Origin of the sequence: Micromonospora sp. AP08 (genome assembly GCF_008085935.1) — a bacterium.
In the GTDB taxonomy this organism is placed as follows: domain Bacteria; phylum Actinomycetota; class Actinomycetes; order Mycobacteriales; family Micromonosporaceae; genus Micromonospora; species Micromonospora chersina.
Window position 1 is genome coordinate 113,354 of the sequence record NZ_VSEZ01000005.1, and the last position, 115,343, is coordinate 228,696.

Below are 115,343 nucleotides of genomic sequence, written 5' to 3' on the forward strand. Positions count from 1 at the left end.
CCACCCGGCGGGCCCGCCGGCCGGTGGGCGTGGTGCCGGGTGCGGACGGCTCGGGCGAGGTGGGCGGGTCGGGCGGCGCGGGCGGGGCGCCGGCCAGCCAGGCGAGGCGGACGCAGGCCAGCGCGCAGCCACCGGCGACGGCGAGCGCCACGGCGGCCGGGCCGGGAACGAGGCCGGCGGCGCCGGCCAGGACGAACAGCGCGCCGGCGAGCGACACGGCGAGGTCGGGCAGCGGTGGCCGGCTGCGGGGGCCGGCGGGGTGGGTGACGGGCACGGCGGTCGCCTTCGTGAGGGGGCACGGGGCGGTGCGGTTGCGGTACGACGTGCGGGGTCAGCGGGCAGGGCAGGTCGGGGCTCGGGCACGACCGGCGCCGGACGGGGACCGGCGCGGCCACGCCCATAAACGATCCCGGACGCCCAGGGTTACGCGACACAGCACGTGACGCCCGTCACACCCAGATGCCGGCCCACGCCTCGCCGCCCGCCCGGATCGCGGCCGGTCCCGGATGGGATCATCGTGGGGTGAGCCGCGCCGACACCGTCCGTTTCCGCTACAACCAGGCGATCCTGGTGGCCGCGATCGTCGCGTTCATCGGCGCGCTGCCGCTGGCCACCGCGCGCTGGTGGCTGCTCTGGGTGCTGCTGATCCCGCTCGCGCTCGGCGTCTGGGCGTGGCGGGCCGGCACCGACGCCGACGCCCGCGAGCTGCGGCTGCGGGCCCTCGTGGGGCAGCGACGGGTGCCCTGGACGCGGGTCGCCGAACTCACCGCCGACGCGCGCGGCCGGGCGGTCGCCCGGCTCGACGACGGCGAGACGCTGGTGCTCCCCGCGGTACGCGCCGCCGACCTGCCCCGGCTGGTCTCCGCCACCGGGCAGGAGCTGCCGGAGTCCGCCGGCTGAGCCGTCAGTAGCCGTCCACCACCCGGTTCACCAGCGGCTCCCCGGCCGCGAACCGGCGCACCTGCTCCCCCACCAGCCGGTACGCCCGCGGCAGCAGGCCGCGGACCGAACCGGCGACGTGCGGGGTGAGCAGGACGTTCGGCAGGTCCCAGAGGGGATGGTCGGCGGGCAGCGGCTCCGGATCGGTCACGTCCAGCGCGGCCCGCAGCCGCCCCGATTCCAGCTCGGCGACCAGCGCCGAGGTCCGGGCCACCGGGCCCCGGGCGGCGTTGACCAGCAGCGCGCCGTCCCGCATCGCGGCGAGGAACTTCTCGTCGACCAGCCCCCGGGTCTGCTCGGTCAACGGCACCAGCAGCACCACCACGTCGGCGTCGGGCAGCAGGGCGGGCAGCTCGTCCACCCCGTGCACGTCCTCGGCCGGGCGCGGCGTCCGGGCGACCAGGGTGAAGCTCACCTCGAACGGGGCCAGCCGGGCCCGGACGGCCGCGCCGATCGAGCCGGCGCCGACGATCAGCACCCGCTTGCCGGCCAGCTCGTCGGTCGGGGCCACCTCGTCGTACGCCCACTCGCGGCGGGCCTGGGCGCGCGCCAGCGGGCCGAAGCCGCGCAGCGCGGACAGGATCGCGGCGACCACCCACTCGGCGGTGGCCGAGTCGTGCACGCCCCGGGCGTCGCAGAGCGTCACCCCGTCGGGAACCCGCCCCACCCAGGCGTCCGCCCCGGCGGAGAGGAGCTGCACCACCGCGAGGTCCGGCAGCTCGGCGAGGAGCGTGCCGGCGTCCGCGCCGGCCAGAAAGGGCGGCACCCAGAACCGCACGCCGGAGGGGGACGACGGCAACCGGGCCGGGTCCGTCAGCAGTTCCACGGTGACGCCCGCGGGCAGCTCGCCGAGGAGGCTCCGGCCGGCCGGGTGGGGGATCCATACCTTCACGACCGCCGACGATAGTCGTACCCGGCGGCGCGGGCGGCCGGGCCGTGACGACCGCCGCTCGCCAGGGTTGGCGGTCGGCCGCGCGAGGTATAACCGAGGGCGGAACGCCGACGGGCGCTCCGCATGTCGAAGACGGGTGGTCATGAGCGAGGACGGCGTCGGGCGTGCGGTCGTGCCGATCCCGGCGCTGGCCGACCCCGAGCGGCTGCGTTCCCTCGCCGAGACCCGGCTCGGCTCGGCGCCCGACGAGGCGTTCGACCGGTTCGCGCGGCTGGTCGGCGACCTGCTCGACGTGCCGGTCGCGCTGGTCTCGCTGGTCACCGCCGACCGCCAGTTCTTCCCCGGGGCCACCGGGCTGCCCGAGCCGTGGGCCGGGCGGCGGGAGACCCCGCTGAGCCACTCGTTCTGCCAGCACGTGGTCGACGTCGAGGTGCCGATGGTGCTGCCCGACGCCCGCCTCTACCCCCGCGTACGCCGCAACCTGGCCATCGAGGACCTCGGGGTGGTCGCGTACGCGGGGATGCCGCTGACCGACCTCGACGGCCGGGTGCTCGGCTCGCTCTGCGCCATCGACAGCAAGCCCCGGGCCTGGACGGCCGAGCAGCTGCGCACCCTCGCCGACCTGGCCGCCGCCTGCTCCTCGGAGCTGCGGCTGCGGATCGCCGTGGAGGGGGCCGAGCAGGCCCGCCGCCGCGCCGAGGAGGCGCACGACCGGCTCGCCATGCTGGCCGGGATGAGCGAGCTGCTGGGCGGCACGCTCGACATGGCCACGGCGGTGGACCGGCTCGGGCAGGCCATGGTCCCGCTGCTCGCCGACTGGTGCCTGATCACCCTGGTCGACCCGGCGGGCCGGCCGCGGACCGTCTCGGGGCTGCACCGGGACCCGGACCGGGCGGCCGACCTGGACCGCTTCACCCGGCTGCTGACCACCGGCCTCGGCCCGGGCTCGATCATCCGGTCGGTGCTGCGGACCGGGCGGCCGGTCATGCGCGAAGCGGCCGCGCCGGCCGACGTCGAGCAGGGCACCACCCACCCGGAGCTGGCGCCGCTCGCCGAGCGGCTGGGCTTCGGCTCGCACCTCACCGTGCCGATCACCGCCGCCGGCGTGCGCGTCGTCGGCGCCGTCACGCTGGTCAACGGCGCGTCCCGGCGCGGGTTCGACGAGAGCGACCTGCGGACCGCGCTGGACATCGGCCGCCGCGCCGGCCAGGCCGTGGGCAACAGCCGGCTCTACGGCGAGCAGCGGCACGTCGCCGAGGTGCTGCAGCACAGCATGCTGCCCACCCTGCCCGTGGTGCCCGGCGTCGAGCTGGCCGCCCGCTACCTGCCGGCGGCCGACCGGGTCGAGGTGGGCGGCGACTGGTACGACGCCTTCGTCCAGCCCGACGGCGAGCTGGTCGCCGCGATCGGTGACGTGGCCGGGCACGACATCGAGGCGGCGGCGACCATGGGCCAGCTGCGCAACCTGGTGCGCGGCGACGCGTACGGGCGGGACGACCCGGTCGACGAGCTCATGACCCACCTCGACCGGGCCATCCAGGGGCTGCCCGTGCCGACCGTGGCCTCCGCCGTGCTGGCCCGGGTCCGCCCCGCCGCGCCCGGGCTCCTGGTCTCGTGGTGCAACGCCGGCCACCCCCCGCCGCTGCTGGTTCCCCCCGAAGGGCCGGTACGCGCGCTGGACGAGGTTCGGGGGCCACTGCTCGGCCTGGCCCGGCCGCCCCGGCGCATCCGCCGGGAGCTGGCCCTCGCCCCGGGCGACACCCTGCTGCTGCACACCGACGGGCTGATCGAGCGCCGGGACCGGCCGATCGACGAGGGGCAGGCCGCGCTGGTCGAGCAGCTCGCCGACGGCGCGTCGCTCCCCCTACCGGCCCTCTGCGACCGGCTGCTCGCCGCCGCCCACCGGCGGGAGGACGACGTCGCCCTGCTCGCCCTGCGCGCCCGCTGACCCCGGAGGCGGTTCGTCGGGCCCGGTTCGCCACCCGGCCCGGCTAGGCTGGCCAGGTGAGGTCGCGTCCCCCGTACCCCCGCACCGGCCGCCTGCGGGCGGCGCTGGCGGCGTCCTGCGCGACGCTGCTGCTGGGCACCGCCGGCTGCGCCTTCGGCGACCCGGATCCCGACCCGGCCGGCGAGCCGCCCAACTTCCCGTCGCCGTCCACCTCAGCCAGCCCCGGGGGCGCGGGCCAGCAGGTGGTCGCCACGGTGCTGGCGAGAGGACTCGCGGTGCCCTGGGGCATCGCCTTCCTCCCCGACGGCGGCGCGCTGGTCACCGAGCGGGACAGCGGGCGGATCCTCCAGGTCGGCCCGAAGTCCGGGCCGGAGGGGATGACCGTCCGGGTCGTGCAGACCGTGCCGGACGTGGCGGCCGCCGGCGAGGGGGGCCTGCTCGGCATCGCCGTCTCCCCCGCGTACGCCCGGGACCGCACGGTCTTCGTCTACTACACGAGCGCCGCGGACAACCGGATCGCGAAGCTGGAGCTGGGCCGGCCGCCGACGCCGATCCTCACGGGCATCCCGAAGGCCGGCAACCACGACGGCGGCGGGCTGGGCTTCGGCCCTGACGGCTTCCTCTACGCCAGCACCGGCGACGCCGGGCGCACCGCGAACGCGCAGGACCCGAAGAGCCTCGGCGGCAAGATCCTGCGGATCACCCGGGACGGCAAGCCCGCACCCGGCAACCCGACCGCCGGCTCGCCGGTCTGGTCGACCGGGCACCGCAACGTGCAGGGCTTCGCCTGGACACCGGACAAGAAGATGTTCGCCGTGGAGTTCGGCCAGAACACCTGGGACGAGATCAACCAGATCAACAAGGGCGGCAACTACGGCTGGCCGCAGGTCGAGGGGCGCGGCGACGACAAGCGCTACGTCAACCCGATCGTGCAGTGGCGCACCGGCGACGCCTCCTGCTCCGGCCTGGCGGCCGTGGAGCGACTGCTGGTCACCGCCTGCCTGCGCGGGCAACGGCTCTGGTTGGTCGGGCTGGCCGGCAACGGCACCGTCCTCGGCCAGCCGCGCGAACTGTTCACCGGCCGGTACGGCCGGCTGCGGGCCGCCGCCGTGGCCCCGGACGGGTCGGTCTGGGTGAGCACCTCCAACCGGGACGGGCGGGGCAAACCGGCCGGCGACGACGACCGGATCCTGCGGCTGGTCTTCGCCGACGGCGGCGCCGGCCGCAGCTGATCCGCTTCCGGCAGGTTTGCCAAGATCCTTCTACGGGCAGGTCAGAATCTCAGCATGGACGGCCAGGAGAACGAGCAGCACGGCGCCGGGGACGAGGCGGCCCCGGAGGACGGCCGCGCCCGCCGACGGTGGCGGCCGGGCAACGGGCTGCGCCGGCTCGGCGTGGTGCTGGCCCTGCTCGTGGTCACCCTGGCCGGCGTGGTGGCCGGCACCTACGCCGGCGGGCACGTGGGCACCGACATCGGGCCGTTCCGCGCGGAGCTCAATCTCAGCCCGTCGCTGAGCGGCGGCACCACCGTCGACATCCCGCCGCTGGGCGCGCTGCTGCTGGACAGCCACGACGGGCCGGCCTACCTGACCGTCGAGCTGGGCGCGCTGGACCAGCGGCGTACCGAGGCGCTGATCGACGACCCGGCGAGCATCAGCCGGGCCAGCCAGTCGGCGGTCGAGGACGTCCGGGCCGGCGTCATGCGGCTCGGCCTGAAGACGGTCGCCTCGGCGGTGCTGGCCACCCTGCTGCTGGCCGGGCTGGTCTTCCGCGACACACGCCGCACCGCGTGGGCCGGCGGGCTGGCGCTGGTGGTCACCGCCGGCAGTCTCGGCCTGGCCGCCGCCACCATCCGGCCGCAGGCCATCGAGGAGCCGCGCTACGAGGGGCTGCTGGTCAACGCGCCGGCGATCGTGGGTGACGCGCGCCGGATCGCCAACGACTACACCAAGTACGCCGAGCAGCTGCAACGGCTGGTCGGCAACGTCAGCAAGCTCTACACCACGGTCTCCGCGCTGCCGGTGGTCCAGCCGTCGCCCGGCACCACCCGGGTGCTGCACGTCTCCGACATGCACCTCAACCCGACCGGCTGGCAGCTCATCCGCACGGTGGTGGAGCAGTTCAACATCGACGTGGTGATCGACACCGGCGACATCACCGACTGGGGCAGCGAGCCGGAGGCGTCCTTCGTCGGCTCGATCGGCCTGCTCAAGAAGCCGTACGTCTACATCCGCGGCAACCACGACTCGCCGAAGACGGCCGCCGCGGTGGCCGCGCAGCCGAACGCCGTCGTGCTGGACAACTCCGCGACGACGGTCGCCGGGCTGACCATCGCCGGCATCGGCGACCCCCGGTTCACCCCGGACAAGGAGACCTCGCCAGCCGGCAGCGGGCTCACCAAGGTCGTCGCCGACCAGGTGATCGGCGCCGGCGAGCAGCTCGCCGCCACGGTCAAGGCCTCGCCGAAGCCGGTGAACATCGCGCTGGTGCACGACCCGGCCTCGGCCGGCCCGCTCTCCGGCACCTGCCCGCTGGTGCTGGCCGGGCACACCCACGCCCGGCAGGTGTCGAAGCTGCCGCAGGTGCCGGACAAGCAGCCGACCCAGCTCATGGTGGAGGGCTCCACCGGCGGCGCCGGGCTGCGCGGCCTGGAGGGCGAGAAGCCCACCCCGCTGTCGATGTCGGTGCTCTACTTCGACCAGCAGAAGCTGTTGCAGGCGTACGACGACATCACCGTGGGCGGGACCGGGCAGTCGCAGGTCAACCTGGAACGGCACGTGATCCAGGACCCGAAGAAGGGTGACCGGGTGCCGGTCACCCCGACACCGACCCGGGGCGGGCCCGTGTCGCCCGCCCCGACCGGCAGCCCGACGGCGACGCCGAGCCCCACCGGCTGACGCGTCAACGCAGCGAGAGGGCGGCCAGCGCGGCGTTGACGATGCTGCCGGGCAGCAGGTCGTGCAGCTCGTACAGCTCGCCGACGCTGCCGGACTGGCCGAACTCGTCGACGCCGAGCGGCACGGCCGGGGCGCCGAGCGCCGAACCGAGCCAGGCCATCGCGTGCGAGGCCGCGTCGTGCACGGTGACCACCGGCACCCGGTCGGCGAAGGCCGACCGCAGCGCCCCGGGCACGCTCGGCACGGTCGCCGTCCGCACGCCCTGGCGCAGGGTCCGCTGCCAGGCCCGGTAGAGCCGGTCCAGGCTCGTCACGTCGACCACGTGCGCCGCGACCCCCTCCTCCGCCAGCTCCGCGGCGGCGGCCAGGACCTCCGGCAGCACCGCGCCGGAGGCGGCGAGCTGCACGACCGGGGCGTCCGCCAGGTGGGGGTACGCCTCGTGCGCGTCGACGAGCCGGTAGGCGCCCGCCACCACCTGCCGGCGCAGCACCGCGTCGCCGAGCCGGGCCCGGGCCGCCTCGAACGGCGCCTGGTCGATCGGTCGGGTGCTGAGGCGGAAGTAGTACGCCCCGTCCTCGGCCGGCGCGGCCGTGGCGGCCGGCGCCGCTCCCCCGGCGATCTGGCCGAGCGCGTCGCAGAGCAGCCAGTCGAGGCTGCCGGCGTACGCGGGTTCGCAGAAGGTGACCCCGGGCAGCTCCAGGCCGACGGAGGCGGTGATGGTCGACTGGTGGGCGCCGCCCTCGGGGGCGAGGGTGATGCCCGACGGGGTGCCCGCGACCACGAACCGGGAGCCGGAGTAGGTGCCGTAGAGGAAGGCGTCCAGGCCGCGCAGCACGAACGGGTCGTAGACCGTGCCGACCGGCAGCAGCGGCTGCCCGGACAGGTCCCACGACAGGCCGAGCTGGCCGAGCAGCAGGAACAGGTTCATCTCGGAGATGCCCAGCTCGATGTGCTGCCCCGCGGGGGTCTCCGTCCAGCGCAGCATCCGGTCCTCGGTCCAGGAGCGCTGCTCGGTCGGGGCGAACACCCCGGTCTTGTTGATGAACCCGGCCAGGTTGGTGGAGGTGGCCACGTCCGGCGCGGTGGTGACCAGGTAGGGCGCCACCTTCGGGTCCCGGGCCAGGTCGACCAGCACCCGGCCGAAGACCTCCTGGGTGGAGACGGGCTTGTTCACCCGTACCTTCGTGGTCTCCGGGACGGTGACCCCCAGCGCCCGCTCGCGCGGCGCGCGGGACAGCGCCTCCCGGCGTTCGCCGGCCCGGATGCCGGCCGGGGACGCCGGGTCGAGGCGGTCCCACTCGGTGTCGCGGGTCAGGCCGTGCGCGGCGCGCAGCGCGTCGACCTGCTCGGTGGTGAGCAGCGCCGAGTGGTTGCGTGGGTTGCCCGCGATCGGCAGCCCCCACCCCTTGACCGTGTAGGCGAAGACCACGCTGGGCCGGTCGGTGACCGCGTCGCACTGGGCGTACGCGTCGAGCATCGCCTGGAGGTCGTGCCCGCCCAGGTCGGTGACGAGGGGGCCCAGCTCGTCGTCGGGGATGTCCGCCACGAAGGCGGCCACCTCGGCCGGGGCGCCGTCCAGGAACTGCTTGCGCAGGGCCGGCCCGGCCAGCCCGAACAGCGACTGGTACTGCTCGTTGGGCATCAGGTCGATCCAGTCGCGCAGCGCCGCCCCGCCCGGCCGCTCGTACGCCTCGGCGAGCCGGCGGCCGTACTTGACCTCGACCACGTGCCAGCCGGCGGCCTCGAACTGGCCGCGCCACTGGTTGATCCGCACCCCGGGGACGACCCGGTCCAGCGACTGGCGGTTGAAGTCGACCAGCCACATCACGTTGCCCAGCCCGGTGGTGGCCGGGTCGGCGACGGCCTCCCAGATGTTGCCCTCGTCCAGCTCCGCGTCGCCGATGAGGGCGATGAACCGGGAGTGCGGCCGCTCGCCGAAGTGCGCGTCGACGTAGCGGCGGGTGACCGCGGCGAACAGCGGCGCGGCGGCGCCGAGGCCGACCGAGCCGGTGGAGAAGTCCACCCCGTCCGGGTCCTTGGTCCGGGACGGGTACGACTGCAACCCGCCGCGCGCCCGCAGCTTCGGCAGGTAGGACCGGTCCAGGTTGCCGAGCAGGTACTGGACGGCGTGGAACACCGGCGAGGCGTGCGGCTTGACCGCGACCCGGTCCTCGGCGTCGAGGTGGGCGAACCAGAGCGCGGTCATCGCGGTCACCAGTGAGGCGCTGGACGCCTGGTGGCCGCCGACCTTCACCCCGTCGCCGGTGTCCCGGTCGTGGTTGGCCGCGTCCACGATGCGGGTGGCGAGCCAGAGCACCCGCCGCTGGATCTCGTCGAGGACGTCGAGGTCGTGCTGGTTCACGGTGACTCCATCCGGGCGTCGCCGTTGACGCCCACGCGCGGGGGGTGCGGGGTGGCCGCGTACTCGGAACAGACCGGGGGCCGCCGCCGGGTCACGACGGCGGCCCTCGGGACGGAACTCAGCCCTGGACGCCGAGGCGCGCCAGGATCAGCTCGCGGACGGTCTTGGCGTCCGCCTGGCCGCGGGTGGTCTTCATGACCGCGCCGACCAGCGCGCCGGCCGCCGCGACCTTGCCGCTGCGGATCTTGTCGGCGACGTCGGGGTTGGCCGCGATCGCCTCGTCCACGGCGGCGGTGAGTGCGCCCGTGTCGGAGACCACCTCGAGGTTGCGGTTGGTCATGATCTCGGTCGGTGAGCCCTCGCCGCCCACCACGCCCTCCAGGACGATGCGGGCCAGCTTGTCGTTGAGCCGGCCGGCGTCCACCAGGCCCTGCAACTCGGCGACCTGCTCCGGGGTGACCCCGACGTCGGAGAGCTCCACGCCGGTCTCGTTGGCCCGCCGGGACAGCTCGCCCAGCCACCACTTGCGGGCGGCGGCCGGGGTGGCGCCGGCGGCCACGGTCCGCTCGATCAGCTCGACCGCGCCGGCGTTGACCACCGACTGCATGTCCAGGTCGGACAGGCCCCAGTCCTGCTGGATGCGCTTGCGGCGCAGCCGCGGCAGCTCCGGCAGGGCGGCCTTCAGCTCGGCCACCCAGGCGGGGTCCGGCGCCAGCGGGACCAGGTCCGGCTCCGGGAAGTACCGGTAGTCGGTGGCGGTCTCCTTGGACCGGCCGGAGGTGGTGTCCCCGGTGTCCTCGTGGAAGTGCCGGGTCTCCTGGGTGATGGTGCCACCGGCGTCGAGCACCGACGCCTGGCGCAGCATCTCCGAGCGGACCGCCCGCTCGACCGAGCGCAGCGAGTTGACGTTCTTGGTCTCGGTGCGGGTGCCCCACTCCTCGCCCGGCAGGTTCAGCGAGGTGTTGACGTCGCAGCGCAGCGAGCCCTCCTCCATCCGGACGTCGGAGACGCCCAGCGAGCGGATCACGTCGCGCAGTTCGGTGACGTACGCCCGGGCCACCTCGGGGGCGAGCGCGCCGGTGCCGGGGATCGGCTTGGTGACGATCTCGACGAGCGGGATGCCGGCCCGGTTGTAGTCGACAAGCGATTCGGTGGCGCCGTGGATCCGGCCGGTGGCGCCCCCGACGTGCAGCGTCTTGCCGGTGTCCTCCTCCAGGTGCACCCGCTCGATGCCGATCCGCACGGTCTCGCCGTTGACCTCGACGTCCAGGTAGCCGTCGACGCACAGCGGCTCGTCGTACTGGCTGATCTGGAAGTTCTTCGGCATGTCCGGGTAGAAGTAGTTCTTCCGGGCGAACCGGCACCACTCGGCGATGGAGCAGTTCAGCGCGAGACCGATCCGGATGGTCGCCTCGATGGCCGCCTTGTTGGCGACCGGCAGCGAGCCGGGCAGGCCGAGGCAGACCGGGCAGACCCGGGTGTTCGGCTCGCCGCCGAAGTCGGTCGGGCAGCCGCACCACATCTTGGTGTTCGTGCCCAGCTCGACGTGGGTCTCCAGGCCGATCACCGGTTCGTAGCGCGCCACGACCTCGTCGTACGCGGGCAGTGTCGTCGTCATCGGTGCTCCTGCCTCACAGTGCCGGTGGGGTGAACGTGCCGACCGTGGACTCCAGCGCGGCGGCGACCCGGTACATCCGGTCGTCGGCCATGGTCGGGGCCATGATCTGGAAACCGACCGGTAGCCCGTCGGACAGGCCGCACGGGACCGAGATTGCCGGCCCGCCGTACAGGTTCGTCGGAATGGTGAACAGGTCGGCCAGGTACATCTGGTAGGGGTCGGCGGTGCGCGACCCGATCGGGAAGGCCACGAACGGGGTGGTCGGCGAGATGAGCGCGTCCACCCGCTCGAAGGCGGCCGTGAAGTCCCGGGTGATCAGGGTGCGGACCTTCTGCGCCTGACCGTAGTAGGCGTCGTAGTAGCCCGAGGAGAGCGCGTAGGTGCCGACCATGATGCGCCGCTTGACCTCGGGGCCGAAACCGGCCTCCCGGGTCAGCGACATGACCTCCTCCAGGGACCGGTTGCCGTCGTCGCCGACCCGCAGGCCGAACCGGACGCCGTCGAACCGGGCCAGGTTGGAGGAGCACTCGCTCGGCGCGATCAGGTAGTAGGCCGGGAGCGCGTACTGGAAGTGCGGGCAGGAGACCTCGACGATCTCGGCGCCCAGCTTCGCCAGTGCCTCCACCGACTCGCGGAACGCGGCCATCACACCCGGCTCGGCGCCCTCACCGGTGAACTCGGTGACCACACCGAGCTTCACCCCGGTCAGGTCGCCGGACGCGCCCAGCTTCGCCGCGCTCACCACGTCCGGCACCGGGGCCGGGATGGAGGTGGAGTCGCGCGGGTCGTGGCCGCCGATCGCCTGGTGCAGCAGCGCGGCGTCCAGCACGTTGCGGGCGCACGGGCCGGGCGTGTCCAGCGAGGAGGAGAACGCCACCAGGCCGTACCGCGACGTGCCGCCGTAGGTGGGCTTCGCGCCGACCGTGCCGGTGACCGCGCCCGGCTGGCGGATCGAGCCGCCGGTGTCCGAGCCGATCGACAGCGGCGCCTCGTACGCGGCCAGCGCCGCGGCGCTGCCGCCGCCCGAGCCGCCCGGGATGCGGTCCAGGTCCCACGGGTTGCGGGTCGGGCCGTACGCCGAGTATTCCGTGGAGGAGCCCATGGCGAACTCGTCCATGTTGGTCTTGCCGAGCATCACGGTGCCGGCCTCGCGCAGCCGCTCGACGATCGTCGAGTCGTACGGCGGGCGCCAGCCCTCCAGGATCTTCGAGCCGACGGTGGTCGGCACACCCTTCGTGGTGAGCACGTCCTTCACGGCGACCGGCACGCCCGCGAGGGGGCCCAGGTCCTCGCCGGCGGCCCGGCGCTCGTCCACGCTGCGGGCGGCGGCCAGCGCGCCCTCGGTGTCGACGTGCAGGAAGGCGTGCACCCGCTCGTCGACGGCGGCGATCCGGTCCAGGTGGGCCTGCGTGACCTCGACGGCGGAGGTCTCGCCGGCCGCCACCAGGCCGGCGATCTCGGCGGCGGTGAGCCGGGTCAGGTCAGTCATGAAGCCACATCCTCGTCCAGGATCCGCGGGACGCGGAACCGCTGCTCCTCGGCGTCGGGCGCACCCGACAGCGCCTCCTGCGGGGTCAGGCACGGCGTCACCACGTCCTCGCGGAGGACGTTGGTCAGCGGCACCGAGTGGGACGTCGGCGGGATGTCCGCCGCGGCGACCTCGCCCACCTTGGCGACCGACTGGAGGATCACGTCCAGCTGGCCGGCGAAGACGTCCAACTCCTCCTCGGTGACGGCGAGCCGCGACAGTCGCGCGAGGTGCGCGACCTCCTCGCGGGAGATGGCGGCCATCGGGTGCCCCCTTCGTGGCTGTCCTGCTGCGTCTGCGGTGTGCCGGCCGCGCGCTCGCCGGTGACGATGACGCGCGGTGACCGGAGCGAGTCTATTGCCCTCCGGTCGGGTCGACGCCTCCGACTCCCGGTGCCGGCCCGCGGGCGCCGGTCAGCGGGGCGGGCGGCGCGGCCCCTCGCCGTCCGCCGGCACGGCCGGGTGGACCGGGCGGTAGCGGGACAGCCAGGTGACCAGTTCCTCGGCCGGCATGGGCCGGGCGTGGAACCAGCCCTGCGCCACGTCGCAGCCGGCCGCGTGCAGCAGCCGCCAGGTGCGCTCGTCCTCCACGCCCTCGGCCACCACCCGCAGCCCGAGCGCCCCGGCCAGCTCGATCATCGAGCGGACGATGGCCGCGTCGTCGGGGTCGTCGGCCATCCCGAGCACGAACGACCGGTCCACCTTCACCTCGGACAGCGGCAGCCGGCGCAGGTGCTGCAACGACGAGTAGCCGGTGCCGAAGTCGTCCAGCGCGATGCCGACCCCGATCCGGTGCAGCTGGGTGATGCTGGCCAGCACCCGGCGCGGGTCGGCCATCAGCGCGCCCTCGGTGATCTCCACCTGGAGCCGGTCCGGCGGGACGCCGTACCGGGCCAGCCGGTCGGCGATCTGGTCGGCGATCTCGCCGGTGTGCAGGTCCCGGACGCTGACGTTGAGCGCCGCACGCAGCGTGAGCCCGGCCGCCGACCACTTGGCCACCTGCTCCACCACGTCCTCCACCACCCGGCGGGTGAGCAGCCGCATCACCGCGCTCTGCTCGGCGACCTGGATCAGCTCCCCCGGGTCGACCATGCCCCGGCGCGGGTGCCGCCAGCGCAGCAGCGCCTCGACCCCCACCACCTCGCCGGTCGCGATGGCGATCTGCGGCTGGTAGTACATGGTGATCTCGCCGGGATCCCCGGCCGGGTCGTCGAGCCCGCTTCCGCCGCTGCGACGCGCCCCGCCCGGGCCGCGCCGATCCGCCGTCCGGGCCGGGGCCGGCGCGGCGTCGCCCGTGGCGCCCGCCCGTCGACCGGCGTGCGGCGAATCCGGACCGCCGCGCTCCGGACGGTCGGCGGACACGGCCGGGCCGCCGGGCAGCGCGGCCGGCCGGCCGTGCGGCGCCTCGGCCTGCTCCACGCCTGCCGCCCCGGCGTCGAAGGCCGGGGCGAGCCGGTCGCCGTCACCGGGCGCGGTCGCCTGGGTGAGCCGGTCCCGGTCGCCGGGCGCGGTCGCCGGGCTGAGCCGGTCACCGTCCTGGGGCGCGATGGCCGGCGTGTGCCGGTCGCGGTCGGCTGACGCGGTCGCCGGGGCGAGCCGGTCGCCGTCGCCGGGCGCGGTGGCCGGGCTGTCGGCGCCGGCGGCCGGGCGCGCGGCCCGGCGGCGGATCGGGTCCGCGCCCGTGACGATCCGGTTGATCAGCTCGTCGTCGTCCCGCACCTCGACGCGCTCGCGCCGCCGCAGCCCCCACCGACCCGACCGCTCCAGCGTGCGGCGCGGCCGCGCCGCACCGGAACCGTCCGCGGACCCGTCCCCACGCCGGGCCCCGCCGGCCCGGCCGCCGTTGCGCGGCAGCGCGTCGCCGCGGGCCGGCCGCGCCGACGGGTCCGGCAGGCCGGGCGCCGGGGCGAGGGCCGCGCCGTCGCCGCCGCGTACGCCGGTCGGCTCCTCGGCCGGGGCCCGCGGGCCGGCCTCCAGCACGCGGCGCAGGTCGGCGAGGAGGCTCAGCCGCTCGGCGGAGTTGTGGTCGGACTCGGGCGCGTAGACGGCGACCGTGTCGTTGCGGTGCTTCGCGTCGTACATGGCCACGTCGGCGTGGCGCATCAGGGTGGCGAAATCCTCGCCGTGCTCGGGGAAGAGCGCGATGCCGATGGAGCCGCCCACGTCCAGCGGCAGGCCGTCCAGTGGCACCGGCTCGGCGAGCGCGGCCACCACCCGGTCGGCCCGCTCGCGCGCCTGGTCGGTACCGGTGAGCCGGGGTACGACGATGGCGAACTCGTCGCCACCGAGCCGCGCCACCAGGTCCTCCTCGCCGACCACCTCGATGAGCCGGGCGCTCACCTCGACCAGCAGCCGGTCCCCGACGGCGTGCCCGAGCGCGTCGTTGACGTGCTTGAACCGGTCGAGGTCGAGCAGCAGCAGGGCCAGGTGGGCGTCCGGCTCGCCGCGGGCCGCGCGCTCGGCGTGCAGGTGCACCTGCTCGGCCACCTCGGTGAGCAGGGCCTTGCGGTTGGGCAGCCCGGTCAGCGGGTCGAGGTCGGCGAGCTGTTCCCGCTCGGCGGAGAGCCGCGCCATCCGGTAGACCGCGAACAGCGGCACCAGCACCAGCGGGATCAGGGCGGCGCTGGCCCGGGCGGCGGCCACCAGCACCGGGGCCAGCAGCAGCAGCGAGCCGGTGGAGAGCAGCTCGTAGGCCAGGCCGAGCCGGACGGCGGGCCACCAGCGGTCGCCGAACCGCAGCCGGATCGCGGAGCTGACCAGGCCGTAGTTGACCACGAACCAGGCCGCCATGGCGCCACCCACCGCCGCCACGTCGGTCCAGTGCAGCCGGCCGCCGTCGAAGAGCTCGCCCGACCCGAGCCGGGTGACTCCGTACGCGGCGGCCAGCGCGCACGCGTACTGGGCCCCGTTGAAGGCGGTGCGCCAGCCGGCGTAGCCGAGCCGCCAACCGGAGACGGCCACCGCCACGGCCTGCACCGCGACGGCCGGGCCGAGCCCCCAGCCGAGCAGGATGGCGAAGGTGAAACAGGTCGACGGGAACACCGCCGAGGTCTGCCGTCGACCGGGCGGCACGAACGGGCGGGCGTCGCAGGCGACGGCGAGCGCCGCCATCGTCCAGAAGGCGGCCGGCAGGTGGGGCAGCTCGTCGGGGAGCGCGGCCAGCGGCCCGGCCGAGACGAGCAGGGCCAGGACGCCGACCACGCTGACGAAGCCGAAGAACGGCCCGGTCCGCCCGGGCGGGACGGAGTTTCGCGGGTCGCCGGTCTCCATCACACCTCCCGGGGATCGGCCCTGGCGCGCGCCGTCACACGCCGTACGCCAATGAAACGCCCTCGGTGCCGATTTCCCCGACACGACAGTCACGAATCGGTCGTAGTCGTAATTAAGTTGGAATACGCGCCAGGCGCCGGGGTCAGCCCTCGATGCGGGCGACCTCCCGGGCCGCGTCCGGGCCGGACTCCAGCAGCACCCGGAAGCCCTCCTCGTCGAGGATCGGCAGCTTCAGGTCGGCCGCCTTGTCGGCCTTGGACCCGGGGTTGTCGCCGACCACCACGAAGCCGGTCTTCTTGGAGACCGAGCCGGTGACCTTGCCGCCCCGGCTCTGGATCGCCTCGGACGCCTGGTCGCGGCTGAACCCGGCCAGCGTGCCGGTGACCACCACCGTCACCCCGTCGAGCGGGCGCGGCCCCTCCTCGCCGGCCTCCTCGGCCATCCGTACGCCGGCCTCGGCCCACTTGCGCACCACCTCGCGGTGCCAGTCGACGGCGAACCACTCCTTGATGCTGGCCGCGATGGTCGGGCCGACCCCGTCCACCGAGGACAGCTCCTCCTCGCTCGCCGCGTCGATGGCCTCGACCGAGCGGAAGTGCCGGGCGAGCGCCTGCGCCGCGGTCGGGCCGACGTGGCGGATGGAGAGCGCGACCAGCACCCGCCACAGCTCGCGTTCCTTGGCCACGGCCAGGTTGTCGAGCAGCTTGGTGGCGTTGCTGCCCAGGCTGCCGTCCTTGTTGACGAAGAACGGCGAGCGGGAGAGCTGCTCGGCGTCGAGGTGGAACAGGTCGCCCTCGTCCTGGATGATCCCGGCGTCGAGCAGCGCGGCGGCCCCCTTGTAGCCGAGCACCTCGATGTCGAAGGCGCCCCGGCCGGCCAGGTGGAAGACCCGCTCCCGCAACTGCGCGGGGCAACTGCGCGAGTTGGGGCAGCGGATATCGACGTCGCCCTCCTTGGCCGGCGCGAGCGGGGTGCCGCAGGCCGGGCAGGTGGTGGGCATGACGAACGGGCGCGCGTCGGCGGGACGCAGGTCGACCACCGGGCCGAGCACCTCGGGGATGACGTCGCCCGCCTTGCGCAGCACCACCGTGTCGCCGATGAGGACGCCCTTGCGCTCGACCTCGCGGGCGTTGTGCAGGGTGGCCAGGGCGACCGTGGAACCGGCCACCCGGACCGGTTCGAGGACGGCGAACGGGGTGACCCGGCCGGTGCGCCCCACGTTGACGTCGATGTCGAGCAGCTTGGTGGTCACCTCCTCCGGCGGGTACTTGAAGGCGATGGCCCAGCGCGGCGCGCGGCTGGTCGAGCCGAGCCGCCCCTGGATGGAGACCGGGTCGACCTTGACCACCACGCCGTCGATCTCGTGCTCGACGTCGTGCCGGTGCTCGGCGTAGTAGGCGATGTATTCGGCCACCCCGGCCAGGTCGGGCACCACCCGCCAGCGGTCGCTGGTGGGCAGCCCCCACGCCTTGAGCGCCGCGTACGACTCGGACTGGGCCGCCGGCTGGAAGCCCCGCCGGGCGCCGATGCCGTGCACCACGAGACGCAGCGGCCGGGAGGCGGTGATCCGCGGGTCCTTCTGCCGGAGGCTGCCGGCGGCCGCGTTGCGCGGGTTGGCGAACGGGGCCTTGCCCTGCTCGACCAGGCTGGCGTTGAGGTCGGCGAAGCCGGCCACCGGGAAGTAGATCTCGCCGCGCACCTCGAGGAACTCCGGCACGTCGGGGAAGTCGTCGGAGGGGGTCAGCCGGGCCGGCACGTCCCGGATGCTGCGCACGTTGGCGGTGACGTCCTCGCCGGTGCGCCCGTCGCCCCGGGTGGCGGCCCGAACCAGCCGCCCCTTCTCGTAGGTCAGGTTGATGGCCAGGCCGTCGACCTTCAGCTCACAGAGGTAGGGCACCGGGCCGCCGGCGTCCCGCTCGACCCGCTCGGCCCAGGCGGCCAGCTCCTCGTCGGCGAAGGCGTTGTCGAGCGAGAGCATCCGCTCGGCGTGGGCCACCGGGGTGAAGTCGGTGGAGAAGGTGCCGCCGACGCGCTGGGTCGGCGAGTCGGGGGTGCGCAGGCCCGGGTATTCCTCCTCCAGGGCCTCCAGCTCGCGCAACTGCTTGTCGAACTCGGCGTCGGAGATGGTCGGCGCGTCCAGCACGTAGTAGCGGTACTGGTGCTCGGTGAGCTCCTGGCTCAGCGTCGCGTGCCGCTCCCGCGCCTCCGGGGTCGGTTCGGCGCCCGCCGCCGCCTCCTGCGCGGCGCTGACCGTCTGGGGAATCGCTTCTTCGGACACCCTGCCGCCTTCGGACACCGCTGTCGACCTCCCGTGATCGTGCTACCCCCGCACCGTAGCGGGCGGGCCCGACAACCGCCCCCGCCCCGTCATTCCGTTCCCCGTCGATCATGAGGTTGGCGGCGCCGAAGCGGACATTCCACCCCGCCAACCTCATGATCGACCAGCGGTCTCCAGGCCGCGGTCGGGGGTCGTGGTGCCGGGTGGTGGGGTGGTTGGCGTGCGAGGATCGCCGGGCGGTGGTTCGCCGGCACGGGTGAGAGGCAGGGGTACGGATGCGCGACGCGCTGATCTGGGCGGCGGTGATCGTGGGCTGCGTCGCGGCCGGCTGGCTGTGGGGCGAGTGGCGGCGCCGGGCCGCGAACCGGTCCTCGGAGGCGGGTCGGCGTGCGGAGGGCCGGGGCGGGGTGGACGACAGGTCCCGTCGTGGTTCCCGCGCCGGAACGGACTCGCGCAACGGCAGCGGCGCACGGCCCGGCCGAGGCGGCACCGGCCCCGGCGGTAGGCCGGGCGGCGGGCGCCCCGGTGGTGGATCGGGCGGCGGGCGCCCGGGTGGTGAACCGGCGCACGGGCGTACCGGCGCGACGCCGCGGCCGCGGGACGCCGGGCGAGGGCCGGCGACCGCACCCCGGCCCGGCGAGATCTGGTGGGCCGACGTGCCCTACGCCGACGGCACCGGCTCGAAGGTGCGCCCCTGCCTGGTGCTGCGGGTCGACGGCCGGGACGCCGACGTCCTGAAGATCACCAGCCAGGACAAGTCGGACCGGGACGACCACGTGCCGATCCCCACCCGCAACTGGGACCCGAACGCCGACCACGACAGCTTCCTGGACATCAGCGAGCCCATCCCGCTGCCCCTCGCCGCGTTCGAGGACTGCGCCGGCCCCTGCGACCCCGACCTCTGGCAGGCCATCCGCCGCCTCCCCCACCTGACGGCCTGACCAACTCCCGCCCCGCCGCGGTCCCGCGCCGCCCCGCCCCGCCCCGCCCCGGCCCGGCCCGGCCCGGCCCGCTGATCATGAGGTTGCCGGCCCGCTCCACGGCGTGTCGGCACGGCAACCTCATGCTCAATCAGGGCGACGGGCCGGGCGCGGTGGGCGCGGTTGGTCCAGCGGGGTGGACAGGGTTAGTAGTTGGTCGGCGTATTCGATGCGGGTGGACCAGGCGTCCGGCCAGGCCGACATGCCGTGGGCGGCGCCGACGAAGGCGCCGGCCAGGGCGGCGATGGAGTCCGAGTCGCCGGCCGTGGTGGCGCCGCGGGCCAGCGCGCCGACCGGGTCGTCGGCGTGCCGCGACGCGCAGAGCAGCGCGGTGGCCAGCGCCTCCTCGGCGATCCACCCCTCGCCGGTGAGCCGGCACGGGTCGCCGCCGTCGTCGGGGCGGGCCAGCGCCGCGTCGAGCCGGCCGAGCACGCGCAGGCACTCGTCCCAGCCCCGGGCGATGAACTCCTCCGGCGTGCGGTCGCCCGGGCGCTGCCACAGGTCGCCGAGCCAGTCGGCCCGGTAGACCGTGCGCTGGTCATGGGCCCGGTCGGTGAGCAGCCCGGGCAGGTCGGGCAGCTTGGCGCCGTCGCGCAGCAGCCGGACCGCGTACGCGGTCAGCTCGCTGGCCGCCAGGCCGGTCGGGTGGCCGTGGGTCAGGCCGGCCTGGAGCTGGGCCAGCCCGGCCAGGGTGTCGAGGTCGACGTCGAGCAGCCCGACGGGGGTGACCCGCATGTTGGCGCCGCAGCCCTTGGAACCCGTGACCGTCGCGTCCTGCCAGCGGGTGCCCCGCTCCAGCTCGGCGCAGGCGCGCAGGCAGGTCATGCCGGGCGCGCGGTTGTTGTCCGGGCTGACCGCCCAGTCGAGGAACCGCCGCCGCAGCAACGGCTCCACCGCCTCCGCCGTGAAGGCCGGCGCGTCGTGCAGCGCCCAGGCCACGGCGAGCGCCATCTGGGTGTCGTCGGTGACGAGCGCCGGGTCGCCGGTCAGCTCGCGGGGGCCGGCCGGACCGTAGCGGCGGACGATCTCGGCGACGGTGAGGAACTCGGTGGGCTTGCCCAGGGCGTCGCCGTAGGCGAGGCCGAAGAGCGAGCCGGCGGCGCGGCGCGGGGCGGAGTCGATCACGGTGGCGATCATGCCCTGCCCGCGCAAGACCCGCCAGGTCAGTCCCAGCAGAGGCAGAACGGGTGGCCGGCCGGATCGGCGTAGACCCGGAAGCCCTCCCCCTCGCCGGGCAGCCGGCGGGCGCCGAGGGCCAGCGCGGCCTTCTCGGCGGCCTCGATGTCGTCGACCGTGACGTCGAGGTGGAACTGCTGCGGCCGCTCCGGGTCGGGCCACTCGGGGGCACGCAGGTTGAGCGCCTTCTGGAAGGCGAGACGGGGCTGGTGGCCGGGCCGGCCGCCGAGCACCACCCAGTCGTCACCGTCGGAGTTGTCCTCGATCAGCGGGAGGCCGAGCAGCTCCGCGTAGAAGCCGGCCAGCGCGCGCGGATCGGGGCAGTCGATCACCACGGAACGCAGCTGTCCAATCATGCCGGTCATCCTGCCCCCGGCGTACGACAGGAAACCTAGTCCTCCTCGGCGAGCCGGCGGCCGGCGTCCCGGCAGGCGGCGAGGACCGTCCGCACGTACGCCGGGGTGGCCCCGGCCAGGCCGCAGGCGGGGGTGACCACCACCTGCTCGGCGAGCCGGCGCCGGGGGAAGCCGAGCTGGTCCCAGACCCGGCGTACCCGGTCGGCGACCTGGGCCGAGGTCGGCGCGCGACCGGCCGGCGGCGGCAGCGCGGGCGCGGCGCCGGCCAGCAGCCCGAGCCCGGCGTCGATGGCCTCGCCGAGCGGGTCCAGGTCGGTGACCAGGTCGAGGTCGAGGGCGACGCCGACGGCCCCGGCGGTGCGGATCAGGTCCAGCGGCACGTCCGGCGCGCAGCAGTGCACCACGGTGGGTACGCCGGCCGCCTCGATGACGTCGTGCAGCAGCGTGCGGGCCACCTCGGACCCGACCGCCCGGTGGGTGCCGAGGCCGCTCTCGGTGGGCACCCGGCCGGCCAGCACCGCGGGCAGCGACGGCTCGTCGAGCTGGAGCAGCACCGTGGCGCGGGGCAGTCGCCGGGCCACCGCCGCCACGTGCCCGCGCAGTCCCTCGCCGAGGGAGCCGGCGAGGTCCCGGACCGCGCCGGGGTCGCGCAGCAGCCGGCCGCCGATCGGCAGCTCCAGCGAGGCGGCCAGGGTGAACGGGCCGGTGGCCTGGACCTTGACCGGGCCGGCGTACTCCTCGGCCTGCTCGGCGAGCTGGTCGAGGTCGCGTTCCATGAGGTCGCGGGCGCGGCGCACGTCCCTGCCGGGCCGCGGGGCGATCCGCCAGCGGGCCGCGTACAGCTCGACGGGCAGCTCGACGAGGAGGCCGCCGGTGCGGCCGATCAGGTCGGCGCCGGGGCCCCGGGCGGGCAGTTCGGGCAGGTGCGGCAGGTCGGGCAGCTCACCGAGGACGATGCGCTGCGCCTCGGCGACGTCGGTGCCGGGCAACGACCCGATCCCCGTCGCCGTGCCCACTCCCCACGGCCAGGTCGTCTCACTCACCGCCGCAGCCTATCCAGCGCGCCGAGGTTCAGCCGGTGATGGTGGCCGAACCGAGCACGACGTCGCCGGCCGGATCCGGGCGGTACGCCACGATCGCCTGCCCGGCGGCCACCCCGCGGACGGGGCGGCGCAGGTCGGCATGCAGCCCGTCGGCGTCCAGCGACACGGTCGCCGGCACCACGTCGCCGTGCGCCCGCAGCTGCACCTCGCACTCGATCGGCCCGTCGGGGCGCGGGCCGCCGGTCCAGACCGGGCGGGCGGCCCGCACCTCGGCGACCTCCAGGGCCTCGGCCGGGCCGACCGTGACGGTGTTGGTCTTGGGGGTGATGGAGAGCACGTAGCGGGGGCGGCCGTCCGGCGCCGGCCGGTCCAGGTGCAGGCCGCGCCGCTGACCGACGGTGTACTGGTAGGCGCCGGTGTGGCTGCCCACCACCGCGCCGGTGAGCGCGTCCACCACCTCGCCGGGGGCCTCGCCGAGCCGCTGGGACAGGAAGCCCCGGGTGTCGCCGTCGGCGATGAAGCAGATGTCGTGCGAGTCCGGCTTGTCGGCCACCGCGAGGCCGCGGCGGGCGGCCTCCGCGCGCACCTCGGCCTTGGTCGAGTCGCCCAGCGGGAAGATCGACCGGTCGAGCTGCGCGCGGGTGAGCACCGCGAGGACGTACGACTGGTCCTTGGCCGCGTCGACGCTGCGGCGCAGCAGGCCGTCCGCGCCGAGCCGCGCGTGGTGGCCGGTGACCACGGCGTCGAAGCCCAGGGCCACGGCCCGGTCCAGCACCGCCGCGAACTTGATCTTCTCGTTGCAGCGCAGGCACGGGTTCGGGGTACGGCCCGCCGCGTACTCGGCCACGAAGTCGTCCACCACGTCCTCGTGGAACCGGTCGGCCATGTCCCAGACGTAGAACGGGATGCCGAGCACGTCGGCGGCGCGCCGGGCGTCCCGGGAGTCCTCCAGGGTGCAGCAGCCCCGGGCGCCGGTGCGGTAGGTCTGCGGGTTGCGGGCCAGCGCAAGGTGCACGCCGGTCACGTCGTGCCCGGCCTCCACCGCGCGCGCCGCCGCCACGGCGGAGTCCACCCCGCCCGACATCGCCGCCAGAACCCTCACCAGCCCACTCCCCTCGTCATCACCGAGGGTATCCGGGTCAGCGGGGGGCGCGGAGGGCGGCCGCGCGGCGGGCCCGCTCCACGGCGCCCGGCAGCGCGGCGATGAGGGCGTCCACCTCCGCCTTGGTGCTGGTGTGGCCGAGGGTGAAGCGCAGCGACGAGCGGGCCCGGTCGTCGTCGGCGCCCATGGCCAGCAGCACGTGGGAGGGCTGGGCCACCCCGGCCGAGCAGGCCGAGCCGGTCGAGCAGGCGATGCCCTGGGCGTCGAGGAGCAGCAGCAGCGCGTCCCCCTCGGAGCCCGGGAAGGAGAAGTGCGCGTTGCCGGGGAGCCGGTCGGTCGGGTCGCCGTTGAAGATCACCTCGGGGACCGCCTGCCGGACCCGCTCGACCAGGTCGTCGCGGAGCGCGGCGACCCGGGCCGCGTACTCCTGCTGGCCCTTCACCGCGGCCTCCACGGCGACCGCGAAGGCGACGATGCCGGCGGTGTCGAGGGTGCCGGAGCGCACGTCGCGCTCCTGGCCGCCGCCGTGCAGCAGCGGGGTGGCGGCGACGTCGCGGGCCAGCAGCAGCGCGCCGACCCCGGTCGGGCCGCCGAGCTTGTGGCCGGTGACGGTGAGCGCCGCCACGCCGCTGGCGGCGAAGTCGACCGGCACCTGGCCGACCGCCTGGATGGCGTCGGTGTGGAAGGGCACGCCGTGCTCGGCGGCGACCGCGGCCAGCTCGGCCACCGGCTGCACGGTGCCCACCTCGTTGTTGGCCCACATCGCGGTGACCAGGGCCACCCGGTCGCCGTGCGCGGCCAGTTCGGCGCGCAGCCGCTCCGGGTCGAGCCGGCCGGCGGCGTCGACCGGCAACCAGCCGACCTCGGCGCCCTCGTGCCCGGCCAGCCAGTCCACCGCGTCCAGCACGGCGTGGTGCTCGACGGCGCTGGAGACCACCCGGATCCGCTCGGCCCGGGCGGCGCGGCGGGCCCAGAAGATGCCCTTGACGGCGAGGTTGTCGCTCTCCGTGCCGCCCCCGGTGAAGATCACCTCGGACGGGCGGGCGCCGAGAACGGCGGCCACCCGCTCGCGGGACTCCTCCACCCGCCGCCGGGCGCGCCGGCCCGCCGCGTGCAGCGACGACGCGTTGCCCACCTCGCGGGCCGTGGCGACGTACGCCTCGAGTGCCTCGTCGAGCATCGGGGTCGTCGCCGCGTGATCCAGGTATGCCATCACCGTTCAGCCTAACGGCCGACGGGGGTGCCGCCGGATGCCGGACCGCCCGTCCCGGCGGGGCGGGGCCGCAGAGCCACATCGGACCGCACCGGGCGAATCTCCCGGGCGTTCCCGGGTACTTCCGAGATGTGGCCGATCCCCGGACGATGCGGGTGTTGTCCTTGGGTACGCTGAGCACGGCGTCGGGAGACCAGTTGCTGCCGATGCCCCCGAACAGTTCGACAACGAGCCCGCCCACTCCGGCGACGGTCCGCCGAGGGGCACCCTGACGGGCTGATCGGCGGGCCGGCTCAGCTCCCCGGCCCGCCGATCAGCTCCCTTCCACCGCACGGAAGGGTCCGCGACACACGCGAGCCGCCGCCCGGATCACCGGACGGCGGCTCGTGTCGTGACGGGGGTCACTTGCGCTTGCGGATCTCCTCGGCGGCCTGCGGGACGACCTTGAACAGGTCGCCGACCACGCCGAAGTCGGCCAGCTCGAAGATCGGCGCCTCGCCGTCCTTGTTCACGGCGACGATGGTCTTCGAGGTCTGCATGCCGGCCCGGTGCTGGATCGCGCCGGAGATGCCCAGCGCGACGTAGAGCTGCGGGGAGACGGTCTTGCCGGTCTGGCCCACCTGGAACTGGTGCGGGTAGAAGCCGGAGTCGACCGCCGCGCGGGACGCGCCGACCGCGCCGCCGAGCAGGTCGGCCAGCTCCTCGACCAGCTTGAAGTTGTCGGCGTTGCCGACGCCGCGGCCGCCGGAGACGACGACCGACGCCTCGGTGAGCTCGGGGCGGGAGCCCTTCTGCTCGGCGACCCGCTCGACGACCTTGGCCAGCTTGTCGGCGTCGGAGACCGACACGGTGAGCTGCTCGACGGCCGGGGTGGCCGCGGCCGGGGTCGGGTTGAGCGAGTTGGGCCGGACGGTGACCAGCGGCAGGCCCTTGGTGACCTTGGACTTGACGATGGTGGAGCCGGCGAAGGCGACCTGGGTGGCGGTGCCGTCGGCGGCCAGGGCCACCACGTCGGTCAGGATGCCGTTGTCCAGCTTGACGGCCAGTCGGGCGGCGATCTCCTTGCCCTCCTGGGAGGAGGCGAGCAGCACGGCGGCCGGCTGCACCCGGCGTACCAGCTCGGCCAGCACGGTGGCCTTGGGGGCCACCAGGTAGCCGTCGATCTCCTCGCCCTCGGCGGCGTAGACCTTCTCCGCGCCGTACTCGCCCAGCTTGGCGCTCAGCGCCTCGGCGGCGCCGGCGCCACCGAGCACGACCGCGCTCGGGGTGCCCAGCTCGCGGGCGAGGGTGAGCATCTCCAGGGTGACCTTCTTGACGCCGAATTCCTTGGTGGCTTCGACGACGACGAGAACCTCAGACATGTCCAGACCTCTCACACGAACTTCTCGGTGGCGAGGAACTCGACCAGCTTCACGCCGCCCTCGCCCTCGTCGGTGATCTTCTCGCCGCCGGAGCGCGGCGGGCGCTTGGAGTGCTCGAGCACGGCGCTGGTGGCGCCGTCGAAGCCCACCTCGGCGGGGGCGACGCCGAGGTCACCGAGGGAGAGCGTCTGCACCGGCTTCTTCTTCGCGGCCATGATGCCCTTGAAGGACGGGTAGCGCGGCTCGTTGATGGTGTCCCAGACGGAGACGACGGCCGGGGTCGAGGCGGTGACCACCTCGTAGCCCTCCTCGGTCTGCCGCTCGACGGTCAGGGTGGCGCCGTCGACGGTGAGCTTGCGCGCGCCGGTCAGGGCGGCCACGCCCAGCCGCTCGGCGATCATGTGCGGCATGACCTGGACCCGGCCGTCGGTCGACTCCGCACCGCAGATGACCAGGTCGGCGCCGAGCTGACCGAGGGCGGCGGCGAGCACCTTCGAGGTGGCCACGGCGCAGGACCCGTGCAGCGCGTCGTCCACCACGTGCACGGCCTTGTCCGGCCCCATGGAGAGCGCCTTGCGGATCGACTCGGTCGCCCGGTCCGGACCCATGGTCAGGACGGTGACCTCGCCGCCGTGCGCCTCCTTGATCTTCAGCGCCTCCTCGATGGCGTACTCGTCCATCTCGTTGATGACGTTGTTCGCCGAACCGCGGTCGACGGTGTTGTCGTCAGGACGCAGGTTGCGGTCCGCGCCCGAATCGGGCACCTGCTTGACGAGTACGACGATGTTCATCGCGCTTCGACGACCCTCCTGTTTGGTGTAGCGATCACTCGCCCGGTCACGGGCGCAGCCTCGCGCGTGACTTAACGTTCGGTCAACCGCGCGGGGCTGTGCAGTTGCCCACGGAGGCAATGTTACCCGCAAGTAGCATCCGCTCCCCGGGGCCCCAGAGTGACACAGCTCACCGCAGGCCGTCGCGCCGGGTAAGCTCCCGAAACAGGGAGGTGACGGATATGTCGGAAAAGCGCGTTTCGACGGAGGTGCGGGAGGCGGCCGCCGGCTCGCCTCCCGCCTCCCGGGCCTGCCGCCGGATGCTGGCGGACACCTACCGGTGCGCCTGCGGCCGGGTCCGTGACCGCTGCGTCCGCGCCAGCGTGCGGGCGGTCTGGTCGGCCGAGCCGGTCAGGCGGGCTCGGCCAGCGCGTGCCTGATCTTGTCGATCACCGCCGCCTCGGCGGGCGCGATCCCCCGGTGGGCCTGCGCCACGCGGTCGGCCGCGGCCAGCACCACCGACCGGTACGCCTGGACGTCCCCCGGCGACTTGGCCCGCAGGATCTCCACGGCCCGGCCCAGCGCCGGCAGCACGGTCGCCTCGATCTCCAGCGCCGAGTCCCGCGGCAACTGCGGCAGCGGGCCGGTGGTGAGCGCCTCCTTGACCACCCCGCTGGCGTCGCCCAGCGCCCCGGACGCGGCGATGCTCTCCCGCACCATGGCCAGCATCCCGGGCACGGCGTTGGACACCAGGAACACGGCCCCGAAGGCGCCGGTCTTGAGGGTGAGCTGCTCGTCCGCCGTCAACCGCTCCATGATCACGGAGTGTAGACGTAGGGGGTGGCCGTGGTGACCGCAACGAGCCCGAGCCGCTCCAGGATCGGCCGGCTGTCCGGCGAGCAGTCCACCTGCACCAGCGTCTTGCCGCGCTGCTCGGCCAGCCGCGCCCGGTACGCCACCAGCGCCCGGTAGACGCCCTTGCGCCGCCACTCCGGCAGGGTCGAGCCGCCCCACAGCGTGGCGAAACCGGTGTTGCGCAGGTAGCGCACCCAACCGGCGCTGACCACGGTGTCGCCCGCCTCGGCCACCACGATCGTGATCGACTGCGGGTCGGCCTCGACCTCCTTGGCCAGCCCGGTCACCAGGTGGCTCCGGTCCTCATTCCAGACCGCCTCCTCCATGGCGGCGATCCGTTCCAGGTCCTCCCGGCTGGTGACCTCGCGCAGGCGTACCCCCTCGGGCAGCACCGGGACGGCGGCGGCCAGGGCCGCGACCGGGCCGACCACGACGGTCTCCAGGTCCTCCGGCACGAAGCCGGCGGCGCGCAGCCGATCACCCAGGTCGGCCGGCTCGTCGTGCCCGTTGAGCTTCCACTCGGCCCCCTCGCCCCGGGCGCGGAAGAACTCGACCTGCCGGGCGATCAGGGCGTCCAGCTCAGCGCCGGTTAGCCCGTCCAGCGTCCGGTACGTGATGAAGCCGCGGTGGTCCAGGCCGAGGATCCGGACCAGCGGGCCGTCGCGGTCGACGGTCACCCCGGCCGGCAGCGGGTCCGGGATCTCCGGGCGGATCTGGGTGTCGTAGGCGTCGCGCAGGCTCCGCGCGTCAAGATCGGTCATCCCTTCAGGCTAGGCACCGGGCAAAGCGGATAATCGGCTCCGTGTGGGAGACGATCAGGCGGTGGTTCGACCCGCGCGAGCTGCGGTCGGTCGGCAGCACCCCGGACTACCGCTTCTCGCTGGCCAACGAGCGCACGTTCCTGGCCTGGCTGCGCACCGGGCTCGCGCTGATCGCGGGCGGGCTGGCCGCCGCGCAGTTCCTCCCCCCGCTCCCCCTGGCCCACCTGCGCGAGGTGATCGCCGTCGCGTTGCTGCTGCTCGGCGCCGCGGTGGCGGTCCGGGCGGTGGACCACTGGGCCCGCACCGAGCGGGCCATCCGGCTGGGCGAGGAACTGCCCGCCTCCCGCTTCCCGGCCATGCTGGCCCTGGTCGTCGCGCTGGGCGCGCTGCTGCTGGTGGCCGCCGTGCTGGCCCGGGGCCTCGGGTGAGCCGCGACCCCGGACTGCAACCGGAACGCACCCGGCTGGCCTGGCGGCGGACGCTGCTCGCGGTCACCGCGATCCTGGTGCTGGAGCTCCGGCTGGCGTTCACGGGCCGCGTGTTCGACGCGCTGCTGGCCGGGCTGGCGGTGGCCATCTGGCTGGGCGTCCTCGTGGTCGACTGGCGCCGGGCCACCGGCGCCGGGCCGCGGGCCGGGCAGCGCTGGTCGATCCCCCTGACCGCGCTGGCGGCGGCCGGGCTGGCGCTGATCGGCGTGCTCCGCGTGCTGCGCGGGCTGCGCTGACCGTCCCCCGTGCGCCATGATGTCCGGCATGGTTCGCCTCTACGGGCTGCTCTTCCTGGCCCAGATCGTGCTCGCCGTCTGCGCGCTGATCAGTTGCCTCTCCGCCGAGGAGGGGGAGATCCGCGCGCTGCCCCGGATCGCCTGGGTGCTCATCATCCTGTTCTTCCCGCTGGTCGGCTCGATCGCCTGGTTCGTCGCCGGCCGTGAGGCGGGCCCCCGGCCGGCCCGCACCGCCTGGCCGATGGGGAACGGTTTCTCCGAGCAGCACCGCCGGCGGCCGGTCGCGCCGGACGACGACCCCGAGTTCCTCTCCTCGCTCGCCGAGCGCTCCCGCAACGAGGACCAGGAGCGCCTCCGGCGTTGGGAGGACGACCTGCGCCGGCGCGAGGAGGAGCTGCGCCGCGGGCAGGACGATCGGGACCGGCCGGAGGTCTGAGCGCCGCCCGCGGTCGCGGTGTCGAGGTCAGGCCAGGTTCGACGAGCGGGGGTACGCGTCGGCCGCGTCGGTCAGCACGTTGACCAGGTACGGCACGCCGGCGTCGAAGGCGCGGGACAGGGCCGGGCCGAGGTCGGCGGCCTTCTCCACCGTCTCGCCGGCGCCGCCGAGCGCCTCGACCACCTTGTCGTAGCGCAGCCCGGGCTGGAGGTCGGCGGCCACGTCGTAGCCGTACATGGCCCGCATGGGGTGCTTCTCCAGGCCCCAGATGCCGTTGTTGCCGACCACGATCACCACGGGGAGCCGCTGGCGGGCCAGGGACTCCACGTCCATCAGCGAGAAGCCGGCCGCGCCGTCGCCCATGAGGACGCAGATCTGCCGGTCGGGGTGGCTGACCCGGGCGCCCATGGCGTAGCCCATGCCGGTGCCCAGGCAGCCGTACGGGCCGGGGTCGAGCCAGGTGCCGGGCTGGGCGGGCTCCAGGTACTTCCCGGCGTACGAGACGAAGTCGCCGCCGTCGCCGATGGTGATGGCGTCCGGGGCGAGCACCTTGCGCAGCTCGCCGTAGACCCGGGCCGGGCGGATCGGGTCGGTCTCGGCGGCCATCTCCGCCGCGTCGCGGGCCTTCGCGGCGTCCTCGGCCGTGCGCAGCTGCGCGATCCAGTCGGCGTGGTCGGCCCGGTCGCCGGGGTGCTCGGCGAACGCGGTGAGGATCAGCCGGAGGTCACCGGCGGGGGCGGCGGCCGGCTGGACGTGCCCGGCGCGCTGGCTGGGGGCGTCCACCACGTGCACGACCCGCGCGTCGCCGAAGTCGCCGAAGGCGAGCCGGAAGTCGAGCGGGGTGCCGACGACCACGACCAGGTCGGCGCCCTTGAGGGCGACCCGGCGGGCCTTGGCGAAGGCGAGCGGGTGCTCCGGCGGCAGCGCGCCCCGGCCCATGCCGTTGGTGAAGACCGGCACCTGGAGGGACTCGGCGGCGGCCCGCAGCGCCTCGACGGCGTCGCCCGCGTACACGTCGGACCCGGCGATGATCACCGGCCGGGACGCGCCGGCGATCAGGGCGGCGGCCTTCGCGACCTCGTCCGGGTCGGCCTCGATCGGGGCCGGCGGGGCGACCGTGGGCAGGTCGGCCTCGCCGACCGAGAAGACCGCCTCCAGGGGGAAGTCGAGGAAGGCCGGGCCGCGGTGCGGGGTGAGCGCGGCGGTGAGCGCCGCGGTGACCGCGCGCGGGATGTCGTCGGCGCCGAACACGGTCTCGGCGTGCTTGGTGACCGGGGCGACCAGCGGCAGGTGGTCCATCTCCTGGAGGCTGCCGGAGCCCCAGCGGAACTGCGGGGCCCGACCGCCCAGCACCAGCACCGGCGAGGCGTTGAAGAACGCGCTGGTCAGGCCGGAGACGCCGTTGGTGACGCCGGGGCCGGCGGTGAGCACGGCCAGGCCGGGGCGGCGCTGGAGCTTCGCCACCGCCTCGGCGGCGAAGACGGCGGACTGCTCGTGCCGGACGTCGTAGATCGGGAAGCCGGTCTTGTGCGCGGCGTCGTAGAGCGGGAAGACGTGCCCGCCGGAGAGGGTGAACATCTCCCGTACGCCGTGCGCGCGCAGCGCCGCGAGCGCCAGTTCGCCGCCGTGCCCCTCGACCCGTTCCGTCATCGCCACTTCCCTTCGTCATGACCGGAGTCACACGCTACTGGCCGGTAGGCGGGATGTGAACCGTTCTCGGGTCGGCGGCGGGTGGGCCGCCGACCCGGGCCGGCGGTTCAGCGGCCGGTGAATCCCGGCTTGCGCTTCTCCACGAACGCCGCCATGCCCTCACGCCGGTCGTCGGTGGCGAACAGCGCCGCGAAGAGCTGGCTCTCCCAGGCCAGGCCGGAGTTGAGGTCCATGTCCAGGCCGCCGTCGACGGCCAGCTTGGCCGCCCGCAGCGCCTGCACCGGGCCGGTCAGGTACGGCTTCACGTAGGCGACGGCGGCCTCGTAGACCTCGGCGGCCGGGACCACCCGGTCGGCCAGGCCGATCCGCAGCGCCTCCTCGGCGTCGACCATCCGGCCGGTCATGATCAGGTCCTTGGCGCGGGCCGGGCCCACCAGGCGGGCGAGCCGCTGGGTGCCGCCGGCGCCCGGGATGATGCCGAGCTTGATCTCCGGCTGGCCGAGCTTGGCGTCCTCGGCGACGATCCGCCAGTCGCAGGCCAGGGCCAGCTCGCAGCCGCCACCGAGGGCGTACCCGGTGATCGCGGCGACCACCGGCTTGGGGATCCGGGCGATCGCGCCCAGCGCGCTCGACAGATCGGCGGCCCGGTCGGCCATGTCCACGTAGGACATGTCGGCCATCTCCTTGATGTCCGCCCCGGCGGCGAAGACCTTCTCGCCGCCGTACACGATGACCGCGCGGACCTCCGCGTCGGCGGTGGCCGCCGCGGCGGCGGCGCGCAACTCCTCCTGCACCTGGGTGTTCAGCGCGTTCATCGGCGGCCGCTCCAGCCGGATGGTGCCGATGCCGTCCTTCACTTCCAGCCTGACGAACTCGCCCACGCTGCCCTCACTTCCTCGTCGAAGTCGCGTGCCAACCTTACGACCAGGGTCGTTGGGGTAGACAGTGTGGTGTCGACGGCCCCAGGTCGCACCGGGAGTGAGGCCATGATCACCTACTACGACGACCGCTCGGTCCGGGTCACCTCCACCGCCGTCCGCGTCGACGGGCGCACCTACCCCCTGGCCGAGCTGGGCATGGTGTGGCACCGCCGGGGCAACCGCTCCTGGCGGGTGCTCGCCGGCCGGGGCGCGATCGGGGCGGCCCTCGCCGGCCCGCTGGTGGCCGCCGTGCTCGGCATCGGGCTGGCGGTCTGGCTGCACCGCTCCGCCGTGGTCACGATCGCCATCGTCGGCGCGTCCGTGCTGGTCGGCCTCGGCGTCGGGCCGCTCGCCGACGTGCTCTTCGAACACCTCGACCGGTCGTACGCCCGGGGCAGCCGGGAGTGGGAGATGTGGGCGCGCTGGCGGGGCCAGCCGGTGCGGCTGCTGCACACCGGCGACGCGCTGCGCTTCGGCCAGATCTACCGGGCGGTGCAGCGCGCCATCGAGAGCGCGCCCGCGACTCAAAAGGCGATCGGCTCGTCGGGCAGCAACCCGAGGCCACGCAGCAGGCCGTAGGTGTCCTGCTCGCCCCAGAACTGGACGATCCGCCCGCCGGCCAGCCGGTACATCTTGCAGGCGCTCTGCACCGTGGTCGCGCCGGTCGCGTCCCGCCGGTAGGTCTGCGCCATCGACACCACCACCCGGTCCTCGGCCGCGAAGATCTCCAGGATCTGCTGGTCGAGCACGGTCAACCCCGGCGAGGAGACGGCCGCCTCGGGGTAGCGCCGGCCGCGCACCGCCGTGCCGGAGCCGTAGATCTCCACGTCCTCGGCGACCACCTCGGCCAGCTCGGCAAGGTCCTTGGTGACGAAGGTCCGCAGGTACCGCCGGACCACCTCGATGTTGCGCTCCTGCTCGGTGCCAGCCTCGATCCCACTCCGGTCCGCCATGCCGGGACGCTACCCCGGCGGCGCTCGCCGCACCGTCCCCTCTGGACCGCGGGTGGTTAGGCTGAGTGATGACCCTCTATTACCGGGACGACGCGGTACAGGTCACCTCCGAGGCCATCCACGCGGGCGGGCACGTCGTCGCGCTCGCCGACGTCACGTACGTCTGGCACGCCCGCGGCGCCACCACCCTGGCGGTCCGGGGCCGGGTCCTGGGGCGCGGGGTGCTGGTCCTGCTGCTGTCGCTGCCGCCGCTCGTGGCGCTGGTCTGCGTGCTCTCGCTGGCCTGGGCCGCGCAGGACCGGGGCGACTGGAAGCTGGCGCTGGTCATCGTGGCGGCGTTCGTGGTGGTCGGGCTGGCCCTGACCCCGTTCCTGGAGGTGCCGCTGGGCTGGTTGGACCGCTCCTACGAGCGGGGCAACCGGGTGCACGAGCTGTGGGTGCAGCACCACGGGCGGGAGGAGCTGCTGCTGCGCACCCCCGACGCGCTCCGGTTCGGGCAGATCTACCGGGCCGTGCAGCGTGCCGTCGAACAGCAGGGCGACCGCCGCTGACGGCCCGGGTGTGACGGTGGCCGCCCCGCCGCCACCCGGCGGTCCTGGCCGGCGGGACGCACACTGGGTGGCATGGCGATTCCCCTCCCCCGTCCCGGCGCCGTCGTCGGGCTCACCCGTTCCGCGCTGGACCAGGCGTTCGGCTCGGCCGCCGCGTTCGCCGCCGTGCCGGCCCGCGCCTTCGCGGTGCTCGACGAGGTGGAGACGCTGCTGCGGCGGATCAACGGGGTGGTCGACCGCATCGAGGGCACCCTGGACCGCACGGACCGGGTGCTCGACGACGCGGAGGCCGCGGTCCGGGAGGTCGGCGTGATCAGCGCCGCCGCCACCGAGGCGATCGAGAGCGCCACCAGCGTCGCCACGGCCGCCGCCGTCGTGGTGGGCGAGGCCGACCGGGTGGCCCGGGCGGCGGGTGCCCTGGTCGCCGAGGCCGACGCGGTGGCCGCCCGGGCCGCCGGCACGGTGGTCGCCGCCGAGGAGGCGGCCGGCACCGCCGCCGAGCTGCTGGGCGCGTACGAGCCGGCGCTGCGCCGGGCCGCGCCCATGGCGACCCGGTTCATCGAGCAGCTCAGCCCGGAGGAGGTGACCGCGGCGATCCGGCTGGTCGACGAGCTGCCGAAGCTGAAGGAGCACCTCACCTCGGACGTGCTGCCGATCCTGGCCACGCTGGACCGGGTCGGCCCGGACCTGCACGACCTGCTGGACGTCACCCGGGACCTCAAGCTGGCCGTGGCCGGCATCCCCGGGCTGGGCATGCTGCGTCGCCGGGGCGAACGCCTGACCGACGAGCCCGTCGACTGACGGTCAGCAGTCGCAGGCGACCGCCGACCGGGGCGCGGTCAGCTCGTCCACCCGGCGGCGCACCGTGCCGGTCGGGGTGACCACCGGCAGCCCCTCCCGCGCCCAGTACTCGAAGCCGCCGATCATCTCCTTCACGGGCCGGCCGAGCCGGGCGAACTCCAGCGCCGCCCGGGTGGCGCCGTTGCAGCCCGGCCCCCAGCAGTACGTCACCACCGTCGACCCGGCCGGCACGAGCTCGGCGCCGCGGGCGGCGATCTCGGCGGTGGGCAGGTGCAGGGCGCCCGGCAGGTGGCCCTGCCGCCACGCGGCGTCGCCCCGCGAGTCGACCACCACCAGTCCGGGCGTGCCCGCCTCCAGGGCGGCGTGCACATCGCTGACGTCGGTCTCGAAGCTGAGTCGGGCGTGGAAGTGGGCGGCGGCGGTCGCCGGGTCGGCCGGCGGCACGGAGAAGGTCATGTGCCGATCCTGCGGCCCGCCGGGACACCGGCGGGAGTGGCGTGATCGCCGTCCTTCGCTAACATCCCGCCATGACCTCCGTCGACCGGACCGTGGCGGTGCTCGCGTACCCGGGGATGTCGGTCTTCGAGACCGGCATCGTGACCGAGGTGTTCGGGCTGCCCCGGCCCGAGCTGGAGGTGGACTGGTACCGGCTCACCGTCTGCGCGGAGCGCCCCGGCGCGGTGCCCGTCGTCGGCGGGGCCGCCCTGCACACCCCGTACGGCCTGGAGACCCTCGCGGAGGCCGGCACGGTGATCCTGCCCGGGGTGCCGGACGTGACCGTCGACCCCTCGCCGGAGCTGGTGGGCGCGCTGCGCCGGGCGCACCGCCGGGGCGCCCGGCTCATGTCGATCTGCTCCGGCGCCTTCGCCCTGGCCGGCGCCGGCCTCCTCGACGGCCGGCGGGCCACCACCCACTGGCGGTACGCCGACGTGCTGGCCCGCCGCCACCCGGCGGTCACGGTCGACCCCGACGTGCTCTACCTGGACGACGGCGACATCCTCACCAGTGCGGGCAGCGCCGCCGGGCTGGACCTCTGCGTGCACGTGGTCCGGCGCGACCTCGGCGCGGCGGTGGCGAACGCGGTGGCCCGCCGACTGGTGATCCCGCCGCACCGCGACGGCGGGCAGGCGCAGTTCATCGAGGCGCCGGTGAGTGTGGACCCGGACGACCACTCGATCGCCGCGAGCCTGGCCTGGGCGGTCCGCCACCTGGCCGAGCCGCTGACCGTGGCGGCGCTGGCCCGGCAGGCGCACCTGTCGACCCGCAGCTACCTGCGGCACTTCGCCCGGGCCACCGGCACCAGCCCGATCCGCTGGCTCATCGACCAGCGGGTGCGGGCCAGCCTGGCGCTGCTGGAGACGACCGACGCCCCGGTGGCCGAGATCGCGGCGGCGGTCGGCTTCGACAGCCCGGTCACCTACCGGCACCACTTCGGCCGCGCCATGCGGACGTCGCCGTCGGCGTACCGGCGGGCGTTCCGGCCGGCGCGGCCTGAGGTCAGGCCGGCCGGCTGAACAGCTCGTCGATCTCCACCCGGCGGGGCAGCGCCACCGAGGCGCCCAGCTTGCGGACGCAGGCCGCCCCGGCCGCCGCCGCCCAGTGCACGGCCTCGACCAGTTCGCGCCCCTCGCCCCAGGCCACCGCCAGCGCGGCCGTGAAGGCGTCACCGGCGGCCGTGGTGTCGACCACGTCGACCTTCACGGCCGGCACGTGCACGGCCGGCCGGTCGCGTTCGACGTACCAGGCGCCCTGGCCGCCGAGGGTGAGCACCGCGCGGGGCACCAGTTCCAGCAGCGCCGTCGGCTCGTCGGCGCCCCGGCCGGTGAGCGCGTGCGCCTCCGTCTCGTTGACCACCAGCAGGTCGACCGCGGCCAGCAGTTCCGCCGGCACCGGCCGGGCGGGCGCCGCGTTGAGCACCACCCGGGTGTCGGCCGACCGGGCCGCCAGCGCCGCCGCGGTCACCGTCTCGACCGGCACCTCCAGCTGCGCGACCAGCACGTCCGCCTCGCGCACGGCGGCCAGCTCGTCGTCGGTGAGGCCGGTGAACGCCTCGTTGGCGCCGGGCGTGACGAGGATGGCGTTCTCCCCCGCGCCGCCCACCATGACCAGGGCGACGCCGGAGGAGCCGTACACCACCCGGAGGTGGGCGGTGTCGACGCCGGCCGCGGTGATCCGGGCCCGGAGGGTGACCCCGAAGGCGTCCGAGCCGATCGCGCCGAGGAAGACGCAGGACGCGCCGGCGCGCACGGCGGCGACGGCCTGGTTGGCGCCCTTGCCGCCGGGCAGCATGACGAAGTCGCTGCCGAGCACGGTCTCCCCCGGCCGGGGCAGCGCGGGGGCGGTGCCGACCAGGTCCATGTTCGCGCTGCCCACCACGGCGACCCGGGTCTGCTGCACGGCGCCGTCTCCCGTCGGGCTCAGGCGGCGCGCGCGGTCCAGCGCTCGCCGGCCCGCGACACGACCAGCGGCAGGCCGAACGTCTTCGACAGGTTGTCGGCCGTGAGGGTCTCGGCGAGCAGGCCCTGCGCCACGACGCCGCCCTCGCGCAGCAGCAGCGCGTGGGTGAAGCCCGGCGGGATCTCCTCGACGTGGTGGGTGACCAGCACCATGGCCGGGGCGTCCGGGTCGTACGCCAGCTCGGCGAGCCGGGCGACCAGGTCCTCCCGGCCGCCCAGGTCGAGCCCGGCGGCCGGCTCGTCGAGCAGCAGCAGCTCCGGGTCGGTCATCAGGGCCCGGGCGATCTGCACCCGCTTGCGCTCGCCCTCGGAGAGCGTGCCGTACGTGCGCTCGGCGAGGTGGGCGACGCCGAGCTGGCCGAGCAGCGCGCGGGCCCGGGACTCGTCGGTGCGGTCGTAGCTCTCCCGCCAGCGACCGACCACCGACCAGGCGGCGGTCACCACGACGTCGGTGACCCGCTCGTCGGCGGGGATCCGCTCGGCGAGGGTGGCGGTGGAGAGGCCGATCCGGGTGCGCAGCTCGTTGACGTCGGTGCGACCGATCCGCTCGCCGAGCACGTGGGCCACGCCGGTGGTCGGGTGCAGCCGGCCGGCGGCCAGGTTGAGCAGGGTGGTCTTGCCGGCGCCGTTCGGGCCGAGCACCACCCAGCGTTCGTCCAGCTCGACCCGCCAGTCGACGTCCTGGAGCAGCGCGCTGCCGGACCGCTTGACGCCGACGCCGTCGAGGCTGACCACCAGATCCGCGTCCACGGGTGCGGGGGCGGGGGCGCCGGCGGCGCCGGGGATCAGGTCACCAGTCACGGTTCCCATCCAACCACGCAGCCGGCCCGGTGCCCCCCACGGGCGTCGTCGCGGCCATAGGGTGGGGCGCCGTGTCGTTGGCCACCACTCCGGGAGGACGCCTCATGCGCGACCGCTGCCGAAAGGCGTGCGGATGAGCGCGGTCATCGAGATCGCCGGTCTCCGCAAGACGTTCCACACCCTGCGTCAGGGGCGCCGGGTCGCCGTCGACGGCTTCGACCTGCTGGTCGAGAGCGGGCAGGTGCACGGCTTCCTCGGGCCGAACGGCTCCGGGAAGACCACCACGCTGCGCGCCCTGCTCGGGCTGGTCCGGGCCGACGCGGGCCGGATGCGCGTGCTCGGGGCCGACTCCCCGGAGCGGCTGGCCGAGGTGGCCGGGCGGGTCGGCGCGATCGTGGAGAGCCCCCAGTTCTTCGGCAACTTCACCGCCAACAAGACGCTGCGGCTGCTGGCGCTGGCCGGCGGCGTGCCCACCACCCGGGTCGACGAGGTGCTGGAGCAGGTCGGCCTGCGGGACCGGGGCGACGAGCGGGTGAAGGGCTACTCGCTGGGCATGAAGCAGCGGCTGGCGGTCGCCTCGGCGCTGCTCAAGGACCCGGAGCTGCTGATCCTGGACGAGCCGGCGAACGGCCTGGACCCGGCGGGCATCCGGGAGATGCGCGATCTCATGCGGTCGCTCGCCGCGGCCGGGGTGACCGTGCTGCTCTCCAGCCACATCCTGGCCGAGATCCAGCTCATCTGCGACCACGTGACGATCATCAGCCGGGGTCGGCGGGTCGCGTACGGGCCGGTGGAGCAGGTGCTGGCCGGCTTCGACCAGCACCAGTGGCAGGTCCGGGTGGCCGAGCCCGAGCGGGCCGTGGAGCTGCTCGGCCGCGCCGGCCTGTCGGTGACCGCGTACCCGGAGCACCTGGTGGTGACCGGGGTCGTCGACCCCGAACTGATCAGCCGCACGCTGGGCGAGCAGGGCCTCTGGGTGCGCGAGCTGGTCCCGCTCCGGCCGGACCTGGAGAGCGTCTTCCTGGAGCTGACCGGCGACCACCCGCACCCGGCGCTGCCCCGCCAGGTGGACGGGGCCCCGCCGCGCGACGGAGTGATCGACCTGGACGTCCGGGAGAGCCGGGAGGTGGACGCGTGAACCTGGTCCGTGCCGAGCTGGAGCGGCTGGCCGCCCGCCGTTTCGTGCAGCTCATGCTGCTGCTGCTGGTGGTCGCCTTCGCGGTGACCGTGGCGACCACGCTGGCCGGTTCGCACCGCCCCACCGAGGGGGAGCGGATCCGGGCCCAGGCGCAGGCCGCCGACGAGGTGCGCAACCTGGAACTGGCGCACGACCGCTGCCTGCGGATCAAGGCGGGCACGGTGACCCCCGACGAGAACGACTACCTGCCCCGGGACTGCGCGCAGATCGACCCGGCGCGGATGGAGAAGCTGCCGGCCCCCTCCGACTACCTCAGCGGGGTGTTCGTCTTCGCCAACGAGGCCGAGCCGCTGCTCTACTTCCTGATCGCGTTCCTGGCCATGTTCGGTTTCCTGGTCGGCGCCTCCTACATCGGCGCCGACCTGAACTCGGGCGGCGTGGTCAACCTGCTGCTCTGGCGGCCGCGCCGGCTCGCCGTGCTCGGCGCCAAGCTGGGCACGCTGCTCGGCGGGCTGCTCGGGCTCTCCGCGCTGGCGTCGGTGGCGTACCTGGGGGTGTTCTGGCTGATCGGCGAGGCGTCCGGGCTGACCGGCCGGACGGGCGGCGCGTTCTGGTCGTCGCTCGCGGCCGTCTGGGTGCGCGGGCTGGTGCTGGTGCTGCTCGCCGCGGCGCTCGGCTTCGCCCTGGCCACGCTCGGCCGGCACACCTCGGCGGCGCTCGGCACGGTGGCCGCCTACCTGGTGGTGTGGGAGCTGGGCGCGCGGCTGGTGTTCCAGATCCTCTCGGTGACCCGCCCGGACCGGTTCATGCTCTCCAGCTACCTGGCCGCCTGGCTCAGCGGCGAGGCACGGTTCTGGGACAACGACGCCTGCTCCGGCGACATCGCGGGCTTCTGCGACGGTTACTACTCGCTGGGCTGGGCGCCGGGGCTGGTGGTCCTGCTCGCCCTGACCGCCGCGCTGACGGTAGGGGCCTTCACGGCGTTCCGCCGTCGCGACCTGATCTGAGGGGCGCCGGTGCGGCCCCGGATCGCGGGCCGCACCGGCAACTCCTTGCAGAGTCCCATCACCTCGTGAAGAATTCCTTCACATGGCGGCCGGGGCGACGACGGGCCGGCGGTCAGCCGACCGTCGAGCCGAACACCTCGTCGCGCACCGCGTCCAGGGCCGTGCGCAGTGCGCCGCGCAGGATCGGCTCCTCGGTCAGCCCGGTGCTCACCACCCGCGGCCGGACCAGGGTGATCGCGGCGACCTCGTGCTGCACCCGCTCGGCCAGCGCCGCCCCGCCGGCCTGCCCCACCTCGCCGGCCAGCACCACCAGCGGCGGGTCGAGCACCACGCAGGTGCTCGCCACGCCGAGCGCCAGCCGGCGGGCCAGCTCGTCCAGCACCGGGCTGCCCGCCGTGCCGGCGGCGATGGCGGCGCGCACCGCGTCGGCCGCGCCGTCCGCCGCGAAGCCGTGCTCGGCGGCCACCGCGCGGACCGCGTCGGCCCCGGCGAGCTGCTGGAACGCCGGCTTGGCCCGCTTCGACACGTCGCGCGGGATGGGTACGCCGGGCACCGGCAGGTAGCCGATCTCGCCGGCCGCCCCGCTGCTGCCGTGGTGCAGCCGCCCGCCCAGCATGATGGCCAGACCCACACCGGCGTCCAGCCAGACGAGCACGAAGTCCGCCGTGCCCTGCGCCGCGCCGGACTGCGCCTCGGCCACGGCGGCGAGGTTCACGTCGTTCTCGAAGACCACCGGGGTGTGCAGGTCCTCCCGGAGCGCCGCGAGCAGGCCGCTGTGCCAGCGCGGCAGGTTGAACGCGAAGGTGATGTCGCCGGTGCGCGGGTCGACGAGACCCGGGGTGCCGAGCACGATCCGACGCACGCTGGACAGCTCCGCGCCGGCGCTGCTGGCGGCCTGGACCACCGCGTTGTGCACCACGCCGACCGGGTCGTCGGTGTCCTTCGTGGACTGCTCGACGCGGCCGGCCACCACCCCGGTGATGTCGGCGCAGGCGGCCACCACCCGCTCGGCGCCGACGTCCACGCCGACCACGTACGCGCTGCCCGGGCGGACCGCGTAGAGCTGGGCGTTCGGGCCCCGCCCGCCGGCCTGCTCGCCGACCCGGGTGACCAGGCCGCGCTCCTCCAGCCGTTCGACCAGCTGCGACGCGGTGACCTTGGACAGCCCGGTCAGCTCCCCGATCCGCGCCCGGGTCAACGGCCCCTGCTCGAGCAGCAGCTCCAGCGCCGCGCGGTCGTTGAGCGCCCGCAACAGTCGGGGGGTGCCGGGCAGCCGGGTCGCACTCATGCCACGTCCTCTATTTTCAGTAAAGTTTGCTAACCACAAAACGCCTGCCGAGGGGTGTCCGTTAGCGTATCGGCCACCCCGATCCGGGGTCGTCGGACGACCCGGCAGGGAAAGGGGCTACTCGTGGGGTTGGATCCAGGACTCCGTCGGCTCGCGCTGGGCACGCTGCTGGCGGCGTACCCCGGCCCCGTCCCGCCCAACTGGGCGGTCGACCTGCTCGCCGAGGGGCTCGCCGGGCACACCCTGTTCGGCACCAACATCCACGACCCGGCCCAGGTGGCGGCGGCCACCGAGGCGCTGCGCGCCGGCCGCCCGGACGTGCTCATCGCGATCGACGAGGAGGGCGGGGACGTCACCCGGCTGGCGCACGCCACCGGCAGCCCGTACCCGGGCAACGCCGCCCTCGGCGCGGTCGACGACGTGACCCTGACCCGCCAGGTCTACGCCGCGATCGGCGCCGAGCTGGCCGCCCTCGGCCTCAACCTGGACCTCGCGCCGACCGTCGACGTGAACACCGCCGACGAGAACCCGGTGATCGGCACCCGCTCGTTCGGCGCCGACCCGGCCCGGGTGGCCGCCCACTCGGCCGCCGCGGTCGCCGGCCTCCAGTCCGCCGGGGTGGCCGCCTGCGCCAAGCACTTCCCCGGGCACGGCGCGACGGTCGCCGACTCCCACTACGAGCTGCCCACCGTCGACGTGCCTCCGGCCGTGCTGCGCGAGCGCGACCTGCCGCCGTTCGCCGCGGTGGTCGACGCCGGCGTACGCGCCGTCATGACCGCGCACATCCGGGTGCCCGCCCTGACCGGCGACGGTCCCGCCACGTTCAGCCGGGCGGTCCTGGTCGACCTGCTGCGCCACGAGTACGGCTTCACCGGCGCCGTGATCACCGACGCGCTGGAGATGAAGGGCGCCGCGCTGGCCGCCGGCGGGGTGGGACCCGCCGCGGTCCGCGCCCTGGCCGCCGGGGCGGACCTGCTCTGCATCGGCGCCAGGGTCGACGCCGACCTGGTGGCGCACGTCGTCGAGGAGATCGTGGCCGCCCTCGCCGACGGCCGGCTGGACCGGGCCCGGGTCGAGGAGGCCGCCGGCCGGGCCGCCGAGCTGACCGCCTGGACGGCCGCGGGCGGCACCGCGGCCAGCACCCCGGACGGCCTCGGCTACGCGGCCGCCCTGCGCGCCGTACGCGTCGAGGGCGACGTCGCCGGCCTCACCGCTCCGCTGGTGGTGCAGGTGCACGCCACCTCCACCATCGCCGAGGGGCGGGTGCCGTGGGGGCTGGGTCCGCACCTGGCCGGGGCCGAGGAGGTCCGCGCGGTCGCCGGCGAGACCGACCCGGACGAGCTGCGCCGGCTCGCCGGGAAGCGGCCCATCGTGCTGGTCGGCCGGCACCTGCACCGGCTGCCCGGGGCGCGGGATCTGGTCGACGCGCTGGCCGCCACGCACCCGGTGACGGTGGTGGAGATGGGCTGGCCGGGCGGCTGGCGGCCGACCGGGGCGCGGGCCTTCGTCACCACGTACGGCGCCAGCCACGCCAACGGGCGGGCGGCGGCACAGGTGCTCGGTCTGTCCGGCTGAGGTCTGCCGGGTCGCGTTCCGGGGTACACGTGTCGGATGAGCCCAACCGACTCCTGGCACCGGGCAGTGGCCGACCTTGCCTCGCGGTCCCACCGGGTGCCCCCGGACGCGGTGCCCGCGGCCGTGACCGCGGCGGTGCGCGACCTCGGCGTGACCGTGACCACGTACGTGGTGGACGTCGAGCAGGAGCTGCTGCGCCCGCTGCCCGAGCCGGGTCGGCCGCTGCCGGATCCGCTGCCGATCGACGCCAGCCTGCCGGGCCGCGCCTACAGCGAGGTGCGGGTGCGCACCGGGCAGGACGGCCGGCTCTGGGTGCCGGTGGTCAACGGGACCGAGCGGCTGGGCCTGCTGGAGGTCCGGTTGCCGGCCGGGGCGGACCCGGACGATCCCGCCCTCCGGGACGGCTGCCGGACGATCGCCGGCCTCGTCGGGCACCTGGTGACCAGCAAGTCCCCGTACGGCGACGGCCTCCAGCGCGTCCGGCGCAGCCAGCCCATGGCGGTCTCCGCCGAGCTGCTCTGGCAACAGCTCCCCCCGCTCACCTTCGCCATCGACACGGTCGTCGTCAGCGCGATCCTGGAGCCCTGCTACGAGGTGGGCGGGGACGCGTTCGACTACGCGCTGGACGGCGGCCGGCTCGCGCTGGCGGTGCTGGACGGGGTCGGGCACGGGCTGCCCGCGACGTTGACCACCTCGGTGGCGCTCGCCGCCCTGCGGGCCGCCCGGCGCACCGGCGGCGGGCTCGCCGAGCAGGTCGCCGCGGTCGACGCGGCCCTGCTCAGCCAGTGGCGGGACGGACGGTTCGTGACCGCCGTCCTGGCCGAGGTCGAGGTCGACACCGGCCTGGTCCGGTACGTCAACGCCGGCCATCCCGCCCCGGTGCTGCTACGCCGGGGACGAGCCGTGCGGGCCCTGACCGGTGGCCGGCGCCCGCCGCTCGGACTGAACGTGCCCGGTGGCGAGCCGGGCGAGGCCCGACTGGAGCCGGAGGACCGGCTGCTGCTCTACACCGACGGCGTGACCGAGGCCCGCGACGCGGCCGGGGAGATGTTCGGACTGTCCCGGCTGGCCGATCTGGCCGAGCGGCACATCGGCTCGGAGCTGCCCGCGGCGGAGACGCTGCGCCGGCTGAGCCGCGCCGTGACCGCGCACCGCGGCACCGCGTCCCGCGACGACGCCAGCATGGTGCTGGTGGAGTGGTCCGGCGCGGCGGCGGCCCGGATGGAGCCCTGAGGCCGGTCAGCGGAGGCGGCGCCAGCCGGGTTCCACGGTGGTGCCGTCGTCGTCCCGTCCGCCCGGCCAGCCGAGCAGGACGTCGACCGCGGTGATCCGCAGCACCCGGGCCACCAGAGGCTGAGGGTCGGCCACCCGGAGCGTCGCGCCGCGGCCGACCGCCTCCGCGGCGCCGCGCAGCAGGGCGGCCACCCCGGTCGAGTCGAGGAAGGCGACACCACCGAGATCGACCACGACCTCCAGCAGGCCCGGCCGGTCCAGCACGCCGTCGAGCGCCCGGTCGAACGCCGGCACCCCGGCCATGTCGAGGTCGCCGACCGGGCTGAGGACCAGCCGGCCCGCCCCCGCGTCCCGCGTACCGATCTCCATGACCCACCCGTCCGCTCCGTCGACGCCGTGGCGACCCTACCGGCCGGCCGGGATCGGCGCGACGGACGCCTCTCTTGAACACGTTCAAATCCTGTCGTACGCTGAGCCGGACTTCGATTTGAACGCGTTCAAGAGAGGCGACGGCGATGGATGCGAAGGTCTGGATGTACCTGGCCTACCTCACGGTCAGCATCGGGCTGACCGTCTGGGTGGCCCGGGCGCTGTCCCGCAACGGGCTGGTGTTCCTGGAGGACGTCTTCGCCGACAAGCGGCTGGCCGACGCGGTCAACAGCCTGCTGGTGGTCGGCTTCTACCTGCTCAACCTCGGCTACGTCACGGTCGCCATGAAGGAGGCCGACCCGGTGGGCGACACCAGCCAGGCGCTGGAACAGCTCTCCATGAAGGTGGGCCTCGTGCTGCTGGTCCTCGGCGCGCTGCACTTCTTCAACGTCTTCGCGCTCGGCCGCTACCGGCGCGGGCGGCTGCGTCAGCAGGCGGCCGCGCACCCGCCGCTCGCCCCGGTCGGCTACCTCCTGCCGCAGGGCGGCTCCCGACCGGCCAACCCGGCCGGACCGGCGCCGGCCGGACCCACGCCGGGACAGACGCCGCCCGTCCCGCCACGATGACGCTCGCCCCGGGCGGGCGCCCGACGGATCCCACCGGGCACGGGGCCGGTGGGATCCGCGGGTTCACCGTTCTCTACGACGCGCACTGCCCGCTCTGCCGGGCCGCCCGGCAGTGGCTCGCGTCCCGCGCCCAGCTCGTACCCCTGGAGTTCGTGCCGGCCGGGTCGGCGGAGGCCCGGCGGCGCTTCCCCGGGCTCGACCACGACGCCACGCTGCGGGACCTGACCGTGGTGGCCGACACCGGCGCGGTCTACGCGGGCGACGGCGCCTGGTTCGCCTGCCTCTGGGCCCTGGCCGACCACCGCGGGACGGCCGAGCGGCTGGCCCGCCCGCACCTGCTGCCGCTGGCCCGGCGGATGGTGACGACCGCCTCCGCGGTACGTGAGCTGGTCCGGGAACCCCGGCCGGACCCGGGATACGGTGACGACGATGACCGAGCAGAGTGCGCCGACGACCGCTGCGGACGGCCCGAGCACCGGGGCGACGGCCCGGGGTGAGCAGACCCGCCAGCTGATCCTGGACACCGCCATGCGGCTGTTCCGCGAGCGGGGATACGCGCGCACCACCATGCGCGCCATCGCCCAGGAGGCCGGCGTGGCGGTGGGCAACGCCTACTACTACTTCGGCTCCAAGGAACACCTGATCCAGGAGTTCTACGCGGACACCCAGCGCGAACACCAGGTGGTGGCCGCGCCGGCGCTGGCCCGGGAGCGGGACTTCGCCGCCCGGCTGGCCGCCGTGCTGCACGCCGGGGTGGACGTGCTGACGCCGTACCACTCGTTCGCCGCCAGCTTCTTCAAGACGGCGGCCGAGCCCACCTCGCCGCTCAGCCCGTTCTCGGCCGAGTCGTCCGGCGCGCGGGAGGCGTCGGTCGCGCTCTTCCGCGAGGTGCTGGAGGGCTCGGCCACCAAGGTGGACGCAGAGCTGCGCGAACCCCTGCCGGAGCTGCTCTGGCTCGGCTACATGGGCGTGGTCCTCTACTGGGTGCACGACCGCTCCCCCGGCCAGGCCAAGACCCGCCAGCTCATCGACGGCGCGGTCCCGCTGGTCGACCGGCTGGTGGGGCTGTCCCGGCTCCGGGTGCTGCGCCCCGTGACCCGCCAGGTCGTCGCCTTGATCCACACATTGCGTCACTGACCGCCCCGGCCACCCCGGCAGACTGAATCGCAGGTCAAGTCCGTAACCGGACAGGGGTCACCAGCCCTTCACCCCTTGCTCGACACGCGATGGACACATAGCGTTACCAGGGTCGGGACCTGGGAGGAGAGGCCGCGGACCGTGGATCCGGCCCGGGATCCACGGTCCGCGCCCGCCTCAGCGCGGGAAGACCCCGTACGAGGTCCAACCCCGGTCCGGAAAGCCGGCCGCCTCGGCCACCCGCGCCGAGGCCTGGTTGCCGTGCTCGTGCAGGTACGTGGGGACCGCGCCCTCGTCCAGCACCCGCCGGGCCGCCTGGGCGACCAGCCGCCGCGCCAGCCCGCGCCCGCGCGCCGCCGGCGCCGTGCCCACCGCCAGTTCGTGCCCGTACGCGTCGTGCCGCTTGATCCCCGCACCCGCCTGGTACGCCCCGTCGGCGTCCCGGACCACCAGCACCTCCCGGTCGAACAGCCGCAGCCACGGCGGCAGCCCGGGCGCGGTCGGCGCGACCCACTCGCCGACGTCCGGCAGCGGCGCCGGGGCGGTGCTCCACCGGAACAGCCCGGCGTGGGTGGTGAACTGCGGCGTGCCGACCGCCGCCGGGAGAGCGGGCAGCAGGCTTCCGCCGGGCCGCTCCCGCACCAGGTCCCGGATCGCGGCGGCCCGGTCCGGCGGCACCGACAGGAGCGCGCACTCCGGTGAGGCGACCGCGACGGCCGGGCGCAGCCGGCCGTCCCAGGCCGGCCGGGCCCGCCGGTGCGACCGGACCACGTGCAGCCCGGGACCGGCCGGCCACTGCCCCAACCAGGTCGCCAGGTGCAGGAACAATCGCCGGTCGAGCACGTGATCACGGTACGCCCGCCGCGCCGGTCCGGCGCGCCGGATGCGCCCGCCCGGCGCCGTAAGAACTCGGCAATAGATCGACTACCCGCCCGTGGCTACGCTGACCTCCGGGTACGGGGAGGTGCGCCGTGGCGCAACGGGTGCTGGTGGTCGACGACGACCGGACGGTCGCCGACGTGGTCTGCCGCTACCTGGAGCACGCCGGCTACGAGGTCGGCCACGTCGGGGACGGGGCCGCCGCGCTGGCCGCCGTGGCCCGTCAGCAGCCCCAACTCGTGGTGCTCGACCTCATGCTGCCGGTGCTGGACGGGCTGGAGGTCTGCCGGCGGCTGCGGGAGCGGCCGGACGGCGTACCCATCGTCATGCTCACCGCCCGCGGCGACGAGGCCGACCGGATCCTCGGCCTGCAACTGGGCGCGGACGACTACCTGAGCAAGCCCTTCTCCCCCCGCGAGCTGGTGCTGCGGGTCCGCTCGGTGCTGCGCCGGGCCGGCGGCGACCCGGCCGGCGTACCCCCCGAACTGCTCGTCGACGGCGGCCTGGAGGTGGCGACCGGCCCCCGGGTGGCCCGGTTGCACGGCCGGGAGCTGACCCTGACCCTGCGCGAGTTCGACCTGCTGGCGCACCTGATGCGGCACCCGGCGCGGGCGTTCCGGCGGGCCGAGCTGCTGGAGCGGGTCTGGGGGTGGCGCTTCGGCGACCAGTCGACGGTGACCGTGCACGTGCGACGGCTCCGGGAGAAGATCGAGGCCGATCCGGCCACGCCCCGCCGGATCGTCACCGTCTGGGGCGTCGGCTACCGGTACGAGCCGGCCGATGCGTGACCTCGCGCTGATCTTCGGGGCGGCCCTGGTCGCGGCGCTCGCCGTCGGGCTGGCCGGCGCCGTGGCGCTGCGGGCGCTGCGGGGCCGGTCGATCACCGTGCACATCTCCGTGCTGCTCGCCATGACGGTCGGCGCTGTGGCCGCCGGGGTGGCGGTGGTCGCCGAGGCGATGTTCCTCTCCCCGCACGACCTCGAAGTGGTGCTGACCACGGTGTCCGCCGCCGCGGTGGTGAGCCTCGCCGTCGGCTGGCTGTTCGGTCGCCGGCTGGCCGCCGCGGCCGTCTGGGCCGACCAGGCGCGGGAGCGGGAGCGCCGGATCGAGAAGGGACGCCGCGACCTGGTCGCCTGGGTCTCGCACGACCTGCGCACCCCGCTCGCCGGGCTGCGGGCGATGGCCGAGGCGCTGGAGGACGGGGTGGTGGACGACCCGGCGACGGTGGCCGAGTACCACCGCCGGATCCGGGTGGAGACCGACCGGATGACCCGGCTGGTCGACGACCTGTTCGAGCTGTCCCGGATCAACGCCGGCGCGCTGCGGCTGTCGCTGTCCGCGGTGCCGCTCGGCGACGTGGTCTCCGACGCCCTGGCCGGCACCGCGCCGCTCGCCGCGGCGCGCCGCATCCGGCTGCTCGCCCCGGAGTCGGGCTGGCCGACGGTGACCGCCAGCGAGCCGGAGCTGGCCCGGGTGGTCGGGAACCTGCTGCTCAACGCGATCCGCTACACGCCGGAGGACGGCACCGTCCGCGTGGACGCCGGCCGGGACGCCGACACCGCCTGGCTGGCCGTCGCGGACACCTGCGGCGGGATCCCGGAGCGCGACCTGCCCCGGGTCTTCGACGTGGCGTTCCGGGGCGAGCCGGCGCGGACCCCACGCGCCGCCGACGACGGCGGTTCGGGCGGGCTGGGGCTGGCCATCGTGCGCGGGCTGATTGAGGCGCACGGCGGGCGGGTAGATGTCCAGAACATCACCGACGGCTGCCGATTCGTGGTCCGGTTGCCGGCCACGGGAACCTGACGCATCGATCCCGCGTCATATTCATTTCCATACATGTACAAGTTTCTCTGGGACGGTAATGGTCATGCCGAATCAGCCGAATGACCGGTACCAGCAGGACGCCGAGCAGCGCTGGCAGGCCGTCGAGGCCGCCGGGCGGTTCCCGGCGCAGGCCGACTACCGGGGGGCCCGGCGCGGGTCGCTCTCCTGGGCGGCGTTGAACGCGCTGCCGGCCGGCGTCTCCACCCGGCGCGGCCTCACCGCCCGCTGACACGCCCGGGCCGCTCCGCACCGAGCTTTCGCACAGGTGTCCTGTAGCGTCTTGTGGTCCGAATCCGGCCTACCACAGGAGAAGCTCCGCGCATGGGCAAGAAGACGATCCACGTCTCCGACTTCACCGGCCAGGTGCTGGGCCCCGACGACGAGGTGGTCAAGGTCGTCGTACTGGAGCACCCGGACCTGGTCGCCGGGCCCGTGCAACTCGACGCCACCCCGGTCGAGGTGGAGAGCATCGACGACGCCGCGCTGGACGTGGCCGTGGTGGAGATCCACGACAAGCACGGCGGGGGCGAGCCGCGGCGGGTGGTGCTGACCGCCAGCGAGTTCGACGCGATGGCCACCGACGTGCCCATGGCGCAGCTGCTGCGTACCGCCGAGCGGGTCAAGCCGCCCAAGGCCCGGCGGGGCGCCGAGAAGATCGACTACGGCACCATCGAGCACGCCGGCAAGCCGCACCGCGGCCGGGTCACCGAGGAGGAGGCCCGGCTGGTCCGCGACCGGCTCGACGAGGTGAACAAGCGCCTCGCCGACGCGGGGATCCGCCAGGTCGACCCGGCCGACCCGGAGCACGCCGCCCGCTACGGCTTCCCCACCGCCTGACGAGTCCGCGCCGGGCACGCGCCCCCGTGACGCGTGCCCGGCGCGGGCTGTGGTGCGTTTCCCGGCGCGGCTGTGGCGCGCGCCCGGCGCGGCGCTGCCCGTGCGGCTCAGGCCCGCTTGCGGGCGATCTCGGCCAGGGCGCCCTCGACCGCGGACTCCAGGGCCGCCTTCTCCAGCCCGAGCCCGGTGAGCACACCGTCGCCGCCCTCCTCCTCGAGCAGGGCCAGCAGGATGTGCTCGGTGCCCACGTAGTTGTGGCCCAGCCGCAGCGCCTCCCGGAACGTCAGCTCCAGGACCTTCTTGGCCCGCGCGTCGTAGGGGATGAGGTCCGGGACCTGGTCGGCCTTCGCCGGCAGGGTCGCGGTGACGACCTCCCGCAGCCGCTCCAGGGGTACGCCCCGAGCCACGATCAGCGCGGCGGCCAGGCCCTCCGGCTCGGCGAGCAGGCCGAGGGCGACGTGCCCCGGCGTGATCTCGGCGTTCCCGGCGGCGCGCGCCTCCTCCTGCGAGGACAGCACCACGTTGCGGGCCCGCGGGGTGAACCGGCCGAAGCCGGCGTTCGGGTCGAGCGCGGCGGCCGTCTCGGCCTTCGCGGCGGACCGCTTCTGCGCGGCCTGCTTGCTCACCCCCATGCTGCGGCCGATCTCCGTCCAGGAGGCCCCCGACCGGCGGGCCTGGTCGACGAAGTGCCCGATCAGGTGGTCGGCGACGTCGCCCAGGTGGTCGGCGACCAGGACGGCGCCGGCGAGCTGGTCCAGCGCGTCCGTGTGCGCCTTCTTGATGCCCTCGATCAGGTCGTCGAGGCGTACCGGGTGGTTCATCTTCAGCGACTCTGTCTCCTCCATGCGTCAACCATAGGTTGACGGAGTCGAGGCGTCAACCGTCGGTTGACGATCTCGATGACAGAGCGCCCCGGCCCGCGGGATGCGCGCCGGGGCGCTGTGCGGCGTGCGGTCAGGCGACGAAGCGGCCTGTACAACGCCGCTGGCCGGCACCCCGTCGGGGTGCCGGCCAGCGTGTCGGCTCAGCTGTTCCAGTTGTGGGCGACGATGTCGGCGGCCTGCTGCTCCCACTGCGCGTACGCATCCGGGTAGGCCGAGACCTGCACGGTCTGGGCGGCCTCGGTCAGCGGCATGTCCTGCCAACCGTCGACCTGCTTCAGACCCTTGAGGAACGCGAGCGTCGAGTACTCGGGGTTGGTGATCTGCTCCGGCGTGCCCCAACCACTGGACGGGCGCTGCTGGAACAGGCCCAGCGAGTCGTGGTCGTTGCGGTCGCCGAGGTGGCCCAGGTTCTCCAGCTTCGACTCCTGCAGGCTGGTGGCGATCGAGATGACCGCCGCCCGCTCCGGCAGGCCGGCCTTCTTCGTGGCGGCGATGATCGCCTTGGCGTTGGCGGTCTGCTCGTCGTTCAGGTCGATCTTCGACTGCGCGCCCTGCACACTCACCGCGACCGGCTTCGTGCTGTGCACGGGGGCGGCGTCGGCGTGAGCGGCGATCGGACCGGCGAAGACACCACCGGTGAAGGCCAGACCAGCAATACCGAGAACGCTCTTCCGCAGCATCGTGTTCATGACAAAGCTCCTTGGGGGTTGGCGCACCACGCCGATGGGGGTCGGGTGTGCGCGAGCACCGTCAGGCGCTCAAAGAAAGTCTTGGGGGATCATCCGGCGTGCGGGGCGGGGCCTCTTCGTCGCTCCGGGACCAGGTACAACGACCGGCGGCCCACCATCATTCCGGGCCCGGGACACCCGCGTCGGCGGGCCATCCTCCTCGGTCGTTCACGGGGATACAACGACGCCCACCCGCCGGCCATTCCGCCGCCAGAGTGCCACCGACCACCCCCGAAACGGACATCCGGCCTCACACACCCCGGTCGGCGGAACGGCATGGGTGGATCCGAGCCCCGGAGGCAAACATGACGTTCCACTCAACGATTTGAGGTGAGGGGCGGAGTCGGACATTCACCCCAAGCCGACCGGGAGACGGCTTCGGCAGCGTCCCGATCTCGGATGAGCCAGCGGTGCGGCGGGGGCGGATGGGCCCGGTACGCGTCAGGCCCGGTCCGAGAGGACCGGGCCTGACCGAACCGTGCGCCGCCAGGGACTCGAACCCCGAACCCGCGGATTAAGAGTCCGCTGCTCTGCCAGTTGAGCTAGCGGCGCTCGCCGGCAACGGCAGGAACGGTAACACGCCGCCGATCGGCCCCTTCCGGGGGCGGCCACCCTTTCGCCCAGGGGCGCCGGCCGCTCCACCCGCCGGCCGCGCAGCTCCGCTGAACCAGCGTGAACAAGCCGGTGGTACGCGAAAAAACTCAGGCCCGGTGCATCGCACCGGGCTTGAGTTTCGCTTGTCGTGCGCCGCCAGGGACTCGAACCCCGAACCCGCGGATTAAGAGTCAGCGTCGATCGATACCCCGCGTGCCCACGCTTCCCACCAGTCCACGCTTCGGCAGGTCTCGGCTGATCCCACCCGGACGCACGTACCACAAGTCCATACGACGCCGACCCTGTCCACGGCGACCGAGCACCCGCCGAGCACCCGGATGTACGTCGCCCGGCGCTACGCCGACCGGCGATAACCGCCGCCCCACGACGAAACCCAATGCTTCGGGCCAATGGTTCACCAAGCTGTTCCGGCGGCAGTCACGAACCCGCCGCCGGACCAGCCTGTCACTGCTGTCGCGCTTTCCTCCACGCCGCCGCGAACACCGGCTCCGGTTCCCACAGCCCGTCGTCGGGTCGCTCGACGAGCACGTCGAAGTACCGCAACGCCTCCACCGACCGGGCGCCGCCACATTCGGTTACCTCGAGCCAGGTGGCCAGGTCTTCGCTGCTCATCGGAGCGTTGTAGTCGAGCAGCGAGTCGAAAGCGGCCGCCAGCGTCGGGTTGTTCGCCAGTCCGACCTGGTCGACGAACACACTGGCGACTTCGGCGCTGTTGAGCCTTGCTGCGGTGATCGCATCGCACACGCGTCGGGCGGTGCGTTCGGTGGCCGCGAGCCGTGCGGCGTCGTCGAGTAGCACCGTCCATCCGCCGGTAGCCTCCAGCAGCATCTTCTGGCTGGCCGCGTCACCGAAACACGAGATCTCGTTGTCGACGACCCACGACCGCAGCCCGCCCGGCGACAGCCGGCGCAGCACGATCACCCGGTCGGTGACCTCCCCCAGCGGCGGAGCGTCGTCCTTGGTGAACAGTTCGCTGACGCTGGCGTCGACGACCGCGACCAGGGAGCGGGTCACCCCGGCTGCCGGCAGCAGGGTGTCGACCTGGAGCAGTTCGTTGAGCGCGTTGTCGAGCCTGGTTGTCGACAGGTCGCTGAGCACGACTCGGTGCCGGTCACCGGGCGCCCCGCCGCGCAGTTCCCGCCGGTAGCCCGCTGGTCCCCTGGTCACATGCAGGGTGAATCGCGCCCCGATCATGTCCGCTTCCTCGGTCAGCCGTGCCGCGACCCGGTCGATCCCGGTCGCCTGGGTGCCGACGACCACCCACAGGTGGTTGCCCCGTTCGGTCAAGGTGGCCAGCTGCTTCTCGGTCACCGGCGAGATGCGGCCGTCGGTCAGCGTTCGGCGGGCCTGCTCGGCCGACAGGGTGGTGACAACGTTACGCCATTCCAGCGCGCACAGCTCTTCCTCGATGGTCTCCGCGGTGCCGAGAAGACGCAGCACGTTGCTGGACCGCAGCCGCCACCGGCCGCCGGTTTCCGACAGGACCCCGAGGCCGCTCATCTCCGACAGCAGCGACCGGAACTCGTCGGCTCCCTGGTCGGCGAACCCTTCCGGCCACCACGCCAGGCACTCGTCCCGCAGCATGTTCGTGGGGATGGCGTGGTCGGCGCCTTTCTCCAGCGCGGAGAGGGCGACGACGAGCGCGATCAGCTTGTACCGCGAGTCGAGGTTGAGGGTTAGGTGCACCGTCTCACGGATCTTCTGCCGGACGGCGTTGGAGCCGATCACGCGTTCCAGGTCCTCGTCGCGGATGCGGTACCGCGGCCCTTCCAGGCCCCGTCGGCTCAACGCTTCCCGCACGAGCTCCTCGCCGACCATCTGCAGCAGCTTCGGCTGGTAGTTGCAGTAGGCGAGGACCCGGTGGATGAGCTCGTCGGAGTCGAAGGAGGTCCCGAGGGTGTCCATCGGGGTGAACATCAGATCGTGCGCCGCGGCCGGTGTCAGCGGGCCGATGGCGATCGGGTCGCCGAAGTGCGCGCTGGCGAGCGGCTGGTTGGGTAGGTGCGCGAACCGCTGGACCTGGTGCAGGCCGGCGAACACTGGCTTGAAGTTGCGGTTCGTGGTCATCATCAGGTTACGCAGGCGGGTGGTGTGCTCGAACCCTGTCCGGGCGTCCGCGTCGAAGAACCCGTCGCATTCGTCGAGAAGCAGCAGCAGCCTGCGCTGGTTGTTGCTGCCAAGCCACGTGGTGATCGTCGTCTCGACGTACTGGGCGGCGTCGCGGGCCCGTTTGCGCGGCGAGGTGATACCCCGCTGGGCGAGCCGTTCGGCGATCATGTTCCACAGGTCGTCGATCTTGACCGTGGCGCCGAACCCGCCTGACAGCGGCAGATACACCGCGACCCGGTCCTGGTAGAGCTCGAACTGGCGGGCCGCGGCCTGCAGCAGCGCCGACTTGCCCAGCTGCCGGCCGCCGTAGAGCAGGTTCGCGCCGTACGGGTCGAGAATGCTCTTGCGTTCGTCGACGCGGCCGAAGAACATCTCCCTGGGCAGCGCGTCGTGGCCGCTCGGGTGGTACGGGTTGGTCGCCGCGTACGGCAGCAGGATCCGTTCGGTCGTGGCGAACAGCCCGCCTCCGCGGGCGGCGAGGAACGCGATCGCGGCGTCGTCGACGACCATGACCGGCCGGTCGGCGCGGGCCGCGCACTCCTTGGCCAGGACCTTGCGGTGGTCGGCGGACATGCTGCCGAACAGCAAGACGAGGATCGGGTCGATGCTCTGGTCCTGCTCCACCCAGGTCAGCAGCGTGGCGGCGTCCTGCACGCCCCAGCACAGCATCACCTTCAGCAGGTCACCGGCGCGAGACCCGAACGCCGGAACCCGTGCCCCACCGGTCAGCTTGACGCCGGTGAGCTCGACCCATTTCCGGGTCGGGGCGTTACCGAGCTTGTACGGGGTCCTTTCGCCGGTGAACTCGACACCGGCCAGCCGCAGCGCATACCCGAGCACCGACTTCGTCCGCTGGTGGCGCAACGACTGCCGTTCCGTGGTCATCCGGTGCCACTGCTCGAGGCCCTCGACGGCGTTGGTCCGTTCAAAATCGTTGAGCCGGCTGAAGTCGAGGCCGTTGTGGGTGTCCCCGTCCCGGGCAGCCCGGATCAGCGCCGGGGTGACACCGTCGGTGGCGGCGCCGAGGACAGCGAGGAACTTCTCCAGGTCGGTCGAGCGGATGGTGCTGGGTGGCTCCTCTCCAGCGAGGATGTTGAGCAGGTACTCCTCGGCGGTGGCGAGGTCTCCGGTGTCGATGCGGGCGTTGATGAGCTCCGCGGCGTTGTCGGAGACCTTCGGACCGGTGTTGTTGGCCGCCCGGCTGGCGGCCTCATTGAGCTCGATCGTGACACGGCTTCGCATCGCCTCCTGAGCCTTGCTGGCGTACTCGGGCAGACGGCCTGCGATGTCTTCGAGCTGGCGTCGGACCGCTCCCAGGTCGGTGCGCTTGGGGTTGGCTGCCTCCAGCTCGGCGATGACCCGGGAGTTGTCAGCGTGGCTGAGCTGTCCCAGCCGGGCGGCTTTCTCCACCTGCGTGGCGACATCCGCCCGCAACGCCCGCACCTCGTTCTGCGACCGGGCGATGCTGCCCTCGAGGCGGTCCACCATCTCCTCGACCCGCAGTGGGTCTGCGTCTGCGACCGCGTCGATGATGATCCGCGCCGCGCCGTAGTCCTCGATGGCAAGCCGGGCGTCGAACGCGGCCGCCCACGACGTCGCCACCGCTGACTCGATGTCGGTGATCGTCACCGGCCTGGCGGGGTTCAGTTTCGCGTCGACCGGCAGGGCCGGGCTGCGCAGCAGCTCCCGGTTGAGGACGATGTTCGGGTCCGGTTCGGTCCCGCTGAGACTGGTTCCGTCCAGCAGCTCGACACTGCGGGCGACGCTTTCCCGGCAGGCAGCCGCCGCGGCGGCGAGGAGAACGTCGTCGCTGTTTCCCGCCGTGTCACGCAGTTCGATGTCGGCGTCGACCCATCCGGCGCGGACCTCGTTGCGCAGCTCCGCCAGTTGCGGGGGCACCTGAAGGCTGTCTCGGGCCGCGTCCGGGTTCGCCCGGATCGCGTCGACCCAGGCGCCGACGGCGTCGAGGCATTCACGCGCGTGGTCGGTGAGGCGCCGACGGGCCGCACCTTCCAGCGGCCGGGAGTTTTTCGCCCGGATCTGGGCGTCTTCACGCATCAGGTCCTCGGCGATCGCCTCCCGGCGGGCGAACTTGCGCAGCCGTTCGACGGCGACGTCGATGTCGACGCGACGGTCGTGGGCGGCGATGTCGAGCACCTGGCCGATGAGCCCGTCGGCAGACCACCAGCGGTCGGCGATCTGCTGCGCGCGGGCGAACCGCACGGTCCGCAGCCGGTCGCGTGCCTGGGCGGCGGCCTCGACGGCGGTGGCGATGCTCTGGTCGGCTCCTGCGATCGGGGCGAGCGCGGCGAGGATCGCGCTGCTGGACAGCAGGCCGCGGGCGGAGGCGGTGCCGATCGCGCCGGCGACCCGGGTCAGGTGCGGCAGTTCGTGCAGAGAGCCGACCAGGCCCTCCAGGATCGTGCCGGCGTTCGGGTCGGCGGTCACCAGCGCCCCGCGGACGGCGGCGGCGAGCAGCGCCAGCTGGGAGGCGCGGTCGCCGTCGAAGTGGTGTACGTGGAGCGCGTCGAGGTCGGCGCGCAGCATGGCCGAAGTGGCGCCGCTTTCGCTGCGGACCGCTTCGGACAGCGTGAGCATGCGCAGCGCCTGGGCGCGGGTGGCGTTCCCCCGGGCGGTCGCGGCGTGGAACGCCAGACAGTAGCGCCGTCTGCGTAGCAGCGACGCCATGAGGCTGTCGTCCGCGGCGTCGTCGGGTTTCCGCAGTGCGCCAGCTGGCCGATGCTGCTCAGACGGCGCCTTCGGCTGCAGACTGATCAGGTCGGCTCCGTCGCTGGGCTGGTCACCGGGCCCGTCCTGCGCCGCCGCGTCGGCGGCGGCGCGGGGCTCGATCGCCTCCGCCCTTGTGGCCGCACCAGTGCCGTTGTCTCGTGTGCTCACGGGGTCGTCATGACCGCAGCCGTTGGCCGTGACCGGCGCGACGCTGCCGGCGGTGCCGTCCGGGGCGGCCGGCGATTCGTTGACAGCGATGCCGTCGGAGACGGCGGGCGCACCGGTCGGCGGGGCGGTCGCTACCGCTACGGCGAAGGTGGTCCGGGCCTCTGACGCCAGCGCGTCCACGCTCTCGGCGGGATCGTCTTGGCGGGCGGCGGCGTTGTGTGCGCCGGTGGTGTCGTCGGTCCTGGCGGTCAGTTTTCCCATGAGTGCGACGACCAGCACCGGGCCGAGCTCCGTGGGCAGGTGCTGCTGCGCGGTGGAGTACAGGTGTGTCGCCTGCGCGATGTCGTCGGCTTCGGCGGCGTCGATGATCTGCAGCAGGGTGATGAGCGCGGTGACGTGGTTGCGCTGGTCGTCGTCCCAGCAGTCGGTGTCGAGGAGTTGCTGGGCGAGCTGTCGGACGCCGGCCAGCATGTCGGCGCTCGTGTCGGGTCCGGACAGGTGCGTCAGCCGGGTCAACTGTTCGCGTGCTGTGCGGTCTTTGTCCTGTACGGCTGAGGCACGGTCGAGCGCGGCGGCGAGTTCGGCGCAGTCGTCACCGAAGTCGGGGTCCACGCCGAGGCCGGCGAGGACGGCCCGGGCATGCGTGACGACCGTGCCCAGCTCGGCGACCCGGTCGAGCAGGTGCTGATCGGGCAGCTTTGACGCGGCGAGAGCGTCGAATATCTGCTGGGTGGCATCGTGGGCGGTGTCGACCGTGGCACGCAACCGGACGGCGAGTTCCGCGACGGTCGTGTCCGCGGCCGGGCCTCCTTCGACGTCGGCGTCCGTCACCGCGGTGGTGACGTCTGGTCGGTGAGCGCCGGTTTCAGTGGGACCGTGGTGGCTGGCGGCTAACCCTACGGTGGTTTCGCTGCTGTCTGGCATGTCTGCCCCGTCTTCTGTTTCTGTGTCCGAACCGGGGTCGCTGATCGCGTCGGCTCCCAGCACTTCCAGGCGGGCGCAGGCGGCGGCGATGTCGTTGACCACCTCCGCAGGCCAGGTCGGCAGGGCCAGTCCGCTGGTGAGCGCGAGCCGCAGTGCGGCGACGACCTGTGGCAGGTCGTACCAGAACACGAGAACCATCAGCCGGACGGCGTTGGCCTGGCTGGCGTCGTCGACCAGCGCCTTGCGCAACGCGTCGTCATCGCGGTCGGTCAGCCACGCGTCGAGTGGTTCCATCAGCCGCCGCAGGACCGGCCGGGTGATGGTGCGTGCCGCCCGTCTGCGGTCTGCCGTGGTCCAGGTACGTAGCTTGGCCAACCCGTTGGCGGCCGCGATCGGGACGGGTTTCCTCGCCGATGGGACACGCAGGTGGCTCAGGAAGTCGGTGCGCTCCGGGTTGGGGATGCGCCAGACGAGGTCGGAGAACTCCTCCGGGGTCAAGACCTTGAATGCCGCCTCCAGCGCGTCGTTGAGACGCTCGAGCTGGGCGGCGAGTTCGGCCTTCGCGGTGTATCCCTGCCGCTCTTCGTCGTCGGTGGCCTCGGCGGCCAGCTCGGCGAACCCTTCCGAGGTGCAGATCAGCACCGGTGTGTGACGGTGACGGTGCCGCAGGCGACCACTCATCTGGGGGTGTGACTCCTATCCGCGGAGGGCTGTGTGCTGGAAACGGTGCTGGCGGCCGGTGGACGGGCGAGACGTCAGTAGAACAAGCGGGTATGACATCGACGATGTCGGCGAGGGGACGTCGTCGATGTCATGTCAGCGGTAGCCACAACGGACCCGGATCACTTCCCCTGCGGTGTCCTTTGACGAAGGTGAACCCGTCGGGCAGTCTGGTGTCGGCGTGCTGGCCCCATACTCTCCGGACGTGCCGGGCATAGTTCTCCTTCGCCTGGTCGCTGGCGCGGTACCCGCTCGGAAGCGCCCGGCAGTTGGGCGGCACCCAATGCTCGCGGGTGCGCTCCCGCAGCGCCGCGTACCGCTGTTGCGCCGCGGCGTAGTCGGCGTGCTGGCGGGCCGACTGGCTGGGCCACCACACAAACGTGTCCGGTCCACCGCTTCCCGGCTTGTCGGGACGTCCCGGGTTCGGTTCACGGGTGAGCTTGCCGGCGTCCACAAGACGTTCACAGGTGTAGATCACCTGCCACATCAGTGGCGGGTTGTCGAAGTCTGCGCCGAACATGACGCCGAGCAATTGTTTGCCGGTCAGCCTGCGGGAGCCGAACGTGCCCTCAGTGCCGTGACGGCGAAACGCGGCGAGGATCAGCCGCCGCAGCGGGTCGATCCCCTGGTACTCCGCCGGCACCGTCGGCGGTGCCGGTTCGTCGTCTGCGTCCGGCTTGGTGCCGTCAGTCTCCTCGGGTGCCGGGGCGGGGTCGAGGTCGATTGCGAGGGCGGTGGCAAGCAGTCGATGGTCGGCGTCCCAGCGGAACTCGTCACCGTAGGGCAGCGGCCGTTCGAGCAACGTCGTCGTAGCGGCCAGTCTGCGGGCGCCGCGGGCGAGCGAGACCATGACCTTGATCCCCGGGTAGAACGACAGCGGCCAGGCGACACCGGTCAGCGCCCCGTCGCCGTGTTCGACCGTATGGATCCTCTCGTCGTCGGAGAGGTCGTCGCCGTCGTGGTGCAGTTCGATGACGAGGGCGCCGTCGGCGAGCATGGCGGCGATCCGGTCAGGTACCGGCAGGGTGTCGTTGTCGAGGTGGATTGGTCGCAGCGCGACGGTGTACACGGCGATGTTGTCGTCGAGGTGTTCGACAACGACCTCGTCTCCGGCGGGTCCTTCTGTCTCGGTGTCGTCCGGTTCCGGGTCGGTCGTGTCGGGGTCCGGACCGGGTTCCCGCTGATCCGTGCAGGTGCCGGTGATCGCTTCGGTGTCGTCAGTCGGCTGCTGGATTTCGGCCGGATCGGTTGCGCCGGTACCGTCATCGGTGCTCTGGGACGGCGGCTGTGACTGGTGGTAGCCGAGCCCGAGGGGTCGTAGCGGGTCGACGTCGCGCAGGTCCGCTGGGACCGGGGACGGTTGCGCCAGCCACACGCCGCCCACCTGCCACAGGTCGTCGACGCGCAGGTGGACTCCGTTCGGCTGCAACCCGTCGACGGCTGCCGTGGCGTGGTCGGCGACGGCGAGGTTGGCGTGCACGACCACTTCGGCGGCCGCGGTGAGCTCGAACGGGTCGACGTCGACGTCTTCCGGGTCGGTGGCGAAGACCTCGTCGACTCTGCCAGCCAGCCACGGCCATACACCGGTGAACCGTGGTCCGGTCCCCGACCGTGCGATGGTGTGGACCAGGTCGTCGAGGTCTTCCCCGCCCAGCAGGCCGGGGTCTTCCCGCCGGTGGTGGTACCGGTCGACCGGGGTGGCGTAGCCGCCCCATCGACGCAGGTGCGGTGCGACGTCCAGCAGTTTGTCGATCGTGTGCAGCGCCGTCTGCAACGCTACGGCGAGGGTGTCGTCGTCGTGCGGGTCGATCAGCAGACCGCCGAGCGGTCCACCTACCAGTAGTGGTTTGCCGGCGGTGAGCAGATAGTGGGCGTACAGGGCGATGTCGTCGAGGCCGGCCAGCCGAGGACCGGGGTAGCAGACCTGTCCTGTCAGGTGTCCACGCTCGTCGAGGACCACACCACGCTGGCGCAGCCGGTGAAGTTCGGTGCGTTCCCGGGGTGTGAGTGGTACGCCGAACGCTTCCGGGTCGACGATCACGCGTTCCGACCGGCAGCCGGTGTCGTCGAGGACCGCCGGTGCTCCGGACAGGCGTGCAGGAACCCACCCATCCGGGTGGACGCCGTCGGCGGCGCCGAAGCGGGCGACGACCTCTGCCCACAGCGACTGCTGACCCCGTTCGATGCGCACGAACGTGCCGACGGGCAGCGCCGGCAGCGTCGCGGCATCGGTGGTCAGCCGCACAAACAGTTCGGGGTCGAGGACGGCGGCCTGGTAACCGCGGGCCTGCAGGTCGAAGCCGAAGTGAAGCGCGTTGAACGCGGTGGTGGTGTGCAGCGGCGCCCGGCGAACGTGGGCGACCTGCTCGAGGTAGGCGATGATGGCCGCGCGTACCGCGTCGGGGATGTCGTCGACGTCGCGTAGCAGGTCGTCGGTGAACAGCGGTTCGTCGTGGAACGGTCGCCATGTCGGTGTCGCGGTCATCGTCATCGGGCGGCTCCTGCCTGCGGCGCCGCGGCGCGGGCGTTGTCACGGTCGACGTGTCGGCGAAGCCGCCAGACCCGGCCGCCGTCTGTCAGGGCCGCCTCGCCGGCGGCTGCAAGCCGGGCGAGCGCGTCGGTGACGTGGGTGAGCTTCATGCCGGGGTCGACGCCGCGCAGCCGGTGGTAGAGCAGCTGCGGCCACAGCGGTCGCAGCCGACCGGAGCGGCTGTCGCGGTAGGCTTCGTCGCCGCGCAGGACCCGGTGCAGCATCCCGGCGGTCAGGCCGTGGAAGTTGTCCCACAGCAGCGCCCGCAGGTAACGGTCGACCGCCGCCTGGTATGGCGCGCCGTCACGGTCGGCGGCCGGCCGCGGCCGCGGGGTGTTCAACGCGTTCAGCAGCACCGGTGTCGGTGTGGTGTCGGCGCTCGACGACCAGCAGGTGGAGCAGCGGCACGCGGCGGTGCTGCAGGTGCCGTCGGGTACCGACTGCCCAGGCTGACCGAAGTACTCGGCGAAGCCGACGTTGGCGCACTGGGCCTGCTCGGCGTACCAGTCCCGCAGCGCGGTGAGCTCGGTGTTCGACCGGGCCCGGTGGGCGTTCATCCGGGTGGCGAAGTCAGCGGGCAGCCGGCCGGTCCGGTCGAGCATCCGCACCGAGACCAGGGTCTGGGTGTTGCCGGCCTGGGAGACGTCGACGACGCCGAGGTCGTGCAGGGTCGCCAGCAGCGCCCAAGTGCCGGCGACGTCGTCGGCGAGGCCGTCGTAGCCGGTCACGGCTGCGGCGAGCTGTTGGTGGACGTCGGTGAGCTGGTGACGTCCCGGCCGGGTCGCGGCGAGCTGCTGCACGACCGCAGCCGCGTCGGCGAGGGTGTCGTCGCAGCGGATCGGATCGTCGAGCGGGGTCAGCGTGACCGTCGCCGGGAAGTCGCCGCAGTCGTCGACCGTTCCGGCCGCGTCGAGGGCGGCGAGCGCCCGGATCACCGCGGTGCGGTACATCGTCATCGTCGCCGGTTTGCGGGCGTCGTCGAGGGACATCCACCCGGCGTCGACCTCCTCGCCGATGACGATGTCGGCGACGTGGTCGGGGTTGAGCACTCCGCTGCCCCGGGCGGCGGCCACGACTGCGTTCCCGATGCGCTGCAAGGTCGGGTTCGCCAGACCTTGCGAGATCATCCAGGCGACGGTCCGGAAACCACGGCCGGTGCCTAGGGCGAGCCCGTACGACGGTGCGGTGATCTCCGCGGGGTCACAGCCGGCCTGGTCACGGCCGGCGCGGCCGAGTTGCTGGTACAGCCCGGCGAGGTCGGTGGGTGGGGAGACCACGAACACGCAGCGGATGTCGCCACGGTTGACCCCGAGACCGAATGCGCTGGTCGCCACTATCAGCAGCGGAACGTACCCCTCCTCCCCGTTCTTGGGCGCGTCGCGGAACTCGGTGAGGACCGCCGCTTTCTCCGCCTCCGACAGCCGGCCGTGGAAGCGGCGCACCCGCCGGGTTTCGCCCTCTCCCACGAACTCGCGCAGGTGCGCGTACAGCGTGTCGACCTCCCGGACGGTCAGGCAGTAGAAGATCGCATGGTCGTCGCAGGCGGAGGTGACCGCTTCGGCGAGCCCAGCGACGACGTTCGGACCGGCGGCCCGGAACGTCCGCCGGTAGATCGCAAGTTCCGGCCGTAGCGGGTCCGCGGTGACGGTGACAAGAGGTTCACCGGCGGACGGGGTCTCGGGCAGACCGAACAGGCCGCTGCGCAGCCCGGCGCGCACCCCACGGTTGGCGGTGGCGGTGACCGCGGTGACCCGGACGCCGTGCCGGTCGCGCAGCTCAGTCAGCAGACCGGCGGCGCGGCGGAAGCTGGGGCGGAAGTCGTCGCCCCATTGCACGAACGTGTGAGCCTCGTCGACGGCGACCCGCCGCAGCTGCCCGTTGGCCGCCCCGGTGCGCAGCAGCTGCTGGAACCGCCGGTTGCCCAGTCGTTCCGGGGAAATGTAGACCAACTTGATGCCGTGGTCGTGGACACCGGTGAGCTGTTCAGCGACCTCGGTCTTGCCGCGGCGGCTGTTGGACTCGGCCATCGGCCCGACGAGGGCACGGACGGCGCCGCCGACGCTGGCGTTGAGTTCAAGGGCCTGGTCGGCCATCAACGCCACGAGCGGTGACACGACGACGGTGACGCCGGTCAACGCAAGCGCGGGCAGCTGGAACGTGTAGGACTTGCCGAAACCGGTCGGCAGCAGCGCGAGCACGTCAGCCTTGTCGGCGACCGCGCGGATCACCTGCTCCTGCTGGTCGCGCAGCTGCAGTGGGACGTCGGAGAACCGCAGGTACCCGGCGATCTGGGAGCAGCGTTCGACGAGCAGGTCACCGAGTTTACCTTCGGCACGGGCAGTGGTTTCGGTGTCGTCGTCGATGCGGGCGGCGAGAATCTTGCGGGTGGCCGGCAGCAGGGTGTGTTCAGCGAGCGCGTCAGCGGTGCACAGCTCGTCGGCCCGCGCGGCAGTGATCTTTCCGCAGTCGGCGAGGAACCGCCAGATCCGCTCCCAGCCGTCAGCCATCGTCGTCAGGTTCCCACCGGCGGCCTCCCCCGTGTCGGGGTCGGCGACCAGCAGCCCGGGGTCGAGCGACTCGAGGAACACCCGCCGGTAGCTTCGCCGTAGCGCGGTCTGGCCGGCGAGTTTGCGGTCGCTGATGATCACGACACCGCGGTGGTGGGCTGACCGGATCAGGCGGCCGACGGCCTGCCGCAGATCCATCGCCGCTAAGGGCAGGTAGTACGACTCGGTCGCGACCCGGTCCGGATCCGGATGGCCGGTGTCAGCGGCCCGGCGGGCGACCGCGGCGCGGCGGGCGGCGACGACCGGGTCGGCGAACGGCGCGAATGGCAGCTTGTTGATCCACACCAGCGACAGCCGCTCGGCGGGAAAGTCGACCCCCTGCCACATCCCGCGGGTCGCGACGCAGAACCCTCCGGTTTCGGTGAACGCCCGCGCCGCCCGCGCGTTGCCGAGGATCGGGGCGACCGCAACCGGGACGTCCGGCGCGACCGCGGGCAGTTCGGCGAGCAGCCGTTCGGAGATCGCCGACGCCGCCCGTGTCGACGTGGTCAGCACAAGCGCACCACCGGTGAACACACCGGTGGCCGCGCTGCCGTCATCACCGGCGGTTTCCGGGCGGATTACCTCTCGGGCGTAGCCGGTGAGGTGGTGGGCGACGGTGCGGACCGCACCGTCGGCCTGCTCCGCCCAGCTGGGGAAGTCGGTCAGACACACCAGTCTCGCCTGGGAGGCGAGGTCGAACGGGCCGGGCAGGTAGTGGGCGTCGACGTCGGATCCCAGTCCGAGCCGACTGCGGATGTAGTCCCATCGGCCGGACACCTGCAGCGTCGCCGACACGTAGAAGATCCGGTCGAACCTCGACCGGGCGAGCCTCCACTGCGGGTCGTGGGCCAGTTCGATCGGCGCGGACGTCACGGTGAACGCGTACCGGCGGGCGGAGACACTCAGGCCTTCCAGCTCCAGTTCGGTAGCGAACACGACCCGGTTCGACACCACCGGCGCCGATCCGGAGTCGTCCGGCATGAGGTCAGGCCCAGCGTCGTCAGCGCCGACCTCGCCGAGGCGCTCCTCGAGCGGGTCCACCGGCGCTTCGGTCTCCCCCGACTCATCGTCGTCGACGCCCGGAGCGTCGTCCCCACCGCTGCCGGCAGGTTGGTCGGCTGGCGTGCCCGGCTGCCCGGCAGCGTTCCCTGCGTCGGGGCGGGGAGGGTCGAGGATGGCATGGGCATCGGTGGCGATCTGGTCGGCTGCCTCGGCCAGACTGCACACCCTGCTGGCCAGTGACGCCGCCCGTTCCCGTTCCCACCACGACGCCGCCTGCATCTGCTCCGATCCGAGGTGACCGGACAGTTGCCGGTAGACGAGCCCGGCGACGACGGCGAGGCGTTCCACCCGGGCGAGCAGCTGCCGCGCCGAGGCGCTGCCGCCGAGCCCACCGAACGGGCTCGCCAGGGTCGCCGCGCGGTTGCCCGGCTCTCCGCCGGCGGCGTCGAACACCGCCTGCGCGGCCCGTGGCATCACCTCGGTGTCGAGCATCGCCTCCAGGTCGGCGATCTGCTCCCCCAGCGCTGCCGGTGCCCCGCGCTGGCTGGCAAACCAGCGACGCAGCTCGGCGACGAGGTTCTCCACCGCCCGATAGTCCACCTCGGCGCTCGCGGCTCCTGTCGCGGCGTGTTCGAGGGAGTGCGCCTCGTCGACGACGAGCAGGGTGTCGTCGGCGAACGCGTCCGGGTTGCTCAGCAGCAGCGCATGGTTGGCGACGACGAGGCGATGGTTGGCCAGCGCTTCGCCGACGGTGTCGGTCATGTGGGCAAGCGGCGACGCGGAGCCGGGCCCGTAGTCGTCGGACTCCTGGCTCACGCTGGCCAGCCACAACCCCATCAGCGGGCCGGCTGTCGCCGAGATGTACTCGGCGAGGAAGATCGGAATGTCGGCGGTGTCGACACTTCGTGCCACCCACGCCTGCTGCGCCGATGTCGCGGTGGCCAGCCGCTGGACCAGGTACACCAGCAGCTCCCGGTAGCCCGGGTGGGCGGCGAACCGGTTCCGGCGATCCCGGTGGCTTGCTCCGGCGGCCGCGGCGACCGCGTCGGTGAGCGCGGCGACGAGTGCCCGCAGTGACAGCCGGTTGCGTGTACCTTTCACCAGGTCGGCGACGTCGTCGAGGCCGGGCACGACCATGGCGAGCCGGGTGATGTCGGCGGCCAGCTGGGTCTGCAGCTGTTTGGTGAACGTCGCCAGGACCACCCGTCGGCGGGAGTTGCTCGCGAGCCAGTCGAGGGCGGTGGCGAGAACCGCGAGGCTCTTACCGGTTCCCGTCGGCGCTTCACACAGCGCATCCCGGCCAGCGTCGACCTGGCGCGCCAGGAGTTCGGCCATATGCTGCTGCGCCGGCCGGCGTTCGACCGAACCGTGCGCGGCCACCAAGGCGAGTGCGTGCGGGTCCACGTGACCGGTGCGGTCGAACAGTCGCTCCGGCACCGTCAGGTTCTCCGGGACGGCTCGGCCACGCCGGGTTGGTTCCCGCAGGTCGCCGCTGCCGAGCACGTCCGCGAGCACCTGGGCGACCGAGCCGTCGTCCGCGGCCGGCCGACCAGATGGTGCGGATAGCAGCGACGTGAGCAGGTCCCAAGCAGGTGACCCGGCACCGGCGGCGAGCAGCAGATCCCGCAACGGCCCGTCCCAGCCTGAGACGGTGTCCGCGGCGTGCCGCAGCAGCCGGGCTGTCAGGTCGGCATCGTCTGCGGCGTCGTGCCAGCTCAGCCCGGACCGACCGATACCTACCTCGTCGGCGAGCTCCACCAGGCGATGGGAACGGGCGGTCGGCCAGACCGCGTGGGCGAGGTACAACGCGTCGGCTCGGCGCAGCGCGCCGAACGGTGGCTGCTCGGCGCGGGTGGCCGCATCGTCGAGCATCGGAAAGTCGGCGCCGGTACCGTTGTAGGCCACGAGGACGTCCGCGTCCGCCAAGTAGTCCCGCAGATCGTGCAGCGCCTGCTCGACAGGGATCGCGTGTGCGGCGTACTGGTCACGGACGGACGCGGACCGCAGCTGCTCTTCCCAGTCAACGTCCGGCAGCCGCACCCAGGCGGTGAAGCGTGGCGCCTCCTCGACCCAGCGCCGTTCCGACGACAACCGCACCGCACCGATCTGGTAGATGCGCCGGTCCCCGTCGGGGTGATCCGCAGTGGGACGCACAACAGCTTCGACGTCGACGACGACAGCCCGGGGAACCTGCGCAGTTACCGCCGATCGATGCCCGGAAGGGATTGGCGTTGCGGGCGCGTCGGCTGCCCTGAGGATGCCGTTGTCGTCGTGGAGGAGCCCAGCGCCCAGTGCCGAAGCGACGATCCTCTGAAGTCGCGCCTGCGTCATCGCCGGCCAGCGCTGCCGCGCGGCCTCGAGGACCTGGCCGCTGTTACAGGGTCCGATGTCCGAAATGAGCAGCGCGAGTTGCTGCTCGCGGCTAACTGCTCCGTCCGTTGTGCCGTCCCTTCCGCCCGTTCGGCACACCGCCCCGGCGTGCGGCGCTGACACCTGCTCGTCTATCGCACGTTCCGAATCGTCTTATCAACCCTGCATGCGACTGCCATCGTGGCCGATCAACTCCTGCAGGGCACCTAGTACGAGCAGCCGCCGTTGGAGATGTTGCTGGTGAGGTGGGGTGAACGCGAGGCGGCCGCCGTGTAACCGCCTTTGCGTTGTGGACATATTCAGATCTGGCGGTGGCCGTATGGACCCGACCGGACGCGGGCACGCCCGTTGGACCAACCGATGGAAAGCCACACTCAACGCCTTCGACATCACCCTCATCGACCGCGTCAGCGCCAGCCGCCGCTAGACCACACCGGACAGACAACTACCCAGAAACCAGTAGTTGCACCGAAAACCGGATAGACCACCCCCTGACATCCGCAGCGACTGATGTGCCGCCGATCGCGATGAGTGCGTACTGTAACGAGACTGCAGGGCTCGCAGGGAGGGGTCGCAGGACCGAAGTTGTGTCGGGAAGAAGACAAACGGGACGTACGCACCGCCGAGGAACCGCAAGGGGCCGGCTCGATACACGTCGACGTTCCTACAAGGATCGCCTCGTGGCATCCATCCACCTGCAGACGCACTTCGGGACGATCCGCGACGTGAACGACCCGGCCCAGTCATCGGGGGACCTGGCTCCCGACCGGACACCGCGAACCCGGCACGACAAATCGGCCATCCCGACAGCCACGGATGACCAAGCGGGGACTTCGGTCTGGTTACCGACAGCAATTTGCATTGCTTTGAGACGCAGTCGCCCCTCTCGAAGTCAGTACTTCAATCGCGGTTCAAGCTCCCTCTGAGCAGGCAGCACAAATGCCAGTTGCAGCTCAAGACGGAGTTGACCTTTCGGATGGGGCGAGGACTCCAATCGCACGCGCGAGCACGCGGGGCTACATGCGCCGCCTAATACGAAGGCGCTTCGCATATTGTAGGGCTGCGCGGTTGTCATACCGATGCGGTCCAATGGAACCCACCCCGCCTTGCCTACGTCTCTCTCACGCGGAGTGCACATATGATCGAACCACCTTCAGACCCGTCATGGCTGCCCACTCCGCAGGTTGCTGTTGCGCAGCTCGCCAGCGGGATCCTAAAGTACGCCCAGCAGACCGCATCGGGTGACGCGTTCCGGCTGCCGTACCCGGCAAACCTGCAGCTCGCGCTGGACCGGCTGACCCTGCTCGCCTGGCATCAGGGCGCGCCCGCGCCGGCCAGCGTGGTGGAGCTGCTTCAGCTTGCACAGGAGCCGTTCGGCGACTGGAAGATCGACCTCACCGGCACCGACGTCGGCCCTGACGAGGCGCTGCTCATCTATGGCCGCCCGACGGCGGCCTGCGAGGAACTTGGCAGCCTCCGTGGGGATGTCGAAGGCGAGATCCGCGAGAACGCGCTGTTGCGGGCGGTGATGGACAAGTCCCGGGCCCACAACGCGCCGCAGTCCTACATCGCGTTCCGCGAGCTCCTGATCCGACAGCCGGCGATCGCGGCGATGGAGCTCGACGCACGGCTGGCCGATCCTGACTTGGCGCTGCTGGCGGATGAGGTGCGGCAGGCGTACGTGGAGGCACCACCGGAGGCGATGGCGGATGGCGTGATCCGGACCTGCGGCGGGTGCAGCGGTCTTCGATTGCCACTAGATGACGACCGGACCTGGGTCTGCGAGGACGAGACCTGCCCGGCACCCGGAACGGCCGGGACGGACCACCCCGCCAGCGAGGGCGTGTGGTGGTTGCGGCGTGAGCTACGCACCTTCATCACCGCACCGGGTCGTGCAGAGCTGCGCGTCGCCGACGCGATCGGGAAGCTCGGCGTATCGGTGGCGTTGTGGCCGGATTTCGACGCGTGCGACATCGCGGTCTTCGCGGAACGACCGTGGGTCGCCGACATCAAGGCCTGGCGCAACCCGGTACGGCTGGCCCGACGGCTGCGGGAGCGGCTGTTCACCGTGTCGCCGGAGGCGGAGAGGGCCTACGTCGTCATCGGCCAGGAGCAGGTCAAGGCACATCCGCGGTACGTGGCACGGCTACGGCAGGCGTGCCCCCAGGTACGGCCGGGCCGGCAAATCGTGGCGGTCTCCGAGGCGGAGTTCATCGGTGCCGTGAAGCGCCGGGTGGAGGCCGGGGCATGAGGCAGACCAACACCATCCGCAACCGCTTCACCCGCGCACTCCGCAGCCACTACACCCCGACCGGGGACCAGCCTTCGCCGTCCCGGCTGATGGACACCGAACTGTGCCTGTATCTGCTGGAAACAGTCGCCGCCGGCCAGACCGCCCACGGAGTACCCGCGTTACTCGACGGCTACCGGGCGCTGTGGGACGCGGTGCCGGGCCCACCAGCCGACGCGACGGTCCGACTCGCCAACGCGCGAGCCCTGCTGTGGCGCAGCCAACGCCCCTACGGGTGGGACGAGTTGCTGCGGGCTTACCGGTCTGCCCCTGAGACAGTGCGGGGTTACCACCTGGACCCGCTCGGCCGACCGGTACGCCGGCAGTGCAGCGTGGCGACCAACCGGTGGGCCTGGTACGAGCAGCTGCTCACCGAGCCGCTGCCCTTCGCCGCCACGGGCGTGCGGTTCGCCGCGCCTGGGCAATACCGCATGAGCTCGACGGCGCGTGGTCAGGGCGTCACGGTACCGGATAACCTTCCGCCCGCGCCGGCTCCGGCTCTGCATGACCTGGCCGTCCGGACCCGGGCACCGATCGAGGTCACGTGGCAGGAGTTGGTGAAGACCGCCCGAGGTATGGACGCCGCCGATCTGGAGGCCGGGCGTTCCTCTCACCGATGGGAGGAGCGCCTGCAGGACGTCACGCTGCAGATCCGGCTGGCCGACCATACCTTCGGCGACGCCGCGACCCTTTGCATCGATCGGATCCTGCACATGGTCGGAATGGTCAGCGTCGGCAAGAGCACCCTCGTGACGATCCTGACGACCTGGGCGGCGCAGCATGACCTCCGGATAACGATCGTGGTCGGCGACAACTCGGCAGCGCTACGCATGGCGCACGAGCTATCCCGCTACGACGGCGTGGTGGCGGCACCGGTCATGGGGCAGAACCGCACCCGGCACGCGGAGCGATTGCATCGACTCCAGCCGCCGGCACCTGGCCGGCTTGTGCCCTCCGAGCCGTACGGGTTCGAACTGGTCAGCACGGCCTGCCCGCTTGATGCGGTCCGAGACAAGGCCACCCCACTTGAAGTACGCGAGGCGCCCTGCCAGCACCTGATCGAGACCGACCCGGATGCCCCGGTGGATGGCTGGCGGGACGGGACCCGGCGCACCTGTCCCCTGTGGCATCGGTGCCAGCGGCATGAGGCCGCGCGCCGGCTGGTCACGGCGAACGTGTGGATCGCGACTCCATGGAGCCTTGTGCACACCCCCGTGCCCGGACCGTTGAGCCACGAGCAGATGCGGTACCTGGAGGCGGCGTGGCGACGCAGCGACCTATTCCTGGTCGATGAGGCCGACCAGGTGCAGGCAAACCTCGATGAAATGTTCGCCAGCGCCCAGGTACTGCTTGGCCCCAGCCAGGAAGCCTGGATCGACGAGATCGGGGCGCGGGTAGCGGAGAAGCTGCGCGCGACCGGCCGCGCACCGGTCAGGTCCCGGCAGATCCGCCGGTTTACCACGGCCCTGAACCAGGCCCGTTCCGCAGCAGACATCATCTATCAGTTGCTGCAACGGGACCGGGCTCGGGCCGGCAAGCCGGTATTGAAGTGGCTCGACCCCGACTACTTCACGGCTTGGACGCTGTTCAACAGCCTTGCCACCGACTGGGCCGGCTACACCGCCGCGAAGGGTCGCAGGCCGGACCCCGGCTGGGACAACGATCCGCTCTACAAGCTGCTGCGCGAGCAGTTCAACGCGTTCATCGACGATCCGACGGGAGCAGCCGGCGAGGTAGCCGGGGGTCTAGCCACGTTGGCCGAGGCGCAGCTGTCCGATACGGAAGAGGAGAGGCGGGAGGACGCCGTTCGGCAGTGGCTGACAGAGTTGAGCGACCAGGAGTTGGTCGAAGGTAGAAAGGTCGCACCCGCGGAGCTCGATCGCAACGTGTGGCGGCTGGAGCTGGCCATCGCCGTAGCGGTAATGGCACACCGGCTCAACCTGATGCTCGCAATCTGGCCGGAAGTCGCGGCCGAGTTGGACATGTTCGACACGCTTCCGGCGGAGGTACGCCGCCCGCCCAGCGACCTCGCCGTCGTGGTCCCGGAGTCCCCGATGGGCAACGTGCTTGGCTTCCAGTACGTCGAGGACGAGACCAACCGGCGAGACGGCCAGATGGGCGAGTTCCGATTCTTCCGCTACACCGGCGTAGGGCGGGCCCTACTGGTCGGCCTGCCGGACCTGTTTCCCGCCGACGGACCGGGCCCGAACGTGCTGCTGTTGTCCGGAACCAGCTGGGCCGGCACCTCGCCTCGCTACCACATCGACGTGCCGGTCGAGGCGATCCTGCGCCCGTCACCTCAGAAACTCGCCGCCATCTCCGAGACCACGTTCACCCTGGACATCCAGCACCAGGGCGAACGCAGTACCCCGATCTGGGTATCCGGCCGCTACGGGGAGGAGCGTGCGAGCGCTTTGCGGCAGATCGTGGCCGCCCTGACTCAGCCGGGCGCGGGTCCCGGGCGACCGAACCGGCTGGAGCGCGAGCGAGCCGCGCTGCCGCCCGGCCGGCAGAAGGTCATGCTGCTGGTCGGCAGCTACGCCGAGGCCCGCACCGTCACCAACGAGTTGCTACGGCGCAAGTCCTCCTGGGAGGGGCAGGTGCGCTGCCTCATCGGCGACGACGAGCTGGAGACCGGCTGGGACGACGGCCACTTGTTACGCCGCGGCGACGTCGCGGACTTCGGCACCGATGATGCGTGGCTGCTGGTCGCCCCGATCCTGGCCGTCGAGCGGGGGCACAACATCCTCAACAACGACGGCGTGGCCGCCATCGGCGCCGCATTCTTCCTCGTACGTCCTCACCCGCGGCCGAAGGATCTCAGCTACGTCACCCAGCGGATCAACCAATACGCCCTCGAACAACTACGCCCGCACCCGCTCGACGACGACTGCCCGGCACACGAACGCCTCGTAGGTGCCGGCAGCCGGCGACGCCGAGTCGCGCAGCGTCAATGGCGGCGGTTGCTGCACGCCATGGTCGCCTACAGCCAGCTCGGCACGGACGAGCGCCAACGCGTGGCCTGGACCCAACTTGTCACCATCTGGCAGGTCGTGGGCCGGCTCCTACGCGGCGGCCAAGCCGCGAAGGTCTACTTCTGCGACGCCGCCTTCGCACCGCTCACTGCGCGCAGGAGCGACACCGACACCGACCTCGACGATGCCAGCACCAGCCTGCTGCACGGCATGCGTGAAGTGCTCACCCCGTACTTCGAGCCTAACGGCGTCAACACCGATCGACACCTGGTCCAGGCGCTCTACCAGCCCCTGTACCGCGCCCTCACCAACATGGGAGACCGCTGAATGGCACCCCGCTACGACAACCTCGCTGTCACCGTCCTGCGTCTCGATCCCGCAGCCCCGATCGAGCGCACTTACTACCTCATGCGGTTCCCTGGCCGCTGGAAGGAGCCGCTGCGCCGGCTCGCCCAGGCGCAACGCGGTGGCGACGTCGCCAGCATCCCGATCGCCTCGCTCAACGACGCGATCACCGCCCTCGTTCCCGACTGCGTCGTCACGCTTCCGTACGCCGGACGTGGCGACGACGACCAGGACTGGCTGCTCGCATACCGCTCGGTGAACCCGGCGGCCATCTTCAACCTGGTCGCGGCGTGGGTACGCGCGCAGAAGGGCACCCCGGAGCAGATCTCCCTGACCCTGTCCGAGCTGCACGCCAGCCACCTCACCTGGTCGCCGGTTCACCTGGACCTGACCGCGCCGGAAGAACGGCCGCGCGCCATGCGTCTGCTCCCGATGGAGATCGCGGCGACATTGTCCCGCCCGGACGCTACGTGCCCGCACAACGAGTTGCGGTTCCTGCGCTGCCCGAGCGCCGAAGGCGCGGAGATCATGTCCTGGCCGCCGGAGCGGATCGAGGACCAGACGCCGTTCTCGGTCAAGATCGGAATCAGCGTGCAGACCCTGCCCACCAGTGATGAGCTGCTGGTCTATCTGTCGTACGGCGTGCGGCGCTGGATGCCCGTGCGGGGCAAGCTCGCCTTCGACCATGGCCACTCGGTATACCTGGCACCGACCGTGCCGTACCTGGCCGGCCTTGAGAACTCTCGTCATTTCGGCACGGCGCGGATCAAGCAGGTCAGGGTGACTGAGAGGGACGGCTCGAGCAGCTATGGGCCACGCTGGGACGACGCCTGCGCGAGGGTACTGAAGGAAGCCGGTTGTCTCGATCGCCTGCCCGACCCGCAGCAGCTGGTCGACAAGCCACTGGACTACCTGCAGCGCCACGGCGACGCAGCTGCGCTGGTGTACAGCACCGGCATGCTCTCGGCTGAGAAGGTCAGCGCCGGGTTGGCGGTTGCCGATCGCCAGCCGCTGATGGACTGGGTCATCAACGAGCTCACCCCACACCTCCGGCCGGCAGCGGCGCTCCCGCGCGAAAAGCGCACTGTGTACAAGGGGCTTGACGGCATCAGCGAGAGTCAGGTTTCGGCCACCTACCTCCGTGAGATCGTCGGGCCGCGTCTGGCCGTCGAGCTGCTCACCGATACCGACCGCGCCACGCAATTCGCCCTCGACCGGCTCGCCACCCGTCTCGGTGTCCCGATGCCCCGTGCCGAGCAGCTTGACGAAACCGGGGTTGACATCGACCTGGGCGCGGTGACCGTTGGGATTCGGCGGCTGGCGGCACCGACGATTCGCGCCGACCTTGACCGGGCCGGACGCCGGCCCCAGGCTGCGGTGGAGGCTCGCATCGAGCACATCGCCGACGCACTTGGCGAGGCGGCAAACCCGACAATCAGCCTGGTCGAGATCGCCCACCCCGACGCCTATCAGGGCCGGCGACGCGGCGACGATCCCAAGTTCGCCATCCGGCACGGCCTGCTGCGGACGGGACGGCTCAGCCAGTTCGTCACCCCGGTTGCCGAGCCGAAGCGTCCCCCTCGTGCCCGTGAGGGCAGGGAGGCCTCTGACCCGAACCGAGAGCGGTTCGCCGCAGCCGTCGATGACCTGTTCCGGCAGCTCGGCGTACGCCCCGAACCACTGCCTGAGCCGGCGCAAAATACCCTCATCCGGCGGCCGGCCCTCCTGGCCATCTGGATGATCCGCCAGAACAAGGGACGCGTCTGGGGTCTCGCGCGACAGGTCCCGGTCGCCGTGCTCGTCGACCCCACCGGTCAGCATGTGGAAGTGCGTGCGCCCAAGGTGCCCTGGCAGCCTCTGCACACCGGGCTCGTGGAGATCGGTAAGCAGTACGTCAACGTGGACCTCAAGTGCGGCCCCGACGACGTGGTCCGTTTCGCCAAGGACGTCATCGATGAAGCCACCAGCGCTTTCCCCGACACCCTGCTACTCACCCATGCGCAGAACCTGCGCAGCGTCTGGAACACCCTCACCAACGGCCGCATTCAGCTCGACAGCCTCGGCTTCGGCGCCGGTGAACCTCAGCCGATCAGCAAGCTGCCCGGCCTGCGTCATGTACGCGTTCGTACCGCTGAAGGCGGCGAGACGCCGGAGTGCTACGGCGTAACCGACGACGGCACAGGCCAGCCCAAGGGTCTGTGGCGCTTCCTGGTCCCTCGGGTGTACGGCAGCACTACGGGCAAGCCCAGCACGCACTCCGGGGCGTTGAAGGGCGTGTCCAAGCTGATCCCCGGCGAGCACAACGGCAAGCTCACTGCCCCAAAGCCGAAGGCCCAGGTATGGAACCCGCAGTTCATCGAGCTGCTCGTGGCGGGAATCCAGGACGGCGACCAGCCCGAGCACTGGGCGGCGCTGGCGCACGAGCTGCGAGATGCAGCACCGTACGTACGGGGCACCACCGTCATGCCGTGGCCGCTTCACCTCGCGGAGCAGATCGAGGAATACCTCCTACCAACCAAGATCGCTGACCTCGGTTCGCAAGAGGTTCTCAGGGACGAGTAGGGGTCGTGGACCTCCCTGGGGTGAGGAAGGTCCACGACCGCGAGCATCTGTCGCTCCCGGCTGCCTATGCCGGTTGCGCTCCGCCGCCTCGCCGTCGGGGCACCACAGCCGCTGTTGCCTCGGCAGCGGCGTGCGAGAGCTCGGGGAGGACATCGCCGTAGAACTTGGCGGTGAAGTGGGGGTTGGAGTGCCGGAGCCGACTGGAGATCACCTTCATCTGGACGCCAGCAGCCAGGCCCATGGTCGCAGCGCCGTGGCGGAGGTCGTGGAGCCGGATAGGTGGAAGCCCGGCCTTGCTGACGAGGTGGTGGAAGTGGTCGGTGACGTCGGCGGGGTGGAGCCGACCACCGGTGGGGGTGGTGAAGACGAGGCCGGTCTTGGTCCACGCGGCGCCGGCGGCGAGGCGTTCACGGTGTTGGCGGGGGCGGTGGGCGCGTAGGATCTTGACGGTTTCGGCGTCGAGGGCGACTGCGGCCTCGCTGTCGCTGGTTTTCGGGGTGTCGATGGCAGTGGCCCAGCCGTGTTGCACAAGTTGCCATCGGACGACGAGGGTCTGGGCGTCGAGGTCGATGTCCTCCCAGTGCAGGCCGCATGCTTCGCCGCGGCGGAGGCCGGTGAAGGTGATCAGGTGGTAGAGGGGGTAGAGCCGGTCGTTCGCGTCGTGGGTGTGGTCGAGGAACTTCCCGGTTTGTTCGGGTGTCCAGATCATGACGGGGCTGGGGATCTTGCCGGTGTCGCGCCAGGTCTTGACGCGTTGGTCGGTCCAGACGGTGGGCTTGGGCAGCCGGGCTGGGGGTAGCTCGACCATGAGGGCGGGGTTGATATCGATGAGCCGGTGGCGGCGCATCGCGTCGTTGAGCGCTTTGCGCAGGGTGGCGTGGATGCGGTGCTGGCTGGCCGGGCCGACGGTGCGCTGGCCTTTGACTTGTTCGCGTTTGGCGGGGTCGCGGCTGGCGCGCAGGGTGGTGATGGTGGTGTTGCGTTCGTCGATGGCGTCGTACATGGCGTCGATGTGGCCGGGGCGGAGCCGGTCGATGCCCAGGTGGCCGAGGTGCGGGATCAGGTACAGCCGGATGTGCCCTTCGTAGGAGCGCAGGGTGCCTGCCTTGATGTTCTTGCGTCCCGCCAGCCAGTCGGTCAGATACACCTCCATCGTCGGGAGTTCGGTCGGGGTGATGTCCAGGTGCAGCGCCCGTCGAACCTGATCCGGGGTGGGCACGGGCGCGCCGGTCTTGACGGCGGCCTCAATCAAGTCGCCGGTCTTGACGGTCGTGTGCGGGTCGGTGGGATCGGGGACAGCGAGCGCGGCCCGGATGCGATCCAGGACAGCGTCCGCGTCAGCCTGGGTGGCATAGGGGCCGTGGCGCAGTGGGCGGCGGGTGCCGTCGGCGCGGGCGGGTACCTCGATCTGCCAGTGCCAGTGGCCGTGGGTGCGGGACCAGCCGCCGCCGGGCCGGCGAAGCTGGGGACAGGAGCGTCCCAGTCGCCGGCCCGTGATGCTGTCGCTGCAGCCGCAGCGTTTGAAGGTGGATCCCTTCACTCATCGTCTCCTGGATGCTCTCGGTGGTGCCGCCAGCGGTGTCGGGTGGAATCCGCTGGTGGCGGGGTTATCGCATCCACGCTCACCTTCGCGTCGGCTTCAAGTCGCCCGCCGCCGGTAGCGGCGGGGTCGGGTTGAAGGAGGTGGAGCAGGGCGGCGACCGGGACGATGATGCGGCTGCCGGCCCGGATCAGCGGTATAGGGAACTGGTCGGTGGCGGCGAGCCGGTACGCCTGGGATCGGCTGATCCCGAGCACCGATGCGGTGGTGGCGAGGGTGGTGGTCACCCCGAGGGCACGGATGCGCTCAACCGTCCACACCTCCCCGACGCCGGGCACGGTGGTGGTGCTGTCGGTCGTGATGCGGGTGGTCTCGTCATCGTGATTCGTTGAGCTGATCATGATCAGGCTTCTCCTGGCTGTGAGATGGATGGCTGTGCGGTAGGAGCGGGGTGATCCCGCCGGGGTCGACCGGCGTAGGGGTGGCTGCTCGGGCGCCATTGCGGCGCTCCGGTGACAGAGGCGGTGGCGTCGGTTTGGTCGGCTCGACCGGGTCGACGGCCGTTACGGGTGCGGTCGGCGGCTCGGTCTTGAGAGTCTTGAGGAGTTTGGATACTCGGGTGTTGGACACGGTGTGACCGGCTGCGCGGAGGGCTTCAGCGAGCGCTGCCCGGGTCAGTGCCTGCCCGTCCGCGGCGAGCCGGTCCCGGACCATACGCGCCGCCGGCAGCAGCTCGCCAACGTCGCCGGACGGCTGCGCGGACCGTCCCCGGTCCGCTCGCTGCTGCCGGTCCCGTCCGCCACTCCGGCGACGAGCATCCGGTGAGCGGACGGTCCCGGTGCTGGACCGCTCCCCCGCCGTGACAGCGGACCGCACCGTCTCGTCCGGTCCGCTGTCCGGACCGGTCCGTCCGGCCTCGTCCAGTCGGCGGTCCCCGACGGTCCCGGTGTTGGCGGGCGTGGCGGTGCTGGTTCGGCCGAGGGCGATCTTGACCATGACGAGGAACCCGAGCGCGGGTACGGCGGCGGCGACCCAGCCGATGATCGAGGGTTCGGCCTCGTCGACCTGCGCTGCCAGGGACAGGGTGACGGCGCAGGCCAGCACGGTGGCTGGGAACACGGTGGAGGTGTGGGCGCGTTTACGGCGTCGGAGTTCCAGGCCGGAGGCGATGGACATCAGCTCTAGGACGATCGCGTCGGCCCAGGCCAGCCAGCCGGATTGACCGTGCGCGGCGGCGACGTTGTGCACATGGGTGAAGCTGGCCGCTCCAGCTGCGCTGCCGATGGCCAGCATGATGACGACCTGGACGCCGCCCTCCACGCGGTTATCGCGCGGACTGGTATCCGGTTCAGAGGTCGGTGCTGTCGTGGCCGATCACCTCCTCGACCCGGACCGGGGTTTCGGTCCGTCCGCCAGCGGTAGGCGGCAGGACCGAGTAGCGGACCGACCCGACGTCGGATAACCATCTGGACGGGGTCCGGACGCTGGACGTGGACGCCCCCCGCGGACGCGGGACCGGGACGCGGTCTGGCCGCTGTGGGAGCGGACGTCCGGTGCTCTCACGGATCTGTCAGCACCGGCCGAGCCGCTCACGACAGATCCGTGACAGACGCCGAACCTCGCTGTCCGCTCCGCAGCGGAGGTACTGTCCGCCGCCGTCGTGCCGTCGCCGATCACGCCGCCTCACCCGCCCCGCTGGAGGCGTCGACGGAGTACCCGGCGAGATCCGCTAGCCGCAGCCGCTGCCCTTCCCCGCCGGCCACGGCCCACACCGCCTCCGCTGGGCCAAGGCCGGCCGTCGCGGCGTGGTCGCGGGCCCCGGTGGCGACCGGCACCGACAGCGGCACGTCGGCCAGCACGCGGCGTAGGTTGCGCTCGCGGGCGGCCGAGTGCAGCCAGAACAGCACCGGCCACGCCCGCTCGATCGTGCCGAACAGCTCCTGATAGCCGTCCACCTTGCCGGCCAGGATCGACAACTGCTCGGCGCCGGTGTCGTACTCGACGAAGAACGGCACCTCGACACCGTTCTCGACCCACCGGCCGTAGCCGTCCGGGCGGACCCGGGGCTGATACGCCCGCACCAGCCCCGGATCCTTCCGGCTGGTGAACGTACCGGCGCGCTGGCACACCACCTCCGGCAACCACTCCACCAAGCCGGCACCCGGATGGGTGCGGGCGTGCCCGGCCAGGTCGGTGAAGAAACCGTTCACCCCGAGGCGGTGGGCGAGGCTGCGGGTCGAGGTCCACCGCCGCCGCTCCACCCGGGCGTGGTCCCGCCGCGGTGGACGCTCGTCCCGGCTTGCAGCGACGACCTCGGCCCCGAGCTGGTCGATGACGTAGTGGTACGGGTACGAGCCGCCGTCGGCCCGCTGAGGCCGGAACCGGGCCACCAACCGCAACCGGTACAAGGTCCGCAACCGCCGCTGGCAGAAATCGAGGGACGGGAACAGGGCGGTCGTGATCTGGAACGACGTCAACACGCCGTGGTCGTACAACCAGCCCAACAGCACACGATCACGGCCGGTCAGCTGGGACTGAACCCGAAGGACCGGATCATCCACCAGCTACCACCTCCTTCCCCGGGTACGGAATGCCAGCCCCAGGGGGAGAGACCCGAGACCAGGCAGGGTCTGTCGCAGGACAAGCCGACGACACTGGCAGACGGACTGACGTGCGGTGTGAGAGGAAACAGGGGGTCGGTTCGGGGGTCCGGCTGAAGACTGACGTCAACGCTGACGCCAAGCCCGATCCCCGAACGGGGATCAAGCCGGAACTCGTCACTGCCAATGCCTACGGCAGTAGGTGAAGGTGTCGACGAAAGCACGAGAACTCCTTGGTGAGGTGTGGATGTGGTGTTGCTGGCTGGTCGGGTCACCGGCGCCGCCGGAGCGGAAGGGATCTGGTGAGAGGCATCCCGGCACCGCCCCTGCCGCGGTCGGGGTCGGGGTCAGCGGCGCGTGACTGCCCGCTGCCAGGAGCAGCAGCTAAACGAATGGCCTTGGGGCAAGCGCGCGGAGGTAGCCGTTGGCGGGGTGAGGGCTAGCCTCTTGGGTCATGTCCGCCCCTGCACCGCGTCCCTTGCTGTTCCTCGACGTGGACGGCACTCTCATCCCGCTCGGAACACCCACGGCGGCTCAGCCGGGCATGCCGCAGGGCTATGCTGAGACACCGGCCCTACCGGCCGACGCCCATCCCCTGCTGCACAAGGTCAATCCAGAACACGGCCGCCGACTGGAGGCCCTGCCGTGTGATCTGGTGTGGGCGACGACCTGGATGAGCGACGCGAACGACGTGCTCGCGCCGCTGCTCGGGCTACCGACCCTGCCGGTCGTGGACTGGCCCGACTCCGACGAGATGGGCGCCCTGCACTGGAAGACCCGTGGACTGGTCGAGTGGGCGCAGGGACGCCCCTTCGTCTGGGTCGACGACGAGATCTCCCACGCCGATCAGCAGTGGGTATCGATTCATCACCCTGGCCCGGCCCTGCTGCATCGGGTCGATCCCCGTCGTGGCCTGACCGAGGACGACTTCGCTGCCATAGAAAGCTGGCTCGTGCAGGCGCGGTAGGGCCAGCTTTCAGCCGTCGCGGGTGCTGCGCTGAACGGCTGCCTGCCGGTGGGGACCGCGGCTGGTGAGGTCCCGCACCATCCCGCTGACGTCGGCCGCAGCCCGGGAATCGTGACGTGGTGCGGTCAGGATCCGACCTCGATGAGGCGACGCCTGCCGATCTCGCCCGGCACCTGCCATACCTGCTCATCCGGCCAGTGGCGGTACAACAACTGCTGCGTGGTCGTGGCGACAGCGTTCCGCAGCGGCTCGCGGCGAAGGTCGGCCCGCAGTCGTTCCTCCCGCTCGGCGTCCTGAACGATCACCAGAACTGCCCCGACCGGCACCAGCTGGTCCGCACGCCGGTAGCCGGCCAACAATCCACCCAGCCCTGACGTCGCTCGCTCGTGCTCGGCGACGACGCCACCGATCGGGCCACGATCGACGTGGACCAGGAACCGCAGGCACCGCCCGTCCTGCAGCCAGACGCCATAGCCGTCGGCCCGCAACTGCGCCAGGTCGTGCTGGCGCAACCACGACGAGGTCTCCATCATCGCCAGCCACTGGAACAGCTCGCACCGCCCCGGGTTGCGCCGCGACACCTCCACCAGCGGTAGGAACAGCAGGGCATCCGCCTTGCCGGAGGGCCGCTGACCCAACCGCAGCGGAACCGGCCGCCCCGACGCTGCCAGGACGCGCCGGAGCACGTCGGTTCCCTCGGGCGTGACCTCGTACCACCAGGTGTGGGTCCGGTCCTCCGCCGAGCGGTCGCGGTGCACGAGTCCCGCCTCGTGCAATCCCACCAGGTCTCGGTGAGCCGTCAGCCGCGATACTCCGCAGACAAGCGCCACGTCCAGCGTCGACGCGGAGCCGTGCTGCGCCAGGTACGACAGGATCCGCCACCGCCGCGGGGACAACCGCCGCGTGGCACCCTGGTCGCCCATTCTCCGATGATCCCTCCGGCCCCGACGGTCCAACATCTTGTTTCCCACAGCCGTAACAGACAGTGTTCGATGTTCCGGCCGGGAGGTCGGTAGCCGGGATCGCCGTGACCGGAGCCAGCGCTCGGCGTGAGCAGTTAGGCGAGGTGTCGGCGGGCCGTGCGAGCACCCACATACCCAAACCGTGGTTTTGGGGCCGATTCTGGAGATCACTGTTCAGTGAATCAGCCGAAGAGCTGAGGACATAAAGCACGGTACGGTCAAAGCAAACGATCGATAGTTGATCTTCGCGCTCGGCACCAAAAGGCAGCGTCGGTCATTCCGGGGCACGCGATAAGCCCATCCCGACTCGGGGATCACACCACGCACCGAAACGATGGTTACTCAAAGCGACAGAGCTAGAGGGTGTTACCGCGCCTCCCTCAGGAACGGGCTATGCGCCGAGGGCGAGCCCGTAGGGTCGGTCGCATGGCCGAGGCGCAGACCGAACCGGACCTCTCCTACATCGCCAGCGTGACGCGGGTCCGCGCGGCGGCCGGCGTGCTCCTCCGCGACCAGACCGGCCGGGTGCTGCTGGTCCACCCGGCCTACAAGGACGTGTGGGAAGTTCCCGGCGGAACCGTGGAGCCGGACGAGTCCCCGGCAGACGCCTGCACGCGCGAGGTCCGCGAGGAGCTGGGCCTGTCTATACCCGCAGGGGCGCTGCTGTGCGTCGACTGGGTGCCGGCGAGCCCGCCGTGGGACGGCGGGCTCATGTTCCTGTTCGACGGCGGAGTACTGACCGCGGACCAGATCGCGGCAATACGTCTGTGCCCGGACGAGCTCGACGGCTTCGAGTTCGTCGAGCCGGAGCGCCTGGGCGAAGTGTTTATCCCCCGGTTGGCTCGGCGGGTTGCCGCGGCGGTTGCCGCGATCGGGCGGGGCGGCGTCTACCTCGAAGACGGAACCGTGCCATCCGCCACGTAGCGAGCCGCATCGAATCGTCGGCAAGGCACGGGACGCGCCCAGCAGCGGTGGTTCCCTGCCAGCGCAGGCGACACGATCCATGCGACGACCCCGCCTGCAGCACGCGTTGATCCGCCTGAGCCCGAGAGGCACAATCCCAGGATGATCTCGAGTGTGTTCTTCGACGTGGGTGAGACGATCGTCGACGAGTCCCGGGAGTACGGCACCTGGGCCGACTGGCTCGGCGTTCCACGACACACCTTTTCGGCAGTCTTCGGCGCCGTCATCGCCCGCGGCCTGGACTACCGCGAGACGTTTCAGGTGTTCCAGCCCGGCTTCGACCTGGCCAAGGAGCGGCAACGCCGGGCCGACGCCGGACAACCGGAACACTTTTCCGAGGAGAACCTGTACCCGGACGCCCGGCCCTGTCTGGCGGCCCTACGGGAGTTAGGCGTGCAGGTCGGCCTGGCCGGCAACCAGACTGCCCGAGCCGAGACCATCTTGCGCGCCCTGGATCTGCCGGTCGACGTGATCGGCACATCGGACGGCTGGAACGTCGAGAAACCGTCGGCCGCGTTCTTCGACCGCGTCGTCGCGGAGGCCGGCTGCCCCGCCGGCCGAGTGCTCTACGTTGGGGACCGGCTGGACAACGACATTCGCCCCGCTCAGGCCGCCGGACTCGCGACCGCCCTGGTACGACGCGGCCCATGGGGGCACATTCTCGACGACAAGGCCGTCAGCGACCGCTGCCTCTTTCAGCTTGACTCGCTCGCCGAGCTGCCCGAACTGGTACGCAGGCACAACGAGTCGGCAATTTAGCTCCCCGGAAGAGCGGCCCGGCTGGTCGCGAGGGCGGCGATGCGATCGTCGAGTTGGCCGCCCTCTCGGCTGTCGCCGAGTACCTGCCGGACCGTTCTGACCCGTTCCAGCCCGGTGCCGTACCAGTCGGTGTGCAGGGCGTCCAAAGCCTGGTTGAGGTAGGTGGCAGCGTGGTCGCCGTCGCTGCTATGCGCCGAGGCCAGGTCGGCGAGGACGACGCTGCGCTGCTTGGCGCCGGTCGCGGTCAAGCCGGCGAGGGATTCGGCCAGGTGGCGGGCGGCCTCGGCATGGTCGCCAGCGGCGAGGACCGCGTAGCCGGCAAAGGAGTGCAGCCGGCCGGTGTCGTAGTAGTCGAACCATGCGGGCACCTCAGGACGCACTTCGAGCGCGGTGGCAGCGAGGTCGATCTGGTGGCGACTTGCCGCTCCCGCACCCGCGCGAGCTTCGACTTCCGAGGCCACGCAGTGAAGCCAGGAGCGGACGGCGGGGCTGACGCCGTGCCAGGTGTGCTGGAGCGCCGCATCGATCAGTGACCGTGCTGCGGCTGGATCATGTCCGAAGGCGGGGATAAAGGCCATGTGGCCGAGGACGGCGGCGGCCAAAGCGTGGTCTCCGGCCTCACGGGTAGCGGCGAGGGCGACGTCGTAGCAGCGCTGCGCGACGGCGGGCTGGTTAAGATCGAAGAACGCCAGTCGTGCGGTGAGCAGCGCCGATTCGGCGAGGGCGCCAGCGAGGCTCGCTCGGCTGGTGCCGGTAGACGCGCGGACGAGTCCGCTACCGAGCTGGGTGTGGGCGTACGCGGCCTCGTAAAGCGGCCGGGCGGGGCTGGTCCAGTACAGCGTGCGCTGGCACCGCACGATCTCGGCGTACGCGTCTGGATCTATGGCCTTGGCTTGGGCGTACGCGGCCTGCGGATCGAGGGACAGTAGGGGCGCCACCAGGGGAAGCATGCTGGCGCCGAACAACGCGCGCAGAACAGTTGCCCGGTCCCAGCCGGTGTCGTCGCCTCCAGTGATCATCTCCCACAACCTCCTGAACTCGTGCAGTGTCTCCGCCTGCGGACGCATCGCCAGCTCGTCGGGGGTGAGAAGACCGAGCTGGCTCGCCGGCTTGCTGAAGATGGCCACGAGGTGCTTGCGGTAGCGCGGGTCAGGCCACCGCTCACCGGTTTCCCACCGCCGCACGGTGTTGGCGTTCAGCCCGGTATCGGTCTCCCCGGCATGGCTCATTCCCGTGCGGATGCGCTCGGCGACCTCCTCGTAGGACCAGCCCCGCTGGAGCCTCTCCCACGCTAGCCGCCGATTGGCGGGGTGGCGCCGTCCGGCCATGCGAGCACCTCCGTACGTCCTCTGTCGACGACGGTCACGTTAGCCATCTCCGCTACGGGCCGTCACTACCTGGTTGCGAGCGGACGGGTCGTGGACGGTACCGATCGGGTCCGCTGGGCGGTTCGCTGTTGACGAGCATCGACGGACGCTGCTGGGCGGCTCCAGCTCACCAACCCAATGTCATCGACGCCAGGGGATTCACGGTGAAGAAATCAGACAAGACGGCCATCAAGCAGGCGCCGCTTGTTGTGGCGGCGGCCCGGGGGTGCAGTCGTGAGGTTGACTCCTCGCCCGCGTACCGCCATCGGGGCTGCGCGGGCGGGTGACCGGCGGGGTGCTCCCAGCCGCCGCCTCACCACGGCGGGCCCGCCGGCGCCTCGGCGGGCCCGCCACGACCGGACCAACCAGCGGGAGTCAACCGCAACTCGTCGGGCGGTGACGTCATGACGGTGTACGTCTCGCGGCACGCCTCCACGGGCGCCACGGATGGGGCCGATCCGGCGGTGCAGCCCCGCATACCGGCGACCGGCCAGGCAAAGGTCTCCCAGACCGAGCCCCTCCTGCTCACCTTCGTGTGGCAGCGCATGCTGTCGCAACCAGTTCAGGCCGGTGGCCGCCGGTGACGGCGCGGGCGTTGGTGACCGGCGCCGCCGGCTTCATCGGCTCGCACGTCGTCGACGCGCTTCTCGCCCGGGGCCTGCAGGTGGTCGGCCTGGACCGCCGCCGCCTCGGCCAGGACGCCCTCGCTGACGAGAACCTGTCAGCCGCAGCCGGCAATCCGCTGTTCACACCGCTCTGCCGCGATCTTGCCACCGACCCGCTCGATGACACTCTCGAGGGCTGCGACATCGTGTTTCACCTGGCTGCCCGGCCGGGCGTGCGGCCCTCCTGGGGCATGGAGTTCCACGACTACGCCCAGTCCAACGTGCTCGGCACCCACCGGCTGCTCGACGCCTGCGCCCGCTCGGTCGTACGGCGGTTGGTCTACGCCTCGTCATCCAGCGTCTACGGCCCGGCGGAGCGGCCCAGCCGCGAAACCGACCCGACCTGTCCGGTGTCGCCGTACGGGGTGAGCAAGCTCGCCGCTGAGCAACTGTGCCTGGCATACGCCCGTCGCCCCGACAGCCAGCTCAGCGTCGTGGCGCTGCGCTACTTCACCGTGTACGGACCACGGCAGCGACCCGACATGGCCATCGGCCGGCTGCTGTTCGCGGCCTACACCGGCCTCCCGGTCACCCTCTTCGGCGACGGCAGCCAACGGCGGGAGTTCACCTACATCACCGACGTCGTCGCCGCGACGATCGCCGCCGCTCACATCGATACCCGCTGCGCTGTCGTAAATGTCGGCGGCGGCGCGAGCGTGTCCATGCGCGGCGCCATCCAGGAGGCGTCCACGGTTACCGGACGGCACATTCCCGTCCAGGTAGCCGACGCGCAGCCCGGTGACGTTCCCGCCACGTCCGCGGACCTGACCCTTGCCGGCCGGCTGCTCGGCTACTGGCCCACCGTCGGCCTGCACGAGGGCATGGCCCGGCAGTCCTCCTGGCTGGTCAATCTCTCCCGCGACCGGCTCGCGGCCTTCACCTCCTGACCTTGAAGGAAGGTTCTCATGATCGTCTTGAAAGCGGATTCCGCGAGCGAGTTGTTCACCGCCGCCTGCCAGGCAGTACTGCTCAACGGTCGCATCGCCTGCCCGCGCGACATGATGACCACCAGGGTCGTCGGCATGCACCTGTGCCTGAGCAAACCTCGGCGCCGGCTGGTCTCCGTGCCGCCCATACGCGTCATCAACCCGGCATTCGCCGTCGCCGAGGCGCTGTGGATCCTCTCCGGCTCGGACGATCCGTGGATCTTCGACTTCAACAACAACCTGCGCCGCTACGCGGACGACGGAATCCTGCAGGGCGCGTACGGGCCACGGATCCGCCGGTGGGGCGGCAACCTCGACCAGCTCGACGCGGCCGTCCGGAAGCTGACGGCCGACCGGGACTCCCGACAGACCGTCGTCCAGATCTACGACCCGGGACGCGACCACCGCGGCTACCGCGATGTGCCGTGCACTCTCGGGTACCGGTTCCTGATCCGGCAGGGCCGACTCGAGATGCACACCACCATGCGCAGCCAGGACCTGTGGCTCGGCTTCCCGTACGACATCTTCGCGACCACGCTCCTGCAGGAACTGATGGCCGGCTGGCTCGGTGTCGAGGTCGGCGAATACCACCACCACGTCGACTCGCTGCACCTCTACGCCGATCATGCTCCGGCTGCCGCCGAGTGTCTCCACCACGAACCGACTGTCACCGAGATGGATCCGATCGGCGTGGACTGGCCCAGCCTGGATGTTGTCCTCGCACAGGTCATCTCCGGTGACGGCGACCTGCCTGACGGCACCCTGTGGGACACGTTCGGGCAAGTGCTGACCAGCTACCGGACATGGAAGCTCGGCGAGCGGGACCTGGCTAGCAAGGTCGCCCACGACACCCCAGGACCGCTCGGCGCTGCTCTCGTCGCCTGGTACCAGCACCTCACCCGGCCGGCCGTCGTATCGCCGGAGCTGGCATGACCGCGGATGTGGTGCTTGGGCTGTGCGCGTACACGCATGACTCGGCGGCGGCGCTGCTGGTCGACGGCCACCTGATCGGCTTCGTCGAGGAGGAACGGCTCGACGGGGTCAAGCACAGCAAGACCTACCCGGCACACGGCGTCGCCTGGCTGCTCGACGAGGCCGGCCTGACGCCGTCGGACGTGACCACGGTCGCGTACAACTTCGACGGACGCCGCTACCTACGCGCGCTGGGTCAACTGCCGACCCATCTGCGACAGGCGGACAGCCGCGCTCGAGCCGTACCACGGGCGAGGAGCTTCACCACGGTCCACCGCCGCTACCAGGCCCGGATGCGGGACCTGGCCGAGCGGTTCCCGCGCGCTCGACTGCAACCGGTGCCACACCACCGGGCGCATGCTCTGTACGCCTTTGCCGCCGCCGGTGTGGACGACGCGGCGGTCCTGATCGTCGACAGCCTCGGAGAGTTGCAGACCACCACCACCTGGCACGCCCGTCAACGCAACTCGCGGCTCAGCCTCAACCTGGCGCACGCGATCGACGACCCGGCCTCCCTCGGCTACGCCTACGGTGCCGTCACCGAGCACCTCGGCTGGCGGCGGGGTGACGAGGAAGGCACCGTGATGGCGCTGGCCGCCCTCGGCGACCCCGCCCGGTTCCGAGAGCTGATGTGCCGGGCGATCCGGCTCACCGCCGACGGGTTCACCCTCGACCCAGCGCTGATCGCCCTGCGGGTGCTCGCCAGCCGCTACGGCCGGGGCACGCCCGCGTTCACCGCCGCAACGTGCCCGCCCCGCACGCCGACGGCACCGGTAGAGCCTGTGCATGCCGATCTGGCCGCTGCACTGCAGGAACGCACCGAGCAGGTGATGCTGCATCTCGCCGAGCGGGCCTGCCGGCTGACCGGCTCGGGGCTGCTCTGCCTGGGTGGTGGAGTAGCGATGAACTGTGTCAGCGCCGGCCTCATCGCCCAGGCCGGCATCGTCGACGAGGTGCATGTACCGCCCGCCCCTGGCGATGCGGGCACCGCGATCGGCGCCGCCGTCCACGCCTGGCTCGACGTGACCGGCCGCCCACCCACCGGCCTCCGCCATCACTGCTACCTCGGCCCCGCCTATCCCGACCTGGTACTGCCGGCAGCACCGCGCGCGGGACTGCACGCAAGCCGACCCGCCGAACCCGCTCAACATCTGGCCCGGCAGTTGGCCGACGGGGCGATCGTGGGGTTGTTCACCGGCGCGCTGGAGGCCGGCCCACGGGCACTGGGGCATCGGTCGATCCTCGCCTCGCCGTTGGAGGCCGGTGTGGTCGAGCGGCTCAACGCCACCGTCAAGTTCCGCGAACCGTTCCGACCTTTCGCCCCTGTCGTCCTCGCCGACAAGGCCACCGACTATTTCCGGCTACGCCAACCGTCGCCGTACATGTCGCTCGCGGCTCCCGTGACCGAGCTGACCCGCGACAAGCTACCCGCGATCGTGCACGTCAACGGCACCGCCCGAGTCCAGACCGTCACGCGCGAGCAGCACCCCTTCCTCGCCGACGTTCTCACCCGCTTCGGTGAGATCACCGGCCACCCCGTGCTGATCAACACCTCGCTGAACATCAAAGGCAAGCCGATCTGCGGCACACCGGAGATGGCGCTGGACTGCCTGATCGAATCCGGCCTGGACGCGCTGCTCATCGAAGGCTGGTGGGTGACCAAGTGAGAATTGGCTACAGCTTCTGGGGATTCCTTGGACCCGGCATCACCGACACCCCGGACGGAGGCCGCAGCCACCGCCGGACCTTGGTCGACGGGCTAGGTGCAGCCGGCCATGACATCGTCTTCCTTCAACCAAACCGGGACCTGTGCGAGGCCGGTGACGATCTCACTGGCCACTACCGCTGGGACGTAGGCCTGCCCGACCTCGACGCGCTGTTTCTCGAATGGCGCTGGCCCATTCCCGGTCGTAACACCATCGTCTGCGGGCGACCCGGCCACACCTGCGACCTGCATCGGCAGGTCGAGCTGCTTGACCACTACACCTACCAGGTCGGCACTCCAACGGTCCTGTGGGACAAGGACCGCCGGCTGCCCGCCACGGACCCCCTCCGCCGTACCCGCAACGTCACCGTCTGTGAACCGGCTCTGCATTCGACTCCGGGCGCGGTACCACTCCTTTTCCCTATCGCCGACACGGCTATCGACGCCGCTGACCCGGCTGCGCTGGCGGCCCTGCCCCGCCGCACCCCGCTGGTCTACGTCGGCAACCAGTACGACCGCGACCACGCGTTCGACACCTACTTCGCGCCGGCCGCCGCCCAACTGCCCCACCTGATCGCCGGCAAGTGGGCCGCCACCAGGCGCTGGCCGGATCTGAACTTCATCGGCCGCGTTCCTTTCCCTAGAGTGTCCGCGATCTACGCCGACGCGCTCGCCACCGTCCTGCTGCTTCCCGCCCGGTACGCCGAAGCAGGACAGATGACCCAACGGATCTTCGAGGCCGTCCTCGCCGGCTGCGTGCCCCTGCTGCCTCGTGACGTCCGTGGCGCTGACGCCCTTGTTCCCTCGTCACTGATCGTCCGCGACGCCACGGACGTGCGGCACCGCATCGGCTGGCTCAGCGAGATCGCCGGCACCGGTGACCACGCCAAACTGATCGCGGGGTGCCTACGGCACCTCGACCCATTCCGGCTCTCGACCCAGCTCGAGGTGCTCACCTACCTGCTTCATCACCCGGAGTAGGTGCTGCCATGACCTACCGTGTCACCACCGGACGAGCGCCCCACACCTCTACCCTGGAGAACCATGGACAGGATCGCCATCATCGGCTGCGGCGGCAGCGGCAAGTCCACCGTCGCACGCCAGCTGGCCCGGATCCTCGACGCGCCGTTGACGCACCTCGACACGACCTACTACGACGAGCACTGGAACCCCTTACCGCAGGACGAGTTCACCGCCCAACAGGAGAAACTTGTCGCTGGCGAACGATGGATCATCGAGGGCAACTATGCCGGTACCCTGCCGATCCGACTCGCCGCCGCGGACACCGTGATCTTCCTCGACCTACCGGCCAGAACCTGCCTGTGGGGCATCGCCCAGCGCCGCTGGCGCTACCGGGGCGGGCAACACCACCAGGACTGCGTCTACGACCGCATCACCTGGAACTTCATCCGCTACATCCTCGGCTACCGGCGCACCATGCGCCCGCGAGTCCAGAACCTCATCCGAGAACACGGGCCACACGTCCACCTGATCACCCTCACCAGCCGCCGCCAGGCCGCCCAACTGATCAAACGCGTCCGCGACGAGCATCAGCCCGTGACCTGACCGCAGCGGAACGGGAGGCGACGAATGTCGGCCAACCCGTTCCTTGACCCCACGCTGGTCCACGGCGACCTCTACCGGCGCGACGGCCGACTCGCCGACCGCACTCACGCGCTGCATCGTGCCAAAATCAGCGGCAGCGATGTCGCCGGCACGATCGCCGACCTGCTCGCTGCCAGGGTCCCGGCCGGGGCGGCCGTGCTCGACATCGGTTGCGGGCGCGGCACCACAACCCTGCGCCTGGCCGACCGAATCCGGCCCCGCCGGCTCGTTGCCGTCGACGCCTCGGCCGCGCTTCTCCGCACCACCCGCGACCGCCTCGGCGACGCTGGCGCGTTGGGCTCAGTGGTCTGCGCTGACTTCCACCACCTGCCGCTGCCGGGCAGCGTTGCCGACGCCGCAGTTGCCGCCTTCTGCCTGTACCACTCTCCGACGCCAGGTCTGGCCGTGGCGGAGATCGCCCGCTGCCTACGCCCTGGCGGTACAGCCGTCCTGGTCACCAAGTCCCTGGATAGCTACGCCGAACTCGACCATCTGGTCCACGCCGCCGGCCTCGACCCACATGCCACGAGGCGATCGAGCCTCTACGAGAGCTTCCACAGCGGCAACCTGCACACCATCGCCGCCACCAATCTGACCGTCGTCGACGTCCAGCACGAGGAACACGTCTTCTACTTCGCGGACGCCACGCACCTCGCCCGCTATCTCACGACCACACCCAAATACCGGATCACCTTGACCGGCGGGATCCCCGCTATCGCAGCGACCCTCCGACAGCGGCTGCCCGCACCGCCCTACACAACCCAATCCACCGTCAGCTACGCCACAGCGGTGCGGCCATGAGCGGGGCCATCTTCGTCAAGCGGTACGACGACCCGGAACGCTGCGCCGCCGCTGCCGCCCACCACACCTGGCTCACCGGCCTGGACTCCGGCGTCCGCCTCCCGGCGCTTGTCGCGCGGAATGTCCAGTATCTGATCTTCGAACGGCTGCCGGGGCACACACCGAAGCCCAGGGATCTTCCGCGAGTCGCTGCGGCACTCGGCCGGCTCCACGCTGCCGCGCACCGACACGAACTACAGGCCGCCAGCCTCGATCAACCCCACATCACCTCGACCGGACTCGTCATCCCGGACTTTGCCAGCCCGCGGCAGGAGGCGCTACACCGCGCCGCTGCGGCGGCGGGCGTCCACGGGTCGACTATCGACGCCGTACTTAACAGAGCCCGGCAGCCGGCGGCGTTCTACAAGGACCCGAACATCCGGAATTACCTTGCGAACGGCAATGGCGTCGCCGTCGTCGACTTCGACGACCTGACGCTCGCTCCCTTCGGCTACGACCTGGCCGGCCTGCTGGTCACCGCCTCCCTGACCTACGGCCGCCTCAACAACCGATGGCTCTACCGCTGCCTCGACACCTACCGGGTCGCGGTCGCGCCTCAGCTCAGCAGCTTGGCCGACCTACAGCAGTACGCCGAACTGCACTACCTACTGACGCTGCGACACCTCGGCCGCAACGGCTACCGGCACCCCTGGCCCACCGTCCGACCCTGGCCCGACCCGTTCCCCGCCGAGCCGACCAGAGAAGGAGCCCTCGGATGGCCTCCATGACCGAACTCGTGATCGCCCGCCACGGCGAAGCCGCCTGCAACGTAGCCGGAATCGTCGGCGGCAAACAGGGCTGCACCGGCCTCACCGTTCTCGGCCGGAACCAGGCGGTGCAACTCGCCGCCCGGCTGGCCGCCGAGCACGCCCACCGACCATATGCCGCCTTCTACGCCACACCCCGACTCCGCGTGGCCCAGACCGCCGAGATCATCACCAGAGCCCTGCGCTTGCCCGCCACGATCGACCCGGACCTCCGCGGTCCTGACCACGGCGACGCCGACGGCCGACCCTGGGTCGACGTCAAGAGCTCCTTCCAAGGGCCGCCTCAGCACAACCCCGACCACCAGTACGCTTCCGGCTCCGAGACATGGAACGAGTACCTCGACCGGGCCACCGCAGCGCTACAGAAGATCCTCGCCCGCCACGATGGTGAACGAATTCTCCTCGCGGCCCATGGGGAAACCGTCGAAGCGGCGCACACCCTGCTCCTCGGCCTGCACCGGAATGCCTGCGTGCGGCTCGGCTTCGTCACCGACCATGCCTCCGTCGCCCAGTGGCAGCGGCCAACCAACCGCTTCGGCCGCACCATCTGGCAGCTGGTCACCCACAACGACATCCGACACCTCCGACCCCGCCATGACTGACCTCAGCGTTCACCTCGCGCTCTGCCAACGTCTCCTCGACACCGACGCCAAGCCCGTGAGCTGGCACCCCGGCCACGCCGGCACTCGTGCCCTACGCGCCGCGACGACCGCGCAGGGTGAGGTGATCGTCAAGATCCACCGCAGGCCCGCCCGCCACATCCAAGAAGTCCACGCTTACCGCACCTGGGTCCCCGCCCTCGGTGACAGGGCGCCCCGGCTGCTCGCAACAACCGAAGACCCACCGGCCATCGTCATCACCGCCGTACCGGGCGTCCCACTCAGCCAGCGGCAGCTCGACCTCGAGGCCGAGCAGGATGCATACCGGCAGGCAGGACAACTACTCAAGACACTGCACGCCGCCGGACCGCCCCGCCTCGAACCGGACTGGACGGCCTGGCTCGCCGAACGCGCTGAGCACTGGATTCGCCTCGCTGGAGATCAGATCACGCCCAGCTACCGCGCCGAGGTTAGCGCCCACATGCGAGCCCTACGAGACCTCGCACCGCTAGCGGCCGTGCCGTGCCACCTCGACTTCATGCCTCGCAACATGGTCTACGGCGACGACGGCATAGTCCGGCTGATCGACTTCGAGCACAGCCGCTACGACCTACCCGCCCGCGACCTCGTACGCCTCGCCACTCGCATCTGGCCGCGCCGCCCCTTTCTCAGCAGGGGCCTCCTCGATGAATACGGCCAGCTCGACAGAGTCGCCCACGAGGTGCTGGAACACTGCGCTTACCTCGATTCCCTGACGACGTTGTGCGCTACAACCCTCAAATGACGTCAAGCGTGGCGACGTCCGATGAGTGCCAGCTCGGCGGGCTCGGCGGCCTCGCCAGTCGGGCGGCGACGCCGCGGGCGCGTTCGCCGTACGGGCGGCGGACCGCGCAGGCGAGTCCGCGTTAGCCGAACGGCTTCGGCGCAGCGGCCGCGCTCTGGCTGGCGGTGTTCGCCCTCCGGAGCGCCGAAGCGGTGCGCGTCCGCCGGTCCGGCCGGAGCTGATTGCCGTCCGCTCGGCGCTTTCTGACGGCTCCTGAGGGAACGGAGGCCGTGCCCAACCGACCGATGTGGAGCCCTCCGCGTGGTGGTCCGGGTGTGACACAGTTTCGGCCATGTCGACTGACCCAGCCCACCGCAACGGTCGTCCGTCGCTGCCCGGCGCGGAGCCGCTCCGTCTGCAGGAGATCGCCAAGGACATCCGTCAGGGCCGTAACGTCGACCTCTACGTGGCGGTCGTGGTGGCGGTCGTCGTGGCGCTGCTGGGCGTACTAAGCGTGGTGGACGGCAAAGTGATCGCCGCCGCTACCCTCGCCGTGCTGGCAGTCGTGGCGACCTCGATGCTGGCGGGGCGGCATCAGGCTGGTGCGATCGGCGCGGCGCTGGACCGGCTGGCGTCGGACACGGACGGCCAGGTCGCCGCAGACCGGTTCTTCGCCTCGCGGATGCCGCCCTTGGACGTCGAGGGGGCCACCGCGGCCGACATCCGGCTCGTCGGCGTGACGCTGACCCGTACGGTGCGGGACTTGCTGCCGGTGCTGGAACTTCGGCTGCGGGCAGGCGCACGGGTGCGGGTGCTGTTGATCGACGTGGACGGTAACGCGGGGGCCGAGGCAGCGGCCCGCAGCCGCAAGGCCGATGCGCCCGGCTTTTACCGCCGCCGGGTCAACGCGACAATCGACCTGCTCCGGGTCCTGGCCACGTCGCCCCCCGACGGCGGCCGGTTGCAGGTGCGGCTGCTGCCGTTCGTCCCGACGTTCGGCATGTGCCTGATCGACCCCGAGGAGCCGCACGGACGGATCCACGTCGAGATCTACCAGCACCGGACGTTGGCGGCCGATCCGTCCTTCTGCCTGGAAGCGGTTCGGGACAGCCAGTGGTACCAGCTCTTCCGCGAACAGTACGAACTGCTGTGGCAGAGCGGGCGGGACGTCGCACTCTGACCGTGGCCGACGGTCAGTCCGCATCGGGTGATGTAGGCATGGACTGCCGCAGCATCGGCGGGTGGAGGGTGGTCGCCGGGCCGCGCCGGTAGAGAATCGCCGGTCGGCCGACCCCCGAGGAGATGCGCTGGCCGGTCGGAGTGATGAAGCCCTCAGTGTTGAGCACCTTGCGGCTGAAGTTGCGCTGGTCGATCGGCGTTCCCCAAAGGGTCTCGTAGACACTTCGCAGGTCCGCGACGGTGAAGGTCTCGCCGCAGAACGCCGCAGCCAGCGTCGTATACTCGAGCTTGCTGCGCGCGCGTTCCACGGCGGTGGTGAGGATCCGGGCGTGGTCGAACGCGAGGTCGGCCCCGGGGGTGAGCATGCGGTCCACCGGTTCCCACGAGGCGGCCGCGGCGTCCGAACCCGGCTGCGGGGTTGGCAGGTCCGGGGCGATGGCGAGGTAGGCGACGGTCACCACCCGACCACGCGGGTCCCGGTCCGGTTCGCTGAAGACGGCGAGCTGCTCCAGGTGCAGCCCCTTGAGGCCGGTCTCCTCTTCGAGTTCCCGGGCGGCAGCGTCGTCGACGCTCTCGTCGTCGCGGACGAAGCCGCCGGGTAACGCCGGTTGCCCGAGGAAGGGCTTGTTGCCCCGCCGGACGGTCAGCACCTCCAGGCGGCCCTGACGCACCGTGAGGATCGCGAGGTCGGCCGTCAGGCGGAGCTGCGCGTGCGGTCGTCGGTTCACCGCACCCACTTTAGTTGCTGTCCGATTGACAGTAATGGCGGGCGGACTTACTGTCATCGAGACAGTAATGGCGTGCCTCCCGGCCGCTCTCCGGGCGATCGGTTGTCCGGCATCCGACAGGAGTCTGACCAGATAGGACTACGGGTTCCGGTCCGGTTGACGGGACCAGGCGGAACAACGTGCACCGTCTTTTGTGCTCGTCAGTTGAGCCAAAGGCCACGAACGGCCGTCCCTCTCCACGATCTCCCATCGTTACGGTTCGCTTCACCCTCCGCGACAGCCGCAGCTCACCATCGCAAGCGACCGAACCGCCGCGCCTCCATCGCATCCCATCGCGCACTCCGCATCACGATCGAGGTGACAGACGTGCACCAGTGGCCACCCCGCCGCAGCCTGACCTTCGTCGTCGGGCTGGCGATCGCCGCGCCACCGCTGACCGCATGCGGGACGGAACCCGGTCCCGCCACGCCGGAGACCGCGCCGGCGTCGACGCCGACCGCGTCGTCGACCCCGCCGGACAGCCCCGCGTCCCCGAGCGGGCCCGGCGCGTCCACCCCGGCTGCCGGTTCGCCCGCGGCCGTCCTGCCCGACGTAACCGGCGAACGGCTCAGTGACGGCGAGCGGATGCTGCGCGCCGACGGCTTCCTGTCCGTCCGTGCCGTCGATGCCAGCGGTGACGGTCGCACCATCCTCGAGAAGGGCAACTGGGTCGTCGTCCGCCAGGACCCGCCGGGCGGCAGTGCGCTTCCGCCCGGGCTGACCGTCACGCTAACCGTCCTCCGCCCCACCGACCAGCAGGCCCCGATAGTGGTCCGCGACGGCGTCGTGCCGCGCGTGATCTGCCACGACCTGCAGGACGCCCAGGACGCGCTGCGCGAGGCCGGCTTCTACGTGCTGCTGCCCCGGGACGGCCTCGGGCAGGAGCGGGTTCCGGTCCTCGACCGGAACTGGATCGTCGTCGGCCAGTCCGCGCCGCCGGGCACCACCCCCGAATCCCTAGAGAAGATCGAACTCACCGTGGTGAAGTTCGGCGAGCCGACGGGGAACTCCGGATGTGCGAGTTGAGCCCTCAGCCGACCTGGGCGCAGTGCCTCGCCGCCGCCCGGTCGATCCGACTGACCGAGTACGCCGGCGACGCCCTGGACGTGGTGCGGCCACGCGGCCCCCTCGGCGTGATCCGCGGCCGGGCGCCGCTGGCGATCCTCCTCTACACCGCAGCTCGGGACGGCCGACTCGTCTGGCGCAACCCCGACTCGCTGGCGCTGCTCCGGCCGCCCGGCGACACCGCCCAGCCGACCGCCGGCGGCCTTCGGCTCTCCGTGCTGCGCCGTTTGTCCCGAGGCTGGGACGTCATCCTCTTTGCCCTGCCGCCGACGCTGCTGCTGGCCGGCGCCGGTCTCGCTGCGCTGTTCGCCGGGGCCGACCGACCGGCGGCCGGAGCCTTCGCGCTCTTGCTGGTCTGCGGCGCACTGCTACACGTCGCCGTGCTGCTCTCCTGCCTTGTAGTCGCCGCCGGTGCCTGGTTCTTCCGTCAGTTCGGCCGGCCCAGGCAGCCCGACGAGGTCCTCGTCGGCGAACTGGTGCCCGGGCAGTACTGGACGATGACGCTTTGCCACCACGTAGACGGCAGCCGGCTGCGACCCCTGCTAGATCGGACCGAGCGCCATCTGGCCGAGCTACTGCGGGCACGCATCCGGGAACGCGGCCGCGACGAGGGGGTGGAGCTGCCGCTGGTCAACGTGACCGAGACGTTGGTCTGCCTCGCTCAGGCAGGGACGACCCAGGCCATGCGTGACGCGGTCCACGCCTGGACCAGGCACGGCCGGATCTGGGGCGCCGGTGTGGGAATCAGCGTGCGGATGTCCGCGCACCGGGCCGTACGCGCCCCGGAACGGGTCTTCGACCGGGGCGGTTTCCTCTTCTGGTACGTGGCGGGAATGGCGGTGCTGCTGGTCGTCGCCGCCCGGCTGGTGGCCGACTGGGAGCGGGCGGCGTGCCTCGGAGAGTGCCGCCAGCACCCGGTCCATTATTGGCCCGCCCTGCGCTGGCTCGTCCAGCGGCTGTTCTTCACCGACCCGTACGGGCTGACGCCCGCCACCCGCCAGGCCTGGACCATCGGGGTGCTGACCAGCTTCATGTCGCTGATGGGCCTCTTCGTGGGCGTCGCCGCGGTCCGCCAGTACGTCCGCGCTCGGGACATCGCCCGGCGCCGAGCCGAAAGGGAACTGGCTGTGCTCAACGAATTCACCCGGACCGTGATCATGGTGGCCACCGACGAGGAACACCAGGCCGTCCGGGAAGCGGTGTGGCGGGTCAACAGGACAGAGCCGGAATTCCTCTTCCTGCCCCACCAGACGGTGGTGCGGCTGGGGCCGGTCGGCCGTACCCAGATCATGCTCGTCCAGGTGGAGCCCGGCTCCGTGGGACCGGGCTCGGCCGCCATCTCGGCCGCGGCACTGGTCGGCCGCGTCAAGCCGGACTTCCTGATCCTCACCGGCATCTGTTACGGCCTGCGTCCGGACAAGCACGAGTTCGGGGACATCCTCGTCTGCGACCAACTGCGGGCTATCGACCACCGAAAGGTGGCCGAACCTGCTGGCCACAAGCCGGGAAGGCCCTTCACCAGTGCGGCGGAGGCCGCTGCGGCTCTGGAGGAGACAACCGCGCCCGACGGACCGCAGACGCTGCACATCCGCGGTGACTACGTCACGCCGTCACCCGGCCTGATCAGCCGCTTTAAGGCGGTCGGCCAGACCTGGAACGGGGGCGAAAAGATCCACTTTGGACCCTTGCTCTCCGCCAGCACTCTGGTGAGTTCGCGGGCGCTGCGAGACGAACTGCACGCCCAGCAGCCCGAGGCGATCGGCGGCGAGATGGAGGGCGCCGGAGTCTACGCCGCGGCGGCCCACGCGAAGGTCGATTGGATCGTCGTCAAGGCCATCTGCGACTGGGGTTTTCACAAGAGCGACGACTTCCACAAGCAGGCCGCCAGCAACGCCGCCCGCTTCGTCGTCCGGACCGCGGAGCTCGGCGCCTTGGACGACGCCCCCGCACCAGGGGAGATCTGAAGACCGCACCGATGTCGCCCGACGGGCGGCCCACCCCTCACTGCCAATCACCGGAGGAACCATGATCGACGGCGGAAAACCTCGAGCCTGCCCTATCTACATCGTCGCCGACGTCTCCCAGTCGATGTGGAAGTCGAAGCAACCCGGCGAGCAGATGCCCTTCGACATCCTCAACCAGTGCCTCAGCCAGTTGCTCTTCCACCTCGATTCCGAGATCGAGATCCGTGAGGCGGCGTTCATCTCGGTGATCTCGTTCTCCAGCGAGGTCCAGGTGGTCTTCCCTCTGACGCAACTGGCGGAGGCGGAGGACCTGCAAACACCGGACCGGGGGAGCCAGACGGACTTCGCGCGGCTCTTTGCTGACCTGCGGGCCCAGATCGCGCTGGACTGTGAACCGCTGCGCACGGAGTACAGCGTTCGCAAGCCCACGGTCTTCCTCATCACGGACGGAGAGCCCTTCGTCGGGCAGGCCCCGCAGCCCGAGAGTGAGTGGACCCCGCACCGCGACGCGCTCGTCGCCGCCGACAACCCGCTGCGGCCGCACATCCTGTCCTTCGGATTCGGTACGGCACGAGAGTCGACCCTCTGCCGGACCGCCACAGAACTGGGTGGTCAGCGGTTGGCCTACATCGCCGAGCAGTCGATCGCGGTAGGCGAGGTGCTCGACGGCATCACCGATGCGCTGTTCCACAGCATCGGCAAGTCAGTCCTGTCGGATGCTCTCGTTCCGCAGACGCCGAAGGGGATGCGCCCGGCGCGATGCGGCGTCCGCGTCCCGGACGGAGTCTGACGCCATGTCGGACGCCGCACTGTCCGCTCTGCTCGCCTCGGTGATCCCAGCGGCGGTAGTGCTCGTGATAGCTCTGATCCGGCTCGGCGGGAGGAACAGACGAACCATGCGGTTTTTCGGGAAGCAGCGGCGGTCGACCCGCGAGAAACTGACCGAGCAGCCGGGACCTGCGGCCGAGGCGCCGCACCCGTTCGATCCATCCGGGCGCCGGCCGCAGGTGCGTGCCGGACGGCCGCCCTGGCGCGTGTTACCGGGCTGGGGCAGCCGGGGTGGCCCGAAGCCGCGCCGGCTCCGGATGGGGAAACGGTCCCCGGCCGGGAAGCAGGTCCGTCCTTCACCGGCCCCCCTACCGGATGTCACGCATCGGCTGGCCGGCAAGCCCTCGAAGCCGACCGCTCTGCACGTCCCTGTGCAGCTCCTCTCCTGGACGAGCGGCGTCGCTGCGGACGGAGGTCTGTTCGCCGGTCTCACCGCCCGGGTGGCCACCATTCGGGGGCGGGCGCACCAGTTCCACGGTGAGCGTGGGCAGGACGCCTTCGGCCTGAGCGCCACCCGGGATGGTCGGTGGGTGGTGGGCGCGGTGGCCGACGGATTGGGCAGCACGGTGCATGCCGATCAGGCGGCCCAGACGGCTGTCCGGAGCGTAGTGAAGATCGCGAGCGACATCGTGGACGACGTGCCCCCGGCCCGGTGGGAATGGAACATGATCCTGCGAGAGGTCGGCCGCAGCGTCGAGGTGGCCACCCGGTCGCTCGGCCGGCCCCTGCCGGCGGCCAATCCCGCCCGGCGACAGCGGCCGTTGGGGCCGCCGGCCACTACACTGACGGTGGTCGTCGTGCCCGCGAACGGTGTCGCCGGCACCGGCGTCGTCGTCGGAGTCGGCGACTCGCCGGCCTACCTGCTCCGGTCCGGAGCCTGGCGGCGCCTGCTGCCGCAGGACAGCCAGCCGGCGTCAGCGGGCGCGGACAACGCCACCGACGCGCTGCCGGCCGCCGCCCCGGCGATGCGGCTGGTGAGCTTCGACTGGCGGCCGGGAGATCTGGTGGTGGTGGCCAGCGACGGCTTCGGCAACGCGCTGGCCGGCGGGGGCACCCCGCTGGGCGCCGCCCTCGCCGAGGCCTGGCAGGAGCCGCCCAGCCTGCTCGGCTTCCTGCGTGACGTCGACTTTCGGCTGAGCACCTTCAACGACGACCGCACCGTGCTCGCGCTCTGGTGCGGCGCCTTCGATACGGCGGTGTCATGACGAGGGGCAGCGACCAGCCGCCGGTACGGGTGCGGCGCGAGGAACTGACGGCCACCGGCCATTCGCTGAGACCCGGGGGACAGTCCAACTCCATCCGGGAGGTGGGGCTGAACGGCCGGGTCTACGTGTTCAAGGAGTACTCCGAGCAGGTCCTCCCGGAGATCAACGCCGAGGCCCTTGTCGCTATGTTGCGCTGGCGGCGGGGCCTGGAGCCGGGACCGCGGGCCGAACTCGACCTACGGTGCACCTGGCCGATCTCCGTCGTCGAAGATGCCGACGGGCTCTGCGGTGTGCTGATCCGTCCGGCCGGGGCGGAGATGTACGAGGTCACGCGCAAGGGAGCCCGCAGCCCTCGGCACATGAACGTGCTGACGCAGACCCAAAAGCGGGCGCTGCGGCACAGCGGGGAGACCTGGGAACCCCCGGTCAAGCTCGCCGCCCTGGGCCGAGTCCTCGACACGACGTTGTGGCTGCACCACCAGGGCTGGATCGTCGGGGACCTGCAGACGAGGAACGTCCTGATGGACGCCGGGCGGGTGCCGCGAGTGCTGCTGATCGACTGTGACGCCTGTGTCCCCGTCGACGGTGATCCGGCACTGCCGCCGATGGACCCCGAGCACTGGAAAGTCACGGACGAGCCGGCGTTCAGCCGGGAGACCGACCTGGCCAAGTTCGCCCTCATGGTGGTCCGTTGCCTTCAGGAGAGCATCGAGATCCGCAGGCCCGATCCGGATGTGCTGCGGCGGTTCCTCACCACCCCGACGGTCGACCTCATCCAGGCGACCGCTGCGGGACGTCCGCCGGCCGGCGCGGAACGGCAGTGGCGGCTGCTGGCCGGGACCTGGCCCCGGCTGGTTACACCGGACCGGATGTACGTGCAGGTGGACGGGGTCGTGCGGTCCCGGTGGACACCCGGGTCGGTCGCCGGAGAGCCCGCGGGTGCCGGAGGCGTCGCCGCCACGGCGACTCGCTCGGGCGGCGAGGCGCCGGTCGGCCGTGCGCCCGTGCCGCCCACAGTCGGCCCTTCACCTGGGTGGTCCGTCGGGTTCACCCGCCCCATGAGCCCGGCTGGCAGGCCGGTACGGCCGGACCCCACTTCCGCTGCTTCACCGTCCGCCGTGCCGGCGCAGCGGCGGGTCGCGAGCGTCGATCCAACCCCCACCCCGAGCCGGGTGCCGCCGGCGGGACCCGGCCGGAGGCCCTGGATCAGATACGTGTCCCTGCTGCTATCGATCACATTCGCCCTCGCGTTCCTCGCCTGGTTATTCCGCTGATCCGCTACGGCTGCCGTTAGGACCCCAGATGCGAGAGATCTTCCTGACCGTGCTCGGTCACACCCATCGGCTCGATCCCAGACGGACCTACACGGTGGGCAGTCGGCGGGACTGCGACATCCACATCGCCCCTCCGGTGCCCGAGGGAATGCTGCTAGAGATTCGGTGCCGGCCGACGTGGATCGTCCGGGTCGCCACCGGAGTGACGATCACCGCGACCGGCGCCATGGTCGATGGGTGCTACATCCATCCCCCGCCGCCACCGCAGGACTGTGCGATCGAGCTGGATCTCGCCGGTCGCACGATCGGCGTCGAGCTGCGCCACCGTCCGCCGTCCGCGCCCGCCCCCTCCGTCACGCCGCGACCGGCAGAACTCCTTGACACCCGGGCCGCCCGCGGGGCGCCCCGAGGGGCGGGCACCGTCCGGACCCGGCGGGCGTCGACGCGTGCGCCGGACTCAGCGTCGGTGCCCGCGTCCCGGCGGCCCGACCCGCCCGCCGCCGCGGCAGCCGTCCTGCCGTCGCGCGGGGAACTCGTGTTCGGCTCCGGTTCGGAGGCGGACGTCCTGGTCGAGGGCCCGGACGTGGCGGCGGTCCACGCCACGCTCCGCGAGGTTCGGGGCCGGTACCGGTTGCGCGATCTCGGTCACGGCGGCGGCACCTTCGTCAGGGGCCAGCGAATCCTCTGGACCAACCTCAGGCCCGGCGATGTGTTCACGATTGGGACGGAGGACTTCCGGATCCTCCCCGAGGGCCGGGTGGAACGGCTGCCGGTGGACGATATCGACCTGGTGGTGGCGGACCTCACCGTGCGGCGCAAGGACGCTGTGCTGTTGGACCGGATGTCCTTCACCCTGCCGGCGCGCAAACTGCTGGCGATCGTCGGACCCTCCGGAGCAGGGAAGTCGACCCTGTTCCATGCCCTGCTCGGGACGCTGCCGCCGGAGCGCGGCACAATCGTGTTCCGTGGGCTCGAAATCCGCAGCCACAGTCAGCAGATTCGACACCTGCTCGGCTACGTGCCGCAGGACGATGAGCTCCACCTCGCACTCACCGTGCGGCAGAACCTGGCGTACACGGCGGAGCTGCGGCTTCCCACGGACCGAACGGCGGCCCAGCGGGCCACGCGGATCGACGAGGTCTGCCGGAGCCTCGACATCCAGCAGCTCCTCGACCGGCCGTGTGGCAGGCTCTCCGGCGGGCAGCGCAAGCGGGTCTCCGTGGCCCTGGAGGTGCTCGGATCGCCCGCACTGCTGATGCTCGACGAACCGACCTCGGGCCTGGACGCGCGGATGGACCACCAGGTGATGGTCATGCTCCGGGCGATCGCCCGCGAGGGCTCCACGGTGCTGGTTGTCACCCACTCCACTGAGCAGGTCGTGGTCGCCGACGAGGTGCTGGCGGTCGCCAAGGGCGGTCGGGTGGCGTTCGCCGGCCCACCGGACCGCATGCGGGGCGAACTGGGGGCTACGAACGCCAAGACGCTGATGGATCGCCTGACCGACGACGCGCCGGAACTCGACCGGAGTTACCGGGCCGGGCCGGCGGCCCGTGTGGCCGGTGAACGGGCGAGGCAGGCCGTGGCACGGGCCCCCGAGCCGGTGCGGCCGGACCGGAGCCGACACGTCCAGCCCACCCTCGGCCACCAGGTGTGGGTGCTGTTCCGCCGGCAGCTCGCGCTGGCCTGGGCGCGGGGTGTAAGCCGGATGGTCCTCCCGGCCACCTGGGCCGCGCTCGGCGCGTTGCTGGCCGCAGCGGTCAGCACCAGCGACGGCCTCCGCGGAGTCTCCGCGCCGCAGTCGCTGAGCCTGCTGGTCACGCTCTGTGCCCTGACCGGCCAGGCCCTCACCTACGGCGACGTGGTGGCCGACTACCCGGTCATCACCCGGGAGCACCGCACCGGTGTCGCCGCCACCGCCGTCATCGTCGCCAAGTGGCTGGTCTACGCGCTGTTCGCCACCGTCCAGGCAGCGGTCATCACCGGCGTCTTTCTGCTCTGGAGACCCGGACCCACCAGCGGGGTCGGGCTGCCGCCCGGGGCGGAACTGCTGGCGAACCTGACCTTGGTGAGTGTGGCGGCCATGTCGCTCGGCCTGTTGATCTCCGCGCTGGCGTCGAACCTCGAACGTGCGGTGGGCTACGCCACCGCCAGCGCGGTGGCCCAGGTGGCGCTCAACGGAGTGGCCTTCGACCTGAGCACCGTCCCGCTCCTCCCGGGGCTGGCGGCGGTGCTGCCGGCCCGCTGGGGACTTGCCGCCGCGGCCTCGTCGATTGACCTGCGCTCGATCGCCCCACAGGTCCCCGCGGACGCCCTCTGGACCCACGACGTCACGCAGTGGACGGGCAACATCGTGGTCACCGTCGGGCTGGCCGCCGGGTACGTCGGCCTCGCCTGCCTGGCCCTCCGGCGCCGGCTGCGGCATCCTCCTGCGGACTCCGCACGGTAGTCGCCGGTCGGTCGTTCTTCCCCGCGAATGGAGGGATTGGCTCCTTGAGCGGGAGGCCCTCGTAGGTCCAGCGAAACGGGCGAGCCTGTTCGTTCTCTGGGCCATCCAGGTGTCCATGTCGGCTCCGCCTGAAGTTCAGCCGGTGTTGACGGGCTATCTTCTCGATCAGGTCCGGATATGGTGGGCTACGTGAGCGACTACTGGGGCTGCCCAAAGTGTGGGAACTTGACCCTCCGTCTTGAGGACAAGGACGGCCGCTGCGATGTGGCCACGTGCGAGTACGACGGGTGTGACTACTTCGATGAGGGCGTCCTCGAGTAACTATCCTCTTCACACACCCGAGCGGCCCGCGCTGCTACGGGTTGGTCGCCTTTGGGAAGGATGAGTTCGTGATCTCCTACATCTGCCCCGGCTGCGACGTCGACTTTGGCTACCCGCAGGGCTTGGCCGTCCATCAGGAGCTTGGCTGCGAGTGGGGCGACGACGGGACCGACGGCGACGCCAAGTACTGCTGCGGCATGATCTATGAGGATGGCGAGTCCACCTGCCGCAGCTGCGGGGAGTCGCTGTAGCCCTGCCCGCTCAGCAGCGGGGCCGCTCGGCCCGACAGCCTCACTCATCCACATGGGGCCTTTCCCGCCATCAGCGCCATCGGCAGCCGCCTCGGGTAGGTCGACCAACCGATGACGCGTGGCGCCCATCCTCGGGGTGCGCCACACCTGCTCGTGTGGCCGGCGCTGATGCAGCAGGTCGACGGTGGTGACCGAGACCGGCGCCCGTAACGGCCGGCTCACCAGATCCGCCAGCAGGTTGACCTCGCGGGCTGCGTCGCGGGTGATGACCAGCACCGCACCGACCGGAACGACAGGATCCGTACGCCTATAACCGGCCAGGACGCCGCCGAGGCCTGCGGTGGACTGCTTACGTTCGGCGATGGCGTCACCGACTGGGCCGGGATCGACATGCACCAGGAACCGCACGGATCGCCGGAAACACCGTTGGCGACGACGACGACCCCCTCACGACCTCATGCACCACAACCCGCAGATGACCTCAAGGGTGGCGACGCCCGATGAGTGCAAGCTCAACGGTCTTGGTCACCTTTGGGAAACCCTCGCACAGAGGGCTCCGGCCGCAGCCTTCGATGATCTCGGACAGCTCCGCTTCCAACTCGGCTTGAAGAGCAGCGGGGGTGGCCTCCCAGGTGCCCTTGATCAAGTTGAAGTACGTCTCATAGGTGCACGATCCCCCGACCGCCGCGTTGTCGAAGACCGGAAAGATCCGGGGAAGCAGAAAGTGGCAGAACTTCGACGGGAACACCGCAGATCCCGACCTCGTCGGCTTGAGCCACGCGACCACTCCCGGGAACGTCCGCACCTGGTCCCAGGTCACACCGGTGATGTCCAGGTCCTTCACCGGCGCGCACGCTTGATGCCAGGCCTGGGACAGCTCGTCCCGGTGTTCGGTGAACAGACCGGTCACGTCGGCCTGGGAGAGCGGCCGTAACGCCTTCCACGCGGTCAACCGGGGCAGGAAGCCCGCCCACCAACTGTCCCGGAAATCTCCATGCGGGTTCTGGGCGGCCAGCACCTCGTAGTCACTGTTGTGGAAGTCGTTCGGCCAACTCGTTCTCGTCCGCCACCACCGGACCCCGGCGGCGAACTGCTCCCTGTCGATCGGCAACACACGCGCATGCTATGACCGGATCGCAAGCATCGATATCAGCCGGACGACACCGATGGCCGGGCCGATCCTCACCAACGCCCACTGCCGCCACTGACGACCCACCGGAGGCCCTCATCAGGTGCACTACGACGAACGTCGTGACAGCCGACGTCCACGAGCGCCGCACTCCGTCCCGGTAGACGGCGACCAGTCCAACGGCTCCCGAGCACCCACCGAGACACCGAGCCACCCTCAGCAACACAAAAAGGCTCTGACCCAGGTGAAACCCCAGGTCAGAGCCCTTTTTTTGGTGCGCCGCCAGGGACTCGAACCCCGAACCCGCGGATTAAGAGTCCGCTGCTCTGCCAGTTGAGCTAGCGGCGCTCGCTGACAACGGGAAGAACCTTAGCACGCGCCCAGACCCGGGTTCCAATCCGATACCGGGCTCCACCCTTCGGTCGAGCTTAACCGGCGAAAGCCCACAAAGTTCGCAGCTCCCCGGTCGAGGGGCGCAGGGCGCGGGCACTCATGCGGCACGATGTCCGCCAGGCACGCGAGAACAGAGGTGGGGATGGGCAGGTTCGCGCGGACAGGGGCGATGGTGGGCGTCCTGGTCCTCACGGCGTCGCTGGCACTGACCGGGTGCGGCGACGACCAGAAGAAGCCGGCGTTCGTGGCCGGCGCGCAGCAGGGCGACGCGGTCCCGACCACGTCGCCGGGCACGACGGGCGACCCGAGCGAGCCCGCCCTGCCGGCGTTGGCGCTGAGCCCGGCCGACGGGTCCGACAAGCGGCCGGTCAGCACCGAGATCAGCGCCCGGGTGCCGGGTGGCGGCAAGGTGTCGAAGGTCGTCCTCACCGCCGCCGACGGCGCCACCGTCGCCGGCCGGCTTCGCCGGGACGGCTCGTCGTGGGTGCCCTCGGCCCCGCTGAAGTACGCGACCAGGTACACCGCCACGGTCACGGGCACCGGCGCGGACGGCCAGACCCGGCGGGGCACCAGCAGCTTCACCACGATGGCCAAGCCGAAGTCGATGATCGGCTCCGGGCTCTACATGTTCAGCGGCAAGACGTACGGGGTGGCCATGCCGGTGGTCGCCGAGTTCTCGCCGGGCATCCCGAAGAAGGACCGCGCCGCGGTGCAGAAGCGGATGTTCGTGCAGACCGACCCGCCGCAGCCGGGGGCCTGGCACTGGCTCTACAACGGCACCCAGGCCTACTACCGGGCGCCGGAGTACTGGAAGCCGGGCACCACGATCACGGTCCGGCTGGCGCTGGCCGGGATCCCGCTGAGCAACGGCCGCTACGGCAACCTCGACCGGAGCGCCACCGCCAAGATCGGCCGCGCGTTCGAGATGAAGGTCGACAACGCGACCAAGCAGATGACGGTCTACGAGAACGGCGCGGTGGTCCGCACGCTCCCGGTGAGCCTCGGCAAGAAGAGCACCCCCTCCTCCAGCGGCACCATGGTGGTGATGGAGAAGAAGGAGTCCACGGTCTTCGACACCCGCGACGAGCCGGACCCCGACAACCAGTACGTCACCAAGATCGACTTTGCGCAGCGGCTCACCTGGGGCGGCGAGTACATCCACGCGGCACCCTGGTCCGAGGGGGTGCAGGGCAGGGCGAACGTCTCGCACGGCTGCGTCAACGTCTCGATGGCGAACGGCCGGTGGCTCTTCGGCAAGACGCTGGTCGGCGACCCGATCACGGTGCGGGGCACCGAGCGGCGGCTGGAGCCGGGCAACGGCTGGACGGCCTGGAGCATGAGCTGGTCGCAGTTCGTCGAGGGCAGCGCCCTGCCGGTGCCGGAGGGCGGCCAGGGTTCGCCCTTCTGAGCAGGCGTAACGTGGACGGACGCGGCATCGTCGGGCACCGTTTCGCCGCGTACCGGCGGGCGGAGGAGAAACCACTCCACTCGACAAAGCGCCGCAGGATATCGGAATCGTTACATCACGGGCGGGGTGTTTCGGTTCACGTCCGGCAACGGGTAACCGTTCCGGTGCGTCTGTAGGGGACGATGGGAACCGGGACCACGACTGTGAGGGAAGCATGCGAGCTAGCCAGAACGAGCTGATCCGGGGCGGGACCGCCCGGCGCGGCGGGCGACGCCGCGTGTTCGCGGCCGCGGTGCTCGCCGCCGCCATGGCCCTGACCGGCTGCACCAGCAGCGGCGGCGGCGACAAGCCGTCGAGCTGGCAGGGTGGCGGGGAGAAGGGCCCGAAGGCGTCGGCCACCATCACCGAGCCCGCGGCCGACGCCAAGGACGTGCCGGCCTCCACCGCCGTCACCTTCACCACGAAGGAGGCGGAGGAGACCACCGTCGAGCTGAAGGACTCCGCCGGCAAGGTCGTCGAGGGCCAGCTCGCCAAGGACGGGCAGAGCTGGCTGCCGGACGGCGCGCTGGCCTACGGCGAGACCTACACCGCGACGGTGACCGCGACGGGCGACGACGGCAAGCCGGCCACCGCGACCAGCACCTTCACCACCATGGCCAAGCCGGGCAAGCAGATCCGGGTCACCAGCTTCCTCGGCGACAACCAGGTCGTCGGCGTGGGCATGCCGCTGATCGTCAAGTTCGGCCGGGCCATCCCGGAGGACTACCGCGACGACCTCCAGCGCCGGATGACGGTCACGGCGAAGCCCGCCCAGGAGGGCATCTGGCACTGGGTGAGCCCGACCGAGGTGCACTACCGGCCGAAGGAGTTCTGGAAGGCCAACAGCACGGTGACCTACAAGGTGCTGGCGGGTGGGCTGCCGCTCGGCGACGGCTGGTACGGGCGTTCCGACCTCAGCGTCGACATCAAGGTCGGCCCGTCGTTCGTGATGACCGTCGACAACCGCACCAAGAAGATGACGGTCACCAGGGACGGCCAGGTGATCAAGACGATCCTCGTGAGCCTCGGCAAGAAGACCACCCCGTCGTCCAGCGGCACCATGGTGGTCATCGAGAAGCTCCGCCACACCGTCTTCGACACCTTGGAGGAGCTGGGCCCGGAGGAGGGCTACCGCACCGAGATCGACTACGCCCAGCGGCTCACCTGGGGCGGCGAGTTCATCCACGCCGCGCCCTGGTCCGAGGGCGTGCAGGGCAGGACGAACGTCTCGCACGGCTGCGTGAACGTCTCGATGAAGGACGGCAACTGGCTCTTCGCCAACACCCGCATGGGCGACCCGATCACGGTGAAGGGCACCGAGCGCAAGCTCCAGAACGGCAACGGCTGGACCGACTGGAACATGAGCTGGGACGAGTACGTCAAGGGCAGCGCCCTGCCGTACGAGCCGCCGGCCGAGCCGGGCGACGACACGAGCCCGAGCGCGGACGAGCCGAGCGTCGAGCCGACCCCCTGATCGACGGCACTCCGGCGGCCTCCTCCACCCCCGGAGGGGGCCGCTGGCCGTTGCGAGGACCGGAGAACGATCGAAGCCCCCTCCCGGAGGAGGGGGCTTCGGTCTTCCTGGGGTGACTGATGGGAATTGAACCCACGACAACCGGGACCACAACCCGGTGCTCTGCCAACTGAGCTACAGCCACCATGCTCTCCGCGCCGGTCGACCCGGGCGGTGCGCGGACTAATAATAGCCACACCCCTGCCGGCCCCGTCCAGCGGGTTCGGGCCGGCCCGCCCGGCGGGGCTCAGAGCTGGGCGGCGATCGCCTTGGCGGTCTCCACGTCCGGGCCGGGCAGCGGCACGAAGACGGTCCGCCGGTAGTACTCCAGCTCGCGGATGCTCTCCCGGATGTCGGCCAGCGCCCGGTGGGCCAGCCCCTTCTGCGGCTGGCCGAAGTACACCCGGGGGTACCAGCGCCGGCAGAGCTCCTTGATCGAGGAGACGTCGATCATCCGGTAGTGCAGGTGGGCGTCGAGCCGGGGCATGTCGCGGGCGATGAAGCCCCGGTCCGTGGCGATGGAGTTGCCGCAGAGCGGGGCGGTCCGCGGATCCTTCACGTGGCTGGCGACGTAGTCGAGCACCATGTCCTCGGCCTCGGCCAGGGTGACCGTGGAGCGGCGTACCTCCTCGGTGAGGCCGGACTTGCCGTGCATGGTGCGCACGATCTCCGGCATCGCCTCCAGCGCCGCCTCGTCGGCGTGGATGACCACGTCGACGCCCTCTCCCAGCACGTTGAGGTCGGGGTCGGTGACGAGCGCGGCGACCTCGATCAGCGCGTCCCGCCCGAGGTCCAACCCGGTCATCTCACAGTCGATCCAGACGAGGAGATCAGCCACCGGGACAGACTACGCGCCGCCGACCCGCCCGCGCCTGAAGCACCCTCGCCCAGGTGGACCGCTAGGGTTTCCCCGTGCCAGCCGAACCCGTCGCGCCACCCGCCGTCACCGAGGACGACCCGGGTGGGCGTACGGCTCGTCGGCTGGTCACGGTGGTGGCGCTCGCGGTGGTGCTGCCGGCGCTCTACCTGCCGGGCCTGGTGCACGACTTCTTCGACCTCAAGATCTACATGCGGGCGATGGACTGGTGGGCGGCCGGCCACCCGCTCTACGACTACGTCCAGCCGGACCGGGTGCAGGGCGCGCTCTACTTCACCTATCCCCCGTTCGCGGCGCTGCTGCTGCGGCCGTTCGCGCTGCTGCCGCTCGGCGCCACCATCGCGATCTTCACGGTGCTGACCGTGGTCGGCGTGGTGGTGACCACCCGCTGGCTGGTGCTGCCCGTGGTCCGGCGGCACGACCTGCCGGGGCTGTTCACCGTCACGGTCGCCGTGCTGCTGGTCCTGGCCGTCGAGAGCACGCGGGAGACGCTCACCTTCGGGCAGATCAACATGCTGCTGGTGGTGCTGATCCTGGGCGACCTGCTGTTCGCCGTACCGCAGGGGCGGCGCTGGGCCGGCGTGGGCGTCGGGCTGGCGGCGGCGCTCAAGCTCTTCCCCGGCATCTTCGTGCTCTACCTGCTGGCCACCCGGCGCTGGCGGGCGGCGGCGGTGGCCTCGGTGACCGCGGCGCTGGCCACGCTGCTCGCGGCGGCGGTCGCGCCCGGCGACTCGTGGCGGTTCTGGACCCACGAGCTGTGGGCGACCGACCGGGTGGGCCGCACCGACTACACCGGCAACCAGTCGCTGTTCGGCCTGCTCAGCCGGATCACCGCGCCGGACAAGCCCAGCCAGCTCCCGTGGCTGCTGCTGGCGCTGCTGGTCGCGGGCTACGGGCTGTGGCGGGCCGCCCGTGCCGCGCGGGCCGGGGACGCGCTGGCCGGCCTCACCCTGACCGGCCTGGTCGGCGGGCTGGTCAGCCCGATCACCTGGACGCACCACCTGTACTGGTTCATCCCGGCGGTCGTGGTGCTGGTCGACGCGGCGCTGGACGCCGACCGGGACACGGTGGCGGGTGCCCGGCGGCAGCGGTGGCTGCTCGGCCTCGCCATCGGCACCGCCTTCGTGATCATCTACGGGGTGGTCACCTTCCAGGACTGGGGTGTCGCCCCGGCGCGCACCGACAACCCGGGCGAGTTCGTCACCCGCAACGCGTACGTGCTGCTCAGCCTGCTGCTGCTGGCCGTGCTGCCGACCCGCCGGCCGGCGCCGGAGCGGGTCGACGCCGCGGCCGGGAACTTGCACTAAATGGACAGAACTCGCGACAAGCGGCGTTGAGCGCTAATCTGGTCGCAACTACCTCAGGTTTCTCCCAGGTAGCACCGAATTCCCCCGGTGACGGTGGCCCTCCGCGTCGGCAGCGCGGAGGGCCACCTGCCGCGTGGGACGCGGTTCACTCGTCGACCGGGGTGGCCGGCCGGACCGGCCGGGGCGCCTCCGCGGCGGCCACCGGGGGCCACGACCAGTCCGCGTCGGCCGGCAGGTCGGCCAGGCTCACCGGCCGCCGGCTCGGCACCGGGCCGATCGCCGGGCGGGAGCGCTCGACGGGCGCCGACCCCACGGAGACCAGTTGCCGATCGGGCAGGGTGGACGGTTCCGACCGCTGGCCCAGCCCGGTGAGCGAGCTGACCCCCAGCCGTCCGGCCAGCACGGGAACCTGGTCCGGCTCGACGACGAAGACCACCTCGCGCGGGCGGACCGGGCGCAGCAGCAGCACCACGGCGAGGACCACCAGCAGCGTCCCGCCGGCCAGCAGCGCCCAGGCCGCCCCCGGGAACCACCCGGCGCGCAGTTCGGCCCGCAGGTCCAGGGCGAGGTCGGCCCGCCCGTCGGGCCGCATCACCACGAGGCTCAGCGACCGGTCGGCCAGCTCGGCCGGGCTCCACTCCAGGGCGCCGATGCCCTCGCGTACCCAGAAGTCCTGGCCGAGCGGGACGGCAGCGGCGGTGCCGGCGGTGGCCGGGTCGAGGCGGACCGGCAGCGACCCGCGGGCCAGGGCGACCCGGCGCACGGTGGCGTGCGGGACGTCGGCCAGCCACCGCCGCACCTGGTCGGTCGGGGCCAGACCGAGGAAGGCGGGGCCGTCGGCGGTCCGCGCGGTGAGCCGCAGCCGTGCCTGCCCGGCCCGGGCGACCGGCGCCTCGGTGCGGAGCAGCGCGTCCACGTCGGACACCACGACCGCCCGGGCGGGGGTGCGGACCGTCTCGAAGCGGGCGGCGAAGCCGCCGTCCGGGTCGGCGTGCCGGGCGGCGAGCCAGAGCCCGGCGCCCGCCAGCAGAGCCGGAATCCCCACGGTCAACAGCAGCATGCCGGCGATCGTGCGCACGAAACGCATTCGCGTCGTCCCCCTCGGTAGCGAAGTACCCGGCCGACCTTACCGACGGCGACCACACAATCGCCGGATATCCACGGCAAGCAGCTGAAGGACCGCGGAAAGGCCGCCGGCCCGCCGGAAGATCCCGGGGGCCGGCGGGCGGGCGGAGGTCAGGACTTCGCGGCGGGCTCCCGGCGGGTACGGAGGAAGGCCAGCCCGCCGAGGACCAGGCCGGCCAGGCCGGCGACCAGACCGGCCACGCCGAACGCGGTGGCCGCGCCGGTGTCGGCGTCGTCATCGTCGTCGTCCGCGGCGGCCGCCGGTGCGCTCGCGGCGGGCGAGGCGGACGCCGAGGCGGCGGTCAGGGTGAGCACCGGGGCGGGGTTCTCCGGCTCCTCCCCGCCCGGGGTGGGCTCCTCGATCCAGCGGGAGATGTTGCCGTCCGAGTAGGTCTGGAGCACCTTGAACACCATCCGGTCGGTCTGCGGCAGCGGGCCCATCGACACCGGGAACTCCTGGAACTCACCCGGCTTGACCCCGCCGTTCGGCGCCGCCGTCCAGGTGAGCTTGGAGACGGCCTCGGTGAGCTGGCTGCCGTGCACCTCGATCGGCGGGTCGACCTTGCGCTTCTCCACGGTGACCGTCCAGCCGGGCACCGGCATGGTGGAGACCGAGCCGACCGGGGCGTTCTCCGGCAGGTTCACCTCGACCCTGGTGGTCGACGCCGTGTCGCTCTCGTTCGGCACCCGGAAGGCGAAGCGGCCGTAGCCGCCCTGCGTGGCCTCCGTCGGGTTCACGGTGACGTGCGCCGAGGCCGGCCCGGCCAGGCCGAGCACGGCCGTGGCCACGGCGGCGAGGGTGAGCGCGGCGGCGGCTGCGGGGCGCCGGAGACGGATCATGTGGGCGGCCTTCCGTTACTTGACGGGCACGGTGGCGGTCACCGTGGCCTGGTCGATGTCGGACGTGCGGACGGTGAAGCGCAACTGCCACTGCCCCGCCGCCGGGAGACTGATCTCGCCGGTGGCGTGGTTGTCGGTCAGCGGCAGCAGCGGGATGGTGATCGGCTCGATGCCGGCCGACGGCAGCGCGGCGGTGGCCTTCCACTCCTGCACCGGCTGGGGCCGGTTGTCCTTCGTGTACGCGTAGAGGTGCAGCGAGTTGCTGCCGGTCTCGGCCGGGTCCAGCTCGACCTGGAGCGAGTAGATCGGGCTGCTCAGCGTGGTGGAGAAGTAGCCGGCCGGTGCGCCGGCCACGTCGGCCGAGGCGGTCCGGGCCGGGGTGGTCTGCACCAGCGTCGCCGAGACGCCGAGCACCACGGCGGTGATCGCCAGCTCGGCCAGGACGGCCTTCCGCATCGACCCCGGGCGCCGCGCGGCGGTGCGCCGCCGGACCAGCGACCGGGAGTACGCGGCCACCCCGATCACCAGCGCGAACAGCACGATCTTGGCGAGCAGCAGCCGCCCGTACGTGGTGTCGACGAGCGCCTTCGGGGTGGCCACCTCGATCAGCCCCTGCACGGTGCCGGCGAGCAGCAGCGCGGCCACAGCGAGGGCCGCCCAGCGGGACCAGATCGGCAGGATCGCGTCAAGCTCGCGCTCGTCGGCCCGGCGCAGCAGGAAGACCGCGAGCATCACCAGGCCGCCCAGCCAGACGGCCATGCTGCCCAGGTGCACGGCGTCCACCACCACCGACACGGCGGGCGCGGGCGACGCGGCCGGGTGCCCGGCGAGGGGCCAGGTGAACAGCGCCGCCCCGCCGAGGATGGCCAGGATGAGCCCGTCGGTGCGGCCGACCGGGCCGGCGAAGAGCGGGCGAAGCAGGAACGCCGCCGCGGCGAGCAGGCCGAGCCGGACCAGGTGGGCGGTGCCGTACGTGCTGCTCAGCACGTCGCCGAAGCCCGAGCCGGAGACGTCGAACGGGCCGCCGCCGTTGGTGTAGGGCACCTGGAGCCACAGCTCGGCGAGGGTGGCCACGGCCAGCAGGCCCAGGGCGGACCAGGCCAGCCGGGCGGGGCCGCGCCGGGACAGCCGGCGCGGCCAGAGCGCGGACAGCACCAGGGCCGGGCCGACGAGGAGCAGCAGCCCGGCGTAGCCCAGGTACTTGGCCAACTTGACGGCGTTGCCCACCACCGGGTTCGCCCGGGTGTCCGTGCCGGTGTCGGTCGGCGGGGTGGACGGCGCGCCGACCGAGTAGGTGAACGCCCCGGAGACCGGGTGGCTGTCGGCGGAGATCACCCGGTAGCTGACCAGGTAGGTGCCGCGCGCGCCGGACGGGTCCACCGGGATGGTGACCACGGCGCCCTTGAAGGTGGGCTCGCCCCGGTCGGCGCGGGAGCCGTCGGGGGCGATCACCCGCACCTTGTCGGGGACCTTGCGGACGCCCTCGCTGAAGGTGATCACCACCTCGGCGGGCGCGCTGGGCACCACGGCCGAGGCGGCGGGGCTGCTGCTCACCAGCACCGCGTGGGCGCTGGCCGGGGTGGCCGGGGCCAGCAGCAGGGCGACGAGGGTGACCAGCAGTCCGGCGGCGGCCCCCAGCCGGGCGACCCGGCGACGGTCGGCACCGGCCGCGGTGCGGCGGCGTACGGCAGCAGTCATGACCGTCATGCTTCCCGAACCGTGCGGCGCCCGGCGACCCGACCTCATCCGCGTCCCGGCGCCGCGGCGCGGGCCCGCCGGGGCGAGCGCGCCTCGCGCACGTCGTCGCAGTTCACGAGAAGGTAGTCGGCGGGCCGGCGGGAAAAGTTCCCGGCGTGGGCCGGACCACGGAATGGGCCGAAGGACCCTGTCGGGCACAGGTACGCCGCGTAACCTCGTGTGACGTGATCCCCGCCCCGCGCGACACCTCCGCCGACCGCCCCGCGGCGGCACACGAGGCTGCGCGGGACGCCGCGACCGACTCGGCGCTGGCCGCCCGCGGCGGCGACCCGGCCGCCCAGGCCGCCTTCGTCCGGGCCACCCAGGCCGAGGTGTGGCGCTTCGCCGCCGCCCTGGTCGACCCGGACAGCGCGGACGACCTGACCCAGGAGACGTACCTGCGGGCGTTCCGGGCGCTGCCCGGCTTCGAGGGGCGGTCCACCGCGCGGACGTGGCTGCTCGGCATCGCCCGGCGGGCCTGCGCCGACCACCTGCGCACCGTGGTCCGCCGCCGGCGGCTGGAGCAGCGGCTCGCCGCGCACGCGGCCGCCGACCGGCCGTACCCGGACCCGGCCGGGCAGCTCGGCGCCACCGACCTGGTCCGCCGGCTCCCCGCCGAGCGGCGCTCCGCGTTCGTGCTCACCCAGCTGCTCGGCCTGTCGTACGCCGAGGCCGCCGCGGTGGAAGGGGTGCCGGTGGGCACCATCCGCTCCCGCGTCGCCCGGGCCCGCGACGAGCTGGTCGCTGCCGTCGGCGACGCGCTGGCGGGTTGATCGTGGAACTTTCCTCGCGGACGGGCCGACCAACCAGCGTGACCGCATCCCGCACCCGGGCCGCCCGCTGGCCCGCCGTCCGGCCCTGGCTCGGCATCGCGGCCCGCCTCGGCCTGGCCGCCGTCTGGTTGCTCGCCGGCGGCGCGAAGATCGACGACCTGGCCGCCTCCGGCCGGGCCGTCAACGCCTACCAGGTGATGCCGTACGACCTGGCCACCGTGATCGGCGCCGCGCTGCCCTTCGTCGAGCTGGCGCTCGGCGTGCTCCTCCTGGTCGGGCTGGCCACCCGGGTGGTCGCGGGCGTCTCCACGGTGCTGCTGCTGGTCTTCGTCACCGGCATCGCCTCGGCCTGGTCCCGTGGCCTGGCCATCGACTGCGGGTGCTTCGGCAGCGGCGGGCAGCTCGCCGCCGGCCAGGCACCGAGCTACCTCCCGGAGATCCTCCGGGACCTGGGATTCCTGGTACTGGCCGGATTCCTGCTGATCTGGCCCCGCACACCGTTGTCGGTGGACGGCTGGCTGGCGGGCGAATCACCCGTGGAGGACCTCGATGAGTAGTCGCAAGGGGCGGAAGAACGCGGCCCAGGTGGTCCGCGCGCAGCTCGCCCGGGAGAAGCGGCGCACCCGCACGATCTGGACCTCCGTCGCCGCGGTCGTGGTGCTGGTGATCGCCGGGCTGATCGGCTGGGCGGTCTACTCCAGCCAGAAGTCGGAGACCTTCACCACCCCGCCCGGCGCCAACCCGCCCGGCACCGCCATCGTCCTCGGCCAGGGCCCGGTCACCGTCGACCTCTACGAGGACTACCTCTGCCCGGTCTGCAAGCAGTTCCAGGACACCAGCGGCGCGAC

Annotated in this window: 95 protein-coding genes, 3 tRNA genes and 1 pseudogene (2 of these 99 running past the window's edge); 53 read left to right on the forward strand and 46 right to left on the reverse strand. The window is 72.2% G+C overall.

The window, feature by feature from the left end; translation table 11 throughout:
- Positions 1-274, reverse strand: the 5' end (the start) of a protein-coding gene (locus tag FXF50_RS10725) for a bifunctional diguanylate cyclase/phosphodiesterase (RefSeq protein ID WP_255509981.1). It extends 2,015 nt beyond the left edge of the window; only the first 274 of its 2,289 coding nucleotides appear in the window; it begins with the start codon at positions 272-274; its stop codon lies beyond the left edge, outside the window.
- Between the two features lie 248 nt (positions 275-522).
- Here FXF50_RS10725 and FXF50_RS10730 point away from each other — a divergent pair, with 248 nt between their 5' ends.
- Positions 523-900, forward strand: coding sequence for a PH domain-containing protein (locus FXF50_RS10730; protein WP_187399617.1), 378 nt, complete (start codon positions 523-525; stop codon positions 898-900).
- Between the two features lie 4 nt (positions 901-904).
- Here FXF50_RS10730 and FXF50_RS10735 read toward each other — a convergent pair whose 3' ends face one another.
- Positions 905-1,831: a 2-hydroxyacid dehydrogenase gene (locus FXF50_RS10735; RefSeq protein ID WP_148427066.1), complete on the reverse strand. Its 927-nt coding sequence runs from the start codon at positions 1,829-1,831 to the stop codon at positions 905-907.
- 142 nt (positions 1,832-1,973) lie between these two features.
- On the opposite strand from FXF50_RS10735, the gene FXF50_RS10740 reads away from it, so the two are divergent.
- Genes FXF50_RS10740 through FXF50_RS10750 form a run of 3 tightly spaced genes read left to right on the forward strand, consistent with a single transcriptional unit; the run spans position 1,974 to position 6,676 of the window.
- The gene (locus tag FXF50_RS10740; protein ID WP_148427067.1) at positions 1,974-3,779 is read left to right on the forward strand and encodes a SpoIIE family protein phosphatase; all 1,806 of its coding nucleotides are present in this window, start codon (positions 1,974-1,976) and stop codon (positions 3,777-3,779) included.
- Positions 3,780-3,835: 56 nt separating this feature from the next.
- Positions 3,836-5,011 (forward strand): sorbosone dehydrogenase family protein, encoded by a 1,176-nt coding sequence (locus tag FXF50_RS10745; RefSeq protein ID WP_148427068.1) that lies wholly within the window; start codon positions 3,836-3,838, stop codon positions 5,009-5,011.
- Between the two features lie 54 nt (positions 5,012-5,065).
- The gene (locus tag FXF50_RS10750; RefSeq protein WP_148427069.1) at positions 5,066-6,676 is read left to right on the forward strand and encodes a metallophosphoesterase; all 1,611 of its coding nucleotides are present in this window, start codon (positions 5,066-5,068) and stop codon (positions 6,674-6,676) included.
- 4 nt (positions 6,677-6,680) lie between these two features.
- On the opposite strand, the gene FXF50_RS10755 is transcribed toward FXF50_RS10750, so the two are convergent.
- From FXF50_RS10755 to ligA, 6 genes are all read right to left on the reverse strand, one after another.
- Positions 6,681-9,038, reverse strand: coding sequence for a pyruvate dehydrogenase (locus FXF50_RS10755; RefSeq protein WP_148427070.1), 2,358 nt, complete (start codon positions 9,036-9,038; stop codon positions 6,681-6,683).
- A gap of 118 nt (positions 9,039-9,156) precedes the next feature.
- Positions 9,157-10,656: an Asp-tRNA(Asn)/Glu-tRNA(Gln) amidotransferase subunit GatB gene (gatB, locus tag FXF50_RS10760; protein WP_148427071.1), complete on the reverse strand. Its 1,500-nt coding sequence runs from the start codon at positions 10,654-10,656 to the stop codon at positions 9,157-9,159.
- Positions 10,657-10,669: 13 nt separating this feature from the next.
- Entirely contained in the window at positions 10,670-12,145 is a 1,476-nt protein-coding gene (gatA, locus tag FXF50_RS10765) for an Asp-tRNA(Asn)/Glu-tRNA(Gln) amidotransferase subunit GatA (protein ID WP_148427072.1), read from the reverse strand.
- Positions 12,142-12,447: an Asp-tRNA(Asn)/Glu-tRNA(Gln) amidotransferase subunit GatC gene (gene gatC / locus FXF50_RS10770; RefSeq protein ID WP_091312731.1), complete on the reverse strand. Its 306-nt coding sequence runs from the start codon at positions 12,445-12,447 to the stop codon at positions 12,142-12,144. Before gatC ends, gatA begins: the two co-directional genes overlap by 4 nt.
- Before the next feature lie 150 nt (positions 12,448-12,597).
- The gene (locus FXF50_RS29795) at positions 12,598-15,453 is read right to left on the reverse strand and encodes an EAL domain-containing protein (protein WP_255509982.1); all 2,856 of its coding nucleotides are present in this window, start codon (positions 15,451-15,453) and stop codon (positions 12,598-12,600) included.
- Between the two features lie 142 nt (positions 15,454-15,595).
- Positions 15,596-17,731: an NAD-dependent DNA ligase LigA gene (gene ligA / locus FXF50_RS10785; protein WP_148427073.1), complete on the reverse strand. Its 2,136-nt coding sequence runs from the start codon at positions 17,729-17,731 to the stop codon at positions 15,596-15,598.
- 275 nt (positions 17,732-18,006) lie between these two features.
- Between ligA and FXF50_RS30120 the strand changes: the two genes are divergently transcribed.
- On the forward strand, positions 18,007-18,672 hold the full coding sequence (locus FXF50_RS30120; RefSeq protein ID WP_148427074.1) for a type II toxin-antitoxin system PemK/MazF family toxin: 666 nt from the start codon (positions 18,007-18,009) through the stop codon (positions 18,670-18,672).
- A 126-nt stretch (positions 18,673-18,798) separates the two neighbouring features.
- Here FXF50_RS30120 and FXF50_RS10795 read toward each other — a convergent pair whose 3' ends face one another.
- From FXF50_RS10795 to FXF50_RS10835, 9 genes are all read right to left on the reverse strand, one after another.
- Entirely contained in the window at positions 18,799-19,848 is a 1,050-nt protein-coding gene (locus tag FXF50_RS10795; protein WP_148427075.1) for an ADP-ribosylglycohydrolase family protein, read from the reverse strand.
- 26 nt (positions 19,849-19,874) lie between these two features.
- A complete protein-coding gene (locus FXF50_RS10800; protein ID WP_187399618.1) occupies positions 19,875-20,243 on the reverse strand; it encodes a VOC family protein in 369 nt (122 codons plus the stop codon).
- Between the two features lie 35 nt (positions 20,244-20,278).
- A complete protein-coding gene (locus FXF50_RS10805; RefSeq protein ID WP_148427077.1) occupies positions 20,279-21,286 on the reverse strand; it encodes a methionine synthase in 1,008 nt (335 codons plus the stop codon).
- 28 nt (positions 21,287-21,314) lie between these two features.
- Positions 21,315-22,388 (reverse strand): tRNA 2-thiouridine(34) synthase MnmA, encoded by a 1,074-nt coding sequence (gene mnmA, locus FXF50_RS10810; RefSeq protein ID WP_148427078.1) that lies wholly within the window; start codon positions 22,386-22,388, stop codon positions 21,315-21,317.
- Between the two features lie 37 nt (positions 22,389-22,425).
- Complete coding sequence (locus tag FXF50_RS10815) at positions 22,426-23,601, reverse strand: cysteine desulfurase family protein (RefSeq protein WP_148427079.1); 1,176 nt, start codon at positions 23,599-23,601, stop codon at positions 22,426-22,428.
- A 401-nt stretch (positions 23,602-24,002) separates the two neighbouring features.
- Positions 24,003-24,962, reverse strand: a complete 960-nt coding sequence (locus FXF50_RS10820) for an electron transfer flavoprotein subunit alpha/FixB family protein (protein WP_148427080.1) — start codon at positions 24,960-24,962, stop codon at positions 24,003-24,005.
- An 11-nt stretch (positions 24,963-24,973) separates the two neighbouring features.
- A complete protein-coding gene (locus FXF50_RS10825) occupies positions 24,974-25,753 on the reverse strand; it encodes an electron transfer flavoprotein subunit beta/FixA family protein (protein WP_148427081.1) in 780 nt (259 codons plus the stop codon).
- A 390-nt stretch (positions 25,754-26,143) separates the two neighbouring features.
- On the reverse strand, positions 26,144-26,548 hold the full coding sequence (locus FXF50_RS10830; RefSeq protein WP_148427082.1) for a hypothetical protein: 405 nt from the start codon (positions 26,546-26,548) through the stop codon (positions 26,144-26,146).
- A gap of 2 nt (positions 26,549-26,550) precedes the next feature.
- Positions 26,551-27,348, reverse strand: a complete 798-nt coding sequence (locus FXF50_RS10835; RefSeq protein ID WP_148427083.1) for a GNAT family N-acetyltransferase — start codon at positions 27,346-27,348, stop codon at positions 26,551-26,553.
- A 41-nt stretch (positions 27,349-27,389) separates the two neighbouring features.
- Between FXF50_RS10835 and FXF50_RS10840 the strand changes: the two genes are divergently transcribed.
- The 3 genes from FXF50_RS10840 to FXF50_RS10850 are packed head-to-tail and all read left to right on the forward strand — an operon-like array spanning position 27,390 to position 28,508.
- Entirely contained in the window at positions 27,390-27,776 is a 387-nt protein-coding gene (locus FXF50_RS10840) for a DUF202 domain-containing protein (protein ID WP_148427084.1), read from the forward strand.
- Complete coding sequence (locus FXF50_RS10845; RefSeq protein ID WP_148427085.1) at positions 27,773-28,072, forward strand: DUF202 domain-containing protein; 300 nt, start codon at positions 27,773-27,775, stop codon at positions 28,070-28,072. The genes FXF50_RS10840 and FXF50_RS10845 overlap by 4 nt, the downstream gene beginning before the upstream one ends.
- 28 nt (positions 28,073-28,100) lie before the next feature.
- Complete coding sequence (locus FXF50_RS10850) at positions 28,101-28,508, forward strand: PLD nuclease N-terminal domain-containing protein (protein WP_148427086.1); 408 nt, start codon at positions 28,101-28,103, stop codon at positions 28,506-28,508.
- A 27-nt stretch (positions 28,509-28,535) separates the two neighbouring features.
- On the opposite strand, the gene FXF50_RS10855 is transcribed toward FXF50_RS10850, so the two are convergent.
- Together FXF50_RS10855 and FXF50_RS10860 are read right to left on the reverse strand one after the other, a co-directional pair.
- A complete protein-coding gene (locus tag FXF50_RS10855) occupies positions 28,536-30,158 on the reverse strand; it encodes an acetolactate synthase (protein WP_148427087.1) in 1,623 nt (540 codons plus the stop codon).
- 107 nt (positions 30,159-30,265) lie between these two features.
- A complete protein-coding gene (locus FXF50_RS10860) occupies positions 30,266-31,039 on the reverse strand; it encodes an enoyl-CoA hydratase-related protein (RefSeq protein ID WP_107077603.1) in 774 nt (257 codons plus the stop codon).
- A gap of 105 nt (positions 31,040-31,144) precedes the next feature.
- Here FXF50_RS10860 and FXF50_RS10865 point away from each other — a divergent pair, with 105 nt between their 5' ends.
- Positions 31,145-31,657: a DUF6232 family protein gene (locus FXF50_RS10865; RefSeq protein WP_148427088.1), complete on the forward strand. Its 513-nt coding sequence runs from the start codon at positions 31,145-31,147 to the stop codon at positions 31,655-31,657.
- Here the strand turns inward: FXF50_RS10865 and FXF50_RS10870 are convergent.
- On the reverse strand, positions 31,603-32,031 hold the full coding sequence (locus FXF50_RS10870; RefSeq protein WP_148427089.1) for a nuclear transport factor 2 family protein: 429 nt from the start codon (positions 32,029-32,031) through the stop codon (positions 31,603-31,605). The genes FXF50_RS10865 and FXF50_RS10870 overlap by 55 nt on opposite strands.
- A gap of 68 nt (positions 32,032-32,099) precedes the next feature.
- Here FXF50_RS10870 and FXF50_RS10875 point away from each other — a divergent pair, with 68 nt between their 5' ends.
- Positions 32,100-32,582, forward strand: a complete 483-nt coding sequence (locus FXF50_RS10875) for a DUF6232 family protein (RefSeq protein ID WP_148427090.1) — start codon at positions 32,100-32,102, stop codon at positions 32,580-32,582.
- Between the two features lie 72 nt (positions 32,583-32,654).
- Complete coding sequence (locus FXF50_RS10880) at positions 32,655-33,383, forward strand: hypothetical protein (RefSeq protein WP_148427091.1); 729 nt, start codon at positions 32,655-32,657, stop codon at positions 33,381-33,383.
- Between the two features lie 3 nt (positions 33,384-33,386).
- Here the strand turns inward: FXF50_RS10880 and FXF50_RS10885 are convergent, their stop codons facing one another.
- A complete protein-coding gene (locus tag FXF50_RS10885; RefSeq protein WP_148427092.1) occupies positions 33,387-33,839 on the reverse strand; it encodes a rhodanese-like domain-containing protein in 453 nt (150 codons plus the stop codon).
- A 71-nt stretch (positions 33,840-33,910) separates the two neighbouring features.
- Between FXF50_RS10885 and FXF50_RS10890 the strand changes: the two genes are divergently transcribed.
- Positions 33,911-34,897 carry a helix-turn-helix domain-containing protein gene (locus FXF50_RS10890; RefSeq protein WP_148427093.1) on the forward strand — a complete coding sequence of 329 codons (987 nt, stop codon included), beginning with the start codon at positions 33,911-33,913 and terminating at the stop codon, positions 34,895-34,897.
- Here the strand turns inward: FXF50_RS10890 and FXF50_RS10895 are convergent.
- Together FXF50_RS10895 and FXF50_RS10900 are read right to left on the reverse strand one after the other, a co-directional pair.
- Positions 34,881-35,780 carry a ribokinase gene (locus tag FXF50_RS10895; protein WP_148427094.1) on the reverse strand — a complete coding sequence of 300 codons (900 nt, stop codon included), beginning with the start codon at positions 35,778-35,780 and terminating at the stop codon, positions 34,881-34,883. The genes FXF50_RS10890 and FXF50_RS10895 overlap by 17 nt on opposite strands.
- 20 nt (positions 35,781-35,800) lie before the next feature.
- Positions 35,801-36,698, reverse strand: a pseudogene (locus tag FXF50_RS10900) (ABC transporter ATP-binding protein).
- A gap of 75 nt (positions 36,699-36,773) precedes the next feature.
- Here FXF50_RS10900 and FXF50_RS10905 point away from each other — a divergent pair.
- Positions 36,774-37,778 (forward strand): ABC transporter ATP-binding protein, encoded by a 1,005-nt coding sequence (locus FXF50_RS10905; protein ID WP_148427096.1) that lies wholly within the window; start codon positions 36,774-36,776, stop codon positions 37,776-37,778.
- Positions 37,775-38,785: an ABC transporter permease subunit gene (locus FXF50_RS10910; protein WP_148427097.1), complete on the forward strand. Its 1,011-nt coding sequence runs from the start codon at positions 37,775-37,777 to the stop codon at positions 38,783-38,785. Before FXF50_RS10905 ends, FXF50_RS10910 begins: the two co-directional genes overlap by 4 nt.
- Before the next feature lie 112 nt (positions 38,786-38,897).
- Here FXF50_RS10910 and FXF50_RS10915 read toward each other — a convergent pair whose 3' ends face one another.
- Positions 38,898-40,073 carry an ROK family transcriptional regulator gene (locus tag FXF50_RS10915; protein WP_148427098.1) on the reverse strand — a complete coding sequence of 392 codons (1,176 nt, stop codon included), beginning with the start codon at positions 40,071-40,073 and terminating at the stop codon, positions 38,898-38,900.
- Positions 40,074-40,196: 123 nt separating this feature from the next.
- Here FXF50_RS10915 and FXF50_RS10920 point away from each other — a divergent pair, with 123 nt between their 5' ends.
- Both FXF50_RS10920 and FXF50_RS10925 read left to right on the forward strand, forming a co-directional pair.
- Entirely contained in the window at positions 40,197-41,648 is a 1,452-nt protein-coding gene (locus FXF50_RS10920) for a glycoside hydrolase family 3 N-terminal domain-containing protein (protein ID WP_148427099.1), read from the forward strand.
- Positions 41,649-41,684: 36 nt separating this feature from the next.
- The gene (locus tag FXF50_RS10925; RefSeq protein ID WP_148427100.1) at positions 41,685-42,881 is read left to right on the forward strand and encodes a PP2C family protein-serine/threonine phosphatase; all 1,197 of its coding nucleotides are present in this window, start codon (positions 41,685-41,687) and stop codon (positions 42,879-42,881) included.
- Positions 42,882-42,887: 6 nt separating this feature from the next.
- Here FXF50_RS10925 and FXF50_RS10930 read toward each other — a convergent pair whose 3' ends face one another.
- Positions 42,888-43,250, reverse strand: a complete 363-nt coding sequence (locus tag FXF50_RS10930) for an STAS domain-containing protein (RefSeq protein WP_148427101.1) — start codon at positions 43,248-43,250, stop codon at positions 42,888-42,890.
- A gap of 146 nt (positions 43,251-43,396) precedes the next feature.
- Between FXF50_RS10930 and FXF50_RS10935 the strand changes: the two genes are divergently transcribed.
- From FXF50_RS10935 to FXF50_RS10945, 3 genes are read left to right on the forward strand one after another with little or no spacing between them, the layout of a single operon-like run.
- The gene (locus FXF50_RS10935) at positions 43,397-43,876 is read left to right on the forward strand and encodes a hypothetical protein (RefSeq protein ID WP_148427102.1); all 480 of its coding nucleotides are present in this window, start codon (positions 43,397-43,399) and stop codon (positions 43,874-43,876) included.
- A complete protein-coding gene (locus FXF50_RS10940; RefSeq protein WP_148427103.1) occupies positions 43,873-44,373 on the forward strand; it encodes a thiol-disulfide oxidoreductase DCC family protein in 501 nt (166 codons plus the stop codon). The genes FXF50_RS10935 and FXF50_RS10940 overlap by 4 nt, the downstream gene beginning before the upstream one ends.
- Positions 44,306-45,013, forward strand: coding sequence for a TetR/AcrR family transcriptional regulator (locus FXF50_RS10945; protein ID WP_148427104.1), 708 nt, complete (start codon positions 44,306-44,308; stop codon positions 45,011-45,013). Before FXF50_RS10940 ends, FXF50_RS10945 begins: the two co-directional genes overlap by 68 nt.
- A 177-nt stretch (positions 45,014-45,190) precedes the next feature.
- Here the strand turns inward: FXF50_RS10945 and FXF50_RS10950 are convergent, their stop codons facing one another.
- A complete protein-coding gene (locus tag FXF50_RS10950) occupies positions 45,191-45,856 on the reverse strand; it encodes a GNAT family N-acetyltransferase (RefSeq protein ID WP_148427105.1) in 666 nt (221 codons plus the stop codon).
- Between the two features lie 128 nt (positions 45,857-45,984).
- Between FXF50_RS10950 and FXF50_RS10955 the strand changes: the two genes are divergently transcribed.
- From FXF50_RS10955 to FXF50_RS10970, 4 genes are all read left to right on the forward strand, one after another.
- Entirely contained in the window at positions 45,985-46,680 is a 696-nt protein-coding gene (locus FXF50_RS10955) for a response regulator transcription factor (protein ID WP_148427106.1), read from the forward strand.
- A complete protein-coding gene (locus FXF50_RS10960; RefSeq protein WP_148427107.1) occupies positions 46,673-47,695 on the forward strand; it encodes a sensor histidine kinase KdpD in 1,023 nt (340 codons plus the stop codon). Before FXF50_RS10955 ends, FXF50_RS10960 begins: the two co-directional genes overlap by 8 nt.
- A 64-nt stretch (positions 47,696-47,759) precedes the next feature.
- Positions 47,760-47,945 (forward strand): DNA repair protein, encoded by a 186-nt coding sequence (locus FXF50_RS10965; RefSeq protein ID WP_148427108.1) that lies wholly within the window; start codon positions 47,760-47,762, stop codon positions 47,943-47,945.
- A 92-nt stretch (positions 47,946-48,037) separates the two neighbouring features.
- Positions 48,038-48,553: a hypothetical protein gene (locus FXF50_RS10970; RefSeq protein WP_148427109.1), complete on the forward strand. Its 516-nt coding sequence runs from the start codon at positions 48,038-48,040 to the stop codon at positions 48,551-48,553.
- A gap of 107 nt (positions 48,554-48,660) precedes the next feature.
- Here FXF50_RS10970 and FXF50_RS10975 read toward each other — a convergent pair whose 3' ends face one another.
- The 6 genes from FXF50_RS10975 to FXF50_RS11000 all read right to left on the reverse strand — a co-directional run bounded on the left by FXF50_RS10975 (position 48,661) and on the right by FXF50_RS11000 (position 66,005).
- Positions 48,661-49,398, reverse strand: a complete 738-nt coding sequence (locus FXF50_RS10975) for a Clp protease N-terminal domain-containing protein (protein WP_148427110.1) — start codon at positions 49,396-49,398, stop codon at positions 48,661-48,663.
- 179 nt (positions 49,399-49,577) lie between these two features.
- On the reverse strand, positions 49,578-50,126 hold the full coding sequence (locus FXF50_RS10980; protein ID WP_148427111.1) for a hypothetical protein: 549 nt from the start codon (positions 50,124-50,126) through the stop codon (positions 49,578-49,580).
- A gap of 518 nt (positions 50,127-50,644) precedes the next feature.
- Positions 50,645-50,717, reverse strand: a tRNA-Lys gene (locus tag FXF50_RS10985).
- Positions 50,718-51,224: 507 nt separating this feature from the next.
- Entirely contained in the window at positions 51,225-57,353 is a 6,129-nt protein-coding gene (locus FXF50_RS10990; RefSeq protein WP_148427112.1) for a hypothetical protein, read from the reverse strand.
- 169 nt (positions 57,354-57,522) lie between these two features.
- A complete protein-coding gene (locus FXF50_RS10995; protein ID WP_148427113.1) occupies positions 57,523-59,922 on the reverse strand; it encodes a hypothetical protein in 2,400 nt (799 codons plus the stop codon).
- On the reverse strand, positions 59,919-66,005 hold the full coding sequence (locus FXF50_RS11000) for a DEAD/DEAH box helicase (RefSeq protein WP_255509983.1): 6,087 nt from the start codon (positions 66,003-66,005) through the stop codon (positions 59,919-59,921). The genes FXF50_RS10995 and FXF50_RS11000 overlap by 4 nt, the downstream gene beginning before the upstream one ends.
- A 1,015-nt stretch (positions 66,006-67,020) precedes the next feature.
- On the opposite strand from FXF50_RS11000, the gene FXF50_RS11005 reads away from it, so the two are divergent.
- The 3 genes from FXF50_RS11005 to FXF50_RS11015 are packed head-to-tail and all read left to right on the forward strand — an operon-like array spanning position 67,021 to position 74,054.
- Positions 67,021-68,133 carry a hypothetical protein gene (locus FXF50_RS11005; RefSeq protein WP_148427114.1) on the forward strand — a complete coding sequence of 371 codons (1,113 nt, stop codon included), beginning with the start codon at positions 67,021-67,023 and terminating at the stop codon, positions 68,131-68,133.
- The gene (locus FXF50_RS11010; protein WP_148427115.1) at positions 68,130-71,474 is read left to right on the forward strand and encodes a transposase; all 3,345 of its coding nucleotides are present in this window, start codon (positions 68,130-68,132) and stop codon (positions 71,472-71,474) included. Before FXF50_RS11005 ends, FXF50_RS11010 begins: the two co-directional genes overlap by 4 nt.
- On the forward strand, positions 71,475-74,054 hold the full coding sequence (locus tag FXF50_RS11015) for a pPIWI_RE module domain-containing protein (protein WP_148427116.1): 2,580 nt from the start codon (positions 71,475-71,477) through the stop codon (positions 74,052-74,054).
- A gap of 64 nt (positions 74,055-74,118) precedes the next feature.
- Here the strand turns inward: FXF50_RS11015 and FXF50_RS11020 are convergent, their stop codons facing one another.
- From FXF50_RS11020 to FXF50_RS11035, 4 genes are all read right to left on the reverse strand, one after another.
- The gene (locus FXF50_RS11020) at positions 74,119-75,594 is read right to left on the reverse strand and encodes a tyrosine-type recombinase/integrase (protein WP_148427117.1); all 1,476 of its coding nucleotides are present in this window, start codon (positions 75,592-75,594) and stop codon (positions 74,119-74,121) included.
- Positions 75,591-75,995, reverse strand: a complete 405-nt coding sequence (locus FXF50_RS11025) for an AlpA family transcriptional regulator (protein ID WP_148427118.1) — start codon at positions 75,993-75,995, stop codon at positions 75,591-75,593. The genes FXF50_RS11020 and FXF50_RS11025 overlap by 4 nt, the downstream gene beginning before the upstream one ends.
- Complete coding sequence (locus FXF50_RS11030; protein ID WP_148427269.1) at positions 75,970-76,887, reverse strand: DUF2637 domain-containing protein; 918 nt, start codon at positions 76,885-76,887, stop codon at positions 75,970-75,972. The genes FXF50_RS11025 and FXF50_RS11030 overlap by 26 nt, the downstream gene beginning before the upstream one ends.
- A gap of 380 nt (positions 76,888-77,267) precedes the next feature.
- A complete protein-coding gene (locus FXF50_RS11035; RefSeq protein ID WP_148427119.1) occupies positions 77,268-78,155 on the reverse strand; it encodes a replication-relaxation family protein in 888 nt (295 codons plus the stop codon).
- Between the two features lie 493 nt (positions 78,156-78,648).
- Here FXF50_RS11035 and FXF50_RS11040 point away from each other — a divergent pair, with 493 nt between their 5' ends.
- Positions 78,649-79,161 (forward strand): HAD domain-containing protein, encoded by a 513-nt coding sequence (locus tag FXF50_RS11040; protein ID WP_148427120.1) that lies wholly within the window; start codon positions 78,649-78,651, stop codon positions 79,159-79,161.
- A gap of 125 nt (positions 79,162-79,286) precedes the next feature.
- Here FXF50_RS11040 and FXF50_RS11045 read toward each other — a convergent pair whose 3' ends face one another.
- The gene (locus FXF50_RS11045) at positions 79,287-80,084 is read right to left on the reverse strand and encodes a DeoR family transcriptional regulator (RefSeq protein WP_255509985.1); all 798 of its coding nucleotides are present in this window, start codon (positions 80,082-80,084) and stop codon (positions 79,287-79,289) included.
- Between the two features lie 465 nt (positions 80,085-80,549).
- Between FXF50_RS11045 and FXF50_RS11050 the strand changes: the two genes are divergently transcribed.
- The gene (locus FXF50_RS11050; RefSeq protein ID WP_148427121.1) at positions 80,550-81,047 is read left to right on the forward strand and encodes an NUDIX hydrolase; all 498 of its coding nucleotides are present in this window, start codon (positions 80,550-80,552) and stop codon (positions 81,045-81,047) included.
- Between the two features lie 141 nt (positions 81,048-81,188).
- Entirely contained in the window at positions 81,189-81,845 is a 657-nt protein-coding gene (locus FXF50_RS11055) for an HAD family hydrolase (protein WP_148427122.1), read from the forward strand.
- On the opposite strand, the gene FXF50_RS11060 is transcribed toward FXF50_RS11055, so the two are convergent.
- On the reverse strand, positions 81,842-83,173 hold the full coding sequence (locus FXF50_RS11060; RefSeq protein ID WP_148427123.1) for a helix-turn-helix transcriptional regulator: 1,332 nt from the start codon (positions 83,171-83,173) through the stop codon (positions 81,842-81,844). The genes FXF50_RS11055 and FXF50_RS11060 overlap by 4 nt on opposite strands.
- A gap of 443 nt (positions 83,174-83,616) precedes the next feature.
- Between FXF50_RS11060 and amcA the strand changes: the two genes are divergently transcribed.
- From amcA to FXF50_RS11115, 11 genes are all read left to right on the forward strand, one after another.
- On the forward strand, positions 83,617-83,796 hold the full coding sequence (gene amcA, locus FXF50_RS11065; RefSeq protein ID WP_148427124.1) for a multiple cyclophane-containing RiPP AmcA: 180 nt from the start codon (positions 83,617-83,619) through the stop codon (positions 83,794-83,796).
- Positions 83,797-83,810: 14 nt separating this feature from the next.
- A complete protein-coding gene (locus FXF50_RS11070; protein WP_255509986.1) occupies positions 83,811-84,764 on the forward strand; it encodes an NAD(P)-dependent oxidoreductase in 954 nt (317 codons plus the stop codon).
- 18 nt (positions 84,765-84,782) lie between these two features.
- Positions 84,783-85,736, forward strand: a complete 954-nt coding sequence (locus FXF50_RS11075) for a thymidylate synthase (RefSeq protein WP_148427126.1) — start codon at positions 84,783-84,785, stop codon at positions 85,734-85,736.
- Positions 85,733-87,442: a carbamoyltransferase C-terminal domain-containing protein gene (locus FXF50_RS11080; RefSeq protein ID WP_148427127.1), complete on the forward strand. Its 1,710-nt coding sequence runs from the start codon at positions 85,733-85,735 to the stop codon at positions 87,440-87,442. Before FXF50_RS11075 ends, FXF50_RS11080 begins: the two co-directional genes overlap by 4 nt.
- A complete protein-coding gene (locus FXF50_RS11085) occupies positions 87,439-88,461 on the forward strand; it encodes a hypothetical protein (protein ID WP_148427128.1) in 1,023 nt (340 codons plus the stop codon). Before FXF50_RS11080 ends, FXF50_RS11085 begins: the two co-directional genes overlap by 4 nt.
- Before the next feature lie 63 nt (positions 88,462-88,524).
- Positions 88,525-89,046 (forward strand): topology modulation protein, encoded by a 522-nt coding sequence (locus tag FXF50_RS11090; RefSeq protein ID WP_148427129.1) that lies wholly within the window; start codon positions 88,525-88,527, stop codon positions 89,044-89,046.
- Positions 89,047-89,070: 24 nt separating this feature from the next.
- Positions 89,071-89,886, forward strand: coding sequence for a class I SAM-dependent methyltransferase (locus FXF50_RS11095; protein ID WP_148427130.1), 816 nt, complete (start codon positions 89,071-89,073; stop codon positions 89,884-89,886).
- Positions 89,883-90,653 (forward strand): phosphotransferase, encoded by a 771-nt coding sequence (locus FXF50_RS11100; RefSeq protein ID WP_148427131.1) that lies wholly within the window; start codon positions 89,883-89,885, stop codon positions 90,651-90,653. The genes FXF50_RS11095 and FXF50_RS11100 overlap by 4 nt, the downstream gene beginning before the upstream one ends.
- Positions 90,641-91,294, forward strand: coding sequence for a histidine phosphatase family protein (locus FXF50_RS11105; protein WP_148427132.1), 654 nt, complete (start codon positions 90,641-90,643; stop codon positions 91,292-91,294). Before FXF50_RS11100 ends, FXF50_RS11105 begins: the two co-directional genes overlap by 13 nt.
- A complete protein-coding gene (locus tag FXF50_RS11110; protein ID WP_148427133.1) occupies positions 91,287-92,075 on the forward strand; it encodes an aminoglycoside phosphotransferase family protein in 789 nt (262 codons plus the stop codon). Before FXF50_RS11105 ends, FXF50_RS11110 begins: the two co-directional genes overlap by 8 nt.
- A 331-nt stretch (positions 92,076-92,406) precedes the next feature.
- Positions 92,407-93,234, forward strand: coding sequence for a hypothetical protein (locus FXF50_RS11115; protein ID WP_148427134.1), 828 nt, complete (start codon positions 92,407-92,409; stop codon positions 93,232-93,234).
- 13 nt (positions 93,235-93,247) lie between these two features.
- Here FXF50_RS11115 and FXF50_RS11120 read toward each other — a convergent pair whose 3' ends face one another.
- Positions 93,248-93,961 carry an NUDIX domain-containing protein gene (locus FXF50_RS11120; protein WP_255509987.1) on the reverse strand — a complete coding sequence of 238 codons (714 nt, stop codon included), beginning with the start codon at positions 93,959-93,961 and terminating at the stop codon, positions 93,248-93,250.
- 366 nt (positions 93,962-94,327) lie between these two features.
- On the opposite strand from FXF50_RS11120, the gene FXF50_RS11125 reads away from it, so the two are divergent.
- From FXF50_RS11125 to FXF50_RS29270, 7 genes are all read left to right on the forward strand, one after another.
- Entirely contained in the window at positions 94,328-95,026 is a 699-nt protein-coding gene (locus FXF50_RS11125) for a PASTA domain-containing protein (RefSeq protein ID WP_187399620.1), read from the forward strand.
- A gap of 107 nt (positions 95,027-95,133) precedes the next feature.
- Positions 95,134-97,029 (forward strand): hypothetical protein, encoded by a 1,896-nt coding sequence (locus tag FXF50_RS11130; RefSeq protein WP_148427137.1) that lies wholly within the window; start codon positions 95,134-95,136, stop codon positions 97,027-97,029.
- A 61-nt stretch (positions 97,030-97,090) separates the two neighbouring features.
- Positions 97,091-97,819, forward strand: a complete 729-nt coding sequence (locus FXF50_RS11135) for a VWA domain-containing protein (protein ID WP_148427138.1) — start codon at positions 97,091-97,093, stop codon at positions 97,817-97,819.
- Positions 97,820-97,823: 4 nt separating this feature from the next.
- Positions 97,824-99,062: a protein phosphatase 2C domain-containing protein gene (locus FXF50_RS11140; protein ID WP_187399621.1), complete on the forward strand. Its 1,239-nt coding sequence runs from the start codon at positions 97,824-97,826 to the stop codon at positions 99,060-99,062.
- The gene (locus tag FXF50_RS11145; RefSeq protein ID WP_148427140.1) at positions 99,059-100,336 is read left to right on the forward strand and encodes a hypothetical protein; all 1,278 of its coding nucleotides are present in this window, start codon (positions 99,059-99,061) and stop codon (positions 100,334-100,336) included. The genes FXF50_RS11140 and FXF50_RS11145 overlap by 4 nt, the downstream gene beginning before the upstream one ends.
- Before the next feature lie 466 nt (positions 100,337-100,802).
- Positions 100,803-102,782 carry an ATP-binding cassette domain-containing protein gene (locus FXF50_RS11150; protein ID WP_187399622.1) on the forward strand — a complete coding sequence of 660 codons (1,980 nt, stop codon included), beginning with the start codon at positions 100,803-100,805 and terminating at the stop codon, positions 102,780-102,782.
- A 389-nt stretch (positions 102,783-103,171) separates the two neighbouring features.
- Positions 103,172-103,354 carry a hypothetical protein gene (locus FXF50_RS29270; protein ID WP_187399623.1) on the forward strand — a complete coding sequence of 61 codons (183 nt, stop codon included), beginning with the start codon at positions 103,172-103,174 and terminating at the stop codon, positions 103,352-103,354.
- Positions 103,355-103,835: 481 nt separating this feature from the next.
- Here FXF50_RS29270 and FXF50_RS11160 read toward each other — a convergent pair whose 3' ends face one another.
- Positions 103,836-104,468, reverse strand: a complete 633-nt coding sequence (locus tag FXF50_RS11160; protein WP_148427142.1) for a hypothetical protein — start codon at positions 104,466-104,468, stop codon at positions 103,836-103,838.
- A gap of 287 nt (positions 104,469-104,755) precedes the next feature.
- A tRNA-Lys gene (locus tag FXF50_RS11165) sits at positions 104,756-104,831 on the reverse strand.
- Between the two features lie 187 nt (positions 104,832-105,018).
- Here FXF50_RS11165 and FXF50_RS11170 point away from each other — a divergent pair.
- Together FXF50_RS11170 and FXF50_RS11175 are read left to right on the forward strand one after the other, a co-directional pair.
- Entirely contained in the window at positions 105,019-106,284 is a 1,266-nt protein-coding gene (locus FXF50_RS11170) for an Ig-like domain-containing protein (protein WP_148427143.1), read from the forward strand.
- A 214-nt stretch (positions 106,285-106,498) separates the two neighbouring features.
- Entirely contained in the window at positions 106,499-107,797 is a 1,299-nt protein-coding gene (locus FXF50_RS11175) for an Ig-like domain-containing protein (RefSeq protein WP_148427144.1), read from the forward strand.
- 108 nt (positions 107,798-107,905) lie between these two features.
- Here FXF50_RS11175 and FXF50_RS11180 read toward each other — a convergent pair.
- Both FXF50_RS11180 and orn read right to left on the reverse strand, forming a co-directional pair.
- Positions 107,906-107,981: transfer RNA gene (locus FXF50_RS11180), tRNA-His, on the reverse strand.
- A gap of 102 nt (positions 107,982-108,083) precedes the next feature.
- Complete coding sequence (orn, locus tag FXF50_RS11185; protein ID WP_148427145.1) at positions 108,084-108,674, reverse strand: oligoribonuclease; 591 nt, start codon at positions 108,672-108,674, stop codon at positions 108,084-108,086.
- A gap of 74 nt (positions 108,675-108,748) precedes the next feature.
- Here orn and FXF50_RS11190 point away from each other — a divergent pair, with 74 nt between their 5' ends.
- The gene (locus FXF50_RS11190) at positions 108,749-110,020 is read left to right on the forward strand and encodes a glycosyltransferase family 87 protein (protein ID WP_148427146.1); all 1,272 of its coding nucleotides are present in this window, start codon (positions 108,749-108,751) and stop codon (positions 110,018-110,020) included.
- Positions 110,021-110,165: 145 nt separating this feature from the next.
- Here the strand turns inward: FXF50_RS11190 and FXF50_RS11195 are convergent, their stop codons facing one another.
- The 3 genes from FXF50_RS11195 to FXF50_RS11205 all read right to left on the reverse strand — a co-directional run bounded on the left by FXF50_RS11195 (position 110,166) and on the right by FXF50_RS11205 (position 113,692).
- Entirely contained in the window at positions 110,166-111,080 is a 915-nt protein-coding gene (locus FXF50_RS11195) for a hypothetical protein (RefSeq protein WP_255509988.1), read from the reverse strand.
- A gap of 176 nt (positions 111,081-111,256) precedes the next feature.
- Complete coding sequence (locus FXF50_RS11200) at positions 111,257-111,985, reverse strand: YcnI family protein (protein ID WP_148427147.1); 729 nt, start codon at positions 111,983-111,985, stop codon at positions 111,257-111,259.
- A 15-nt stretch (positions 111,986-112,000) separates the two neighbouring features.
- A complete protein-coding gene (locus tag FXF50_RS11205; RefSeq protein ID WP_187399624.1) occupies positions 112,001-113,692 on the reverse strand; it encodes a copper resistance CopC/CopD family protein in 1,692 nt (563 codons plus the stop codon).
- Between the two features lie 215 nt (positions 113,693-113,907).
- On the opposite strand from FXF50_RS11205, the gene FXF50_RS11210 reads away from it, so the two are divergent.
- The 3 genes in view from FXF50_RS11210 to FXF50_RS11220 are tightly spaced (at most 38 nt apart) and all read left to right on the forward strand, a layout consistent with a single transcriptional unit that may run on beyond the window.
- Positions 113,908-114,495, forward strand: a complete 588-nt coding sequence (locus FXF50_RS11210) for a sigma-70 family RNA polymerase sigma factor (protein ID WP_148427149.1) — start codon at positions 113,908-113,910, stop codon at positions 114,493-114,495.
- A 38-nt stretch (positions 114,496-114,533) separates the two neighbouring features.
- Complete coding sequence (locus FXF50_RS11215) at positions 114,534-115,052, forward strand: MauE/DoxX family redox-associated membrane protein (protein ID WP_255509989.1); 519 nt, start codon at positions 114,534-114,536, stop codon at positions 115,050-115,052.
- On the forward strand, positions 115,045-115,343 hold the beginning of the coding sequence (locus FXF50_RS11220) for a thioredoxin domain-containing protein (protein WP_148427151.1). It continues 418 nt past the right edge of the window; 299 of the gene's 717 nt are visible here — the first part of the coding sequence; it begins with the start codon at positions 115,045-115,047; its stop codon lies off the right edge, out of view. Before FXF50_RS11215 ends, FXF50_RS11220 begins: the two co-directional genes overlap by 8 nt.

Bases quoted from the DNA above. Each gene is read 5' to 3' on its own strand.
- FXF50_RS10740 (WP_148427067.1), top strand. From the start codon at position 1,974: ATGAGCGAGGACGGCGTCGGGCGTGCGGTCGTGCCGATCCCGGCGCTG.
- FXF50_RS10750 (WP_148427069.1), top strand. From the start codon at position 5,066: ATGGACGGCCAGGAGAACGAGCAGCACGGCGCCGGGGACGAGGCGGCC.
- gatB (WP_148427071.1), bottom strand. From the start codon at position 10,656: ATGACGACGACACTGCCCGCGTACGACGAGGTCGTGGCGCGCTACGAA.
- gatA (WP_148427072.1), bottom strand. From the start codon at position 12,145: ATGACTGACCTGACCCGGCTCACCGCCGCCGAGATCGCCGGCCTGGTG.
- gatC (WP_091312731.1), bottom strand. From the start codon at position 12,447: ATGGCCGCCATCTCCCGCGAGGAGGTCGCGCACCTCGCGCGACTGTCG.
- FXF50_RS29795 (WP_255509982.1), bottom strand. From the start codon at position 15,453: ATGGAGACCGGCGACCCGCGAAACTCCGTCCCGCCCGGGCGGACCGGG.
- FXF50_RS30120 (WP_148427074.1), top strand. From the start codon at position 18,007: ATGCGCGACGCGCTGATCTGGGCGGCGGTGATCGTGGGCTGCGTCGCG.
- FXF50_RS10795 (WP_148427075.1), bottom strand. From the start codon at position 19,848: ATGATCGCCACCGTGATCGACTCCGCCCCGCGCCGCGCCGCCGGCTCG.
- FXF50_RS10800 (WP_187399618.1), bottom strand. From the start codon at position 20,243: ATGATTGGACAGCTGCGTTCCGTGGTGATCGACTGCCCCGATCCGCGC.
- FXF50_RS10815 (WP_148427079.1), bottom strand. From the start codon at position 23,601: ATGGCATACCTGGATCACGCGGCGACGACCCCGATGCTCGACGAGGCA.
- FXF50_RS10820 (WP_148427080.1), bottom strand. From the start codon at position 24,962: ATGTCTGAGGTTCTCGTCGTCGTCGAAGCCACCAAGGAATTCGGCGTC.
- FXF50_RS10825 (WP_148427081.1), bottom strand. From the start codon at position 25,753: ATGAACATCGTCGTACTCGTCAAGCAGGTGCCCGATTCGGGCGCGGAC.
- FXF50_RS10830 (WP_148427082.1), bottom strand. From the start codon at position 26,548: ATGGAGCGGTTGACGGCGGACGAGCAGCTCACCCTCAAGACCGGCGCC.
- FXF50_RS10835 (WP_148427083.1), bottom strand. From the start codon at position 27,348: ATGACCGATCTTGACGCGCGGAGCCTGCGCGACGCCTACGACACCCAG.
- FXF50_RS10850 (WP_148427086.1), top strand. From the start codon at position 28,101: ATGGTTCGCCTCTACGGGCTGCTCTTCCTGGCCCAGATCGTGCTCGCC.
- FXF50_RS10855 (WP_148427087.1), bottom strand. From the start codon at position 30,158: ATGACGGAACGGGTCGAGGGGCACGGCGGCGAACTGGCGCTCGCGGCG.
- FXF50_RS10865 (WP_148427088.1), top strand. From the start codon at position 31,145: ATGATCACCTACTACGACGACCGCTCGGTCCGGGTCACCTCCACCGCC.
- FXF50_RS10870 (WP_148427089.1), bottom strand. From the start codon at position 32,031: ATGGCGGACCGGAGTGGGATCGAGGCTGGCACCGAGCAGGAGCGCAAC.
- FXF50_RS10875 (WP_148427090.1), top strand. From the start codon at position 32,100: ATGACCCTCTATTACCGGGACGACGCGGTACAGGTCACCTCCGAGGCC.
- FXF50_RS10880 (WP_148427091.1), top strand. From the start codon at position 32,655: ATGGCGATTCCCCTCCCCCGTCCCGGCGCCGTCGTCGGGCTCACCCGT.
- FXF50_RS10885 (WP_148427092.1), bottom strand. From the start codon at position 33,839: ATGACCTTCTCCGTGCCGCCGGCCGACCCGGCGACCGCCGCCGCCCAC.
- FXF50_RS10890 (WP_148427093.1), top strand. From the start codon at position 33,911: ATGACCTCCGTCGACCGGACCGTGGCGGTGCTCGCGTACCCGGGGATG.
- FXF50_RS10905 (WP_148427096.1), top strand. From the start codon at position 36,774: ATGAGCGCGGTCATCGAGATCGCCGGTCTCCGCAAGACGTTCCACACC.
- FXF50_RS10915 (WP_148427098.1), bottom strand. From the start codon at position 40,073: ATGAGTGCGACCCGGCTGCCCGGCACCCCCCGACTGTTGCGGGCGCTC.
- FXF50_RS10925 (WP_148427100.1), top strand. From the start codon at position 41,685: ATGAGCCCAACCGACTCCTGGCACCGGGCAGTGGCCGACCTTGCCTCG.
- FXF50_RS10930 (WP_148427101.1), bottom strand. From the start codon at position 43,250: ATGGAGATCGGTACGCGGGACGCGGGGGCGGGCCGGCTGGTCCTCAGC.
- FXF50_RS10935 (WP_148427102.1), top strand. From the start codon at position 43,397: ATGGATGCGAAGGTCTGGATGTACCTGGCCTACCTCACGGTCAGCATC.
- FXF50_RS10940 (WP_148427103.1), top strand. From the start codon at position 43,873: ATGACGCTCGCCCCGGGCGGGCGCCCGACGGATCCCACCGGGCACGGG.
- FXF50_RS10945 (WP_148427104.1), top strand. From the start codon at position 44,306: ATGACCGAGCAGAGTGCGCCGACGACCGCTGCGGACGGCCCGAGCACC.
- FXF50_RS10960 (WP_148427107.1), top strand. From the start codon at position 46,673: ATGCGTGACCTCGCGCTGATCTTCGGGGCGGCCCTGGTCGCGGCGCTC.
- FXF50_RS10965 (WP_148427108.1), top strand. From the start codon at position 47,760: ATGCCGAATCAGCCGAATGACCGGTACCAGCAGGACGCCGAGCAGCGC.
- FXF50_RS10970 (WP_148427109.1), top strand. From the start codon at position 48,038: ATGGGCAAGAAGACGATCCACGTCTCCGACTTCACCGGCCAGGTGCTG.
- FXF50_RS10975 (WP_148427110.1), bottom strand. From the start codon at position 49,398: ATGGAGGAGACAGAGTCGCTGAAGATGAACCACCCGGTACGCCTCGAC.
- FXF50_RS10980 (WP_148427111.1), bottom strand. From the start codon at position 50,126: ATGAACACGATGCTGCGGAAGAGCGTTCTCGGTATTGCTGGTCTGGCC.
- FXF50_RS10995 (WP_148427113.1), bottom strand. From the start codon at position 59,922: ATGACGATGACCGCGACACCGACATGGCGACCGTTCCACGACGAACCG.
- FXF50_RS11005 (WP_148427114.1), top strand. From the start codon at position 67,021: ATGATCGAACCACCTTCAGACCCGTCATGGCTGCCCACTCCGCAGGTT.
- FXF50_RS11010 (WP_148427115.1), top strand. From the start codon at position 68,130: ATGAGGCAGACCAACACCATCCGCAACCGCTTCACCCGCGCACTCCGC.
- FXF50_RS11015 (WP_148427116.1), top strand. From the start codon at position 71,475: ATGGCACCCCGCTACGACAACCTCGCTGTCACCGTCCTGCGTCTCGAT.
- FXF50_RS11025 (WP_148427118.1), bottom strand. From the start codon at position 75,995: ATGATCAGCTCAACGAATCACGATGACGAGACCACCCGCATCACGACC.
- FXF50_RS11030 (WP_148427269.1), bottom strand. From the start codon at position 76,887: ATGCTGGCCATCGGCAGCGCAGCTGGAGCGGCCAGCTTCACCCATGTG.
- FXF50_RS11040 (WP_148427120.1), top strand. From the start codon at position 78,649: ATGTCCGCCCCTGCACCGCGTCCCTTGCTGTTCCTCGACGTGGACGGC.
- FXF50_RS11045 (WP_255509985.1), bottom strand. From the start codon at position 80,084: ATGGGCGACCAGGGTGCCACGCGGCGGTTGTCCCCGCGGCGGTGGCGG.
- FXF50_RS11050 (WP_148427121.1), top strand. From the start codon at position 80,550: ATGGCCGAGGCGCAGACCGAACCGGACCTCTCCTACATCGCCAGCGTG.
- FXF50_RS11055 (WP_148427122.1), top strand. From the start codon at position 81,189: ATGATCTCGAGTGTGTTCTTCGACGTGGGTGAGACGATCGTCGACGAG.
- FXF50_RS11060 (WP_148427123.1), bottom strand. From the start codon at position 83,173: ATGGCCGGACGGCGCCACCCCGCCAATCGGCGGCTAGCGTGGGAGAGG.
- amcA (WP_148427124.1), top strand. From the start codon at position 83,617: ATGACGGTGTACGTCTCGCGGCACGCCTCCACGGGCGCCACGGATGGG.
- FXF50_RS11075 (WP_148427126.1), top strand. From the start codon at position 84,783: ATGATCGTCTTGAAAGCGGATTCCGCGAGCGAGTTGTTCACCGCCGCC.
- FXF50_RS11080 (WP_148427127.1), top strand. From the start codon at position 85,733: ATGACCGCGGATGTGGTGCTTGGGCTGTGCGCGTACACGCATGACTCG.
- FXF50_RS11090 (WP_148427129.1), top strand. From the start codon at position 88,525: ATGGACAGGATCGCCATCATCGGCTGCGGCGGCAGCGGCAAGTCCACC.
- FXF50_RS11095 (WP_148427130.1), top strand. From the start codon at position 89,071: ATGTCGGCCAACCCGTTCCTTGACCCCACGCTGGTCCACGGCGACCTC.
- FXF50_RS11100 (WP_148427131.1), top strand. From the start codon at position 89,883: ATGAGCGGGGCCATCTTCGTCAAGCGGTACGACGACCCGGAACGCTGC.
- FXF50_RS11105 (WP_148427132.1), top strand. From the start codon at position 90,641: ATGGCCTCCATGACCGAACTCGTGATCGCCCGCCACGGCGAAGCCGCC.
- FXF50_RS11110 (WP_148427133.1), top strand. From the start codon at position 91,287: ATGACTGACCTCAGCGTTCACCTCGCGCTCTGCCAACGTCTCCTCGAC.
- FXF50_RS11115 (WP_148427134.1), top strand. From the start codon at position 92,407: ATGTCGACTGACCCAGCCCACCGCAACGGTCGTCCGTCGCTGCCCGGC.
- FXF50_RS11135 (WP_148427138.1), top strand. From the start codon at position 97,091: ATGATCGACGGCGGAAAACCTCGAGCCTGCCCTATCTACATCGTCGCC.
- FXF50_RS11140 (WP_187399621.1), top strand. From the start codon at position 97,824: ATGTCGGACGCCGCACTGTCCGCTCTGCTCGCCTCGGTGATCCCAGCG.
- FXF50_RS11145 (WP_148427140.1), top strand. From the start codon at position 99,059: ATGACGAGGGGCAGCGACCAGCCGCCGGTACGGGTGCGGCGCGAGGAA.
- FXF50_RS11170 (WP_148427143.1), top strand. From the start codon at position 105,019: ATGGGCAGGTTCGCGCGGACAGGGGCGATGGTGGGCGTCCTGGTCCTC.
- FXF50_RS11175 (WP_148427144.1), top strand. From the start codon at position 106,499: ATGCGAGCTAGCCAGAACGAGCTGATCCGGGGCGGGACCGCCCGGCGC.
- FXF50_RS11195 (WP_255509988.1), bottom strand. From the start codon at position 111,080: ATGCTGCTGTTGACCGTGGGGATTCCGGCTCTGCTGGCGGGCGCCGGG.
- FXF50_RS11200 (WP_148427147.1), bottom strand. From the start codon at position 111,985: ATGATCCGTCTCCGGCGCCCCGCAGCCGCCGCCGCGCTCACCCTCGCC.
- FXF50_RS11205 (WP_187399624.1), bottom strand. From the start codon at position 113,692: ATGACGGTCATGACTGCTGCCGTACGCCGCCGCACCGCGGCCGGTGCC.